At 60.7% G+C, this 114,694-nt stretch carries 104 protein-coding genes and 2 tRNA genes (2 of these 106 only partly in view); 57 read left to right on the top strand and 49 right to left on the bottom strand.

What is annotated here, in order from left to right; all coding sequences use genetic code 11:
* The 5 genes in view from E2F43_RS16660 to E2F43_RS16640 are tightly spaced (at most 35 nt apart) and all read left to right on the top strand, a layout consistent with a single transcriptional unit that may run on beyond the window.
* Positions 1-655, top strand: the 3' portion of a protein-coding gene (locus E2F43_RS16660; protein ID WP_133215194.1) for an undecaprenyl-diphosphate phosphatase. 146 nt of this gene lie to the left of the window's left edge; the window shows 655 of its 801 coding nt (coding positions 147-801); its start codon lies beyond the left edge, outside the window; it ends in the stop codon at positions 653-655.
* Positions 656-671: 16 nt separating this feature from the next.
* Positions 672-1,562, top strand: coding sequence for an NAD(P)-dependent oxidoreductase (locus E2F43_RS16655; RefSeq protein WP_133214771.1), 891 nt, complete (start codon positions 672-674; stop codon positions 1,560-1,562).
* 3 nt (positions 1,563-1,565) lie between these two features.
* On the top strand, positions 1,566-2,876 hold the full coding sequence (locus E2F43_RS16650) for a M18 family aminopeptidase (RefSeq protein WP_133214769.1): 1,311 nt from the start codon (positions 1,566-1,568) through the stop codon (positions 2,874-2,876).
* 4 nt (positions 2,877-2,880) lie between these two features.
* Positions 2,881-3,984 (top strand): tRNA-queuosine alpha-mannosyltransferase domain-containing protein, encoded by a 1,104-nt coding sequence (locus tag E2F43_RS16645; RefSeq protein ID WP_238946986.1) that lies wholly within the window; start codon positions 2,881-2,883, stop codon positions 3,982-3,984.
* A 35-nt stretch (positions 3,985-4,019) separates the two neighbouring features.
* Positions 4,020-5,027, top strand: a complete 1,008-nt coding sequence (locus E2F43_RS16640; RefSeq protein ID WP_133214765.1) for a tryptophan--tRNA ligase — start codon at positions 4,020-4,022, stop codon at positions 5,025-5,027.
* Positions 5,028-5,254: 227 nt separating this feature from the next.
* Here the strand turns inward: E2F43_RS16640 and E2F43_RS16635 are convergent, their stop codons facing one another.
* Together E2F43_RS16635 and E2F43_RS16630 are read right to left on the bottom strand one after the other, a co-directional pair.
* A complete protein-coding gene (locus E2F43_RS16635; protein WP_238946985.1) occupies positions 5,255-7,303 on the bottom strand; it encodes a TonB-dependent receptor in 2,049 nt (682 codons plus the stop codon).
* A 10-nt stretch (positions 7,304-7,313) separates the two neighbouring features.
* On the bottom strand, positions 7,314-7,742 hold the full coding sequence (locus E2F43_RS16630) for a group II truncated hemoglobin (RefSeq protein WP_133214763.1): 429 nt from the start codon (positions 7,740-7,742) through the stop codon (positions 7,314-7,316).
* Positions 7,743-7,999: 257 nt separating this feature from the next.
* Here E2F43_RS16630 and E2F43_RS16625 point away from each other — a divergent pair, with 257 nt between their 5' ends.
* The 7 genes from E2F43_RS16625 to E2F43_RS16595 all read left to right on the top strand — a co-directional run bounded on the left by E2F43_RS16625 (position 8,000) and on the right by E2F43_RS16595 (position 13,818).
* A complete protein-coding gene (locus E2F43_RS16625) occupies positions 8,000-9,103 on the top strand; it encodes a phosphoribosylaminoimidazolesuccinocarboxamide synthase (protein WP_133214761.1) in 1,104 nt (367 codons plus the stop codon).
* A gap of 8 nt (positions 9,104-9,111) precedes the next feature.
* A complete protein-coding gene (locus E2F43_RS16620) occupies positions 9,112-9,861 on the top strand; it encodes a sulfite exporter TauE/SafE family protein (protein WP_133214759.1) in 750 nt (249 codons plus the stop codon).
* A 107-nt stretch (positions 9,862-9,968) separates the two neighbouring features.
* A complete protein-coding gene (locus E2F43_RS16615) occupies positions 9,969-10,775 on the top strand; it encodes an enoyl-CoA hydratase-related protein (RefSeq protein ID WP_133214757.1) in 807 nt (268 codons plus the stop codon).
* Positions 10,776-10,839: 64 nt separating this feature from the next.
* Positions 10,840-11,247 (top strand): protein tyrosine phosphatase family protein, encoded by a 408-nt coding sequence (locus E2F43_RS16610; protein WP_133214755.1) that lies wholly within the window; start codon positions 10,840-10,842, stop codon positions 11,245-11,247.
* A 58-nt stretch (positions 11,248-11,305) separates the two neighbouring features.
* Positions 11,306-12,334 (top strand): phytanoyl-CoA dioxygenase family protein, encoded by a 1,029-nt coding sequence (locus tag E2F43_RS16605; protein WP_133214753.1) that lies wholly within the window; start codon positions 11,306-11,308, stop codon positions 12,332-12,334.
* A 109-nt stretch (positions 12,335-12,443) separates the two neighbouring features.
* Positions 12,444-13,163, top strand: coding sequence for an NUDIX hydrolase (locus E2F43_RS16600; protein ID WP_133214751.1), 720 nt, complete (start codon positions 12,444-12,446; stop codon positions 13,161-13,163).
* Between the two features lie 7 nt (positions 13,164-13,170).
* Positions 13,171-13,818: a cytochrome b/b6 domain-containing protein gene (locus E2F43_RS16595; RefSeq protein ID WP_133214749.1), complete on the top strand. Its 648-nt coding sequence runs from the start codon at positions 13,171-13,173 to the stop codon at positions 13,816-13,818.
* Positions 13,819-13,822: 4 nt separating this feature from the next.
* Here E2F43_RS16595 and E2F43_RS16590 read toward each other — a convergent pair whose 3' ends face one another.
* Positions 13,823-14,302, bottom strand: coding sequence for a c-type cytochrome (locus E2F43_RS16590; RefSeq protein WP_133214747.1), 480 nt, complete (start codon positions 14,300-14,302; stop codon positions 13,823-13,825).
* A gap of 216 nt (positions 14,303-14,518) precedes the next feature.
* Here E2F43_RS16590 and E2F43_RS16585 point away from each other — a divergent pair, with 216 nt between their 5' ends.
* Positions 14,519-16,237: an FAD-dependent oxidoreductase gene (locus E2F43_RS16585; protein ID WP_133214745.1), complete on the top strand. Its 1,719-nt coding sequence runs from the start codon at positions 14,519-14,521 to the stop codon at positions 16,235-16,237.
* A 6-nt stretch (positions 16,238-16,243) separates the two neighbouring features.
* On the opposite strand, the gene E2F43_RS16580 is transcribed toward E2F43_RS16585, so the two are convergent.
* Both E2F43_RS16580 and E2F43_RS16575 read right to left on the bottom strand, forming a co-directional pair.
* A complete protein-coding gene (locus E2F43_RS16580) occupies positions 16,244-16,504 on the bottom strand; it encodes a hypothetical protein (protein ID WP_133214743.1) in 261 nt (86 codons plus the stop codon).
* A 101-nt stretch (positions 16,505-16,605) separates the two neighbouring features.
* Entirely contained in the window at positions 16,606-17,532 is a 927-nt protein-coding gene (locus tag E2F43_RS16575; protein ID WP_133214741.1) for a LysR family transcriptional regulator, read from the bottom strand.
* Between the two features lie 122 nt (positions 17,533-17,654).
* Between E2F43_RS16575 and aptA the strand changes: the two genes are divergently transcribed.
* From aptA to E2F43_RS16560, 3 genes are all read left to right on the top strand, one after another.
* Positions 17,655-18,986, top strand: coding sequence for an omega-aminotransferase AptA (gene aptA, locus E2F43_RS16570; RefSeq protein WP_133214739.1), 1,332 nt, complete (start codon positions 17,655-17,657; stop codon positions 18,984-18,986).
* A gap of 38 nt (positions 18,987-19,024) precedes the next feature.
* Positions 19,025-19,996, top strand: coding sequence for an AEC family transporter (locus E2F43_RS16565; RefSeq protein WP_238946984.1), 972 nt, complete (start codon positions 19,025-19,027; stop codon positions 19,994-19,996).
* Between the two features lie 83 nt (positions 19,997-20,079).
* Positions 20,080-20,445: a PilZ domain-containing protein gene (locus E2F43_RS16560; protein WP_133214737.1), complete on the top strand. Its 366-nt coding sequence runs from the start codon at positions 20,080-20,082 to the stop codon at positions 20,443-20,445.
* A gap of 29 nt (positions 20,446-20,474) precedes the next feature.
* Here E2F43_RS16560 and E2F43_RS16555 read toward each other — a convergent pair whose 3' ends face one another.
* Positions 20,475-21,611 (bottom strand): acyl-CoA dehydrogenase family protein, encoded by a 1,137-nt coding sequence (locus E2F43_RS16555; RefSeq protein ID WP_133214735.1) that lies wholly within the window; start codon positions 21,609-21,611, stop codon positions 20,475-20,477.
* Between the two features lie 126 nt (positions 21,612-21,737).
* On the opposite strand from E2F43_RS16555, the gene E2F43_RS16550 reads away from it, so the two are divergent.
* The 7 genes from E2F43_RS16550 to E2F43_RS16520 are packed head-to-tail and all read left to right on the top strand — an operon-like array spanning position 21,738 to position 28,257.
* The gene (locus tag E2F43_RS16550) at positions 21,738-23,165 is read left to right on the top strand and encodes an aldehyde dehydrogenase family protein (RefSeq protein WP_133214733.1); all 1,428 of its coding nucleotides are present in this window, start codon (positions 21,738-21,740) and stop codon (positions 23,163-23,165) included.
* 8 nt (positions 23,166-23,173) lie between these two features.
* Positions 23,174-24,664 (top strand): glycerol kinase GlpK, encoded by a 1,491-nt coding sequence (gene glpK / locus E2F43_RS16545; protein WP_133214731.1) that lies wholly within the window; start codon positions 23,174-23,176, stop codon positions 24,662-24,664.
* A gap of 2 nt (positions 24,665-24,666) precedes the next feature.
* The gene (locus tag E2F43_RS16540; RefSeq protein ID WP_133214729.1) at positions 24,667-24,852 is read left to right on the top strand and encodes a hypothetical protein; all 186 of its coding nucleotides are present in this window, start codon (positions 24,667-24,669) and stop codon (positions 24,850-24,852) included.
* Positions 24,852-25,664 (top strand): FkbM family methyltransferase, encoded by an 813-nt coding sequence (locus E2F43_RS16535; protein WP_238946983.1) that lies wholly within the window; start codon positions 24,852-24,854, stop codon positions 25,662-25,664. Before E2F43_RS16540 ends, E2F43_RS16535 begins: the two co-directional genes overlap by 1 nt.
* A gap of 60 nt (positions 25,665-25,724) precedes the next feature.
* Positions 25,725-26,282 carry a nitroreductase family protein gene (locus E2F43_RS16530; RefSeq protein WP_133214727.1) on the top strand — a complete coding sequence of 186 codons (558 nt, stop codon included), beginning with the start codon at positions 25,725-25,727 and terminating at the stop codon, positions 26,280-26,282.
* Positions 26,283-26,326: 44 nt separating this feature from the next.
* Entirely contained in the window at positions 26,327-27,259 is a 933-nt protein-coding gene (locus tag E2F43_RS16525) for a peptidyl-prolyl cis-trans isomerase (protein WP_133214725.1), read from the top strand.
* On the top strand, positions 27,256-28,257 hold the full coding sequence (locus E2F43_RS16520; protein ID WP_133214723.1) for a HupE/UreJ family protein: 1,002 nt from the start codon (positions 27,256-27,258) through the stop codon (positions 28,255-28,257). Before E2F43_RS16525 ends, E2F43_RS16520 begins: the two co-directional genes overlap by 4 nt.
* A gap of 18 nt (positions 28,258-28,275) precedes the next feature.
* Here the strand turns inward: E2F43_RS16520 and E2F43_RS16515 are convergent, their stop codons facing one another.
* Entirely contained in the window at positions 28,276-29,067 is a 792-nt protein-coding gene (locus E2F43_RS16515) for a hypothetical protein (protein ID WP_133214721.1), read from the bottom strand.
* An 81-nt stretch (positions 29,068-29,148) separates the two neighbouring features.
* Here E2F43_RS16515 and E2F43_RS16510 point away from each other — a divergent pair, with 81 nt between their 5' ends.
* Positions 29,149-29,901 (top strand): alpha/beta fold hydrolase, encoded by a 753-nt coding sequence (locus E2F43_RS16510; RefSeq protein WP_275259686.1) that lies wholly within the window; start codon positions 29,149-29,151, stop codon positions 29,899-29,901.
* Here the strand turns inward: E2F43_RS16510 and E2F43_RS16505 are convergent.
* On the bottom strand, positions 29,878-30,513 hold the full coding sequence (locus E2F43_RS16505; RefSeq protein ID WP_133214717.1) for a TetR/AcrR family transcriptional regulator: 636 nt from the start codon (positions 30,511-30,513) through the stop codon (positions 29,878-29,880). The two genes, E2F43_RS16510 and E2F43_RS16505, sit on opposite strands and share 24 nt — an antisense overlap.
* A gap of 94 nt (positions 30,514-30,607) precedes the next feature.
* Between E2F43_RS16505 and E2F43_RS16500 the strand changes: the two genes are divergently transcribed.
* On the top strand, positions 30,608-30,934 hold the full coding sequence (locus E2F43_RS16500; protein WP_133214715.1) for a DUF3301 domain-containing protein: 327 nt from the start codon (positions 30,608-30,610) through the stop codon (positions 30,932-30,934).
* Positions 30,935-30,950: 16 nt separating this feature from the next.
* On the opposite strand, the gene E2F43_RS16495 is transcribed toward E2F43_RS16500, so the two are convergent.
* Both E2F43_RS16495 and E2F43_RS16490 read right to left on the bottom strand, forming a co-directional pair.
* Entirely contained in the window at positions 30,951-32,399 is a 1,449-nt protein-coding gene (locus tag E2F43_RS16495) for a coniferyl aldehyde dehydrogenase (RefSeq protein ID WP_133214713.1), read from the bottom strand.
* Between the two features lie 18 nt (positions 32,400-32,417).
* Positions 32,418-34,115, bottom strand: a complete 1,698-nt coding sequence (locus E2F43_RS16490) for a GMC family oxidoreductase (protein WP_133214711.1) — start codon at positions 34,113-34,115, stop codon at positions 32,418-32,420.
* Positions 34,116-34,196: 81 nt separating this feature from the next.
* On the opposite strand from E2F43_RS16490, the gene E2F43_RS16485 reads away from it, so the two are divergent.
* Complete coding sequence (locus tag E2F43_RS16485) at positions 34,197-34,790, top strand: TetR/AcrR family transcriptional regulator (protein WP_133214709.1); 594 nt, start codon at positions 34,197-34,199, stop codon at positions 34,788-34,790.
* Positions 34,791-35,232: 442 nt separating this feature from the next.
* On the opposite strand, the gene queD is transcribed toward E2F43_RS16485, so the two are convergent.
* A complete protein-coding gene (gene queD, locus E2F43_RS16480) occupies positions 35,233-35,589 on the bottom strand; it encodes a 6-carboxytetrahydropterin synthase QueD (RefSeq protein ID WP_133214707.1) in 357 nt (118 codons plus the stop codon).
* A 182-nt stretch (positions 35,590-35,771) separates the two neighbouring features.
* Between queD and E2F43_RS16475 the strand changes: the two genes are divergently transcribed.
* Both E2F43_RS16475 and E2F43_RS16470 read left to right on the top strand, forming a co-directional pair.
* Positions 35,772-35,847 (top strand) — tRNA-Val (locus E2F43_RS16475).
* 28 nt (positions 35,848-35,875) lie between these two features.
* Positions 35,876-35,952 (top strand) — tRNA-Asp (locus E2F43_RS16470).
* Between the two features lie 38 nt (positions 35,953-35,990).
* Here E2F43_RS16470 and E2F43_RS16465 read toward each other — a convergent pair.
* Positions 35,991-37,970, bottom strand: coding sequence for an FAD-dependent monooxygenase (locus tag E2F43_RS16465; protein ID WP_133214705.1), 1,980 nt, complete (start codon positions 37,968-37,970; stop codon positions 35,991-35,993).
* A 170-nt stretch (positions 37,971-38,140) separates the two neighbouring features.
* On the opposite strand from E2F43_RS16465, the gene E2F43_RS16460 reads away from it, so the two are divergent.
* From E2F43_RS16460 to E2F43_RS16450, 3 genes are all read left to right on the top strand, one after another.
* A complete protein-coding gene (locus E2F43_RS16460; RefSeq protein WP_165954368.1) occupies positions 38,141-38,878 on the top strand; it encodes a helix-turn-helix domain-containing protein in 738 nt (245 codons plus the stop codon).
* 169 nt (positions 38,879-39,047) lie between these two features.
* Complete coding sequence (locus E2F43_RS16455; RefSeq protein ID WP_133214701.1) at positions 39,048-39,560, top strand: TerB family tellurite resistance protein; 513 nt, start codon at positions 39,048-39,050, stop codon at positions 39,558-39,560.
* A 36-nt stretch (positions 39,561-39,596) separates the two neighbouring features.
* On the top strand, positions 39,597-40,319 hold the full coding sequence (locus tag E2F43_RS16450; RefSeq protein WP_133214699.1) for an FHA domain-containing protein: 723 nt from the start codon (positions 39,597-39,599) through the stop codon (positions 40,317-40,319).
* Between the two features lie 16 nt (positions 40,320-40,335).
* Here E2F43_RS16450 and E2F43_RS16445 read toward each other — a convergent pair whose 3' ends face one another.
* A complete protein-coding gene (locus E2F43_RS16445) occupies positions 40,336-41,196 on the bottom strand; it encodes a PP2C family protein-serine/threonine phosphatase (RefSeq protein ID WP_133214697.1) in 861 nt (286 codons plus the stop codon).
* Positions 41,197-41,364: 168 nt separating this feature from the next.
* Here E2F43_RS16445 and E2F43_RS16440 point away from each other — a divergent pair, with 168 nt between their 5' ends.
* Positions 41,365-43,884: a serine/threonine-protein kinase gene (locus E2F43_RS16440; RefSeq protein WP_133214695.1), complete on the top strand. Its 2,520-nt coding sequence runs from the start codon at positions 41,365-41,367 to the stop codon at positions 43,882-43,884.
* Between the two features lie 62 nt (positions 43,885-43,946).
* Entirely contained in the window at positions 43,947-45,023 is a 1,077-nt protein-coding gene (locus E2F43_RS16435) for an energy transducer TonB (protein WP_133214693.1), read from the top strand.
* Between the two features lie 3 nt (positions 45,024-45,026).
* Here E2F43_RS16435 and E2F43_RS16430 read toward each other — a convergent pair whose 3' ends face one another.
* The 6 genes from E2F43_RS16430 to E2F43_RS16405 all read right to left on the bottom strand — a co-directional run bounded on the left by E2F43_RS16430 (position 45,027) and on the right by E2F43_RS16405 (position 52,268).
* Positions 45,027-45,836, bottom strand: a complete 810-nt coding sequence (locus E2F43_RS16430) for a LytR/AlgR family response regulator transcription factor (protein ID WP_133214691.1) — start codon at positions 45,834-45,836, stop codon at positions 45,027-45,029.
* Positions 45,833-46,918 (bottom strand): sensor histidine kinase, encoded by a 1,086-nt coding sequence (locus tag E2F43_RS16425; protein WP_238946982.1) that lies wholly within the window; start codon positions 46,916-46,918, stop codon positions 45,833-45,835. Before E2F43_RS16425 ends, E2F43_RS16430 begins: the two co-directional genes overlap by 4 nt.
* Positions 46,919-46,990: 72 nt before the next feature.
* Complete coding sequence (locus E2F43_RS16420; protein WP_133214687.1) at positions 46,991-48,796, bottom strand: ABCB family ABC transporter ATP-binding protein/permease; 1,806 nt, start codon at positions 48,794-48,796, stop codon at positions 46,991-46,993.
* 43 nt (positions 48,797-48,839) lie between these two features.
* A complete protein-coding gene (locus tag E2F43_RS16415; RefSeq protein ID WP_133214685.1) occupies positions 48,840-49,580 on the bottom strand; it encodes a fumarate reductase iron-sulfur subunit in 741 nt (246 codons plus the stop codon).
* Positions 49,573-51,555: a fumarate reductase flavoprotein subunit gene (locus E2F43_RS16410; RefSeq protein ID WP_133214683.1), complete on the bottom strand. Its 1,983-nt coding sequence runs from the start codon at positions 51,553-51,555 to the stop codon at positions 49,573-49,575. Before E2F43_RS16410 ends, E2F43_RS16415 begins: the two co-directional genes overlap by 8 nt.
* A complete protein-coding gene (locus tag E2F43_RS16405; RefSeq protein WP_133214681.1) occupies positions 51,552-52,268 on the bottom strand; it encodes a fumarate reductase cytochrome b subunit in 717 nt (238 codons plus the stop codon). The genes E2F43_RS16410 and E2F43_RS16405 overlap by 4 nt, the downstream gene beginning before the upstream one ends.
* Before the next feature lie 142 nt (positions 52,269-52,410).
* Here E2F43_RS16405 and lipA point away from each other — a divergent pair, with 142 nt between their 5' ends.
* On the top strand, positions 52,411-53,409 hold the full coding sequence (lipA, locus tag E2F43_RS16400; RefSeq protein WP_133214679.1) for a lipoyl synthase: 999 nt from the start codon (positions 52,411-52,413) through the stop codon (positions 53,407-53,409).
* 43 nt (positions 53,410-53,452) lie between these two features.
* Here the strand turns inward: lipA and E2F43_RS16395 are convergent, their stop codons facing one another.
* Positions 53,453-54,136, bottom strand: coding sequence for a DUF3313 family protein (locus tag E2F43_RS16395; RefSeq protein ID WP_133214677.1), 684 nt, complete (start codon positions 54,134-54,136; stop codon positions 53,453-53,455).
* 119 nt (positions 54,137-54,255) lie between these two features.
* Here E2F43_RS16395 and E2F43_RS16390 point away from each other — a divergent pair, with 119 nt between their 5' ends.
* Positions 54,256-55,110, top strand: a complete 855-nt coding sequence (locus E2F43_RS16390; protein ID WP_165954366.1) for a 1-aminocyclopropane-1-carboxylate deaminase/D-cysteine desulfhydrase — start codon at positions 54,256-54,258, stop codon at positions 55,108-55,110.
* Positions 55,111-55,161: 51 nt separating this feature from the next.
* Here E2F43_RS16390 and E2F43_RS16385 read toward each other — a convergent pair whose 3' ends face one another.
* Positions 55,162-56,040 (bottom strand): endonuclease/exonuclease/phosphatase family protein, encoded by an 879-nt coding sequence (locus tag E2F43_RS16385; RefSeq protein WP_165954365.1) that lies wholly within the window; start codon positions 56,038-56,040, stop codon positions 55,162-55,164.
* The gene (locus tag E2F43_RS16380; protein WP_133214671.1) at positions 56,033-56,932 is read right to left on the bottom strand and encodes a DUF1853 family protein; all 900 of its coding nucleotides are present in this window, start codon (positions 56,930-56,932) and stop codon (positions 56,033-56,035) included. The genes E2F43_RS16385 and E2F43_RS16380 overlap by 8 nt, the downstream gene beginning before the upstream one ends.
* A gap of 38 nt (positions 56,933-56,970) precedes the next feature.
* Between E2F43_RS16380 and E2F43_RS16375 the strand changes: the two genes are divergently transcribed.
* From E2F43_RS16375 to pepN, 6 genes are all read left to right on the top strand, one after another.
* A complete protein-coding gene (locus E2F43_RS16375) occupies positions 56,971-57,855 on the top strand; it encodes an NAD(+) kinase (protein WP_133214669.1) in 885 nt (294 codons plus the stop codon).
* Complete coding sequence (locus tag E2F43_RS16370) at positions 57,855-58,721, top strand: rhomboid family intramembrane serine protease (protein WP_133214667.1); 867 nt, start codon at positions 57,855-57,857, stop codon at positions 58,719-58,721. Before E2F43_RS16375 ends, E2F43_RS16370 begins: the two co-directional genes overlap by 1 nt.
* A gap of 53 nt (positions 58,722-58,774) precedes the next feature.
* Entirely contained in the window at positions 58,775-59,185 is a 411-nt protein-coding gene (locus E2F43_RS16365) for a TFIIB-type zinc ribbon-containing protein (protein WP_133214665.1), read from the top strand.
* 88 nt (positions 59,186-59,273) lie between these two features.
* A complete protein-coding gene (locus E2F43_RS16360) occupies positions 59,274-59,525 on the top strand; it encodes a YeaC family protein (protein ID WP_133214663.1) in 252 nt (83 codons plus the stop codon).
* Between the two features lie 9 nt (positions 59,526-59,534).
* Positions 59,535-60,371, top strand: a complete 837-nt coding sequence (locus E2F43_RS16355; RefSeq protein ID WP_238946981.1) for a DUF2797 domain-containing protein — start codon at positions 59,535-59,537, stop codon at positions 60,369-60,371.
* Between the two features lie 8 nt (positions 60,372-60,379).
* Positions 60,380-63,028: an aminopeptidase N gene (gene pepN, locus E2F43_RS16350; protein WP_133214661.1), complete on the top strand. Its 2,649-nt coding sequence runs from the start codon at positions 60,380-60,382 to the stop codon at positions 63,026-63,028.
* A 5-nt stretch (positions 63,029-63,033) separates the two neighbouring features.
* Here the strand turns inward: pepN and E2F43_RS16345 are convergent, their stop codons facing one another.
* Genes E2F43_RS16345 through E2F43_RS16320 form a run of 6 tightly spaced genes read right to left on the bottom strand, consistent with a single transcriptional unit; the run spans position 63,034 to position 69,879 of the window.
* Positions 63,034-64,704 (bottom strand): BatD family protein, encoded by a 1,671-nt coding sequence (locus tag E2F43_RS16345; protein WP_165954364.1) that lies wholly within the window; start codon positions 64,702-64,704, stop codon positions 63,034-63,036.
* Positions 64,685-66,475 (bottom strand): vWA domain-containing protein, encoded by a 1,791-nt coding sequence (locus tag E2F43_RS16340; protein WP_238946980.1) that lies wholly within the window; start codon positions 66,473-66,475, stop codon positions 64,685-64,687. Before E2F43_RS16340 ends, E2F43_RS16345 begins: the two co-directional genes overlap by 20 nt.
* A complete protein-coding gene (locus E2F43_RS16335) occupies positions 66,472-67,512 on the bottom strand; it encodes a vWA domain-containing protein (RefSeq protein ID WP_133214657.1) in 1,041 nt (346 codons plus the stop codon). Before E2F43_RS16335 ends, E2F43_RS16340 begins: the two co-directional genes overlap by 4 nt.
* Positions 67,509-67,985, bottom strand: a complete 477-nt coding sequence (locus E2F43_RS16330; protein ID WP_133214655.1) for a DUF4381 domain-containing protein — start codon at positions 67,983-67,985, stop codon at positions 67,509-67,511. Before E2F43_RS16330 ends, E2F43_RS16335 begins: the two co-directional genes overlap by 4 nt.
* Entirely contained in the window at positions 67,982-68,923 is a 942-nt protein-coding gene (locus E2F43_RS16325; protein WP_133214652.1) for a DUF58 domain-containing protein, read from the bottom strand. Before E2F43_RS16325 ends, E2F43_RS16330 begins: the two co-directional genes overlap by 4 nt.
* Positions 68,923-69,879 (bottom strand): AAA family ATPase, encoded by a 957-nt coding sequence (locus E2F43_RS16320; protein WP_133214650.1) that lies wholly within the window; start codon positions 69,877-69,879, stop codon positions 68,923-68,925. The genes E2F43_RS16325 and E2F43_RS16320 overlap by 1 nt, the downstream gene beginning before the upstream one ends.
* 228 nt (positions 69,880-70,107) lie before the next feature.
* Between E2F43_RS16320 and E2F43_RS16315 the strand changes: the two genes are divergently transcribed.
* Positions 70,108-74,982: an NAD-glutamate dehydrogenase gene (locus tag E2F43_RS16315; protein WP_133214648.1), complete on the top strand. Its 4,875-nt coding sequence runs from the start codon at positions 70,108-70,110 to the stop codon at positions 74,980-74,982.
* 7 nt (positions 74,983-74,989) lie between these two features.
* On the opposite strand, the gene rmf is transcribed toward E2F43_RS16315, so the two are convergent.
* Complete coding sequence (gene rmf, locus E2F43_RS16310; RefSeq protein ID WP_133214646.1) at positions 74,990-75,193, bottom strand: ribosome modulation factor; 204 nt, start codon at positions 75,191-75,193, stop codon at positions 74,990-74,992.
* Between the two features lie 462 nt (positions 75,194-75,655).
* Between rmf and E2F43_RS16305 the strand changes: the two genes are divergently transcribed.
* Both E2F43_RS16305 and E2F43_RS16300 read left to right on the top strand, forming a co-directional pair.
* Positions 75,656-76,060 (top strand): bactofilin family protein, encoded by a 405-nt coding sequence (locus tag E2F43_RS16305; RefSeq protein ID WP_133214644.1) that lies wholly within the window; start codon positions 75,656-75,658, stop codon positions 76,058-76,060.
* A gap of 10 nt (positions 76,061-76,070) precedes the next feature.
* Positions 76,071-76,643 (top strand): class I SAM-dependent methyltransferase, encoded by a 573-nt coding sequence (locus E2F43_RS16300; RefSeq protein ID WP_133214642.1) that lies wholly within the window; start codon positions 76,071-76,073, stop codon positions 76,641-76,643.
* Here the strand turns inward: E2F43_RS16300 and E2F43_RS16295 are convergent.
* The 6 genes from E2F43_RS16295 to E2F43_RS16270 form a co-directional block, all read right to left on the bottom strand.
* Positions 76,640-77,137, bottom strand: coding sequence for a GNAT family N-acetyltransferase (locus E2F43_RS16295; RefSeq protein WP_133214640.1), 498 nt, complete (start codon positions 77,135-77,137; stop codon positions 76,640-76,642). The genes E2F43_RS16300 and E2F43_RS16295 overlap by 4 nt on opposite strands.
* 1 nt (position 77,138) lies before the next feature.
* Positions 77,139-78,806, bottom strand: coding sequence for an AMP-binding protein (locus tag E2F43_RS16290; RefSeq protein WP_133214638.1), 1,668 nt, complete (start codon positions 78,804-78,806; stop codon positions 77,139-77,141).
* Positions 78,807-78,885: 79 nt separating this feature from the next.
* Positions 78,886-80,112: a glycolate oxidase subunit GlcF gene (gene glcF / locus E2F43_RS16285; RefSeq protein WP_133214636.1), complete on the bottom strand. Its 1,227-nt coding sequence runs from the start codon at positions 80,110-80,112 to the stop codon at positions 78,886-78,888.
* A 3-nt stretch (positions 80,113-80,115) separates the two neighbouring features.
* Positions 80,116-81,150 (bottom strand): glycolate oxidase subunit GlcE, encoded by a 1,035-nt coding sequence (glcE, locus tag E2F43_RS16280; RefSeq protein ID WP_133214634.1) that lies wholly within the window; start codon positions 81,148-81,150, stop codon positions 80,116-80,118.
* Positions 81,143-82,582: an FAD-linked oxidase C-terminal domain-containing protein gene (locus E2F43_RS16275; RefSeq protein WP_133214632.1), complete on the bottom strand. Its 1,440-nt coding sequence runs from the start codon at positions 82,580-82,582 to the stop codon at positions 81,143-81,145. The genes glcE and E2F43_RS16275 overlap by 8 nt, the downstream gene beginning before the upstream one ends.
* A complete protein-coding gene (locus E2F43_RS16270; RefSeq protein WP_420820781.1) occupies positions 82,579-83,028 on the bottom strand; it encodes a secondary thiamine-phosphate synthase enzyme YjbQ in 450 nt (149 codons plus the stop codon). The genes E2F43_RS16275 and E2F43_RS16270 overlap by 4 nt, the downstream gene beginning before the upstream one ends.
* 46 nt (positions 83,029-83,074) lie before the next feature.
* Here E2F43_RS16270 and E2F43_RS16265 point away from each other — a divergent pair, with 46 nt between their 5' ends.
* Both E2F43_RS16265 and E2F43_RS16260 read left to right on the top strand, forming a co-directional pair.
* A complete protein-coding gene (locus tag E2F43_RS16265) occupies positions 83,075-83,524 on the top strand; it encodes a YaiI/YqxD family protein (RefSeq protein ID WP_238947003.1) in 450 nt (149 codons plus the stop codon).
* A gap of 54 nt (positions 83,525-83,578) precedes the next feature.
* Positions 83,579-84,145 (top strand): lysophospholipid acyltransferase family protein, encoded by a 567-nt coding sequence (locus E2F43_RS16260; RefSeq protein WP_133214629.1) that lies wholly within the window; start codon positions 83,579-83,581, stop codon positions 84,143-84,145.
* Positions 84,146-84,167: 22 nt separating this feature from the next.
* On the opposite strand, the gene E2F43_RS16255 is transcribed toward E2F43_RS16260, so the two are convergent.
* The 5 genes from E2F43_RS16255 to E2F43_RS16235 all read right to left on the bottom strand — a co-directional run bounded on the left by E2F43_RS16255 (position 84,168) and on the right by E2F43_RS16235 (position 89,852).
* Positions 84,168-85,262, bottom strand: coding sequence for an AAA family ATPase (locus E2F43_RS16255; RefSeq protein ID WP_133214627.1), 1,095 nt, complete (start codon positions 85,260-85,262; stop codon positions 84,168-84,170).
* Positions 85,263-87,518 carry an ATPase, T2SS/T4P/T4SS family gene (locus E2F43_RS16250; protein WP_133214625.1) on the bottom strand — a complete coding sequence of 752 codons (2,256 nt, stop codon included), beginning with the start codon at positions 87,516-87,518 and terminating at the stop codon, positions 85,263-85,265.
* A gap of 185 nt (positions 87,519-87,703) precedes the next feature.
* Complete coding sequence (gene folE, locus E2F43_RS16245; RefSeq protein WP_133214623.1) at positions 87,704-88,384, bottom strand: GTP cyclohydrolase I FolE; 681 nt, start codon at positions 88,382-88,384, stop codon at positions 87,704-87,706.
* Between the two features lie 228 nt (positions 88,385-88,612).
* Positions 88,613-89,266, bottom strand: coding sequence for a ChrR family anti-sigma-E factor (locus tag E2F43_RS16240; protein WP_133214621.1), 654 nt, complete (start codon positions 89,264-89,266; stop codon positions 88,613-88,615).
* A 4-nt stretch (positions 89,267-89,270) separates the two neighbouring features.
* Entirely contained in the window at positions 89,271-89,852 is a 582-nt protein-coding gene (locus E2F43_RS16235) for a sigma-70 family RNA polymerase sigma factor (RefSeq protein WP_338054599.1), read from the bottom strand.
* Positions 89,853-90,035: 183 nt separating this feature from the next.
* Between E2F43_RS16235 and E2F43_RS16230 the strand changes: the two genes are divergently transcribed.
* The 5 genes from E2F43_RS16230 to E2F43_RS16210 are packed head-to-tail and all read left to right on the top strand — an operon-like array spanning position 90,036 to position 94,489.
* On the top strand, positions 90,036-91,322 hold the full coding sequence (locus tag E2F43_RS16230; protein WP_133214619.1) for an NAD(P)/FAD-dependent oxidoreductase: 1,287 nt from the start codon (positions 90,036-90,038) through the stop codon (positions 91,320-91,322).
* Positions 91,319-92,071, top strand: coding sequence for a DUF1365 domain-containing protein (locus E2F43_RS16225; protein WP_133214617.1), 753 nt, complete (start codon positions 91,319-91,321; stop codon positions 92,069-92,071). Before E2F43_RS16230 ends, E2F43_RS16225 begins: the two co-directional genes overlap by 4 nt.
* Positions 92,072-92,073: 2 nt before the next feature.
* Entirely contained in the window at positions 92,074-93,330 is a 1,257-nt protein-coding gene (locus E2F43_RS16220; protein WP_133214615.1) for an SAM-dependent methyltransferase, read from the top strand.
* Between the two features lie 3 nt (positions 93,331-93,333).
* Positions 93,334-93,855: a DUF2878 domain-containing protein gene (locus E2F43_RS16215; RefSeq protein WP_133214613.1), complete on the top strand. Its 522-nt coding sequence runs from the start codon at positions 93,334-93,336 to the stop codon at positions 93,853-93,855.
* The gene (locus tag E2F43_RS16210; RefSeq protein WP_133214611.1) at positions 93,842-94,489 is read left to right on the top strand and encodes a hypothetical protein; all 648 of its coding nucleotides are present in this window, start codon (positions 93,842-93,844) and stop codon (positions 94,487-94,489) included. Before E2F43_RS16215 ends, E2F43_RS16210 begins: the two co-directional genes overlap by 14 nt.
* Here the strand turns inward: E2F43_RS16210 and E2F43_RS16205 are convergent.
* Positions 94,453-95,907: a cryptochrome/photolyase family protein gene (locus E2F43_RS16205; protein ID WP_133214609.1), complete on the bottom strand. Its 1,455-nt coding sequence runs from the start codon at positions 95,905-95,907 to the stop codon at positions 94,453-94,455. The two genes, E2F43_RS16210 and E2F43_RS16205, sit on opposite strands and share 37 nt — an antisense overlap.
* Positions 95,904-97,346, bottom strand: coding sequence for an SDR family NAD(P)-dependent oxidoreductase (locus tag E2F43_RS16200; protein ID WP_133214607.1), 1,443 nt, complete (start codon positions 97,344-97,346; stop codon positions 95,904-95,906). Before E2F43_RS16200 ends, E2F43_RS16205 begins: the two co-directional genes overlap by 4 nt.
* A 182-nt stretch (positions 97,347-97,528) precedes the next feature.
* Between E2F43_RS16200 and E2F43_RS16195 the strand changes: the two genes are divergently transcribed.
* A complete protein-coding gene (locus E2F43_RS16195; protein WP_133214605.1) occupies positions 97,529-98,971 on the top strand; it encodes a coniferyl aldehyde dehydrogenase in 1,443 nt (480 codons plus the stop codon).
* 203 nt (positions 98,972-99,174) lie between these two features.
* Here E2F43_RS16195 and E2F43_RS16190 read toward each other — a convergent pair whose 3' ends face one another.
* The gene (locus tag E2F43_RS16190; protein WP_133214603.1) at positions 99,175-99,939 is read right to left on the bottom strand and encodes a DUF2189 domain-containing protein; all 765 of its coding nucleotides are present in this window, start codon (positions 99,937-99,939) and stop codon (positions 99,175-99,177) included.
* 263 nt (positions 99,940-100,202) lie between these two features.
* Here E2F43_RS16190 and E2F43_RS16185 point away from each other — a divergent pair, with 263 nt between their 5' ends.
* The gene (locus E2F43_RS16185; protein WP_133214601.1) at positions 100,203-102,080 is read left to right on the top strand and encodes a propionyl-CoA synthetase; all 1,878 of its coding nucleotides are present in this window, start codon (positions 100,203-100,205) and stop codon (positions 102,078-102,080) included.
* Here E2F43_RS16185 and amrA read toward each other — a convergent pair.
* Together amrA and amrB are read right to left on the bottom strand one after the other, a co-directional pair.
* Positions 102,022-102,630, bottom strand: coding sequence for an AmmeMemoRadiSam system protein A (amrA, locus tag E2F43_RS16180; RefSeq protein WP_133214599.1), 609 nt, complete (start codon positions 102,628-102,630; stop codon positions 102,022-102,024). The two genes, E2F43_RS16185 and amrA, sit on opposite strands and share 59 nt — an antisense overlap.
* Positions 102,608-103,321: an AmmeMemoRadiSam system protein B gene (gene amrB, locus E2F43_RS16175; protein WP_238946979.1), complete on the bottom strand. Its 714-nt coding sequence runs from the start codon at positions 103,319-103,321 to the stop codon at positions 102,608-102,610. The genes amrA and amrB overlap by 23 nt, the downstream gene beginning before the upstream one ends.
* Positions 103,322-103,468: 147 nt before the next feature.
* On the opposite strand from amrB, the gene amrS reads away from it, so the two are divergent.
* The 3 genes from amrS (at position 103,469) to E2F43_RS16160 (ending at position 107,036) form a co-directional block, all read left to right on the top strand.
* A complete protein-coding gene (amrS, locus tag E2F43_RS16170; RefSeq protein WP_133214596.1) occupies positions 103,469-104,560 on the top strand; it encodes an AmmeMemoRadiSam system radical SAM enzyme in 1,092 nt (363 codons plus the stop codon).
* A gap of 276 nt (positions 104,561-104,836) precedes the next feature.
* Complete coding sequence (locus E2F43_RS16165; RefSeq protein WP_133214594.1) at positions 104,837-106,375, top strand: phospholipase D-like domain-containing protein; 1,539 nt, start codon at positions 104,837-104,839, stop codon at positions 106,373-106,375.
* 55 nt (positions 106,376-106,430) lie between these two features.
* Entirely contained in the window at positions 106,431-107,036 is a 606-nt protein-coding gene (locus tag E2F43_RS16160) for a hypothetical protein (RefSeq protein WP_133214592.1), read from the top strand.
* A gap of 438 nt (positions 107,037-107,474) precedes the next feature.
* Here E2F43_RS16160 and E2F43_RS16155 read toward each other — a convergent pair whose 3' ends face one another.
* From E2F43_RS16155 to E2F43_RS16140, 4 genes are all read right to left on the bottom strand, one after another.
* On the bottom strand, positions 107,475-109,952 hold the full coding sequence (locus E2F43_RS16155; protein WP_133214590.1) for a GcvT family protein: 2,478 nt from the start codon (positions 109,950-109,952) through the stop codon (positions 107,475-107,477).
* Positions 109,953-110,068: 116 nt separating this feature from the next.
* A complete protein-coding gene (locus tag E2F43_RS16150; RefSeq protein WP_133214588.1) occupies positions 110,069-111,385 on the bottom strand; it encodes an acyltransferase family protein in 1,317 nt (438 codons plus the stop codon).
* On the bottom strand, positions 111,360-111,974 hold the full coding sequence (locus E2F43_RS16145) for a rhomboid family intramembrane serine protease (RefSeq protein ID WP_133214586.1): 615 nt from the start codon (positions 111,972-111,974) through the stop codon (positions 111,360-111,362). Before E2F43_RS16145 ends, E2F43_RS16150 begins: the two co-directional genes overlap by 26 nt.
* A 58-nt stretch (positions 111,975-112,032) precedes the next feature.
* A complete protein-coding gene (locus E2F43_RS16140; RefSeq protein WP_133214584.1) occupies positions 112,033-114,075 on the bottom strand; it encodes a VIT and vWA domain-containing protein in 2,043 nt (680 codons plus the stop codon).
* A 158-nt stretch (positions 114,076-114,233) separates the two neighbouring features.
* On the opposite strand from E2F43_RS16140, the gene E2F43_RS16135 reads away from it, so the two are divergent.
* Positions 114,234-114,694, top strand: the 5' portion of a protein-coding gene (locus E2F43_RS16135; protein WP_133214582.1) for a helix-turn-helix domain-containing protein. Its footprint extends 292 nt past the window's final position; only the first 461 of its 753 coding nucleotides appear in the window; its start codon is at positions 114,234-114,236; its stop codon lies beyond the right edge, outside the window.

Raw genomic sequence — 114,694 nt, 5'->3', positions numbered from 1 at the left:
CGGTACCCTTATGGCCGTTGTCTGGTACTACCGCCATGAGCTGGTACTGATCGCCACTGCCTGGGTGCGTTCTGTTGCCGGCGGCCCGTCCACAGCTGACAGTCGCATGGTCTGGTACCTGTTTTTTGCCACTATTCCTGCGGGCCTGTTGGGCATATTCGAGGGAGATTACATCGAAGAGCATGCCCGTAACCTGCCGGTGATCGCATCAATGACCCTCCTGTTCGGACTGTTGCTGGGCTTTGCCGACCGTTATGCCCAGCACACACGGGGTGATCGGAAGTTGCATTTTGGCTCAGCCCTGTTTATCGGTGTGGCCCAGGCCGCGGCCCTGATTCCCGGCGTCTCTCGCTCGGGGGTAACGATTACCGCGGCCTTATTGCTGAATATGAGTCGTCAGGACGCAGCGCGCTTTTCTTTCCTGCTCTCTATTCCCGTGATATCCGGGGCGGCTTTGGTCAAGAGCGTTGACCTCGTGCAATCGAGCGCCGCCGTGAACTGGCTGCAGATGGGAATAGCAGCGTGTGCTTCCGCAGTGACAGCGTACATGTGTATTGCAGTTTTCCTGCGGCTGCTGGACCGGGTGGGTATGATGCCCTTTGTTTACTATCGCATTGTGCTGGCGGCGATATTGTTCGCCATCTGGCTGACGTGATTGAGGAGGAGGAACAATGAGACTTGCATTCATCGGGCTCGGCGTCATGGGGTATCCCATGGCCGGCCACCTGCAACGCGCTGGCCACGAGGTCTGTGTTTATAACCGTACCGGAGCCAAGGCACGGGACTGGGTCGCCGAATATGGAGGTCACTGTGCCGACTCTCCCGCCGACGCCGCAGCCGGTGCCGAGATCTGTTTTCTCTGCGTCGGTAATGACGATGATGTTCGCAGCGTGGTAATGGGCGAGAGCGGGGCTCTGGCCGCCATGCAGCCGGGCGCCATCATTGTCGATCACACGACGGCGTCAGCAGACCTCGCCCGTGAACTGGCACTTAACGCGGAGGAATCGGCACTCGGTTTCCTGGATGCCCCTGTTTCGGGCGGCCAGGCCGGTGCCCAGAATGGTGCGTTGACAGTCATGGTCGGGGGGCAACGGGAGCATTTTGCGCGTGTTGAGCCGGTCATGGAGGCCTATGCCCGATGTGTCCGCCTGTTAGGTCCGGCTGGCAGCGGTCAGTTGGCCAAGATGGTTAACCAGATATGTATCGCCGGTATTGTGCAGGGCCTGGCCGAGGCGCTTGAGTTTTCCGAGCAGACCGGGCTGGATTCTGCCGCAGTGGTGGAAGTGATTTCCCAGGGCGCGGCGCAATCATGGCAGATGGATAACCGCTACCAGACCATGCTGGCCGGGGAGTACGAGCACGGTTTCGCCGTGGACTGGATGCGCAAGGATCTGGACATGGTGTTGGCAGAGGCCGATCGCCTGGGTCTGGAACTTCCAGTGACGGAACTGGTCGACGGCTATTACGGTGAAGTCCAGGCCATGGGAGGCGGTCGCTGGGACACCTCCAGCCTGTTCGCCCGCATGCGCGCTGTCAGCAAGCCTTCATCCGCTCAGGAGTAAACAATGTCAGAACAAAAGCAGTTCAACAGTGACCTTTGCGAATTCCTCGCCTCGGCAACCACCCCGTTCCACGCTGTGGCCGAAATGGCCCACCAGTTGGAGACGTCCGGTTACCGCAAGCTGGCTGAAGACAGCCACTGGCAGCTCCAGGCCGGGGGGCGCTATTACGTGACCCGTAATGACAGCGCTATCGTCGCTTTTGGCATCGGCACTGAGTCCGGGCCCGATGGCGGCCTGCGAATGGTGGGTGCACATACGGACAGTCCCTGCCTGATGGTGAAGCCATCCCCGGAGAAAAATGTAAACGGCTATTACCAGCTCGGGGTGGAAGTCTATGGTGGCGCGTTGCTCAATCCCTGGTTTGATCGCGACCTGTCGCTGGCCGGAAGGGTCAGTTACCAGTGTGAAGCGGGTGAACTGCGTACCGGCCTGGTTGATTTCCGCCGACCGATAGCGGTGATTCCCAGCCTGGCGATTCACCTGGATAGAGAGGCCAACAAGAGCCGCAGTATCAACCCGCAACAGGATATACCGCCGATTCTGTGCCAACTGGAGGGGGACGAGACCACCAGCTTCAGGGAACTGCTGCAGGACCGGCTGCTCCATGAGCACCCGGATTGCGCGGTTGAAAAAGTGCTCGACTACGAATTGTGTTTCTACGATACGCAGAAGGCGGCGATCATCGGCCTGCACCATGAGTTTATTGCCTCGGCGCGCCTCGACAATCTGCTCAGCTGTTTTACCGGTATGCGGGCCCTGCAGCAGTGGGACGGAGCAAGCAGCGTGCTGCTGGTGTGTAACGATCACGAGGAAGTGGGCAGCCTGTCCACTTCGGGGGCTCAGGGGCCGTTGCTGGCGTCAGTTCTCAAGCGTATTGTCGCTGACGAGGCGGCCTACGCCGCCCTGACCGAGCGCTCGCTGATGATCTCCGCCGATAACGCTCACGGCATCCATCCCAATTACCCTGACCGGCACGACGAAAATCACGGGCCTATCCTGAACAAGGGACCGGTGATAAAAATTAACGCCAACCAGCGTTACGCCTCCAACAGTGAAACCACAGGCCTTTATCGAATGTTGGCGGCGAAAGAGGGCGTGCCCGTACAGTCGTTTGTGGTGCGCACCGACATGGCCTGCGGCAGCACTATCGGCCCGATTACGGCAGGGGGGATCGGCGTGCGAACCCTGGACATCGGCGTGCCCACCTTCGGCATGCATTCCATTCGCGAACTGGCGGGCACAAGTGATGCCTGCAATCTCGCCCGGGTATTGCAGCGCTTCTACAACTACCGGGGGAGCCTGGTCGCCAACTGACGCCGTGCGAGTACTTCTGCTTTCAGCCTACGCGGCACAGAGTCACCGCTACTGGCAGCGTGGGCTGCAACAGATGTTCCCTCACTGGCAGTGGAGCGTGCTCAGCCTGCCGCCGCGCCATTTCAGCTGGCGGGTGCGCGGCAATCCGCTGTACTGGGGCCTGGCTGAGCGGCAAGCCCTGGAGCAGAATCAGCAACTGCTGATCGCCACCTCCATGGTTGATCTGGCCACCCTGCGCGGTCTGGTGCCGGCGCTGGCAGCGATTCCCAGCGTGCTCTACTTTCACGAGAACCAGTTTGCATTCCCCCAGCACCGTCAGCGGCATGGACTACTGGAAGCCCAGATGGTGAGTCTTTACGGTGCCCTGGCGGCCGACACCCTGGCCTTTAATTCAGCCTTCAATCGCGACAGTTTCCTGGAGGGTTGCGAATCCCTGCTCACCCGCCTTCCGGACTTTGTGCCGCCGGGCATCGTGGAAGGATTGCGCAACAAGGCGAGGGTATTACCCGTGCCACTGCAGCCAATGAAGGCTGAAGAGCCCTGGGGCTGGCGTCCCGACCTGTCCTTGCGCATTATCTGGAGCGCCCGTTTTGAGCACGACAAAGGCGGAGAGGCTCTGTATCTTATCCTGCAGCGGCTTGAGCAGGCGGAGCTGGACTACCAGTTGGCGGTTACCGGCCAGCAGTTTCGCAACTCGCCGTCGGTTTTTTCCCGGATTCGCGAAGAATTTGCCCATCGCCTGGTGCAGTTTGGTTTCGTCGATGCCGAGTCGCAGTACCGGTCGCTGCAGGCGGGCGCCGACCTGGTGCTCTCCACCGCCGCACATGAATTCCAGGGCCTGGCAGTGATGGAGGCGGTGGCCGCGGGCTGTGTGCCGGTGGTGCCGGATCGCCTCGCCTATCGCGAGCTGTACCCGGAGGACTTTCGCTACGCATCCAGCCCGCAACAGCCAGAGGCCGAGGCGGACTCCGCAGTCGCGCTTATCCGGCAGGTCGCCGCCGAAAAACCATCTCCGCCCGATATGGGCCGCTACACATTGACGGCATTACAGCCCGCTTATGAGGCCCTGTTACACGCAGTACAGGATAGCCAGCCACTACCAAGCTAGGTATCATGGTCGCCTTTTCGCGGACAGACAGTATCATGGCCAAGCAACGCGTTCTTACCGGAATCACTACCACCGGTACCCCTCACCTGGGCAACTATGTAGGCGCAATTCGTCCCTCCATCGAAGCCTCCAGGAATGATTCCCTGGAGTCCTTTTTCTTCCTTGCCGACTACCATGCCCTGATCAAGTGCCAGGACCCGCAGCTGGTACGTCAGTCCACCAAGGAAATTGCCGCCACCTGGCTGGCGCTGGGCCTGGATACCGACAACGCCCTGTTTTACCGCCAGTCTGATGTCCCCGAAATTCCCGAGCTCACCTGGGTGCTCAGCTGTAATGCAGCCAAAGGCCTGATGAACCGGGCCCACGCCTACAAGGCTGCGGTCCAGGCCAACGAGGAAGCCGGTGAGGACCCGGATTTCGGCGTCACCATGGGGCTGTTCAGCTACCCCGTACTGATGGCAGCGGATATCCTGATGTTCAATGCCCATCGCATACCCGTCGGGCGCGACCAGATCCAGCACGTGGAGATGGCCCGGGATATCGCCGGCCGCTTCAACCATAACTTTGCCGAGGTGTTTACCCTGCCTGAGGCTGCGGTCGACGATAACGTCGCAGTGCTGCAGGGTCTGGACGGTCGCAAGATGTCCAAGAGCTACAACAATACCATCCCGCTTTTCCTGCCGGAAAAACAGCTGCGCAAGCACATCAACAAGATCAGGACCAACCTGCTGGAACCGGGCGAACCCAAGGACCCGGACGACTCGACCGTGTTCCAGGTGTGGGCCGCATTCGCCGACGAAGCGGAAACGGCGCGTATGCGCAAGGACTTCGAGGAAGGGATTGCCTGGGGTGAGGCCAAGAAACAGCTGTTCGAACTGATCAATGGGGAACTGGCGCCGGCGCGGGAGCGGTATAACGAACTGATGGAAGATCCCGGGCACATCGAGAGTGTATTGCTCGCGGGTGCGCAGCGGGCCCGGGAGTACAGCGGCGCGCTGATGGCGAAAGTGCGGGACGCGGTGGGAATCTCGGCGATTCGCTAGAATCCAGGTCTTTTCTTTTGGCCAGCCATCAAGCCCTGGTTTTTGTATCAAGGAGAGACTTCTCCAGGTGGGGTGATCTGAGGTCCGGACAGAGGTCTGCGCGGTTGGGGTTTCGTTCATGGGGCGTCTGAGGCCATGGATGGCCGAAGCCGAGCCTATACATGGATGTATGCTTATTGGCGGTCCCATGAACGAAACCCCAACCGCGCGGACCGTCTGGTAGAAACTTAGCCGTCGCCCCGGCTGTAAACAAACTCCAGATACGCCCCCAGCGGCTGCCCGACAAAATACCGGTAGTTGCCAAAGCCAAAATCCGCCCGTTCCGCATAGTCCTCATCCAGCAGGTTGGTCAGCCGCAGATTCCCCTGCCAGTGGGGCGATAACTGTGAGCTGATGCGCAGGTTGAGCAGCGAATGGCCGTCGTACTCGTGCTCGTTGTCCGGCTCCAGGTAATAGCGACCCAGGTAAACCCATTCCAGTTCTGCCACGCTGTCTGCTTTGAATTCCCAGCCGAGACGGGCACTGCCAAAGCGGCGTGGAGCGGTGTCGATGTCGTTACCCTCGATATCCCCGGAGGACCCGATCAGGTTGATCCGACTGTCGTAGCGGTGACGGGCGAAACTGGCGACCCCATTGAGGTACCAATTGTCCGCAAGGCGATAGTCGATGCTCAATTCCACGCCCTGGTGACGCGTTCTTGCCCCGCTGACATTCTGGCGATTGGCGTCCTGGAAAATCACCTCATCCTTCTCCATCTGGAACACCGCGACGTCATAGTCCAGGGTGGCTGCCAGGGTGCCGCGCAAGCCGATTTCAAGGTTCCTGAGCTCCTCCGAGTCCAGGTCTGCAACCTGTTGCCCGGACTGCAGGCGGTATAACTCGCTGACCTGGGGTGCCCGGAAGCCATCGGCATAGCGCAGGTAAGCGATATGGTTGTCGGTGTAGGCAAAACTGCCACCGATATTGGCGGACAGGTTGGTGAAACTGTCCTCCCGGCCTCGCGGACGGTAGAAGCGGCAGGCGGTGGCGGTGGGGTCGCAGGCCGGGCCGTCTCCGGTGCGGTTGTCGTAATCGTAATGGTTGTATTCCCAGCGCAGGCCCGCGGTCGCCTCCAACCGGTTGTGCTTCCAGGTGGCCTGGCTGAAAGCGGCCGCCATCGTCGCGTCCACCTGGTAGTCGTAGTGCACGCCCGCTGGCTGGTTGGGGCTGAATTCCTGCGCCTGGACTTCTTTCAGCCAGCCGTCCGTGTACTCGCCCTCGACCCCGTTAATCCAGCTCCAGTGGCCCAGATCGCTGTACAGCGCCGTTTGCAGGCCCAGGCTGCTGTGTCCGTTTTTTTCCACCGGCTGCCAGGGCAAAAAGTGCATCAGGAATTCCATTTCGTTGTTGCGCCCGTAGGGGGTGATCACCAGCGTGTGGCGTGAGTTCAGCTGCCGGCTGGCCCGGCTGTAGGCGAGCAGCGACCATGCGTCCCGGTAGGCCTCCGGGTTGGGGTTGTCCTGTTTCAGGTCCTGGTCTTCGTAGGCCTTGTAGCCCTGGATAAAGCCGGCGGTTTCCTGGTTGAGGTTGCTGTAGTTGAGGGCGCTGCTGATATCCCATTGCTGTCCCTGGTAGTCGTACCTGACACTCAGCTTCTGCTGGTCGTAACCTGAGCTGTCCTTGTAGCCGCCATCGGTGGTGCCGTTGAAACGCAGGCTGACACCGTGTTTGTCGTTGCTGCGGCCATAGAGGTACTTGCCCCGGTAATAGTCATTCGGGCCGGCCTCGACCGCCAGCGAGTGTTCATTCGCTGGTCGGGCGCTGAGGACGTTGATCACCCCGTGCAGTGCGCCGCCACCGTAAAGGGCCGTCGCGGGGCCGTTGATAACCTCTATGGCACCGGCCTGTTCGGTGTTGGCGTCAAAAAGCTGGTTGACGTTGCAAAAGCCGGGTGAACGCAGGCTGATGCCGTCAAGCGCCATGAAGAAAGATCCGCAGCCGCCGGCGCCGGTGAGTACGGGAGAACGCAGGGCGGTGAGGCTTTCCTGACCGTTCCCCCGGCTGATCCAGGCGCCGGCCAGGCGCTGCATCGCCTCGTTGATATGCACGTGCCCGGTGAGGGCAAGGGCGCCGTCGTCGATGTCGGCCCAGGAGAGGGGCAGGGCGGCCGCATTCTGGGGTATGCGGGTGGCAGTGACCAGAATCTCCTCTTCAAGCGCGGTGTTGGCGTGGCTGGCCGAGGGCAGTGCAAGCATGCCGGCGGCCGCTAGTGTGGCCAGTTGATATCTCAGGTGCATGAACTGTGACTCAGTGGGAGGCGATGATATTGCTGTCGACGCTGGCTGCGTTGGGACCTTCGCGATTGCGTACCGCATCGGCGATGCGGAACAGGGGTATCCTGAGCATTTCCACCAGCTCCTCGCTGGCTTCGATGCGCTCCAGCGCCTTGTCCATGCACAATAGCCATTGGTCCCGCTCTTCCGGGCCAATGTGGTAGGGCTCGTGGGGCTCGGTCATACACACTGTGCCATACTTGTCCGCGTAGCGCGGCGGACCACCCATCCAGCCGGTCAGATACTCCGCCAGCTTTTCCTTCATCGGGGTGAGATCGGCAGCGTGCATGGCCCGCAGGTTTGCGGCTTCCGGGAGCTCGTCCATAATGTCGTAAAATGCGCTGGTGAGCTCGCGGATGCCATCCTCGCCAAGGATCTGGTAAGGCGTTTTCGGCTGATTCATGATGGTTACCTGTCACGCGTGAACAACTGTCAAAGCAGGATATGTTACACCCACCCGCGCTGAATTCCCTAATGCGGGGCGGGCAGGGACAAGGAGTTCGATCCGCTGTCGACCCCGGGAATCCAGTGACAGGGGTATTCGGCACAGCGCGAGTCTGCTGGCCATTGTGGTGGTAGATCTCATTCCTCTGGTAACATTGCGCCACTCTGGCGTGCGCGGTGCTGCACCCTTCACATACCGGTTAGCGGAAAACCCACATGAGTCTCGCTGATAAAGTTCTGGCTGTTAATGACCACCTTCCCATTCGCACCGGTGCTCCTGTGCACAGCGGCAAGGTGCGCTCCGTGTACTGGCTCAATGAAGCCGACAGCGCCCGCCTGGTTGCCCGGCGCGGCTACGACGTAGCCCCCGATGCACCGCTGGCGATCATGGTGATTTCCGATCGCATATCCGCCTTCGACTGCATTTGGCACGGTGAGGGTGGAATGAACGGGGTGCCGGGCAAAGGCGCTGCGCTGAATGCTATTTCCAACTACTGGTTTGACCGTTTTCGCGAGCAAGGGCTGGCCGACAGTCACATTCTGGAAGTGCCCCACCCACTGGTGTGGATCGTGCAGAAGGCGCGACCGGTCAGGATAGAAGCCATCGCCCGCAGGTACATTACCGGGTCGATGTGGCGTGCCTATGCCAATGGCGAGCGGGAATTCTGTGGCATCAAAATGCCCGACGGCCTGCACAGGGACCAGCAGTTGCCGGATCTGCTGATCACACCTTCTACCAAGGGGATTCTTGAAGGAATCCCGGGGGTACCTGCTGTCGATGACGTCAACATCACCCGCGGCGACATCGAGAAAAACTACCAGGCATTCAACTTCAGCAAGGTGGGCGATGTTGATCGCTACGAAACCCTGCTCCGCGAGGGCTTTGAACTGATCAGCGCTCGGCTGGCGGAACTGGACCAGATATTTGTGGATACCAAGTTTGAGTTTGGCTACGTCAACGACAAGGCCGGCAATGAAAAGCTGATCTATATGGACGAGGTCGGCACGCCGGATTCTTCCCGTATCTGGGATGGTCCGTCCTGGCGTGATGGCAGGGTGGTGGAAAATTCCAAGGAGGGCTTCCGCCAGTTGCTGCTCAATCACTTTCCCGACCCGGACATCCTGCTCAACAAGGAGCGGATGCAAGAGCGCCAGGCACTGGCCCGCGATAACGCGTTGCCCGCCGATGTCCTCATGGCGGTCTCCGCGACCTACACCGGAATCGCCGAGAAAATCATCGGCAAACCGATCCAGCTCGCCGACAACCCGGAAACCGAAATCGTTGATGTGCTGGGCGGTGAGTACGGCCTGGTCGACTGAGCCCAGTCTTGCTTTCCGACCCCGGCTTCTACCTGGTCAGCATCCCTGCGGTACTGTTGTACGGCGTCGCCAAGGGCGGCTTTGGCGGCGCCGTTGCGGTGCTGTCGGTGCCGATGATGGCGCTGGTGATGTCACCGACCCAGGCAGCGGCCATTCTGCTGCCGATTCTGGTGGTCATGGACGTGGTGGTAGTGCGGACCTACTGGGGGCAGTTCGACAGGCAGGCTTTGCGGCTACTGTTGCCGGGCGCCGTGGTCGGGATACTCATCGGTTACCTGGCCGCTGACCGGATGAGCGATGATTACATGCGAATTCTCATCGGAGCCCTCTCGCTGGTATTTGCGTCACAGCAGTTACTTGGCCTGCAATCGCGTGGAGCGACAGAACACAGGGCGGGCCCGGCTGGCTTTTTCGGCCTGCTGGCCGGTTTCACCAGTTTCAGTATTCACGCCGGCGGCCCGCCGTTAACGATGTACCTGCTGCCCAAACGGCTCAATCCCTTGATATTTGCCGGAACCGCCGGCATCTTTTTTGCGGTGGTTAATGCCATCAAACTGGTGCCCTATGCGATGCTTGGGCAGTTCAGCAGCGATAACCTTCTCTACTCCCTGGTACTGGTGCCGCTGGCACCGCTGGGAGTAAAGCTCGGCCATTACCTGGTCAAAATTACCGAACCTGGACTTTACTACAAGATCATCAGCGTCTGTCTGCTGGTGCTGGGTGGCAAACTGTTGTGGGATGGTATTGCCGGTTTGTGAATGGCGGGGTTCAAGCGGCTGAACTTCACTGGCGTTTGCCCTGGCCTGGCTTGGGGCGACCTGGTTTATCCTATAAGCTCAACTGACTTGGGCAGGGGGATACACGCGTGAGCGCCATCATTCTGGAAAAAAAAGGCCAACAGGCCTGGATCACCCTGAATCGCCCCGAGTCGAAGAATATGCTCAATGGCGAAGCCTTCGTCGAACTCGCGGATGCCTGGGACGAGGTGCGCGCCGACGACGACATTCGTGTCGTGGTTCTCACCGCCGCCGGCGAGGAGGATTTCTGCTGTGGTGGCGACCTTGGCGAGGTGATTCCACTGTGGACCGGCGTGCGGCAGCCGCAGAATGCGCTGGAAGAACGCCTGCTGGCAGACCCGACGATCCCTGACAGGATCATGCTCAAGGGTGAGCCACTGTACAAACCGGTGGTGGCAGCGATCAACGGCCGGGCTCTGGGCGGCGGTACCGAACTGCTGCAGGCGACCGATATCCGCATTGCTGCTGAGCATGCGGAGTTCGCGTTACCAGAGCCGAAACACGGGATCGTCCCCGGAGCCGGTTCCATGGTCAGGCTGACCCGTCAATTGCCCTGGGCTCACGCCATGCGCATCCTGCTGGGCGGGGAACCGGTGACCGCTGCTGAAGCCCTGGCCATGGGCCTGGTGTCGGAGGTCGTGCCCCTGGCCGAATTGCAGGGGCGAGCTCAGTATTATGCAGATAACATCTGTCGCCAGGCACCGCTGGCGTTGCAGGCGATTAAACGCACCGCCCTGGAAACCCACACCATGCCCTGGGCAGATGCCTTCAGGTTTGAGATGGAGCAGGCGGCCGCGGTCATGATGTCGGCCGATGCCCGCGAGGGTCCCCGGGCATTCCGGGAAAAACGAGCGCCCCGGTTCAAGGGCAGTTAGTTCCCGACACCAGTGCTGGCCTGGCAGGGGGCGCTCTGGTATAACGCCCCTCGGAGGTACACCTATGAATTCCTACAAACTCACTGACACGGTGGCCGTGGCTGGCCAGATCACCTCTGGCCTGGTCGATGACATTGCCGCTGCCGGTTACAAGGTGTTATTGAATAATCGCCCCGACGGGGAAGAACCCGGACAGCCCACCAGCGCCGAGATCGCCGCGGCGGCAGAGGCGGCCGGACTGGAATATCACCATATCCCGGTGACGGCTATGAATTTCCCCGGCGAGCACCTCAATGAAATGGCCGATCTGTTCGATGATGAAGAGCGACCGGTATTTGCTTTCTGCCGCACAGGCACCCGCTGTACCAATCTCTGGGTGGTTTCCCGTCAGCCGGAAGAGCGGGCGGCGGCGGTAGCCCACGCCCAGGCTATCGGCTTCGACCTGTCCATGGCGGCACGCGCCCTGTCCTGATAACTCGCTTTGGTGGCAGCAGTCGTGCCACCTTCGCCCTGTCCAGGATTAAACAGCTATGCTCCGCTCCATAATCTACCGGGCCAAGCGGTGTGTTCACTGCTCGCCGGGCTTGTACCGAGCGCTGTACGCCGGTGCTACCTTCAACTTCGACTACCTGGGGCAGCAGCTGCAGCGCAAGCATTACGCTTCACGCTTCGGTGGTATGTGGACAGACCGCGATGATTTCGAGGACATCCTTAACGCCAGGGTAAGGTCAGGTGAGATTCCGCAGGGGCAGGTGGAAGGGCTGTACAACTGGCGGGAACAGGGCTTTGTGCGTCTGGAGCAGGCGGTGGACCACGCCCTGATTGATCGCTACCTGGCCGAACTTGAGGCGCTGAAGTCTGCGCCGGAATCGCCGCTGCTGATGACCGCCGCCAGTGCGCCAGAGCCGGTGCCTTATCGCCCGGAAGCGGCCGAGGCTCATCATAGCGTGCGGGTGGTGGACGATTACTTTTTCAACGTGACGGCCAGGGATATTCTCTTTGGTGAACCCGTCACCGATTTTCTGGCGCTGGTCTTCAACGCCCGACCGGAGCTTCACCAGAGCCTCAGCTTTGACCGCGGATCCGAGCAGGATATACATCAGGATACGGCCTTCGTGCGAATGAATTCGCCGATGAAACTGGCTGCCGCCTGGGTGGCGTTGGAGGATGTGCGTCCCGGTAGCGGCGAGCTGCTGTACTACCCGGGCAGTCATCGCTGGCCGGATTTCATGTTCAGTAATTTCTTCAAACATTACGACGAGGAGCGCGACGGGCTGCAGCAACTCGAGCGCTGGTATGCCTGGCTACACGCGCAGGGCGAGTCCCACAGCAGCCAACTCACGGCCTTCCTGCCGCGTAAGGGTGATGTTTTCCTGTGGCACGCGGGACTGGCTCATGGTGGCGCAGCCATCACTGATCACAGCGCCACCCGCCAGAGTCTGGTGGGTCATTACTGCCCGCGGGGTGTGCGGCCCTTGTATCACTACTACAAGCCCGCCCAGCGCACATATCGGCATCACGGTCAGTTCCGTTACTGCAGTTCCTATTACCGTGGCTGATTAGGGGTGAACCAACAAAGCGAACCTGTACTCCATTCTCCGGGGCTGGAGGGTGGGAACTCGGCCACCTGCTGGTAAACTGCCGTCATAACAGCGAGAGAGAGTTTTCATGTCAGAGACACAACCGATCAGGCCAGCGAGCACTGTGGTGTTACTGCGCGACAGCGACGAGGGCTTGGAAACCCTGCTCCTCAAACGCAACAAGGCACTGGCCTTTGCCGGTGGTTTCTGGGTCTTTCCGGGCGGCAGCCTGGATGCCGAGGACCTGGCTGCAGCAGGTGGCGACGAGGAGCAGGCAGCGCGTATAGCCGCCGCGCGGGAAGCCATGGAGGAGTGCGGGCAGCAGCCGGAACCGCAGGACATGGTGTTGTTGAGTCACTGGACCACCCCCGAGGTGGAGCGCAAGCGCTTCTCCACCTGGATCTATGCCGCGCCGCTGCGATGCGAGGATGAGGTGGTGATAGACGGTGGGGAAATCCACGATTCGCGCTGGTTGCCCGTGCAACAGGCGCTGGATGAACACCGGGCCGGCGAACTGGCGATGCTGCCGCCCACCTGGATCAGCCTGATGATTCTTTCCAACTACCGCAATGTTGAAGAAGCCATCGCACGGGAGAGGGAGAACCATTCGCCGCGGGTGTTACCGGTGTTGGTCGCGTTCGATGGTGGGCTGGTTGCCCTGTATCGGGGTGATGCCGGCTACGATGCCGCCGACCCGACGCTGCCGGGGCCCAGGCACAGGGCGTGCCTGAGGGACGGTGTCTGGTCCTACATTTACGACCAGGTCGATCCTGAGTATCCTCCACTGATGCCTTTACCTCAGGAGTAAAACGATCATGCAGCCGCTGTGGGACCTGCCGACCCGTGTCTTTCACTGGTCTCTGGTGCTCTGCGTTAGTCTCGCCTGGTGGAGTGCTGAGTTTGAGCGCTACAAGTTGCACGAGTGGGTGGGCTATACCATCATCGTGTTGTTGCTGTCCCGTCTGACGTGGGGATTTATCGGCAGTGTGCATTCGCGTTTCAGCGATTTTATCGCCGGTCCCGCGCGGGTCGTCGCCTATATCAAGGGCAAAGGCAGCCCAACCCCGGGTCACAATCCACTGGGTGGCTGGTCAGTGCTAGTACTGCTGTCGCTGTTGCTGTTGCAGGCGTTCAGCGGACTGTTCAACAGCGACGATGTATTGTTCTCGGGACCGCTGTACTACGCCGCAGATCAGCAATTCCGCGATCTGATGGGAACTATCCACGACGTCGCATTCAATGTTCTGCTGGGTCTGGTTGCGCTCCACGTCCTGGTGGTTTGCTACCACCAGTTCGGGAAACGGGACGGCATGATCACCGCGATGATTCGCGGCTCTGCCGGTGATCGGCAGGGCCGGGAAGCGCCACAGGCTCCCTGGAAAGCCCTGTTGCTGGCTGCAATTATGGCGGGTCTGCTGTGGTTGGGGCTGGAGCAGGCGCCCCAGCCCCAGCCACTGTGGTAGTGCCTCAGTAGAGGTATTCCTTGGATTTGTATTCGTCGTGGCAGGCCTTGCAGGCCTTCCCGGCAGCGCCGGTCGCCTCTGCGATGATTTTCCTGTCGCCGGATCCGGCCGCTATCTGAAGTGCCGCCAGCGCCTGCTGCAAGTCACCCAGCTTGGCCTCGAAGTCATCCTTGTTATCCCAGATTTCTGGCTTGGCCCGGGTGGTGCCCTTGTCACTTCCGGGAGGGAAGGCCCGGGAAACGTCCATGCTGCCTAACGCCGCCAGCTCATTGGCGAAGGTTTTCAGCATGGCATCGTCCCAGGGCATTTCGCCCTTGACCATGGAACCGATGGGACCGAAGTTCATTGCCACCAGGGTAAAGTAGGACTGGCGGTAGGATTGCATCGCTTCCTTGTCGTCGAGGTGGGCCACAACCTGGACCGAGGTGGCCAGTGCGGCGGCGGCAGCCATGGACAAAATGGTGTTTCGGGCAAAACGTTTCATGAAGGATTCCCTGTTTCAGTGGATGGTTCGTAGCAGAGCATTGAGTGTATGCAAGCTGCACCCCCGGGTGCAAGCGCGTCATTATTAAACCACCCGCCACCTGATCGCCGGGATGCGGACAACATGTTAAACCTCTGCCTTGTTAGCAAGCTGTGGGCGCAGTTCGAACCTGCGCAGTAGGCTAACATTGCGGTCATTCTCCAGTGGGGCCAGGCAATGAGCGCAGAACAGAAATGGGACTACAGCTACGACGTGGTAGTTGTAGGGTCGGGCAACGGGGGGCTGACTGCCGCCCTGTGTAGTTACGAAATGGGCACCCGGGATGTGCTGGTAATTGAGAAGTCGGACCTTTACGGCGGCACCAGCTCAATCAGTGGCGGGGGTGTCTGGATACCGGGTAATCGTTATGCCAAAGCTGCCGGCGCCGAGGACTCCTTCGACAAGGCCAGGAAGTACCTGCGCCAGCTGATTACCGAACAGGAAGTACCGGAGTACCAGCTGGACGCTTTTCTGGAAAACGGCCCCAAAATGGTCGATTTTCTCCACCAACGCACCCGGGTGCGCTATGTCTCCCTGGAGCACTATCCCGACTACTACACCAACCTGGATGGCTCGATGGAGGGACATCGGTCGATGGAGCCGGAAACCTTCGATGCCAGCGAGTTGGGTGACGAGTGGAAGCGGCTGCGGCGCACTCACCAGATGATGCACGTGGGGGGCGTGATCGGCATCACCCAGGTGGAGGCGGCGGTAATGGTTGGCCAGCAGCCCGGCTGGTGGAAGTCCATTGCCAGACTCTTTCTCGACTATGTACTGGATATTCCCTGGCGCCTGAAGAGCAGGTATCACCGGCGCCTTGCCACCGGCTGTGCCGGCGTGGCGCGACTCCGCGCTTCCATGATCGACAGGGACATGCCCCTGTGGCTGAATACCAGCATGACCCGCCTGGTCGATGAAGACGGAAAGGTAATCGGCCTTGAAGTCATGCGTGAGGGTAAACCGCTGCGCATCCAGGCCCGCAAGGGCGTGGTGCTTGCCGCCGGTGGTTTTGAACACAACCAGCAGATGCGCGAGCAGTACCTGCCGACGCCCACCGATCACAAGTGGAGTGCCGGTACCTATGACAACACGGGTGACGCCCACCGCGAAGCCATGCGCCTGGGAGCCAGAATGCATCGGCTCAACGAGGCCTGGTGGTGCAACACCATCACAGTACCCGGCGAGCCGATACCTCGACTCTCGGTCATGGAGCGCTCCTACCCCGGCTCGGTGATTGTCAATCCCGCCGGCAAGCGCTTCAGCAATGAGTCACAGAATTACATGGCCTTCCAGATAGAGACCTTTGCCAAGCATTCCGAAGAAAATCCCACCTATCCCACCTGGCAGATTTTCGATGCGGATTTTCGCGCCAACTACTTCGTCGGCCCGCTGTTTAACAGTAAATTCCGGCCGGACTGGCAGGTGCCCAAGGCCTACAACTACGAGCAGGGCGGATTTTACGCCAGGGCTGACAGTATTGCCGAGTTGGCGCGCAAGATCGATGTTGACGTCGCCGGCCTGGAAGAGACCGTCAGCAACATGAATGAGTACGCCAAAACCGGCGTGGATCCGGAGTGCCATCGCGGAGAATCGGCCTATGATCGTTACTACGGCGATCCGCGCGTGACGCCCAACCCCTGTCTGGGGCCGGTGGCGAAACCACCATTTTACGCGGTGCGCCTCGATCCCGGTGACTTCGGCACCCAGGGCGGCATGGTCATCAATGCCGGTGCCCAGGTGATGCGCGAGGACGGTAGCCCGATTGAAGGCCTGTACGCCTGCGGCAACTGCAGCGCACCGACCTTGCCCTGTTATCCCGGGCCGGGCTCTACCCTGGGGCCATCAATGACCTTTGGCTACCAGGCGGCCAAATCGATCACCGGGTATCGGGACTGATCACTGTCACTGGCGACTTTCCCTGTAGTTGTGCCAGCCGCCATCCTCCCAGTATAAGTTGAGTTTGGCCGCGCAGTCCGCCTCGGCATTGGCGGCGCTGGTGGCCATGCGGCTGGCGGCATACTCCTCTTCCCTGATGCACTGGGCCAGGGCGCTCTTGTTGCGCAGCATTTTTTGCTCGTAGCTGGGGCTGTCAACACGGAAATCCAGGCCAAACAGGTACCAGTAGCCAGCAGCTACCACCGCACACACGATCAACCAGCGCATAGAAACCCCCTGTATTCACATCCGCGGACAAAGTCTAGCAAGCGGGGGTGCGTCGCTGGAGCAATTTCTGGGGATTTCGTGAATTCCCGGGCAGCGTCGTGTCAGTCACCGCCATCGTGAACTGCCACCATGGCGTCCAGCAGGGTTTGCACCACCCGTGATGGCGGCGGCGAGCGGCGCACGATAGCGCTGAACTGGCAGATGTACTGGAACAGTTCCGGCAGCAGTGGCCGCATCATGCCGCGACTGACAAAGCCCTCGGCATAGTGCTCGGGCAGGTAGCCGAGGTAGCGGCCTGACAGTACCAGGTGTGCCACTGCCTCCTGGTCGTGAGCGGTGGCGTGCCGTTTGAGACCGAGCTTGCGGGTGGCCTCCATATTGGGCGAGTGGTAGCCGATGCCCACATAGCGGCAGCGACGGATATCGCCATCGGTGATGCCGAGCGGATCGAGATTGAACAGCGGGTGACCACGGGCACAGTAGAGGTACATCTGCTCCCTGAACAGCGGGTAGTAGTCCAGGCTGGCGGAGGGTCGATGATCGGGAATGACGCCCAACTGGTAGCGCCCCTCGATGACACCGCGTTCAATGGCGTTGATGGGTTCCACGTGAATCTCCGGCTGCACGTCCGCCGCCATGCGGTCAAATTGTGCAAACGCCGCGCTGATGTGGCAGGCGGGATTGGAGGCCGTTTTGTCGAACAGGGCAATGGACAGGGGGCCGGTGAGCCGCTGGTGCAGTTCATCCACGTCGTGCTGGAACTCTTCCATCGCGGCCATGATTTTCATGGCGCTGGCGAAGACCTGTTCCCCTTCCGGAGTGAGGGCAAACCCGCCCCGGCCGCGCCGGCACAGGGTGACCCCGAGCCGTATCTCCAGGTCCTTGATGTGCCGGGATATGGTCGACCGGTTGATGTTCAGTTCCAGCTCGGCGGCCGAAAATCCGCCGCAATTGACGACCGCCCGGAAGACCCTGAGCAGGCGCAGGTCGCTGTCGGTGACATTGCCCAGCAGGGCTTTACCCGCCATGGGTATTCTCCATCGGCATAAAGTTAAATTTTAATGAAACTTTAGGTGTATAGGTAATGATTTATGCAACTAATAACAGGCCGTAGAATCTCCGCTTTCAGCCCGTTACGAGAACCCGTTCCATGACCAGCATGCAAAATGTCCAGCCGACCCTGAGCCGGGAGCAGCTTGAAGCCCACTGGATGCCCTACACCGGCAACCGTCAGTTCAAGGACGATCCGCGAATGATCGTCGGCGCCGAGGGCGCTTACTACATCGATGACAGGGGCCGCAGGGTGCTCGACGGCCTGTCCGGCCTGTGGTGCAGCGGTCTGGGTCATAACCGTCCGGAAATCACCGAGGCGGTTACCCGGCAGATGCAGACCCTGGATTACTCGCCCGCTTTCCAGTTTGGCCAGCCGCGCTCTTTTGAGCTGGCCAACAAGATAAAGGCCCTGACCCCGGAAGGCCTGGACTATGTGTTTTTCACCAATTCCGGTTCCGAGTGTGCGGACACCTCGCTGAAAATGGCCCGCGCCTACTGGCGCCTGAAAGGACAGCCGGCCAAGACCAAGCTGATCGGCCGTGCCAAGGGTTATCACGGGGTGAATTTTGGCGGCATTTCTGTCGGTGGAATCGGTGCCAACCGCAAGCTGTTCGGCACTGCGGTCGATGCCGACCATCTCTCCCATACACTGCTCAAGGAGAATGCCTATACCCGCGGCATGCCCGCACATGGCTGGCACCTGGCGGATGAACTCAGCGAGCTGATCGCCCTGCACGACGCTTCCAATATCGCCGCCGTCATCGTTGAACCGATGGCCGGCTCCGCCGGGGTGATCCCGCCTCCGGCGGGGTACCTGCAGCGGCTGCGCGATATTTGTGACGCCAACGATATCCTGTTGATATTCGATGAAGTCATTACCGCCTTTGGCCGAATGGGTGCAATGACCGGAGCAGAGGTCTTCGGCGTCAAGCCCGATATCATGAACGTGGCCAAGCAGCTTACCAACGGAGCAGTGCCCATGGGCGCGGTTATCGCATCGAGTGAGATATACCACACGTTTATGGAGCAGGGCGGCCCCGAATATATGCTCGAATTCCCTCACGGTTATACCTATTCCGCGCACCCTGTCGCCTGTGCCGCGGGAATTGCCGCACTGGAAGTACTGGAGCAGGAGCGACTGCCGCAGCGTGTTGCCGAACTGGCCCCCTATTTTGAAGAGACCCTGCATCAACTGAAGGGCGCGCCCCACATCTGCGATATTCGCAACTTCGGCTTTGCCGGCGCCCTTACCCTGGCCAGTTACCCGGGAGAGCCGGCACGCCGCCCCTACGAGGTGGCAATGCGCATGTGGGAAAAAGGCTTTTACGTGCGCTACGGCGGCGACACCATTCAACTCGGCCTGCCCTTTGTCATCGAGAAGCATGAAATTGACAGCCTGGTGTCGGCGTTGGGTGATTCCCTGGATTGAGGGCATAATGGGCCATTGGGTCCAATGTCCGGGTACGCTTGACTCTCGCTGACGCCGCTGCGCTGCTTTTCACCTGCCTGCTGGTTTCCCTGCCCACGTTCGGCTGGGTGGTGGCCGGCGCCGCGCTGGCGCGTATCGGTTGGCTGCCCCTGTCCCTCAATGACCGGATTTCCCGAATTTCGTTCAACTTCGGGTTGCCGTTGATGCTGTTTGCCGGCGCTGCCAGCGTTGACTACTCCAACCTGCGCTCGGCCAAGTTCCTGCTGGCAGGGGTGCTGGCAACACTGGCGGTCACTGTGGCGAGCTGGGTCTACAGTGCCTGGCGCGGACACCCCCTGGCGGAACGGGGTATCTTTGTGCAGGGGGCATTTCGCTCCAATCTCGCCATCATGGGGCTGGCCCTGTGTATAGCGGCCTATGGCGAGAAGGGGGCGCAGCTCGGGGCGCTGGCCGTCGCTGTCATGACCAGCCTTTACAACGTGTTGGCGGTCCTGGTATTGAACCGAACCCTGGGTGGCAATTCCTCCCTGCTCGCCACCCTGTGGGGCGTGCTTCGCAATCCGCTGCTGATCGGCATCGCCGCGGGGGTGCTCCTGTCGTTGTCAGGCCTGCCGGTGCCGGATATTGTCGAGCCTGCCAGTCTCTGGCTGGGCACTTTTTTCCTGCCGCTGATGCTGGTTTGCATTGGCGGGGCGATGAAATTATCCGAACTGCGCGTGTCCGGACCGCTGGCCTGGGAGGCGACAGGCTGGCGGCTGGTTATTGCACCGCTGCTCTCGGTGTTGCTCGCCCTTGCCCTGGGGGTGCGTGATGAGCCCCTCGGTGTGCTGTTCCTGCTGGTGGCATCACCGGCCGCCGCCGCCAGCTATATTATGGTGGTGGCGGCACGCGGTAACGGGGTATTGGCGGCAAATATTGTTGTCCTTACCACCCTGCTCTCGGTTATCACCCTCACCTGGGGACTGTTTGTCCTTTCCATGTTCTCCCTGGTGGGTTATCCGGGGGGTTAAATCTGGAGAATTTAACAATTCTGTGATGACGTTCCTTGCCTCGGCGTGGCACATTGGTCACACGCAGAATCCGGGGACGAGGTATGACACACGATTTTACCGACCGCCGCAGGCACGAGCGGATCGAAGTCGTGCAGGCCATTTTCATTGAGGTGGTGGCCAGAGGTAGCCGCTCTGAGGCGGAAAATGCCATCATCCGTTGCGAGACTGTCGACATTTCCATTGGTGGTCTCAAACTTCTGGTGCCGTCACAGATCAGCACCGGCTCGCAGCTCAATCTCGCGGTCCCCATGGACGACTGGAAAGAAAACCTGGAACTGGTGGGTCAAGCTATGTGGTGTCGCCCGGCGGAGGGCAAGCCCGGATACTGGGTGGGCCTGGAGCTAAAGGATTCCAGCCGGGAGGATATGGAGAAGTGGTGCAAGGTAGTGCACACGCTCTCCGCCTGAACAGGCCCCCCCGGGCTGAAGTCGGGGTGTCAACGACCGAGGATTGAGCGCGCCACCAGTTCGCGCATGATCTCGGAGGTACCGCCGTAGATGCGCTGGATGCGGGCATCGGTGTAGTAACGGGAAATCGGATATTCGGCGGTATAGCCGTAACCGCCAAACAGCTGCAGGCACTGGTCAATTGTCTTGCACTGCATTTCCGTCGCCGCGTACTTGAGCATGGCGGCGTCATCGGATGTCAGTTCATCGCGGGTGTACTGGTCTGCGCACTTTTCGTAGAAGGCCCGGTTGAGGGCGATCTCGGTTTTGACGTCGGCCAGGGTGAAACGGGTGTTCTGGAAGGAAGCAACGGTTTGCCCGAAGGCTTTTCTCTCCTGGACGTAGTCCACGGTGAGCTCAAGGGCACCCTCGGCAGCCGCAACCGCCTGGGCGGCAATACCCAGGCGCTCCCGGGGCAGTTCGGTCATCATGATGACGAAGCCCTTGTTCAGATCTCCCAGCAGGGCGTTGGCGGGCAGGCGCACATCCTGGAAGAAAAGCTCCGCCGTGTCGGAGGCGTGCTGACCGATCTTTTCTATTTTCTTGCCCTTGTCGAAGCCCGGCAGGGAACTGTCCACCAGGAACAGCGACGTGCCCCTGGCGCCCTTGCCCGGGTCGGTGATGGCCGCCACCACGACCACATCGGCATGAATGCCGTTGGTGATGAAAATCTTGGAGCCGTTAAGTACCCATTCGTCACCGTCGCGCACAGCGTTGGTGCGAATACCCTGTACGTCGGAACCGGCGCCGGGTTCGGTCATGGCCAGTGCGCCCACTGCCTCGCCGGAGACCATTTTGGGCAACCACTGCTGCTTCTGCTCCTCGGTGCCAAAGTGCTCGATATAGGGGGCGACGATGTTGGAGTGAATGCCGTAGCCGCTGGCGAGACCACCAAAGCCCATGTGGGACAGTTCCTCGATCATGGCAAAACACACCTGCGGCGAGGTACCGGCTCCGCCGTAGGCTTCCGGCATGTCCGGGCACAGCAAGCCCGCCTCTCCCAGCTGGTTCCACAATTCGCGGGGAACAATGTGCTTTTCCTCCCAGGCTTCGTAATGGGGGCCGATCAGCTGTTCAAAGGCCCGGCGGGCCATATCGCGAAACAGGGTGAGTTCTTCGTTGTTCATCTGGGGCTCCACAAAACTGGCTGAAAAACGCGCGGATTGTACACCCCTCTGGGGTGATACCCAAGTGAGTGGCCGCTGCTACACTGGGCGAAATATTGGTCAATTTGCTACCGTTGGAGGCAACATATGCGCGATTATCGACAGTTTTACATCAATGGCCAGTGGGTTGATCCGCTCACACCCAACGATTTCGAGGTCATCAACCCGGCGACCGAGGACTTCTGTGCGCTGATTTCCCTCGGGACCGCTGATGATGTCGACCTGGCCGTTGCGGCGGCACGACAGGCGTTTTCCAGCTACGGTCGCAGCAACCGGCAGGAGCGGATTGAGCTGCTGGAGTCCTGCGTGGCGATCTACAAGAAACGCTACGAGGAAGTCGCTGTGGCGATTCGCGAGGAAATGGGTTCCCCCCAGACCTTCGCCATGGAAGAACAGGCCGATTGCGGCCTGGGCCACCTGGAGGAGGCCCTGCGCGTGCTGCGCGATTTCGAGTTTGAGGAAGAAGTGGGCAATGCCCGCGTATTCAAGGAGCCTATCGGCGTCTGCGGCCTGATTACCCCCTGGAACTGGCCCCTGAACCAGATTGCCTGCAAGGTAGCACCGGCGCTGGCGGTGGGTTGCACCATGGTGCTCAAGCCCAGCGAGATAGCACCGCTTTCCGCCCATATCTGGTCGGAGATTATGGACGAGGCGGGCGTTCCGGCGGGGGTCTATAACATGGTCAACGGCGATGGCCCCGGCGTCGGTACCGCCCTGTCGCAGCATCCCGATGTGGATATGATGTCATTCACCGGCTCCACCCGCGCCGGAGTGCTGGTCGCCCAGAATGCTGCACCCACGGTAAAGCGGGTCGCCCAGGAGTTGGGCGGAAAGAGCGCCAATATCATACTGGACGACGCCGACCTCGAGCAGGCCGTGGAGCGGGGCGCCCTGCATATGTTCTCCAACACCGGGCAGTCCTGTAACGCCCCCTCGCGTATGCTGGTGCCGGCGGCAAAACTCGCGAAAGCTGAAGAGATTGCCGCCCGCACAGCGGCCAGCGTGGTCGTGGGTGACCCGGCGGACGAGAAAACCACCATGGGGCCGGTGGTGTCCAAGGCCCAGTTCGACAAGATCCAGGGCCTGATAGACGCCGGTATCGCCGAAGGTGCAAAACTGGTCGCCGGTGGGCCGGGTCTGCCCGAGGGTATCGACAAGGGGTACTTTGTCCGCCCGACGGTCTTTTCCGGCGCCACTAACGACATGCGGATTGCGCGGGAGGAAATCTTCGGCCCTGTGCTGACCATGATCCCCTACGACACCGAGGAAGAAGCCATCGCCATCGCCAATGACACGGTCTATGGCCTGGCGGGCTATGTGCAAAGTGGCGATATGGATCACGCCCGGCAGGTAGCGTCGCGCATTCGCGCCGGCAACGTTAAAATCAATGGCGCCTCCGGGGGCTATGCCGTACCCTTTGGCGGTTATAAACAGTCCGGAAATGGTCGTGAGTGGGGCGCACACGGCTTCACCGATTTTCTGGAAATCAAGGCGGTTGAAGGTTACGAGGGATAGACTGGCTTATGGCGGAATTCGTACTGGCGATAGATCAGGGCACCACTGGCAGCACCGTGGCGTTGATGGACTCAGCGGGAAAGCTCCGCGCCAGCGTCAATTACGAGTTCCCGCAGCTTTACCCAAAACCGGGCTGGGTCGAACACCGTCCCACGGACATCTGGCAGTCGGTGCTCAAGGGCATTCGCGCGATGATGCGCAAGGGTATTTGCAAGCCCGGGCAGATCGCCGCCATCGGCATTACCAACCAGCGGGAAACGGCGCTGTTGTGGGATCGGCAAACCGGCGAGCCACTCAATAATGCGGTGGTCTGGCAGTGCCGCCGCACCACGGATTTCTGTGAACAGCTGAAGGCCGAGGGCCACGAAAAACTCGTGCGACGCAAGGCTGGCCTGGTGCTGGATCCTTATTTTGCGGGCAGTAAATATCGCTGGCTGCTGCGCAATACGTCCGGGGTCGCGCGGCTGCGCAAGGCGGGCAGGGTGGCCGCCGGCACCGTCGACAGTTACCTGATCTGGCAGCTTACCGCCGGGCAAAATCACGTGAGCGATGTATCCAACGCCTCGCGAACCTCGCTGATGAATTTGAACAGCAGGCGCTGGGACAGCCAGCTGCTGGATCTGTTTGACGTGCCGGTGGATATTCTGCCGGACATCGTGCCGTCCAGCGCGGTGCTGGGGCACACATCCGGGGTGCCCGGTCTGCCCGACGGTATTCCCATTGCCGGTGTGGCGGACGACCAGCAGGCGGCCTTGTTTGGCCAGACCTGCTTCAGCCAGGGCGAGGCAAAGTGCACCTTTGGTACCGGTTCTTTTATCCTGATGAATACCGGCTCAGAACCGTTGCAATCCCGCTCCGGCCTGTTGACCACGGTGGCCTGGCAACTGGGCGAGAAGGGCAAACCGGTTTATGCCCTGGAGGGCGGTGCTTTCGTCTGTGGCGCGGCCGTGCAGTGGCTGCGCGATGGTCTGCAGATTATCAAGCGCTCCCCCGATGTGGAGGCACTGGCGTTGAGCGTGGGCGATCACGGCGGCGTGGAGTTTGTACCTGCCCTCACCGGGCTGGGCGCTCCTCATTGGGCACCCGAGGCGCGGGGTACGATAACCGGCCTGACCCGGGGCACCGAACGTGGCCACATTGCCCGCGCCACGCTGGATGCCATGGCGCTGCAAAACGCCGATATCCTGCGGGTTATGGAAGCAGACCTGGGCAAGCGTATGAAGCCCTTGCGGGTCGATGGTGGTGCCGCCGCCAATGACCTGCTGATGCAGATTCAGGCGGACGTGCTGGGCCGGAAACTGATTCGGCCGCAGGTGATAGAGACCACGGTCGCCGGTGCCTGTTACCTGGCAGGGCTGGGCATAGGCTTGTGGCAGAACCCGGGTGAAGTGCGCGGCATCTGGCAGGCAGAGCGGGAGTTCGCCGTGAAAATGAGCACCCGTGCCCGGCGCAAACGGCTCGACTCCTGGAATAACGCCCTCCGGCGCACCCTGGCCTAGCTGTGGCCGAGATCATTCCCTTCCGCAGGCCCTCCCTGAAGCAGAAGCACCGGGGTAAAACCCTGTGCAAGCACGGTCATCACAAGTGGCAGGTGGACAAGGCCAAACAGTTCGACGTGAAGCTGGGCAAGCTGGTGACGGTATACCGCTGCGCCCGCTGCGACACGACCCGGGTAACGAGCCACTGATGGATCCCGGTCCCTCGCTGGTTCCCCTGGCAGTCCCCGGCCTGGATGAACCCCTCTTCCTATGGGTTCACGGCGAGCATGACATGCACGTCTCACGCCGTTTGCGTGAGCAGGGTGTGTGGGAGCCCTACGAGTCATCGCTGGTGCTGGACTTCCTGGCGCCGGGGGATGTGTTTGTGGATGTTGGCGCCAACATCGGTTATTTCTCGTTACTGGCAGCGAGCCGTGTCGGGCCGGCGGGCGCGGTGTTTGCCTTCGAACCCGACCCCGATAATTTCACCCTGCTCACCGACAGTGTTGCGGCTAACGGCAAACAGGATATTGTTCACCCGATCCGCGCCGCTCTCGCCGCCAAAACGGGTGAAGCACGGCTCTACCTGAGTGAAAACAATCTCGGCGATCACCAGATCTTTGCCGCGGAAGAGGGCAGGCAGAGCAGGGCCATCAAACTGTTGAATGGGGCAGAGGCACTCTCCGGCAGGTTGCAGCGCCTGGACTTGCTGAAAATTGACACCCAGGGATCGGAATACGGTGTGGTGCAGGGCCTGATGCCATTGCTGACCTCCCTGCCGACCAGGCCACGGGTCATTATTGAACTGACGCCCCTGTCACTGCGGCAATGTGGCAGCAGCGGACGGGCCCTGGTTGAGCTATTGGCGGAGCTGGATCAGCCCCTGTGGATTATCGATCACCTTGAGCACCGGCTGGTGGCATCCTCAATCGGTGAACTGAGTCAGTGGTGTGACAATGTAGACGCTGTCGCCGGAGATGCCGGGTTCATGAATATTCTGGTGGGAGAAGGCCCCGGCTGAACGGCACATTGGGCGGGTTTGCTGCTATCATTGTCGGCCAGAAGTATCCTGATAACGACCATGAACGACGTACTCCGATTTTTACAGCAGCGCAATTCCTCGCCCAAGTTGACCGCCCCGGCACCCTCCGATCGCGAGTTGCAGGAAATGCTTGCCGTGGCCATGCGCGCGCCTGACCACGCCCGCCTGCGTCCCTGGCGGTTTATTACCATTGCCGGTGACCGCCGTGAGGCCTTGGGAGCCCTGTTAGAGGACGCCCTGCTGAAGCGAAATCCCGCTGCCGACGACAACGCCCGGCAGAAAGCGGTCAATGCCCCCCGGCGGGCCCCCCTGTTGGTGGCGGTGGTGGCGAGACTCCGCGAACATCCCAAGGTACCCCCTATCGAACAGCAATTGTCAGCGGGTTGCGCAGCCTACGGTTTGCTGCTGGCGGCTGAAACACTTGGCTACGCTGGTATCTGGCGCACCGGCGATGCGTGTTTCGATCGCAATGTTATGGACGGCCTGGGGCTTTCCGCCGACGAGGAACTCGTCGGTTTTGTTTATCTCGGCACCCGCCCGGGCGATCCGAAGCCGCTGCCGGACCTGAGTCCTGAAGACTTCGTGAGTGCCTGGTAACAGTGCCGCAGCCATTTCCGGTGTGTCCCCTTCAGGAGTAATGGATGAAATTTCTGGCCAGGCTCAATCGGCCCTGGATTCACTTTATTGTTATCGGATCGGCTCTCTACTGGGCCCAGGGCAAACTGTTCCCGGAGCCGCCCACGGTGATTGGTCCACTGCCTGAAGCGCGGCTCGAGACACTGCAACAGCAGTGGCTGGGCACCGTGGGACGAATACCTACTGAAGCGCAAATGGAGCGGATGATTACCGCCGAACTGGACCGGGACATGATGTTCCAGCGGGGGCTTGAGCTGAATCTGCATCTTTACGACCCAGTGGTCTACCAGCGCCTGTTGCGCAACATGCACTTTCTCGGTATCGCTGAAGGGAAAACCGACCAGGCACTTTACGAGCAGGCACTGGAGATGCGCCTGCACCTGGGAGATGAGGTCATAAAGCGCAGGCTGATCCAGATTGTCGAGCAGTTGTTGCTGGCTGGTAATCCCCCCGTGACACCTGGCGAAGCGGATGTGGCCAGGGAATTTTCCGAGCGCAGGGTAGAGCTGCGGCGTCCACCCCGCTATTCCATAGAGCATGTGTACTTTAACCGCGAGCGTGAAGCGGAGGCGCAGCAGGTCGTCGCAACTATCGCCAGCCAATCCCTGGGTCCGGCAGAGGCCCGCGACCTGAGCTCGCCATTTTTGCCCGGTTACCGCTTCAAACGGCAGACACCGGAACAGTTGTCCCGCCATTTCGGGGCAGCGTTCGTACTGAACCTGCAACAGGCCGGGCCACAGGCAGGACAGTGGTTGGGTCCGATTCGCTCCACCTACGGACTCCACTACGTGTTCGTTGAGGAGGTGGAACCTGCCCGGGATGCAACACTGGAAGAAGTCAGGCCGCTGTTGCTGAGAGACCTGGAGTCGCAGGCCCGGGCGGCGGCGCTCAAGGAGAGCATTGAGCGCTTGCGGGAAGACTATGAGGTGAGACGATGAAACAGCTCAGGATGGCCCTGTTATTGCTGCTGGCCATCGGCCTGAGCCTGCCTGCGCAGGCGCACCGGTTTGCACCTTCGCTGCTCAAGGTGACAGAAATTGGGCCGGGGCAGTACAACCTGGTGTGGAAAACACCGGCCCAGGCCACCAGCAATGTCCCCCTGCGTCCCCGGTGGCCCTCGTCCTGCGAAGTCAGCCAGGCGAGTGCTCCGCAGATGGAAGGTACCGGCATGGTGACCAGCCTGCAGTTGGTGTGCACTGGCCTGGGCGATGATGGGCTGGTAGGCGATACCCTGGGTATCGATGGCCTGGGACCGAACCAGGCCTCGGCGATGCTGATGGTGTCGTTGCTGGACGGGCGTCAATACCAGCAGGTGCTCAATGCCGAGCAGACCCAATTCGTGGTGCCGGAGGAACCCGGCGCCGGTGAAGTGATGGGCGATTACAGTTTCCTGGGCATGGAGCACATCTGGGGCGGCATCGATCACCTGTTGTTCGTGTTCGGACTGTTGCTGCTGGTGGGCGGCGGCACCCGCCTGCTATGGACGATCACCGCGTTTACTGTGGGCCACAGTATTACCCTGTCACTGGTCACCCTGGGTTACTTTAACTATCCGGTTGCCCTGGTCGAGTTTACGATCGCTCTCAGCATTTTTGTGCTGGCGGTTGAACTGACCCGGGAAGGTCGCAACGACCTGCTGTGGCGCAACCCCTGGTGGTTGGCCGGTGGCTTTGGCCTCCTGCACGGCATGGGGTTTGCGGGTGCCCTGGCGGAGACCGGTTTGCCCCAGGACAACGTGCCCCTGGCCCTGCTGTTCTTCAACATCGGTATTGAACTCGGCCAGATCGCGTTTATCCTGCTGGTGCTGGCGCTCTGGTGGTTGCTGCGCAGGCCACTGGGCCCGTGGCAGGAACAGCTGCGCTGGGTGCCTGTTTACCTGTTGGGCGGACTGTCTGCCATGTGGTGCCTGGAGCGGGGCCTGGAAGTCATTGCCTGACCGGCCCCGGCTGGCGCATCAGGGGTTGCCCGGCCAGGCCTCCATTTTAATCATGGGGTGAAACGCCAGTTGCACCCCTTCCATGATGTAATCTTCGTTTTCCAGCAGATTGCGGCGACGGGTAAAGCGACCGGAAGCAGAACGGGTGTCAATGGCCTCGGTAGCGTCGATGCCGCCGCGGCTGAAGAAAATCCGCTCGAGATCGGTATTAAAAACGCTGACCTGCAGTGAGGCTACCGCGGCGGGTTTGTTCCAGTCGAAGTCCACAGACACGCCTGCGCCCGGCCCCTGCAGTGACGGCTTGCGGCTGACGCCGTCCCAGCGGGCCAGGTGCTTGAGGCCGCCGGAAAACGAGACTTCCAGTTCCACCAGGTCGGTGAAAACGAACGCATCGAGGTCAAATTTTTCCACCATTTCATCGCGAATACTGGTCATGATCTGGGAAAAAGATTTCATGTTGACCCTGCCCGTGGTGGGGTCAACAGGGTCGCCGTAAGCGCGCACGCCGGCACTCCACAGCTGCTTGAACTCCCGCTGCTTGATGACCCGGTATCCGTTTTCCTTCAGGTAGGTGCTGACGAAACTGTCAATTCGCGGCGCTTCCTTTTCCAAATAGTTACGCGAGGGGGAACCCAGGTTCACATGGGGGATTACCACCGTTTTGATAGCGGCAGCGGTGTACTTCTCCTCGTTGAACTCAAAGGGAAAGGTCGAGGGGTTGTAGGTAGGGGCTGTGGCGCAGGCTGCGATCAACAGACTGCCGAGGAAAAGAACACACGAGGTCCGAAAGCGTGAGTATGTAACAGGCATGCTTGAATCCAATCCGTTATAGTGCAGCGCATGGTAGCAAAAACTCCAATCAGGCACAGCACAACCGGTGACGGACCGCCAGTGGTACTGATGCATGGCCTGTTCGGGTCCGGCGGTAACCTGGGTGCGCTGGCGCGGTCCCTGGCGAGCGACTACAGCGTATTGAGTGTCGACCTGCCCAATCATGGCCGCTCCGGCTGGTTGGAAGAGGCGAGCCTGGCGCGGCTGGCGGAGGCGATTGTGGACTGGATGGACGGCGAGGGTATTCCCCGGGCGGCCCTGGTGGGACACTCCCTGGGCGGTAAGGTGGCTATGGAAATCGCCTTGTCGGAACCGGGTCGCTGCGCCGCGGCGGTGATCGCCGATATTGCCCCGGTCAGTTATCCGCCCCACCACGATGCGGTGTTCGCCGCCCTCGACGCGGTGCATAAGGCCCGGGTTAGGTCGCGGGAGCAGGCCGCGCAATTGATGGCGCAGCATCTGGAGGATGAGGGAGTTATCCAGTTTTTATTGATGAGCCTGCAGCGCGGCGATGGTGGGGTCTATGACTGGCGCTTCAACCTGGAGGGTATCAAGCGTGATTACGCTGCGGTTCGCGCCGAACCGGATGTGGACCAGCCGTTCTCCGGGCCGATACTGTTTGTCAAAGGCGGCGAGTCGGATTATATCCTGCCGCAGCACCGGGAGCGGGTGCTGGCATTATTTCCCGATGCACAGGTGAAGGTCATGCCCGGTTGCGGCCACTGGCTGCACGCTGAGCAGCCGGCGCTGTTTAACAGTATCGTGGGGCGCTTTCTGCAACAGCACTATTCAGGGGCGCAACAGGTCCTGTAACAGGGAGACCTGCTCATCGATGGCCTCCCTCGACGACAGGTCCAGCCCGGTGGCCTTGAGCGTGGTTGGCGCAACCAGCAGATTGTAGGTGAGGGCACCGGAAATAAGGTGCAGCAGCTGCACGGGAGAGCCCTTACGGATCAGCCCCTGGGCCTGACTCTGGCGCACAAAAGCCTCTCCCAATCGGTAGTCGCGGGCCAGGCAGTGTTCCAGCAGCCAACGCTGGCGTTCGCCGCCCACCGCCGCCTCATGAAACATGAACCAGAGCCACTGTGGGTGGTCCATGCTGAACTCGACCAGGGCGACAAAACCCCGGCGCATCTGCTCCGTGAGGTCGGCCTTCCTGCTGGTGGCCAGGTTGGCAGCCAGGGTATCGTTGCGTTGCTTCCAGATCTCCATGGCCGCTGCTTTCCACAGCTGTTCCTTGGTGGAAAAATGGTACTGCACCAGGGCTTTTTTTACTCCGGCGCGAGTGGCGACTTCCGCCAGTGAAGTTGCCTCGAATCCCGAACGGGCAAAACTGCCGATGGCGGCTGACAGGATCTGGCCACGGGTCTGCAGGCGTTGGCGTTCGCGAGAATTGGTGTTTTCCAGGCTGGCATCGGCTGACATAGCAGCTCACAATACACATGGATAGCGAAAATGTATACGTTGAACCCCGGGGCCAGTAAGCTAGGCCCCGCAACAAAAACCTGCAGGAGATGACGTGTATTTTACCCTGGGAGAAGTGCTGGCCCTGTTGGCTTTCGGCGCACTCTGCGTGCATTTTCTGTCCGCAACGCGCATTCGGGAACTGGCCCTGCAACACGTGGCCCGGGCCGCCCAGCGCGACGATTTCCAGCTGCTGGACCAGTCTGTCCACATTCAGCGTTTTTCCCTCAGCCGGGATCGCCATGGCCGTTGGCGGGTATGGCGCCAGTTTCGCTTCGACTACAGCGTCGACGGCACTGAGCGTCGCCAGGGGCACGTCATCATGCTCGGAAAAGAACTGCAGGCCGTTGTGGTGAGCGAACGGCCCCGGGTGCTGCACTAGGGAAGGCGGCAGGCCCCTATTTTTTGATCTGTCCTTCAAGCATCTTCTCGACCTTCTGCCCGAAGGGCGGCAGGGTGCCGCCCAGCTTTGCCAGGTTGACCCAGCCTTCCCGATAAACCGCTCGCGCATGGCTGAAGGTGCGAAAGCCGTCCCGGCCGCGATAGTTACCAATGCCGCTCTGGCCGATGCCACCGAAGGGCAGGTCGTCGCAGGCCACATGCATGGTGACGTTGTTGATGCTGACCCCACCCGAGATGGTTTCATCCAGCACCCGTTGCTCCTCTTCTTTGTCGTCACCAAAGTAATACAGAGCGAGAGGGCGCTCCCGCGCATTGATGAAGCGAATGGCGCTGTCCAGGTCGGAGTAGCTCTTAACGTTAAGTACCGCACCGAAAATTTCGTCCTGCATGCAGGCCAGTTCGTCTGCGGGATCGATAATGAGGTGCAGGGCGATTTTGTGGTCATCGCGGCCGGAAAATTCCTCTCCCGGCGGGCACAGGGGAATGACACGGCAGCCTTTATCCCTGGCCTCGTCGATATAGGCTTTCACCCGGTCAAAATGGCGCTCGTTGATACAGGCGGTGAAATCAGGATTGCCCTGGACGGTGGGGTACTGCTCGGCGATCACTGTCCTGCATCGGCGGATAAAGGCTTCCAGCTTGCTTTGCGGCACGAAGCAGTAATCCGGGCTGACGCACAGTTGGCCGCCGTTCATGGCCTTGCCGGAGATGATGGCTTCTGCGGCCCTGTTGATATCCCCTTTTTCGGAAATGATGACCGGTGACTTGCCACCCAGTTCCAGCGTGACCGGCACCATGTTTTCCGCCGCAGCCTTCATTACCAGTCGGCCGATGCTGGTGGCGCCGGTAAAAATAAGATGGTCCAGTTTCAGGCCGCTGAAAGCCGCGCCCACTTCCGGGCCTCCGGTAACCACGCAGATTTCCGACTCCTCGAAATACTGGCCAAACAGTTTTTTCATCAGCTCGGAGGTGTGTGGCGTGAATTCCGAGGGCTTGATCATGGCCCGGTTGCCGGCCCCGAGAATGTCCGCCAGTGGACTGAAGATCATGTTGACGGGCACATTCCAGGGTGTCATCACCCCGACCACCCCTTTGGGTTGGTATTTGACGTAGGCTCTGGCGCCAAGGAAGTTCATCGGCAGGAAGGGGGTGCGTTTCTCCGGCTTCATCCACTTCTTCAGGTTTTTCTTGACGAATTTCAGGCTACCCACCGAATTCATAACGTCCATCATCAGGGTGGCGTATTTTGACCGGTTGCCAAAGTCGCTGTTGAGGGCATCGCAGATGGCGGCCTGATTGTCTACCAGCATGGCAATGCAGCGGTCTATCCGGTCGATGCGGGTTTCCAGGGCAACGGGACCCTCTGCCTGGAAGGCCTGGCGTTGGCTCTTGAGGATACGGTTGAGTTCCAGGTCTGCTTTGTGTTGTTCGCTTGCTGCGTTCATTGGTTTTCTCCTGAATTATCAGTTGGCGGTCACGGCTTGCGGCGCTGTCCTGCTTTGCGTTGCCTGTTCGGTGCTGTCCAGGCCATCGGGCAGGGTGACGTGAACGCCCGCGTCCTGTAGCACCATGTCGGCACATTTTTCCGCGATCATGACTGTGGGGGCGTGGGTATTACCGGAAACGATAGTGGGCATGATGGAGGCATCGGCAACCCGCAATCCCTCGATGCCGTGAACCCGCAGTCGGGCATCGACCACTGAATTGGCGTCGTTGCCCATCTTGCAGGTGCCCACAGGGTGGTACACCGATTCTGCCTCAGCCCTGATGAAGGAAAGGATCTGCTCGTCGCTTTGTACCTGCTCACCGGGATGAAATTCGTGGCTCAGGTGCTTGCTAAGCGCCGGCGCCCGGAAAATCTCCCGTACGCGTTTAAACGCAGCGATCATGACCTGCCGGTCGTTCTCCGTATCCAGGTAATTGGCCCTGATGCTCGGGGGAGTCGCCGGGTCGGTGCTGGTGATGTGCACGCTGCCACGGCTTTCCGGGCGCAGGTTACATACCGTTGCCGTGGTTCCCGGGCGCGGTTTCAGGTTACCTTTTTTGTCGGGCTCGCTGGCGGCAGGCGCGAAGTGAATCTGGGCATCTGGAGTGCTTGCTTTTTCAGAACTGCGGAAGAATACGCCGACCTGCGCTGCCGGGTGAGCGAGCAGTCCCTTGCCCTTGCTGAAGTACTTGAACAGGTTGCCTATAAACGACAGCGGCCTGGTTTCGTCGTAGAAGGTGGGAATATTGTCTATTCCCTGCTGGATGTGCACCGTTAAATGGTCTTGTAGATTTTCGCCGACTCCGGGCAGGTCCTTGCGAAGCTCGATGCCGAGCGACTCCAGGCGCTCTCGCTGGCCAATGCCTGACAACTCCAGTAGCTGTGGGGAGTTGATAACCCCGCCGCAGAGAATCACCTCGCCAGTGGCAAAGGCCTGCACAGTTTCTCCCTTGCGCTGGTACCGGACACCGACGGCTTGATTACCTTTAAACAGGATTCGCTCGGTAAATGCGCCGGTCAGGATTGTGAGATTGGGCCGGTTCTCACAGGCCTTGAGAAAGGTGCGGGCGCTGCTCTGGCGCTTGCCGTTGCGAATATTGCGCTGGTAGTCCCCGGCTCCCTCCTGGCTGGCACCGTTGAAGTCCTCGTTGTAGGGCAGTCCGGTTTGCACCGCCGCCTGTACAAACATGTCGGCCAACTCCAACTTCTCGTCATTGGCGACGCCTTCCACCCAGAGTGGGCCGCCGTAGCCGTGGTACTCGTTGCCCCCTTCGGCCCTGTGTTCCGAGCGTTTGAAGTAAGGCAGGACCTCCTTGTAGCACCAACCCTCGTTCCCCTGCTGTGCCCAACTGTCGTAGTCCTCCTTCTGGCCGCGAACATACACCATGCCGTTGATGCAACTGGTGCCGCCGAGCACCTTACCCCGGGGCCAGGCGATCCTGCGATTGTGCATGTTGGGTTCAGGCTCGGTCTCGTAGCACCAGTTCACCTTTGGGTTCTTCATCATGAAGGCGAAACCCAGTGGAATATGAATCATTGGCGACCGGTCTTTTGCGCCCGCTTCCAGTAACAGCACCCGACGACTGGCCTCGCGAGATAGACGGTAGGCGAGGGCGCAGCCGGCGGAGCCGGCGCCGATAATGATGTAGTCATACTGATGACTGGTAGCGGCCATGATGCGTCCCTTCCTTCGTAGACAAATATACAAAATACGATTATTGTTCAAATGTATAAATGATTCAATGTCAGGAAGGCCATGCCCAAGCCCCGGTTCAAGTCCACAGACTACGATGATGCCATGGTGAATCGCATCCTGGATGCGGCGGAACAGTGCATACATCGCTTTGGTATAAGGCGCACGTCGATGGGGGAGGTTGCCCGGGTTGGCGGGCTGTCGCGCGGGTCTATCTATCGCCATTTTGGCGACAAGGAAAACCTGGTCCGGGGAGTGTTGGCGCGGCGCCAGGAACTGTTTCTTAATGACACGGAAGCGGTGCTGGAGACCTTGCCCACGCTGGTGGACAAGGTCACCCACGCTGTTGTGGCCGGCCGCAGGGATAGCGAGGAGGGGATATTTGCCAGCCTGGCCGAAACCGAGCCGGAAACCGTGGCGGGCATGTACCTCGATCCCGCCTTCTACCGGCGCAGTGTCGCGTTCTGGCCGCCCCATATCCGCCAGGCCCAGGCGGCGGGGGAAATATCAGCTGATGTCGATGTGGCTGCGGCGACCGACTTTGTTATGAGGTTGGCGGTCTCCATGACCCTGTTTCCCGATATGGGGCTAAGCCTGAAACCCCGGCCCCGTATTCGCGCCTATCTGCAACAAATGCTGCTTTCCGGCCTGGGTTAACCCTGCCCGACAGCGTTGTCTGCGCTCAAATTTACGAGGTATCCAGTAACAAGGCCGTTGGTAGTTGTCCACAGAATCTGTGGATAACTCAGTGGGTAAATTGTTTAACCGGGGCTGCAGGGCTTTGTTTAAAACGATTGTTACAAATTGGTTAAAAAACGAACAAACCGGCTTTAGCTATAAAAAACAATAGGTTATCGTCGTTATTTAAAGCTTGTGGGTTGAAGTGTCGGGTAACTGCGGGAAGTTTTTGTGACCCCTGGTGTCATGTGTATAACATTTTTGACCATGCTACTTCTGGTAACTTTTACCCAATTTCGGAAACACACATGCTTTTATTGTGGTCTTTTGCCTGCACCCGGTATTCTCCTGAGCCTGTATTTGTAGGTTCATAACATTCGTCAAGTATTTTTGCCTGTGTTACCGAAATATTACAGGCGCTTTATTGCCCCCGGTACACGCAGCCGCTGGTGCAGGTTTCACGGATTTCCACCGCGCTGAGGGCGGGCAGTTCCGGCCGCAGGCGGTCCCAGATCCAGCGAGCGATATTCTCGCTGGTCGGATTTTCGAGTCCCGGAATGTCGTTGAGGTAATAGTGGTCAAGTTGATCATGGATCGGCTTGAATGCGCGTTTGATGTCGCCGAAGTCCATCACCCAGCCGCTGGGCTCGGGCGCATCGCCACTGACTGACAGTCGCACGTGGAATGAATGCCCGTGCAGGCGGGCACACTTGTGACCGTCCGGAACATTGGGCAGGCGGTGTGCCGCCTCGAAGTGAAATTCCTTGTAGATTTCCATATAGTGCACCAAGCCTTGCGAGGTTGTAACAGCGCTCCCGAGGAGTCCTGTTAATAGGGCAATTGAGCGCGAATTTTACTACTAAAATCAACGGCTTTTAATAACCGCAAAAATCCGGAATTTTTTTTCTCCGAAGGTTTGACAGTACAGGGCAAATCTCTATAATGCGCGTTCTCGGTTCGGGGTGGTTAGCTCAGCTGGGAGAGCATCTGCCTTACAAGCAGAGGGTCGGCGGTTCGATCCCGTCACCACCCACCAAATTCGAGAAGCAAAATTCTACCGTTTTGGACCGGTAGTTCAGTTGGTTAGAATGCCGGCCTGTCACGCCGGAGGTCGCGGGTTCGAGTCCCGTCCGGTCCGCCATATTATAAAGCCCGTAAGTCGTCGAGACTGCGGGCTTTTTAGTTTCTGCGCAGGTACTGTCGCCGATGACAGTCCAGTACGACTTGGCGACCAGCGAGCATAAACCCGGCAAAAAATTCACCCAGCTCATCTGAAGCGGCTAGCGGGAGTATGTTGGCAATATGCTGGTCGGGCCGGACGATGACCATGCAACCGTTGCTGCGGTCAATGCCCCGCAGCTGGTAGATGTCTTCGTGCGCCAACGGGTAGAACACCTTCTCGTAGTCTCGCAACGCATATATCCCCTTGGCCGGCCACAGCAACGGACCCAGGTCCTGCAGCGACAAATCGTCCTGCTGAAAAACCGCACAGACATCGATCACCGCGTCGATGTCGGCCCCATCAGGGGTATATCTTCTTATCGGTGAAGACTTGGAATGGGCGAGAAACTCCACCAGCTGATTAGCAGCTGAGGCAGTGTCGGTAGGACATTCCTCGTCGCCAAAGATAAATATCCGCCAGCGACCGTCAGCCTTGTTCAGGTGCCCCAGGTGCACTGGGCAGCCGTCTGCCAACCTGGCGGCCTTCGCCGAGTGGAAACGCTGGCCAATTTTGAAACCGGTTGCAAGGTGTTGGTGCTCAAACCCGGTGCATATGAACGATGGGTTGTACTCAATCGAGGTGCCGGCAATAAAGCCATTCTGCCTGGCGATAAACTTTTCGATATCTGCGGTGTTCGTTTTGGTTCCGCTCTCGGCGACTTTGGCGGACGGACGTGTCGCCACCAGGGCGGACATTTTCCGGTCGGCTGCAATGAGCATTTGCGCAACCTTGCGTCGCTCCGGGCCATAGGTAGACAGGAGCCGAGAGTGAGCCTTGCCCTGTAGCACCGCGGCTATTTTCCAACCCAGGTTAAAGGTGTCAGGCAGGGAAGTATTCAGCCCCCAGCCGCCCTTGGGACTGTGGGTATGACCCGCGTCACCGGCGATAAAAGCTCGCGGTGTCAACTCCTGGGGATTGCCTGCCGGGGTGTCATCGAAGCGCTCGGCAACTCGCTGCCCCACCTCGTAAATGGACCACCAGGCAACTTCTTTAACGTCCAGTGTATAGGGGGTCATGATGCGTTTTGCCTTGGCAATTATATCGTCGACGCCAAGGTCCAGGTTGCATGCACGCTGATCTGCTTCTAACAGGTCCAGTTCTACATAGAGTCTGACCAGGTAGCCCCCTTCGCGGGGGACAATCATCACCGCACCGTTGTCTCTTGATTGAATAAAACTCTTTATTCTTATGTCGGGGAAATCTGTCACCGCGAGGATATCCATGACACCCCAACTCTTGTTCGCAGAATCTCCTTCCATTGAGATCGAAAGTTGCTTGCGGACGACGCTTTTTCCCCCGTCGCAGCCGATAACAAAGCGCGCCCGCATTGTTTCCACCTTGCCCGGCTGCTCTGCATCGGTGCGCTCAAAGCTCGCGGTAATCGGGTAGGCACTCAAGTCGTTGTAGAGCGAGTGCTCTGTGTCCAGTGTCAGGAGCCTGCGGTTATAGTGAGGAACAAGATGGGTAACCGAGTTTTCCATGCCTTCCAGCAGCAGGTCATGCAACCTGGACTGATTGACAACACCGTGGACAAACTCGGAAAGCCCCAGTCTGGCATCGTCGACCTTGTGCTTGCGCCTGATGTTCTGTGGCTGCTTGGTATCCGGTTCCCAGAATGCGTTCTTGTATAGTTGGTAGGTTTCCTTGGCCAGGATCTCGCTGCAGTTGAAGGCTTCAAGGATCTCCTGCGTGCGGCAGGAAATGCCATCTGCCTGGCCGAACAACATCGGGCCCGGCTTCAGGTCGACGATACTGGTTTTGATATCGGCGAACTCGGCCATTTGCCGTGCCATGGTCAAACCTGCTGGGCCGCATCCCACAATCAGCACATCCACCTCTGTCGGCAGATCCGTGATCGGGGGGAGCGCGGCGGGAATGCGCGCTGCATCGGGGATTTGAAGATTGCCCGGCTTGAAGCCGTTGAGATGATACTGCATGGATTAATCCTCCAGCCCGGCACCGGGACCAGATTTGGTTGTTATGGCTTGTTAGGGGTGAAACTACGCGGATAAATGGGGGTGCATTGTCCTCATAAAATAGGGACAATAGTGCCAATATTGTTCGAGGGCAATAGCGACCCATGTCCGACTCAGTCTCTGGACGCGACTTGTTCAGCGCCCTGGCCGCGCCACTTGCGGACTGCATTGATAAGTTGGGAAACGCAGAATTCTATCCGCGTTTCTATCGCATGATGCGAATTGTTGCGGCGATAGATCAATACATGGTGTTCGAGTTTTCCCCCAGTGGAGAGCATGTTCGCTGTCGTCTCGCGCACAACGCCGGCAACCCTGAGCTGGGCGTGACCCTCGCATCAGCCTATGTTGCCGGGGGGTATCTCAATGATCCCCTGCTTCAGCAGTTGAGCGAGCAACTGGTTAATCAGTCGATTGAATGCTCCCCTGCCGTGGTTCTGGAGAAACGTACCCTGCCGGCAGTGTACAGGCACAAGTTCTTTAACCTGCCCGCGCTTGATTCCAAGTTTGCGTTTGTCATCGCCGATCAGGACACCCGGCATCTTTTCTACATCAACTTTTACGGCCGCGAGAGTGATCACTTTCCCAGTGCAATCCAGAACACACTGGAGGAGGTAAAGCCGGTTATATCCAGTCTCCTGCTTAAACATTTTCGAGAGGAGCGGCAGAGCGCGGGCCTGGTTAATTCTCTGCTGCAGTCCGGATTGTCAGATCGAGAGGCACAGATCTGTGAGTTGATTAAGAAGGGGCACACAGCGAAGGGTATCGCTCTGTCACTTTGCCTGGCTGAATCGACCGTCGTCACCTACAAGAAACGGGCGTTCCAGAAGTTGCATGTCAAACGTAAATCAGAACTGGCCAAATTCGCGTGATGGCGATGATGGTCTCAGATCCTGTAGTCGGCCCGGGCCTGCTTCAGTGGCCATTGGGGCAAGTCTCCTCCGTGTCGTCGTCTAATTAAAGGCGATTAACCACGGCCGATATCCAGTCGCCACCGGGTAAACTATACTGGTTTTTTAATAACAACTTTCGAGCTGCCGGATGCCTGTCAATTACGGATTGGTCCTGAAGGGCGATCAACTCATCCTCGCCGAGGCTCCGCGAGAAACATTTTTTGACCCCCGCTACCTGGTGGCCGCCCTGTTACACCATGTGGCCCAAGGTGATGGGGTTGTATGCGAATTGGAGACATGGGCGATGATCGACCTGGTAGCCGAGAATCTTAAGCTGGATCGGGCCACAGCGGAGCAGAAGTTCACCCAGGCCCTGGCGTTGTACTCCAGCAACCTGGACCTGGACAGGGTGGGGGAGGTGCTGTCCGGTATCCTCAGTGACGCCGAGCGTGAAGATGTGCTGGTGATGTTACTGCAGGTTATTGCTGCTGATGGCCGCCAGGGTAGCGATGAATTGGCCGCGCTGGACGACGTTGCCGCCTGCCTGTCAGTCACCGCAGAAGAGCGTCACCTTGCTTTTTCCCGTTATTTTGACGAGTGCCAGCAGCCTGCCGGGTCCGATCGGCGCCAGATTCACTTCCGCCAGGGTTCTGCGCTATAGTTGGGCCACATCAACTCTAGCCCCGGTAGCGCACGCATGGATGAAGCAAAATCGACAGGTTCTTTTTTCAGTGAATTGCGCAGGCGCAAGGTTATCCGCACCTGCCTGCTTTATATCCTGGTCTGCTGGGGTGCGCTGCAGGTGTTGGACATTGTGGCGCCGGCGCTGGGTTACGATGCGGACCTGGTGTCACGGTATTTCCTGTATATTGCCGTGCTCGGCTTTCCGGTGAATTTTGCCCTTGCCTGGTTCTACCAGATTTCCTCCCACGGCATTGTTCGCACCCAGTCTTTTGTTGAGCGCCGCGTGCTGGACAATATCCCGCCGATCAATGACAAGCGCAAACAGGGGGTTTCTTCATTTTTGCGCAAGGGCGAGGAAGACCGGGAAGTGCACTGGGTGATCTCAGCCGAGACCGGGCCCCTCAGTGGTCTCAGTTATGCGGTACGTGAGCCTATCGTGCTGGGTCGGGCGCTGGAGTGTGACCTGGCGGTGGTGACACCGCATGTCTCGCGCCAGCATGCGCGGCTGGACGTGGAGGACGACCGGCTGTACATCGAGGACCTCGGGTCATCCAATGGCACCATGGTCAATGGTAAGCGTACCAGTGGACGTCAGCAATTGCGCCACGATGACGAACTGCGCTTTCACGACATAATTTTCAGGGTGACCGAAAATCTCTCCCGTCCGCAAAGCGAGCGTCAGGCGTCGGATCAAACCACCTTTATCCATGCGTCAGAACTGGAAAAGCACGGCTAGGTTGGCTGGCTGACGTTCACCAGAACATCCATAACAGCGCCAGCAACACCATGGCCCCCAGCAGGGCCAGCACCATCTTGTCATGACCGCTGCCGCTGGCGCTGGTAACAGCCTTTTCGGTGCTCAGGGTGTCATGCTCGCGGCGTGATGTGCTTGCGGCTGCTTCCGCACCCGCTTGCGCTTTCTTGCCGACGACGACTACGGTGACGTTATCGCGGCCACCGGCGTCCAGCGCAGCCTGAATGAGGCTTTGTACCTGTGCCTGCGGGTCGTCGCCCTCGACCATCAATTGCCTGATTTCCTCGTCGCCCAATTCATCCGTGAGACCGTCGCTGCAAAGCAGTATTTGCTGCCCCGCCTCCAGTTGCCCGCGGATACGATCCGGGGCAACGCTGATGGAGTCGGCCACTCCCAGGGACTGACTGAGCACGTTTCGTTCCGGGTGGTTGGACGCCTGCTCAGGGGTGATGGCGCCGCGGGCGAGCATTTCACTGACCGGGTTGTGGTCCCGGGTGACCTGCTTGATACGGCTGCCGTCAAACAGGTAAGCGCGGCTGTCGCCGACCCAGGCTATCTCGTAATCGTCACCGCGCAATTGCAGGGCCACCACCGTGGAGCCCATATTGCTGCCTTCGCGGCTGGCAATTTCCTTGAGAATGTCCTTGTGGGAGTGATGTATGGCTTCGATCAGGCTACTGCCGGCGGCGACGTCACGGTCCAGCGTATCGCGGACGATGGCAGAGGCTACCTCGCCATTGGAGTGGCCGCCTACGCCGTCCGCAACCAGCCACAGTCCCAGCTCGGGATTGGCCTGGTAGCAATCTTCGTTGTGGCTTCGTCTGTGCCCCGGATGACTGTCTGCTGAGAATGCTCTCATTCAGTTTTCTACTTTTTCTTCTGCCCAGGTAAACATCGGTTGTTGGTCCAGTGTATAACAAGATCGAGGGATTTCGTCGGTCTTTTTCACATCTTCGACGTAATTGTATGTAAGCGACGATATGTCTATTCTATGGGACTTGAATGCAGCGGCTGAAAAAGCACACTAATGGCAGATCTTGAATTACCGGGATACGAGCTCTATGAACGCCTCGGGAGAGGGGGTATGGCTACTGTATACCGGGCACTCCATCTCAACCTTGATCGCGAGGTAGCGATCAAGGTGATGGACCCGGGGATGAACGCGGACGAAAGTTTTTCCGAGCGCTTTATCCGCGAAGCCCGTATTTCTGCGCGCCTGACTCACCCCCATATCCTGCAGATCTACGATGTAAATACCTTCGATGGCTACAACTACATCGCCATGGAATTACTGGGCGCCGGGGAATTGTCGGACTTCATTCACCTGTCCATGCCACAGAAGCAGATATACACCATCACCCGGCAGATGGCGGAAGCCCTCGATTACGCGGCGGGCCGGGGTTACGTGCACCGCGATATCAAGCCCAGTAACATCATGATGCGCGACGAGGGCGATTACGTGCTGGCCGACTTCGGCATTGCCCGGGCCGCCAATTCGGGCACCCAGATGACCCAAACGGGGCTGATGGTTGGTACACCCAGTTACATGAGTCCGGAGCAGGCCAAGGGCCAGGAGGTCGACGGGCGTTCTGACCTTTATGCACTGGCAGTGCTGGTCTATGAAATGCTCACCAAGACGCTGCCCTACGAGTCCGATTCGGCCGTTACCACTGCGGTCAAGCATTTGACCGAGGATATCCCCACCTTGCCGGAACACCTGGCGGCCTACCAGGACTTTATCAACAAGGGGCTGGCCAAGTCGGCGGACGATCGCTTCCAGACCGGCGCTGAACTCTATCAGGCATTTATGGCTGCCAGTGCGGATTTCGACGACGACCAGGTACTCACCGAGGGGGTGGAAAAGCCTGCGGCGCCAGCTCCGGCGGCAGCGGGCGATGGGCCAGAGAGGACCTCCCTGGCCGGTATCGATTCGACCCGGCTGAGCCATTCCTCGTCACCCGCGGTATCGGGTTCCTCGCGACCCTACAAGCTCGAGGGCAGTACCCAGCGGGAGCGACTGGTTAGCGGCACTTATGCCCGCAGCGACCGGGCCGCCAGCAAGTCGGGCGGTTCGGTCGTTCGTATCCTGGTGATCGTGGCCGTGCTCGCCGGGGCCGGATACGGCGGATTCACCTGGTGGCAGGGGCAGCAGGGCGGTGACAGCAAGGATCAGCGGGCTCTGACCGCCGAACTGGCCAGGGCCTACAGTGCCATGAACGAGGAAAACCTTGCGGTCGCTGCGTCGGCTTTCTACAAGGTCCTGTCTATGGACAGCGGCAACGGCGCAGCCCAACAGGGTATGGACGAGGTGGGCAACCTCTATACCCGGTCGATTGAACAGGCGATCGCCGACGGGGACCTGGGGAGCGCCAAAAACCTGATGCTGGATTACGGCGGGTACTTTGCCGGCAACAGCAACTTCGAACGCCTGCAGGCGGAGATCAACCTGTTGGCCGAGCAGCAGAACCTGGCAGCCGTTCAGGCCGAGAGAGTGGACAAGCTGTTGTCCCAGGTCGATGCCAGTATCGAGACGGGAGACTTCGACCAGGCCCATTCCCTGATGGCACAGGCCACCGCCATAGACCCGGAACATGCTCAACTGGCCGCTCGCCGTGACGCAATAGAACAGGCGCAGGCGAAAACCGCCGCCTACGAGGAGCGCTGGTCCCGATACACCCCGGCACAACGTGAAGCATTCAATGCCGCCATCACAATTGCCGACGCCGCACTGGACGCAGGCGAGTTGGAGCCGGCGGAATCAGCACTGGCGGACGCCGCAGAAATTGCATCTGATGTCCCGGAACTGCAGCGCAGGGTTGACCGGCTCGAAGCCGCCAGAGCGCAAATTCTCGAGGATCTGGCGCAGGAAGAGGCCCGGATAGCCGCTTTGCTGGATGAGGCGGACGCTGCTGTCGCCGCCATCGCCGAAGATCCGTCCAACGCGGCCTCTGCTGTCGGCATTTACCAGAGCGTGACGGAACAGTACCCGGACAACCAGCGAGCCAATCAGGGGATCGAGGACGTCAGCGCTTTCTACATTGACGTTGCCCGGGATGCCGCTGGCGAGGGTGACTTCGACGGTGCCCGCCAGGCGCTGGCAACGGTGGAGACGCTGTTGCCGGGGGCAGACGCCGTGGTGCAGTTTGAGAGTGAACTGCCAGCCCTGGAAGAAAAGTGGACCAGGCAGCAGGCAGAACTCGCTGCCCGGCGCGAGGCGGAAAAAGCCGCTCTCGACAAGGCCACAGAGACCGCAGCCCGGGGCGAACGTTCGCTGGCCAGTGGCGCGCTGGACCTTGCCCAGCAAGCTTACGACGAGGTGGTCCAGACCCATCCCGAATTGCCCGCAGTGAAATTACTGGAGGATAACCTGCGCAAGGCTTATGGCGATGCTGCCCGCCAGGAGATCGACCTCAAGGAGTTTGATAGTGCCGAGGACCTGGTCACCAGGGGGAAAACGCATTTCCCGGATGATCCGTCCTGGAAACTGCTTGCCCAGGAGATCGATACCGCCCGATCCAGTTCCCGCCGCCGGCTGGGAGCGTACTAGGGACAACAAGGGCGGGATCAGTCTGTTAAACTGAAGTTCAATCGTTTACAACGGGAGTTGATATGTTTGCTTGCTTTGCCAGCAGGGTGAGGCGTTGGTTCGCTTGCCTGATGCTGGCCACCGTATGCGCCGGTAACGCCTGGGCTCAGTTTGTACCTCCGCAGAACCTCGATCCTGCTTCGGCAACCATTCGCCTGGACAGCAGTTTCCAGAGTGATGCCTGGCTGGTTTATACCTACGATATCGACGAGACCGGCAATGTGGTGAATGCCCAGATCCAGAGTTCCAATGGTGTTCTCGAGGTCGAGCAGGCGATTCTTCGGCAGGTCAATGCCATGCGCTTCATCCCGGCCCGACGGGGCGGTAATCCGGTCAAGGTATCCGCCGACCCGGTGGTCTATACCTGGATCCTGGACCTGCCCCGTGAAATGACACCGCGCTTTGCCCAGCTCTACCAGCAGGCGTGGGATTTGTACGCCGAGGAAAATTACGACGCGGCCTTTGATATCGCGGTAGAGCTGAAAAACTTCCCCGGTCGCAACGCTCTGGAAGAGGTCAAGTTCCAGATACTGGCCGCCTCCCTCGCCAGTCGTTGGGACGACGAGGCCGCTGAATTACAACACCTGACCCGGGTGGTCGAATTCCAGTCCCTGGCGCTCAATAACAACTTCAAGAATACCTATGTATCGACGCAACAGTACCTGCAGATACTCAAACGAATCCTGACCCTGCAGTTGAACGGTCGTATGCTGGCCGATGCCGGCAACACCCTGGACCTGATGCAAAACCTCGGTCGCGGCTCTCCCGTGGTGGACGAAGCCGCGGCTCTGTACAGCCAGGCAGAGCAGCAACTTGCGGCGATGGATGACGTGGCGATCAATGGCGAGCTGGTTCCCCTCTATCGCGACGGACCCGGGTCCTGGAAGGCCGGCCTCAGCCGCAGTGAGTTCTCGGTGTCAGATGTGCGTGGCCGGGTGGGTGCGGTTTTCCTCGTGTGCGCCAATGGCGAGAGGTCCCTGCGCTATCCCTCCAGTGATCCCTGGCGGATTCCCACGGGCTGGTCCGATTGCAAGGTTGATGTATCGGGCAAGGCCGGTACCCGCCTGGTGCTGCACCAGCACGCGCCGCGCCAGCGCTGAGTGTTAGGCACCGAGCAACTGCTTTACCTTGTCACGAAAGCCCCGGCTCACCTTGAGCTGGGCGCCCCCCTCCAGTGACAACATATACTCGCCATTCCCGAGCGTGTGGGCGCCGCTGATGTAGTCGCTGTTGATAATGGTCGAGCGGTGGATGCGCAGGAAGCGGGCGGGGTTCAGCATCGCTTCCAGTTGCTTCATGGTAATCCGCATGATGTGAGTCTCGCCGCCGGCATGGATACACATATAGTCGCCAGCAGCGTCTACCCAGTGGATGTCAGCCACCTTGATGAGGTGGATGTCGCTGCCATCTTTCACCACCAGTTTTTCCGGCCACTGCCTGACCTCGGTTTCCCCCTGGACCATCTCTTCAATGGAGGCGGCGCTGGCACCGGTCATGCCCATCATCAGGTCCATCAGGCGCTGCTTTGAGCGTTCCGCCTCTTCATGGCTGTGGTGCGCCACCGCACGATCAATTGCCTCGTGCAGGCGGTCGTCGTCGATGGGCTTGAGCACGTAATCTACCGCATGCACCTTGAAGGCATCGACGGCGTACTGGTCAAACGCGGTGACAAAGATGACCATGGGCAGATTGTCAGTCTGTAACTGGCGGACAACTTCAAAGCCATCGATGCCGGGCATTTGAATATCCAGGAACACCAGGTCCGGCGAGTGTTCGGCAATCGCTTCCAGGGCCTGTTGCCCGTTGGCACACTCGGCGATGACGTCCACCATGGGAATTTGTTGCAGGCGCAGGGCCAGGCCCCGGCGGGCCAGTGACTCGTCGTCGACGATGATGGTTTTCAGGCTGTTCATGAGGCTCGGCTGCCGAATTCCAGAGGTATACATATAGTTATAGTCAGTCCGTGGGGATCTGTGGTGCTTAATTCAAACGATTGACGTTCGCCGTAAATTTCCTTGAGTCGCTCGCGGCAGTTGGAAAGTCCAACGCCGCCGGAGCCATTGCCCTTGCCGCCCAGGTCCAGGCCGGGACCATCATCTGCCACCTGCAGGCAGAGGCGGTCACCGTCGACCCAAGCGGTGACGGTGATGGAACCGCCGTTGATGGCTTGGGCAATGGCGTACTTGATGGAGTTTTCTACCAGCGGTTGCAGCAGCAGGCTGGGCATCAGCGCCTCGCTGGCGTCTTCCTCAACCTGGAATTGCAGCTGCAGGCGCTCGTCAAAGCGTACTTTTTCGATATCCAGGTAAAGCCTGAGGGCTTCCACTTCCTCGGCTACAGAGACCTTGAGCATGGGATCATTGTCCAGGGTATAGCGCAGGAACCGGCTGAGCCTTGTCACCATGACATTGGCCAGTTCGTTGTTCCTGTCCAGAATGAGGGTGGAAATGGCATTGAGGGTATTGAACAGGAAATGGGGATTGAGCTGGTAGCGCAGCATTTTGAGCTTGGTCTCGTGGGCCATGGACAAGGCCTTGAGTCCCCGTTCACGTTCCTCCTGCGCCGCCATGTAGTTCTTGATGCCGAAATAAAGCGCACTCCACACCAGCATTACCCAGAACGCGGAAACAGCGCCATCGAAGTAGGACAGAAACTCCATTCCGTGTTTTTCGGTGACTTTTCGTTCTTCTGGAAACATGTTGTAAAAGACCGTGCCGCGAATCGCCATCCACACCAGTCCGGCTGCGTAGGAACCGGCGACGATGGCAATAATTCGCCGGGTCAGTTCCATCTCCCACATGTGGCGGTACAGTGCGCGCAGTACCAGGGTAATGAGCATGCCTATAGTGGCGATGAAGGGAAGATAGAAAATATAGTTTTCCGGAGGCTTGCCCCAGACGAGGACGCCCAGGTAAAAGGACATGGCCCAGCCGCTCCAGCCGGCGAACTGTAGCAGCCAGAACAGGTAGCGCTTGTCTTTGAGTAAGTCCTGCATATTCATCAGCTCATTATACGTATAGACGCCTGCAGTCCCCTGTCACTCGTCGCAGCCGGACGGCAATTCGTCTCAGGATGAGGATACAAGAGGTTGTTTTTGCTTTTGTTGCGCCCACCACAGGGCGGCATAGGCACCGTTGGCCCGCAGCAGCTCCGCGTGGGTGCCGCTCTCACAGATGCGCCCCCTGTCGAGGACGACAATGCGATCGGCGTCGACTATCGTTGACAGTCGATGTGCGATAACCAGAGAGGTATGACCCTCGGCGATTTCCCGCAGGGCGCTGACAATCGCCTGCTCCGAGTGACTGTCCAGGGACGACGTTGCCTCGTCAAAGACCATGATCGGCGGGCGCTTGAGAATGGTACGGGCGATGGAGACCCGTTGTTTTTCCCCGCCTGAAAGTTTCAGTCCACGCTCTCCCACCAGGGTCTGGTCGCCTTGCGGCAGGGAGGCGATAAAGTCGTCCAGGTGCGCCAGGCGGATCGCCTCTGCCACCTGTGCCTCACTGGCTTCGGGGTTGCCGTAGCGCACATTGGCGAGCAGGGTGTCATTGAACAGTACCGTGTCCTGGGGAACGATGCCGATGGCCTGGCGCAGGCTGGCCTGGGTGACCGAGGCGATGTCCTGGCCGTCAATACTGATATATCCGGCATCCGGGTCATAGAACCGGAACAGCAGTTTAACCAGGGTTGATTTGCCCGAGCCGCTGGGCCCCACCACGGCAACTTTTTCACCGGGATCGACTCGCAGGTTTACGTCTCGCAGGATGGGGCGTTCCGGCTTGTAAGCGAAATCAACGTGGTGGAATTCAATGGCGCCCCGGGTCAGTAGCAGGTCGGTAGCGTCGGCGCGGTCGATGACTTGCGCCTCAACCGCCATCAACTCGAACATCTTCTCGATATTGGCCATGGACCCTTTGATCTCCCGGAACACGAAGCCCAGAAAGCCCAGCGGCAGGAACAGCTGTATCATGAACTGGTTGATGAGAATGAAATCGCCCAGTGACAGTTCTCCCTGGTAAACCTGGTTTGCCGCCAGGCCTATCATCGCCGTCTGTGATACTGCGATGATTAGCGCCTGGCCCCCGTTGAGTCCAAACAGTGACAGGCGATTCTTGCGTCGTGCCAGTTCCCAGCGCGCCAGTTCCCGGTCGTAGCGCTGGGCCTCAAACTCCTCGTTGCCGAAGTACTTCACGGTTTCGAAGTTCAACAGGCTGTCTACCGCCCTGGTGTTACTGGCGGAATCCGCCTCATTCATTTCCCGTACGAAGCGGGTGCGCCATTCGGTGGCATACAGGGAAAAGAAGCCGTACAGGACGACTGCCGCCAAGGTAATGAGGGCGAACCCCGGTCCGTAGTTGAACAGCAGGATGCCGACGACCATGCTGATTTCCAGCAGGGTGGGGGCAATGTTGAAAACAAAAAAGCGCATCAGGAAGCTGATCCCCGATGTTCCGCGCTCAATGTCCCGGGCCAGTCCCCCGGTGCGCCTGCCGAGATGGTATTCCAGGTCCAGCGCGTGCACGTGACGAAATACCTGCAATCCGATGCGGCGCATGGCGCGCTCGGTGACGCGGCCGAAAATGGTATCGCGCAACTCGCCAAAGAAAACGTTGGCAAAGCGGGCACCACCATACGCCAGTACCATGCCCAGCAGCAGTCCGGGTGCCAGGCTGCCGGGTTCCACACCCTCCAGCGAATCCACCAGGTGCTTGAGCAGGAAGGGTATGAATATGATCGCCCCCTTGGCCAGCACCAGGCAGGCGAGGGCCAGCAGGACCCGGTAGCGGGACTCCAGCAGGTAGGGGATCAGGTGTTTTATGATACGCCAGTTGATGCCCGTTTCGGTGTCGGTGTGCTGGCTCAGATGTCGCATCGGCGAACTCCGGGCCGCGGCGTCCCGCTTGTCGCGCGAATGTTCAGACGGCGACCATTCTTCGACGCAGGAAGGCGATTTGTGTTGCCAGGGGCAGGTCCTTGGGGCACATGTCCTCACAGCCCAGCAGGGTCATACAGCCGAATACGCCGGAATCGTCACCCACCAGCTGGTAGAAGTCACTGTCATCGCGTTGATCCCGGGGGTCGAGACGGAAACGGGTGACCTGGTTGAGGCCCACGGCCCCGACAAAGTCATCGCGCATCTGCGCAGTGCCACAGGCGGCAATGCAGCAACCGCACTCGATACAGCGTTCCAGTTCGTAGATCTGCTCCGCCAGATGCGGGTCCATGGGCTGCTCCATCTGGTCCAGGTCGACCCCGGCCAGGTCGCTGGCGTGAACCCAGGTTTCCAGTCGCTCCGCCATACCCCGCATCCACTTGCCGGTATTAACCGACAGGTCGGCAATCAACTCAAACCCGGGCAGGGGCAACAGGGTGAATTCATCCGGCAGGTCGCGGGTCAGGGTGCGACAGGCCAGGCCCGGGCGACCATTGATAATCATGCCGCAACTGCCGCAGATGCCCGCCCGGCAGACAAAGTCGAAGGTCAGGGTCGGGTCCTGTTCCTCGCGGATCACATTGAGGGCAATGAACAGGGTCATGGCGTCGGTTTCGTCGACTTCAAAGGCCTGCAGCCGGGGCTGGCTGTCCCCGTCGGCGGGATTGTGCCGGAGGATATTAATGGTCAATGTGCGGTGCTGGCGTACCGGGATGTTATCCATCGGTATCACCCAGGCGCTGGTTGCGGCCACGGTAAATGCCGGGCAAAAAGTGCTCGAAAGGCATGAGCAGGGCCTGGCGCTGACGCGCATCCAGCGGTCCTGCCTGGGCGAGTAAGGCGTCGATCTGCGCCTGACGGGCCTCGCTGTCCGGATGGGCGATAAAATCCCGGGCGCCGTAGCCGCGCCATCCGGGGGGTAATTCCATGCTCATGATATCCAGCGGCTCATAGTCGATGGTCGGTTGTTCCTGGTCCTGCTCCGGCCAGGACGTCAAGGTGCGCTGCAGCCATTGTTGATCATTGCGTTGCGGATAGTCTGCCCGGTAATGGGCGCCTCGGCTTTCGGTTCGCTGCAGTGCGCCGCAGGCGACGCACAGCGCGAGTTTGAGCATCCGAGGGAGGCGGTAGGCTGCGACCAGTTCCGGGTTGGGTCCTTTTCGGGCGCTGGACAAACCGATCCTGCTCGCCCGCGACTGCAGTGCCAGCAATCCCGCAACTGCTTCCTCGAGGCGCTCGGCGCTGCGGAAGATCCCCACCTTGTCGGTCATGATCTGCTGCATCTGGCGGGTCAGCTCGACGGCTTTTTCCGCCCCCGGGTTGGTCGCGATACTGCGCAGCCTGGCAGCCTCCCGGGCCTGGAAATCCGCTGCCAGGGCGGTCGACAGGGTGAGTTCTCCCTGGTCCGACTCGCAGTAATCGGCAATGGTTTCGCCGACAATCATTCCCGCTACCACTGTTTCGGCGACGGAGTTGCCGCCCAGTCGGTTGAATCCGTGCATATCCCAGCAGGCGGCTTCGCCCACGGCGAACAAACCGCTGAGGCTGGGGCACTGGCCGGTGCGGTCGGTGCGTATGCCGCCCATGGAATAGTGCTGGGCCGGGCGCACTGGAATGAGTTCCTCTGCCGGGTCAATGCCGAGAAAGTAGTGGCAGATCTCGCTGACTTCGCGCAGCTTGCTGTTGATGTGGTCCCTGCCCAGCAGGCGTATGTCGAGCCAGAGATGCTCACCGAAGCGGCTGCTGGCGCCGTGCCCCGCCGCGATGTGTTCTTCCATGCGCCGGGAGACCACGTCGCGAGAGGCAAGCTCCCGCTTTTCCGGCTCGTAGTCGGGCATAAACCGGTGGCCGCTGCCGTCCAGCAACAGTCCGCCGTCACCGCGGCAGCCTTCGGTGACGAGGATACCCGAGGGGAATATCCCGGTGGGGTGGAACTGCACCGCTTCCATATTGCCCAGTCTGGCCAGGCCCGTTTCAAGCGCCAGGGCGGCACCCAAGCCCTCGTTGATCACCGCATTGGTCGATACCCGGTAAATACGCCCGAAGCCGCCGCTGGCGACACAGGTGGCCCGCGCCAGGTAGGTTTGCAGTTCGCCGGTCATCAGGTTGCGGGCGACGGCGCCACAGCAGCGTTCACCGTCATGGATCAGGGCGATGGCCTCCATGCGCTCATGCACGGGAATGCCCGCAGCTATGGCCTGATTGCTCATGGTGTAGAGCATGGCGTGGCCGGTCCCGTCGGAGACGTAGCAGGCCCGCCACTTGGCAGTGCCGCCAAAATTGCGACTGGTTATCAGACCGTGGGCGGCGTCGGCCTCGCGGATGGTTTTCTTCTGCCCGTCCTCGGTGATCTGGTGTTCGCCCTTCTGTACCCGGGACCAGGGGACGCCCCAGGCGGCCAGTTCGCGGATGGCCTTGGGCGCCATGTGGGCAAACATCCTGACCACATCCTGGTCCGCGCCCCAGTCCGAACCCCGCACGGTGTCGGCAAAATGCAGGTCTTCGTTGTCGCCGGCACCGCCGAGGCAGTTGCCCAGGCTCGCCTGCATCCCTCCCTGGGCAGCAGCAGAGTGGGAGCGCTTGGCCGGTACCAGTGACAGCACGGTGACATCCAGGCCCCGGCGGCGTGCGCCTATCGCGGCCCGCTGTCCGGCAAGGCCGCCACCGATGACCAGTACGTCGGTAACAATCGGGCTCATTCGACGGCCTCCGGTGCGTAGCGCTCACCGGCATAGGGGGCATGCTGTGCACCGATTCGCATATAGGTCACCAGTGAGGCAGTGCCCAGGCACAGGTAGAATGCCACGATGCAATAGGCGGCCAGTTTGATGCGTCCCCGCCACAGGCCCAGGCGCTGGGCGGGGAAGGGCCCCCATTTCAGGCACAGGCGGTAAATGCCGATGCCCGCGTGCAGGTGGACAATCAGCAGCAGGGGTCCGTAGAGCAACCAGAAACGTCCACTCCAGACCCGGTCCGAGGATGCGTAGGGCCCGATGTTTTCCGGCTGCAGCAGCACCACCAGCAGGTGGGCAGAGGCGAGAAAGAACAGGGCGAATCCGGTGATGACCTGGATGTACCAGGCGGTGGTGTCGAGGTGTCTCATGGCGCTAACGTGGCGATTGAGACGATGGTACTGCCTGTAGTTCGCGGGAAATTTTCGCAGGGCCAGCAGCGCATGGAGGGCCACCAGGGCGAGAACAAGCGCTGCGGCCACCGATACCAGTACCGGGTAGGGACGGCCCAGCAGGTGAGCGCCCTCGAACATGCGCGTCACCCAGAGCATGGCATCCTTGCCCAGCAGGATGCTGGACTCGAAAAACATGTGGCCCCAGATAAACAGTACCAGCAGCAGCCCGCTGAGGCTCTGGGCAACGTCCAGCCGGGCAGGCCAGCGGTTAATTTTCTGTCGCATCGGTTTAGGCTCCAGTGCAGCTGCGCCCATACTAGCCTGTCCTGTTTTTCTACACCTTGTGGTGGCTCAATAATAGCGTCATCGCCGCGGGCTTGCAGCTTCGCTATAATGACAGGCTTTCAAGACCGATTAGAGAGTTTCCATGTCCGAAAAGGACCTTATTCCCACAGTCCAGGTCGCCAGTGGCGAGAAGTTCGTCAACGACCGGGGGATTACCGCGATCAAGGACGGCATCAAGCCCGGGGCCAGCACCACGCCACGTTTGCGCAAGCCTGACTGGCTGCGGGTGCGTATCAAGGGCGGCCAGACCTTTGAGCGGGTCAGCGATATCGTGCATGAACACGGCCTGGCCACCGTCTGCGAGGAAGCCAAGTGTCCCAATATGAGCGAGTGCTGGAGCTCAGGCACCGCTACCATCATGCTGTTGGGGGATGTCTGCACGCGGGCCTGCCGCTTCTGCGCGGTAAACACCGGCAACCCCCGGGGATGGCTGGATCCCGACGAGCCGGCCAAGACAGCCCGTTCGGTACAACTGATGAACCTGAAGTACGTGGTGCTGACCTCGGTGAATCGCGATGACCTGGACGATGGCGGAGCGGGACAGTACGCCGCCTGCGTGCGCAAGGTAAAGGAAGTCAACCCCGGTACCGCGGTAGAGGCGCTCACCCCTGATTTTCTGGGGGTGCTGGCGGATGTGGAAACCGTGGTCGATTCCGGTATCGAGGTATTCGCCCAGAACGTGGAGACAGTGAAACGCCTGACCCACCCCGTTCGTGACCCCCGGGCCTCCTACCAGCAGACTCTTGCGGTACTGGCGCATGCCAAACGCTATCGCCCGGATGTACTGACCAAAACCAGCCTGATGCTTGGCCTGGGTGAAACCGAGGAAGAGATTGTCCAGTGCATGGACGACCTGCGCGAGGCGGGGGTGGATATCCTCACCTTTGGCCAGTATCTGCAGCCCACCGCCAATCACTATCCCATCGATCGCTATGTGACCCCGGACGAGTTCGAGATGTATCGCCAATGGGGCCTGCAAAAGGGGTTCCTGGAAGTGGTCTCAGGTGTGCTGGTGAGGTCCAGCTATCGCGCGGAACAGGTGCTGGAGAAAAACAATGTCGGGCTAGCACAGCCGGGCTGAAGCTCTGGTCTTGTCTGCAGCAGCCCGGCGGTACCTGGCGTAATCAGTCGGCTTTGGCGGTTACGCTGCTCAGGCTGGAATTGATTTGCAGGGCCCAGCTGGTGAACATGCGGGTCACGTCAGCCCTGTTGGTCACGCTATTGTTCAGGCCCCAGTGGTTTACGGTGTTGCGGCTGTCCTTCACCAGCGCCAGCACCTCCCCGGTCTGGGAGTCGCCAAAAGCCACCGCCACGGCGATGGCCCCCGCGCCCTTGGTGATCACGTAGCTGCGACCGATGGGGCGTGAGCGGTTATCGTCCTTGGCCGCCGCCGGCGCAAGGGCGGTGATCATCGCCTGGATTTCCAGCACGTCGTCACCCGGCTGGTCGACCAACGGGAACTCGCCCTTGTCCTGCAGTTGTTTCTTCATCGCATCGTGGAATAGCTGCTGCAGCAATTTTTTGTCGCTGTCGGTCAATTCCCAGTCGCGCTGGCTGAGCGATGTGCCTGATTTACTGGGCTGGATGACTTCGACATTATCCACCCCCAGGGGCAGTAGCAGGATCTTGCGGTATTTGCTGAAGTCGGCATTGGGATCGATATAGGCAATGTCGGCGCGGCTGCCGTCCACCCGGTGCAGATTACCGCCGATAACCTCGGCGTCGTCTCCGGTCTGCACTTCCGGAGTGCTGCTGCAGGCGGTCAGCGCTGCCAGCAGGCTTGCAGTGATCGCGAATTTTTTCAACATGTGGTTCTCCTTGCCCGGTTGAATCGAGGTGGCCTGTTCGTGACACAATAGGCCCTATGAATAATCGCGCCATAGTACCACTTTGTCCGCTCGATACTGCACCCGTGCAGCAGTTGTGTATGGGAAATGTCCAGGTGCTGCGGCTGGACCAGTGGGGCGGAGTCGCCGCCGGCAACAAGCGGTTCAAGCTCCGCCGTCATCTCGCCAGGGCGACAGAGCAGGGCATGGGGCGGGTGCTCAGCTTCGGTGGCGCCTGGTCCAACCACCTTCATGCCCTGGCCGCTGTGGGCGCCGAACTTGGCCTGCAGACCATCGGCATTATTCGCGGCGGGGAACAACCAACCCCCATGCTGGAAGACGCGAGAGCCTGGGGTATGGAACTGGTCCCGGTTTCCCGGCAGGAGTATCGGCGGCGCTACGAATCCGCCTATCTGGAGACTCTGGCGGCGCGGTATGCCCCCTGCCTTGTCGTCCCCGAGGGCGGCGGAGGCCCCGAGGGCGTGCGCGGCTGTGTGGAAATTGCCGAGCTGATCAATCGACTGGATCGTCACTGGTCCCGGGTGGTGGTTGCCGTGGGTACAGGCACCACGCTGGCAGGGCTGGCTGCGGGGCTGGAATGCGCCGACGAACTGATTGGCGTTTCTGCCCTCAAGGGTGCCGGGGCACTGGCTGATACGGTGCAGCAGGCACTGGCCGACTCAGGCCTGCAGGCGAAGGTACCCTGGCGACTGAAGCATGACTACCACTGCGGAGGGTTCGCCCGGACCAGCCCGGCGCTGCGCGCTTTCCTGCAGGCGTTCGAACAAGTCCAGAAGGTCCAGCTCGAGCCCGTTTATACCGCTAAAGCGCTGTACGCCGTGCACACGATGCTCAGGAGCGGCCAGTGGTCACCGACAGAGCCGGTTTTGTTTGTCCATACCGGTGGACTGCAGGGCCGCCGGGGATACACCTGGTTGAATCAGGGCTGCGAGTAACGTCCGGTGGCGCGCAGCCGTGTTCTGCGTCGTGAGTTCAGCTCTGTCATGTTACTGATCTGCCAGCCTCAGTTCCGCAATGACTGCCTTGTGGTCGGACAGGAGGTCTTGCGCGGTCGTGTAGCTGACAAATTCCAGTTCGTCGGAAACAATAATCCAGTCCAGTCGTTTCTTCTTGTAGGTGAACAGTTCAGATTTATCATCGACCCAGGTATTCAGGTGGCGTTGGTTTTCCGCTGCGCTTGCCATGAGGCTGGCCGCCAGGGTTTCCGAGTTGAAATCGCCCATCAGTATCACCGGGTGTTGGCGGTTGTTCATCAACGCGGCCAGTTCATCCAGTTGCGCCCTGCGGACCGACTCGCGAGAAAAGTCCATGTGGATGGAGATAACGTCCACCATGACCGTCTCGCCGGCGCCCGGGTCCCACTCAATCTGGGCCAGGGTAAAGCCCTTGCCCGCAGTGGGCGGAGAAGGAGAAAAATCAAGACTGACAGCCGCCGGTATGGGCAGAGTGGACAGAATCGCCGTTCCATAACGCGCAATCCACAGTGACGCGTGGCTGGCCTGTACCCACCAGGGGTAGCCGGCGATGCGTGCCAGGACATTGGCCTGATCGATATTGCCACTCCACGCTGAAGGACTGTCCACCTCTTGCAGCGCGGCGATGTGAATGCTTTTGGACCGCAGGAACTGGGCGATGCGATCAAGGTTTCCCGCTATATCTTCAGTCGAAACCAGCAGTTGGTTCAGGCTTTGCCCCCGGCCGTGAGCGATATTCAGAGTGGCGACCCTGAGTATTTCCCCCGGCGGTGCTATTGCAGCGCTGTCGTTATGTTGAACGGTGAGCGGCTGCTGCCTGGGTTCCTCGGCCCGGATGGTATTGCATGACAGCAGCAACAACGACATGGCACCCGCCAGCATTTTATTCATCGGTTTGTGGCCATTCATCGGCAACGACAAATAACCGCTGCCGTTCCCGCCCCCAGTCGTCAACCAGGGCAAATTGCCCCGGGCTGTTCGCCGCAGTTCCGGTCTGCTCCCGGCCGGCCGGGCTGTCGTTGCCTGCCAGCGGTGCCAGCCACTGACGCCGCGCCAGCCTGCGGTGTGATAGGTCTCCCAGTATAGCAGTCGCCGTGCTGGCGTGCGCCCACTGCTGCAGGGCCAGTTGGGTGTTGTAGGCAGGAGGCGCAACAGTGGTGACTGCGTATTGCCGGTACAGCCTTCCTTTGACCTCCACTTCCCGCAGCGGCGATTCCACGCCAAGTGCGGCCAGCACCTCGCGGGCCTGCGCCTGTTCCGACAGGCGGGCCTGGTGTTCCAGCATGCGCGTGAGTTTCCGATCCAGTCTGTCTTTGACATTGGGACCGAGCCAGTGCTGCCATTCGCTGCCATCCATCCCGGGAGCACACAGGTAGAACTTCAGGGCCAGTTCCAGATGGACAGGGCGCTGTCGCCGGTGGCAGAAGTAGACCAGGTCAAATTCCCCCAGGGTTTTCCCGCCAGCACGCACTGGAAGATTACTTGCCAGCAATTCCACCTGCGGTTCGTTGCTGAGGAAAAACTGCCAGAGGGATTCGAAGTAGATACCCAGGCGTGTGCTCCTGCCCGCGGCGATAAACTGCAGCAGCGCCTGGGGCTGCCGGTCCAACTGGCGCAGCCACTGCCGGCGTGCAGCCGTGAGGCTGAAGTGACAGTTACTCACTGAGGCCTGGCGGGCCAGCTTGGAGGCATGAAAAAGCGGCGGCGAGAAACAGGCCCAGGCCAGGTCGCGGACTTCGGGTGTTTGCAGCTCCAGCAGGGTGTTTTCGGCAAAGGCGTTCACGTGGTTATAATACCAGTCCTTTTCAGTGGGGCGTACTCATGCCTGGTTCCTTCAAGAAGATTGGTCTGGTGGGTCGCAGCCAGCAGGACGGCCTGGACGTGGTGTTACAGGAACTGCTGGAGTTGCTGGTCCGCCGCGGACACGAGGTTATTCTCGAGGACAGGCTGGGCGAGCTGGTTCCCGATGCCGGCACGCGGCTGGCGAGCAGGGATGAGATCGGCCTGGAGTCGGACCTGGTGATTGTCGCCGGGGGTGACGGCAGCATGCTCAGCGCCGCGCGTACCCTGGCCAGGTATGACACGCCCGTGCTGGGTGTGAACCGGGGGCGTCTCGGCTTTCTCACCGATATTACCCCGGACCAGATTGCCGAACAGGTCCCGCGGGTGCTCGACGGTGAATACGATACCGAGAACCGTTTCCTGCTGGATGCCTACGTGGAACGCGCTGGTGAATCGGTGGCCCGGGCCGATGCGCTCAATGATGTGGTGGTCAACTCCGGGACCTCGGCCCAGATGATAGAGATCGAACTCTCGATCGACGGCAAGTTCGTCTATCGCCAGCGCGCGGACGGGCTCATTGTTTCCACGCCCACCGGTTCCACGGCCTATTCCCTTTCGGGTGGCGGGCCGATTATGCATCCTTCACTGGACGCCATTGTGCTGGTGCCGATGTTCCCCCACGCGCTGAGCAGCCGTCCCATTGTCGTTGACGGTAATTCCGAGATTCGCGTGGACATCCTGCAACGCAATCGCACCCACCCGCCGGTGACCTGTGATGGCCAGGTCAATATGACCGCGCGTCCCGGCGATACCGTCGTCATTCGCAAGAAGCCCCATCGCCTGACTCTGTTGCACCCGGTGGGCCACAGCTTTTACGCCAGTTGCCGGGATAAACTGCGCTGGAGCAACGCACTGGTCGACTGATGGCAGATTCCTACACTGTACTCCGGGTACCCCTGGGGGAAGACCTCCTGCCGCTGACCGCGCTGTTGCGCAGCCGGGGTGTGGCCCACCGCATCTACGAAGACGAGGGGCAACAGGTGCTGGCGGTATTCGAGCGGCAGCACGTGCAGCCGGTCAGTCGCCTGTACCAGGCCTGGCGGGACGGCGAAGTCACCATCGAGCCCGGGGCCACCCGGCCGGTGGCCTTGACCGCCCACCGGTTCCCGTGGCGCCAGTCTCCGGTGACCGCCTTGTTTGGTCTGGTGAGCATTGCCCTGTTCCTGGCCCTGTTGCTGGGTGCTCCTGAACAATGGCTCGGGTGGCTGACTTTCACGCCATTCGAGGTACGCTCCGGGCAGCTGTATTTTCTCCCCATGGGCGAGCAGTACTGGCGTTTGATTACGCCGATTTTCCTCCACTTCGGTTGGTTGCACATCACCTTTAATACCCTGTGGTTGTGGGAACTGGGCTCGAAAGTCGAGCGCGTCGCCGGCAGCCCCAATACCCTGGGGCTGCTGTTGGTCATCGCCCTGGTGTCCAATATTTGTCAGTATCAGTTCGGCGGTCCGGGCCTGTTTGGGGGCATGTCGGGGGTGGTCTATGGCCTGCTCGGATTTTCCTGGGTGGCCCCGCTGGTACAGCCGCGCTGGGTGATCCAGCCTGCGAGGCCCATTATGATTTTCATGGTCGGCTGGCTGTTCCTGTGCCTGTTCGGGGTGGTTGAATCCCTGGGGTTTGGTGCCATTGCCAATGCGGCACACCTGGGCGGTCTGTTGACCGGGGCGGTTCTGGGGGGGGTGTTCGGGCTTGTTTCGCGCCTGCAGGACAGTGGTCAGCAGGACTTGTAAGCCGGCAAGCCCGCACTATACTAGTTAACCAGATAACAACAGAGGTTTGGAAAATGGAGCACAACCCTGAGAATCACAGCCTGAAATGCCCCAAGTGCCAGCACGGAATGGTGGAGGTGGAGCACGGTGAAGTGGTAATCGACCGCTGTACGAATTGTCATGGACTCTGGTTTGACGCCGACGAGGCCCACCAGCTGAAAAGCCTGCCGGAAAGCCATGCGGTGGATATTGGCGATCCGAAAGAAGGCTGGAAATGGGACAGCCGGGTGGAAATCGACTGCCCCCACTGCGGCAAGCGGATGGAATTGACCTCCGACGCCAAGCAAAAGCACATCTGGTACGAGATCTGCCACGACCATGGCATGTTCATGGACGCCGGCGAATTCGCTGACTTCAAGGAAGAGAACCTGCTGGACTGGTTCAAGAGCGTTATCAAGGGTGACCGGGAAACAGTCTGTCCCTGATTAATCCGGTGGCCTGCGCCCGCAGAGCCACCACTTTTATCTCAATCGGGCGTATAATGGCCGGTTTTTCGCCGCCGTGGAAAACCCGATGGATTACCAACAGCTGATCGAGTCCATGACGCCTGAGATCTATCAGAATCTCCGGCGCGCTGTGGAACTGGGCAAGTGGCAGAATGGCCAGAAACTCACTCCGGAACAGCGCCAGCACGCCATGCAGGCGGTGATTGCCTGGGGCGAGCGCCATCTGCCTGAAACCGAGCGGGTGGGCTACATCGACAAGGGGCACAAGGCTGGAGACAGCTGCGACGATCCCGCTGAAACACCTCTGAACTGGAAATAGGAGTCATTTGTGGCTGACCTTCTGGCGGCGGGCGCCGTCCGCAAAATGAAAACCGAGTTGGCCGAGCAGGTGGGCTATGCGCTGCCCCTGGGGGACGTCGAGTTACCCATGAATGCGCTGCTGGGTCGGACCCTGGCGCTGGATTACAAGGGCGTAATCAACTGTGTAGCCTGCGACCGGATGACCAGGAAGAGCTTCAACCAGGGATATTGCTATCCCTGTTTCCGGCGCCTGGCCCGGTGCGACAGTTGCATCGTGTCCCCGGAGAAGTGCCATTACGCCGCCGGCACCTGTCGCGAGCCTGAGTGGGGCGAGACCCACTGTATGATCGATCATATCGTTTACCTCGCCAACACCTCCGGGCTGAAAGTGGGAATCACCCGTCACAGCCAGGTTCCCACCCGCTGGATGGATCAGGGCGCCACGCAGGCGCAGCCCATATTCCGGGTAGATACCCGTCATCACTCCGGCGTCGTCGAGACGCTGTTCAAGGACCACGTGGCGGACAAGACCAGCTGGCAGACCATGCTCAAGGGTGATGCCGACGACATGGATCTCGAGCAGGAACGAAAGCGACTGATGGCCGAGTGCGCCAACGGGCTGCAGCAGGTCAGGGAACAGTTTGGCCTGCAATCGGTCACAGAACTGGAAGATGCGGGAGAAACCCGTATCCGCTTCCCGGTGCTGGAATATCCGGTGAAAGTAAAATCATTCAATCTGGACAAGACACCACAGGTTGAAGGCACGTTGCTGGGGATCAAGGGCCAGTACCTGATCTTCGACACCGGTGTTATCAACCTGCGAAAGTACGGCGGCTACCACCTTGCCGTCTCCGAACTTAACTGAGGCCCATCATGCGCGACGCCACCCCCGGCACCATTTATCTGGAGGACTACCAGGCGCCTCCCTACCTGATCAACCGCACCGAACTGCACTTCGAGCTGGGCGAGGAGGACACCATTGTCACCTCCCGGCTGCACCTGCTGCGGGCGGTTGCCGAGGATGTGCCTCTGCAACTGCACGGGCAGGAACTGGAACTGCTGCAGGTCAGTGTCGATAACGAGGAGCTTGCCGAGGAAGCCTACCAGCTGACCGATGACGGCCTGCTAATCCACCAGCTCCCGGAGCAGTGTGTGTTGTCATGCAAGACCCGCATCAGGCCCCAGGACAATACCTCCCTGGAGGGGCTCTACAAGTCCCACCGTATGTTCTGCACCCAGTGCGAGGCAGAGGGCTTCCGCAAGATTACCTACTATCTCGACCGTCCCGATGTGATGTCGGTGTTTACGGTGAGCATAGAAGCCGACGCCAAACGCTACCCGGTGCTGCTCAGTAACGGCAATCTGCTCGAAACCAAACCGCTGGACAACACCCGCCACTGGGTGCAATGGCATGATCCCTTCCCCAAGCCCGCTTACCTGTTCGCCCTGGTAGCCGGTGACCTGGAGCACATCGAGGACAGTTTCCGCACTGCCGGAGGTCGCGATGTGACTCTGCGGATTTACGTGGAACCCAAGGATATGGGTAAGTGCGACTACGCCATGGATGCACTGAAACGCTCCATGCGCTGGGATGAAGAGGTATTCGGCCGGGAATACGACCTGGACATTTTCAACATCGTGGCCGTCGATGACTTCAATATGGGGGCCATGGAGAACAAGAGCCTCAATATCTTCAACAGCTCCTGCGTTCTCGCTCACCCGGACATTACCACTGACGCTGGCTACCAGCGGATTGAAGCCATTGTCGCCCACGAGTACTTTCACAACTGGAGCGGCAACCGGGTTACCTGCAGGGACTGGTTCCAGCTCAGCCTGAAGGAGGGCTTCACCGTTTTCCGGGACGCCGAGTTCTCTTCCGACATGGGTTCGCGCACAGTCAAGCGGGTTGAAGACGTCAGTATGCTGCGTACGGCCCAGTTTGCCGAGGATGCGGGCCCGATGGCGCACCCCGTTCGCCCGGAGTCCTATATCGAGATCAACAACTTTTACACCCTCACGATTTACGAGAAGGGTGCGGAGGTTGTGCGCATGATTCATACCCTGCTGGGCGAAGAGAATTTTCGCGCCGGTTCCGACCTGTATTTCTCCCGCCATGACGGCCAGGCGGTCACCTGCGAGGACTTCGTGCGGGCAATGGAAGACGCGAGCGGCATGGACCTGGGCCAGTTCCGTCGCTGGTATTCACAGGCGGGTACGCCGATCCTGTCGGTGACAGACAGCTACGACGCTGAAAGCAATACCTACACGCTGGACGTGTCGCAACGTTGTCCGGCGACACCGGGGCAGGCGCAGAAACAGCCCTTTGTCATTCCCCTGGCCATGGGGCTGCTCGGCGATGCGGGTAACCTGCCACTGACACTGGCGGGACAGGAGACGGATCATGAAACCGAAGACAATACCCACAAGGTGCTGATTGTCGACCAGGAGCGCCAGCAGTTCGTGTTCGACGACGTACGGGAGCGCCCGGTGCCCTCGCTGTTACGCGGTTTCTCGGCGCCGGTTCGCCTGGAATACGACTACGACCGCAGCGCCCTGTGCCAGTTGATGAGCCGCGATGACGACGGTTTTGTCCGCTGGGACAGCGCTCAGGCGCTGGCACTGCAGGTAATCACCGAGGTCCAGCAACAGCTGTCCAGCGGTGCCGCTGTCGTTATCGACCCATTGCTGAGTGGGGCTTTCGTCCAGCTGCTGGAAGATACGTCACTCGATCCGGCCATGGTTGCCGAAATGCTGGCACTGCCTGGCGAGAGCTACCTGGCGGAGCAGGCGGGAGAGGGTGCGGCCGATGTCGACCTGATTCACCGGGCCCGAGCGGCCGTCAAACAGGCCATCGGAGAAGCTGCCGAGCAGGTTCTGCTGGCCCGCTATCAGGCCCTGTCCAGCGTCGATGCATACCAACCCAGCGGGGACCAAATCGCCCGTCGCGCACTGCGCAACAGCTGCCTGGATTACCTGGCCTGTGCCAATGGCGCGCATCTGGGGCTGGCGCATGCACAGTTTCTCAGCGCTGGCAATATGACCGACCGACTGGCAGGGCTCAGGGCCCTGGCCTTCTACGGCGCGGCGAACGACTGGGCCCAGCCGCTGGCCGATTTCTACCAGGACTGGCGCCACGAGACCCTGGTGGTCAACCAGTGGCTGCAGTTGCAGGCAGCCATGCCCGATGGGGGCGCCCTGGACCGGGTTCGCGGGCTGATGGAGCATCCCGATTTCGACCTGCGCAACCCCAACAAGGTACGCGCGCTGATCGGTGGCTTTGCCGGCCAGAATCCGGTGAATTTCCACCGTACAGATGGCGAAGGCTACCGCCTGTTGGCGGATGTCATAGCCCGGCTCAACAGCATCAATCCGCAGATTGCCTCGCGGTTGCTGGCACCGCTGACCAAGTGGCGCTACTACGCCGGCCGTCAGGACATGATGCGCGGTGAATTGCAGCGCCTGGCCGCACTGCCGGAGCTGTCGCCGGACGTCTACGAGGTGGTGACCAAATCTTTGCAGTAAACGCCTCAGGCAGTGGGGTAGAGTGTCAGCGCCTCTGCCCGCTGCCGCTGCCCGCCCGTATGCTGTCGCTGTAGCCGCTCGACGACGGCTCTCAGCCGGTCACCGCGCCAGGCGGGGTGATCCTGTCCGTAAAGGGCTGTCTCCAGTGCCCTGAGTTCGGTAGCCAGTTCCTCGTCTGCCAGTACCGCCGAGGCCTGCTCCAGTGTAGTGACCCCGGGGTCGTTGCACAGTGCGCTGACCCAGAGAATCAGCTGCCTGCGTGCCTGTTGCGCCTGGTCAGCGGCGCAGGCTGCAATCAGCGACTTGTAGGCAGCCCTGGGCGAAATCCTCGCGATTGGCTCTTCTACGCCAACGTCACTGTTGCGCCGGCTGTGCCACCATAGACCGGCGGTGAGCAGCCAGCCCAGGCCGCACACCAGGGCCAGCAGTTGCCACAGTAGCGGCGATTCTGGCTGTACCGGCCCGGTGGGCTGCTGGCTTGCCGGCGCCGCAACGTCGCCCGGCGAGTACGTGGACGCGGAATTCGCGGCAGCCACCTGCAGCGTGCGCGCCGGTATGCTTGCCGTGCGCATCACCCGCGCCTCGGTATCCCACCAGGGAACCTCTATGGCCGGCAGTTCAATGCTGCCGGCCCGGGTAGGCACAATGGCAACACTGTCGGTTCGCGAGCCCAGCAGGCCGCTGGAAATTTCTGTATCGGAAATGCTCGGTTGATCCGGGTAATGCTTGATACCGTCGACCGGCTGCAGCAACACCGGTGGCAGTTGAGCGCCCTGCAGGCCTTCGCCGCGCAGTCGAATGCTGCGGGTGACGGACTCGCCGGCGCGCAACGGCCCGGGATCAGCCGACCACTCCTCCTCGAGCACGATATTGCGCGCCGGTAGCCAGGTATTACCGGTAAATTCTGCCGGCCTGGGCAGCACCTCGATTTCCAGCGCCTCACTGTACAGGCGAATGAGGCGTCCCCGGTTGGTATCGAAGACACTGCGCCGAGGGACACTCTCGCGGGCGGAGAAACTCTGTGCGGGAATCGTGAGCGAGCCGCTTTGTTCCGGGAAAATGGCGTAGCGCACCTCGTGCACCAGCCAGGGCCGACCATCGACCTGGCGCTGAAAGGACTTCTGCTCCAGTGGCACCACGAAAGCGCCGGGCAATTCGAGGTCGCTGATGCTGCGTCCGTCGAGGTTAACGGCCTGCTGCAGGCGCAGTGTGAGTATCAGCTGGCCCTGCACATAAACCGTCTCCCGGTCCACGCTGGCCTCGAACAGTACATTTTCCGCACCCGGGTCGATCTTTGGTGGTTGACCGACCTCGATCACCACTTCCCGGGTTGCGCGGGCTCCCACCTGCAACGCCGGTATGGTTAAAGTGCCCATCCGTCGCGGTGTAATTTCCATGTGCAGCTGGCGCTGGTGGCTGCGTTTGCCATTGACGATGGTGGTGTTGCTGCGAGTGCTCCGGGACAGGACTTCCCAGTCCCGGAGCAAGGCATCGAGGTTGACGCTGGACAGGTCCTCGTCGTCTTCGGTGGCGCTTACCACCAGTTGCAGGCTGTCCCCCAGGGCGATCCGGGTGCGGTCTACGCTGGCTTCCACAGCCGCTTGCGCCAGTCCGCTGGCGAGCGTGAACAGCAGTACCAGCGCCCACGGTGCCAGCCTACCAGTATGTGTCATCATCCTTCGTGTTTCCCTGTTGCTGTCGCTGCTGGCTTTCATAGCGGAATTTCTGCCGCAGCAGGCCTGAAGGGTCATCGGGCACCCGTCTCAGCCACTGCTCCATGGCCTGGTCGCGCTCCAGGTCCTCCTGCTGGGCCTCGGCGATGGCCTGGTTCAGTTGATCCTGTTGCTGACCGTCCGCGTCCTCTGGTTCCTGCTGTTCCCGGGCGTTTTCCGGCTGGCTGCTGTTCGCGTCCTGCTGGTCTTCCCCCTGTTGCTGCTGGTCCGGCGGCTGCTGTTGTTGCTCCGAGGCTGAGTCCCCGGGCTGTTGGTTCTGTTGCTCACTTTCCGGTTGCTGGCCCTGCTGAGGCTGTTGTTGCTGCTCGCCCTGTTGCTGTTGATCCTGGTTTGATTCCTGCTGTTCCTGCTGTTCCTGCTGCTGTTGCAGTTGCTCCAGCAGGGCCAGGTTATCCCGCGCGTCCTGCCTGTCCGGCTGCAGCTGCAGCGACTTGCGGTACGCCTCCATGGCCGCGTCCAGTTGTCCGGCCCGGGCCAGGGCATTGCCGCGGTTGTACAGGGCATCGGCACTGCCTTCGTCGTTGAATTTTTTTGCCGCCTCCGCGTAGTCGCCCCCGCGGTAGGCGGCGGTGCCGGCCCAGTCAGGGTTGTCGAACAGGTGCGCGGCAGCCTCGTGGTCTTGTGCCTGCAATGCCCGTTGCCCCTGTTGGTCCGGCGTCAGCCAAAGGTCGTCCCAGAGCCCCGCCTGCGCTGGTTGCGGCAGCGGCGCAAACAGCAATGGCAACAGGCAGACGAACCAGCCGCGGCGGAACAGGGACAGCACCACCGGCAGCAGCAGGAGCACCAGCAGGTAGCCCTGGTCCTCCCAGGTGTCCGCCGCCCGCTCCAGTACCAGGGTCTGTTCCGGCAGGTCGAGCAGACCCTCTGCCAGCAGGTAGTCGAGGTCGCTGTCATCGATCTGCATGGGCATATAGCGACCACCGACATCCCCGGCCAGGTCCAGCAGTGTGCCTTCCTCAAGGCCCGGAAGCACGATGGCACCACTATCGTCCTTGAGGAAGCCACCCCTGGGCAGGGGGAGGGGAGCGCCGGTTGGGGTGCCGATGCCCATTATCGCGAGACTGACGCCGCTGCCGCGCAGCAACTCAGCGATCTCGTTCCGGTCCGCTGCGGTAATGCCATCGGTCAGCAACAGCAGCCGCCCCTGGCGGATGCCGGCAGAGTGTAACAACTCGATGCCCAGGGCCAGGGCGGCTGCCGGCTCCGACCCCATGACCGGCATCATGGTGGGGTCCAGCGCTGGCAGCAGGTTGGCGATGGTGGGGGTGTCGTCAGTGAGCGGGGTCACAATGTGGGCGTCGCCGGCGTAAGCGATCAGCCCGGTTTGGCCCTCTCGCCTGCGCTCCAGCAGGTCCAGCAGCTTCTGCCGGGCCCGGTCCGTGCGCGAGGGCGCCAGGTCGGCGGCCATCATCGAGTAACTCAGATCCATAACCAGTACCAGTGCGTCCTGTTTCTGGTGCACCGGCTGGGGAATCTTCTGGAAGCTGGGACCCGCGGCCGCCAATGCGGCCACTATCCAGGCCAGCAGCAGGCCTGGCGCCAGGTTGCGTTGCGGTTTCCCCTCGCCATCGCCAATCAGGTAGGGCAGGAGCCGGGGATCGATAACCGAACTCCAGCTGCCGCTGCGCTGTCGCAGACGCCAGATCAGCAAAGCCAGGAACACCGCCGGCACGATGGCCCACAGCCACTCGGGACGCATCAGGTGAAAACTCATCCGGTTTCCTCCCCCATTGCCGGGTGGCTTCCTGCGGGCCGGGCCAGCCAGACCTGGCGCATCGCCAGGGCGAAGCTGATCGCCAGCGCCAGTAGCAGCGGCAGGTAACCCAGGGCCTGGCGCGGTCGGTAGCTGGCGGTGTCCACTTCGATGGGTTCCAACTGGTCCAGCAGCAGGTAAATATTGGCCAGCTCGGCGGGGTTACGGGCCCGGAAATACTTGCCACCGGTCATCTGTGCAATTTGTTGCAAGCCTGCCTCATCCAGCTCCGCCGAGGGGTTGACCTGGCGGGCACCGAAGCTGGAGCCGAACAGGCCCGGCATGGTCAGCCGGTCGGCGCCGATACCGATGGTGTAAATGCGGATGCCCAGGTCCGCCGCCAGCTTGGCGGCATCCAGGGGCTGTACCGAGCTGGCGGTGTCCTTGCCATCGCTGAGCAGGATCAGCACCCGGTTGTCGGCAGGTCGCTCCTTCAGCCGTTTTACCGCCAGCCCAATGGCGTCACCGATGGCCGTGTCCTGGCCGGCGAAACCAATTTGTGCTTCCCGCAGGAAGCGCTGTACGGTGGCCGTATCAAAGCTGAGCGGCGACTGCACGTAGGCGTTGCTGCCGAACAGGATCAAGCCAAGGCGGTCACCCTCGCGCTGCTCGATGAACTGGCTGCCGACCTGCTTCACCGCGCGGATACGGCTGACCAACTGGTCCGACAGTTCCATATCCTCGATGGTCATGGAGCCGGAGATATCCACTGCCAGCATCAGGTCGCGGCCACTGTTGGGCAGCTCAATCGCCTCGCCGACCCAGATGGGTCGCGCCGCAGCCAACAGTAGCAGCAACCACAGCAGCCAGAGGGCCAGTTCCGGCAGGCGGCGAGTGCTGCGGGCGGTACGTCCCTGGTGCTCGCTAAGCTGTTGCCAGCGGTCGAAAAACGGGGCGCGCAGGGCCGGCTCCTGTCCCTCGGCAGGCGGCGCCAGGCGCCGCACCAGCCAGGGCAGCGGTGCCAGCAGCAGCATCCACGGCCAGAACCACTCGATCATGCGCTCACCCTGTGTCGTTTGATCCAGCTAGCGCACTGGTGGAGATGCTCGTCGAGTCCCTGGCCATCGACCTCGCCGAGGTATTGGGCCTGTAATAGTCGCAGTTCGAACCCGGCGTTTCCGGCCATTGTCTGGTCGAGAAAGTCCTGCCAGTCGCGACCGCTGATGCCGGCCACGTCGCGGACGGGGTAAGCCCTCAGCGCGACAGCCTTGAGCAGGGCGTTGGCCTCGGACAGGCAGCGCAGGTGGTTATTGTCGGCCAGCCAGCGGCTGCGAATCTGTGCCAGCTGTGCCAGGCCCCGGCGACGGTAGGCATTGCGGCGGTAACGGCGCAGCCCGCCCCAGGCCACTGCGGCCAGGCCGACGATGACCAACGCCAGCAGCAGCCACCAGCCGGGTGCCGGTGGCCACCAGCCTATAGCTGCCGGTTCGCGCAGGGGGTGGAGTTGTGCCAGCGGGTCGGCAGGGTTCACCGGCGGCTGTCTCCGAAATAGGTCTGCAGCAGGGAGAAGGGGGCCTCCGCCGTCGACGTCTGCAGCAGCGGAACGCCGAGGCGGGCGAGATCCTGTTGCAGCCGGTGTTGCCGTTGGCTGAAGGCGTCATGGTACTCGCGGCGCAACCGTCGGTCGGCGGTATTCAGTTCGCTGCGGGCTTCGCCATCGGTAACCGCGTAGCGGCCGCCCTGTGGCAACTGGCTTTCCAGTGGATCGCTGCATCCGATAGCGGTCACCTGGGTGTGCTGGGCCAGCTGGAACATATGTTTGCGGGCATTGTCATCGTCGGCGCCGCTGAAGTCGCTGACCAGATAGATGTTACTGCCCGGTTTTGCCACCCGGCGCAGGTTGGCCAGCATGTCGGCAAAGCTGCCCGTTGGCGCAGGTGCTGCCAGCGGCAGGGCGCTGTTAAAGGCACAGACCTCCGATAACAGGCCAAGTACCGTGCGTCGAGAGCGGCGTGGCCGTACCTCACGATGGCGGTGGCCGTCAAACACCAGTCCGCCAACCCGGTCGCCGCCGTCCAGGGCGCTCCAGCAGAGCAGGCTGGCGAGGTGCGCCGCGAGTACCGACTTGAAGCAATTGCTGGAGCCGAAGAACATCGCCGGCCGCTGGTCTACCACCAGCAGTACCGGGCGTTCCCGCTCCTCCCGAAACAGTTTGGTGTGAGCGTTTCCGGTGCGCGCGGTGACCCGCCAGTCAATGCTGCGGATGTCGTCTCCCGCCTGGTAACTGCGGACCTCCTCGAAGTCGATACCCCGGCCGCGAAAATTGGACTTGTTGGGGCCGGTGAGGGCAGACAGTGCGCGATTGCGACGCGCAAGCTGTAGCTGCCGCGCCGGGAACCGCAGGGCGATCAGGTCTTCCAGGGAGGCGTAGGCACCCCTGGCCGGGGCTGCGATATCCGCTGCCTGCATCAGCCCACGGGCACCAGCGCCAGCAACTCGCTGGTCACCTGGTCGGGGGTGATGCCACTGGCCTCGGCCTCGAAACTCAGCAGCAGTCGGTGACGCAACACGTCCGCGACCACCGCCTGCACGTTGTCCGGGCTGACGAAGTCCTGGCCGCCTAGCCAGGCGTGGGCGCGGGCGCAGCGGTCCAGGGCGATAGTGGCGCGAGGACTGCCACCGTACTCGATCCAGTGCCGCAGCTGCTCGTTATAGCGCTCCGGGGAGCGGGTGGCGATAACCAGTTGCACGATGTAGTCCTCGACCGCCTGCGACATGTGCAGGCCCAGTATTTCCTCCCGGGCAGCGAATATCGACTCCTGTGCAAGGGGTCGGGGAGCGTTCGCTGCCGGCTTGCTCGCTTCGGAACGGGTCAGGCGAAGAATGTCGGCCTCGGCCGCGGCATCGGGGTAGTCCACATTGACGTGCAGCAGGAATCGATCCAGCTGGGCCTCCGGCAGGGGGTAGGTACCCTCCTGTTCAATCGGATTCTGGGTAGCCATCACCAGGAACAGCCGCGGCAGGTCGTAGGTTTCCGAGCCGATACTGACCTGGCGCTCCGCCATGGCCTCCAGCAAGGCTGACTGCACTTTGGCGGGTGCGCGATTGATCTCGTCGGCTAGCACCAGGTTGTGGAAGATCGGACCACGCTGGAAATGGAAAGAGCCCTCCTGGGGTCGGTAAATTTCGGTGCCGGTAACGTCTCCCGGCAGCAGGTCCGGGGTGAACTGGATGCGCTGGAAGTCACCCTCCAGTCCGTCTGCGAGGCTTTTTACCGCCCGGGTCTTGGCGAGTCCCGGGGCGCCCTCAACCAGCAGGTGACCGTCTGCCAGCAGGGCGATAATAAGTCTTTCCACCAGATGCGACTGGCCAATAATCTGGCCACTGAGCCACTCTTGCAGGGCCCTGATTTCTGCGCTTGCCACGCGATCTCCTGTTGTTTGTGTCAGATGGTTACTACCGGGAAAGGCAGGCGCATTGTATCGCACCCTGTAGCAGCGTCCACCCCGTCTGCGGCAGGAACGATTGTGTGACTTATCACCACAGTAAAAGTTCCTCAGGGTTGTCTCGTTGACGCGGGGTTTGGTCTAGACTTGCAACAGGGCCTTGCCTACCGCAGCGGGCAGGAAGAACAATCGAATCGGGATACCTGAATGATCTGGGAAAGCCTCAAAAAAAACCTGATCAGCGAGCTCAAGAAGCGTATTGATAATAATGCCGAGGGTGAAGAGCGCGCCTCGCTGAATAATCTTGCCGACGATTTCTACCGGCGCTTTGCCGCCGAGGACCTGCGCGGTCGCTCGGTGGAGAACCTCTACGGCTGCCTGCGCTATCTGTTGCGTTTCATGCGCGAAGGGCTTGGCGAAACGGCCCGCATTGAAATTTTCAATCCGGAACTGCAGAGCCACGGCTGGGAAAGCACCAACACGGTACTGGTTATACACTGCCGCGGTATTCCCTTTGTCACCGCATCGGTGCGCGGGGAAATAAACCGTCGCAACCTGCCTATTCACATCATCGCCAGCTCCAACCTGGAAGTGGCGCGCGATGAGCAGGGCCTGCTGCGAAAGATTTTGTCCGACAGTGAACAGGACCAGATGGAAAGCCATCGCGAGGCCGTGGTCTACTTTGAACTGGCCCGGCACTCCCAGCCGGCGGAACTGGACCAGTTGCGAGACACGCTGGAGGACATCCTCGCCGAAGTATATACGGTGGTCGATGATTTCCCGGCTATGAACCGTCAACTGGACAATGTGGTGGAACTGGTGCAAGCCAGTAGCTGCGTGGACGCCGGGTTACGTGAGGAGGCCGTCGAATTCCTAATCTGGCTCGGGCAACAGCACATGACCATGCTAGGCTACGAATACCTTGAGGTTGACCAAAGCGGCAAGCTACCCACGGTGACGGCCTCCGACCAGGGGCGGCTGGGACTGTTGCGCCACCGGGAAACCCGGGGTGTGGCGGACCTCGAGGCCGACCTGGCGAGTATGGGGCAGGAGGAATTGCAGCGCCGGCAGTTAAGCTTTTCCAAGTCTCGGCAGCGCTCCCGGGTTCATCGGCTGACCTACCCGGACTACGTCGAAGTGCGCGTATTCAACGAGCAGGGTGAGATGGTTGGGCAGCACCGTTTCATCGGGCTGTATACCTCCTCGGTTTACACCATGAATCCCAAGTACATTCCTATCCTGCGGCGCAAGGTACAGGCAGTGATGGAAATGTCCGATATGGACTGGGCGGAGCATGAAACCCGGGAACTGGCCCGGGTACTGGAGCTTTATCCCCGCGATGAACTGTTCCAGTCGAGCATCACCGACCTGTACAACACAGTCAACGCTATTAACCGAATCCAGGAGCGCCGCCAGACCCGCCTGTTTGTGCGCCGCGATATTCACGGCAAGTTTGTCAGCTGTATTATCTATGTTCCCCGCGATCGCTATACCACGGAGCTGCGGGAACTCATGGAGAGCATCCTCAGTGACGCGTTCAAGGCCGAGGAGTCGGAATTCACCACGCATTTCTCCGAGTCGATCCTGGTCCGGGTCCATTTTGTGCTGCGGGTGGATCCGGCCAAACCGCTGGACTATGACGATACTGAACTGGAAGACCTCATCGTCCAGGCGACCCTCGCCTGGACCGACAGGTTGCGCAACCGCCTGATCGAGGAGTTCGGCGAGGAGCACGGCAACCAGTATGTCGAGGAATTCGGTGACGGCTTTCCCGCCGGCTACCGGGACGATTTCGACCCGCGGATGGCGGTCGCCGACATCAAGAAAATCCTGCGGCTGGCTAATGGCGAGCGGCTGGCCATGTCCTTGTACCGCACCCTGGAAGACGGCGAGGACATGCTGCGCCTGCGCCTGTATAACGCCGGAGCAAGCCTGCCCCTGTCGGATGTGCTGCCCATTCTGGAAAACCTGGGGCTGCGGGTGATCAGCGAGCGACCCTATGGCATTGCTGCGTACAGCGGCGGCAGGTACTGGGTGCAGGAATTTTTCATGCACTACAGTCTTTCGGACAATATCGACCTGGAAGATGTGAAGGAAGAGTTCGAGGACGCCTTCGCCCGGATCTGGTTTGGTGAAGCGGAGAGCGACTCTTTCAATCGTCTGCTCATCGGTACTCGCCTGAGCTGGCGCGAAATCGCCCTGCTGCGCGCCTACGCCCGCTACCTGCAGCAGCTCAATTTCCCCTACAGCGTTGAATACATTGCCGGCACCATGGCCGACCACCTGCACATCACCGCACTCATCGTCGAATTGTTCCTTACCCGTTTTTCGCCCGTCTTCGACGGTGACGAGGACTGGCGGGGTGAACGAGAGCTGGACGTCGAACAGCGGATACTGGATTCTCTCGAACAGGTCGAGAACCTGGGCCAGGACCGCATCATCCGCCAGTATGTGAAACTGATAAAAGCGACCCTGCGCAGCAACTTCTTCCAGCAGGCGGACGGGGGCGGCCTCAAGCCGTACATATCCTTCAAACTCAAGCCTTCGGCGATTCCCGATATACCCCAGCCTGTGCCGATGTTTGAGGTGTACGTGTACTCGCCCCGGGTCGAGGGAGTGCACCTGCGCGGCGGCAAGGTCGCCAGGGGCGGCCTGCGCTGGTCAGACCGGCATGAAGATTTCCGTACCGAGGTACTGGGCCTCGTCAAGGCGCAACAGGTCAAGAACGCGGTCATTGTGCCGGTAGGGGCCAAGGGAGGGTTTGTTGCCCGGCAGCTCAATCCCCAGATGTCACGGGATGAGATCCAGCAGGAGGGCATAGAATGCTACAAGCTGTTTATTCGCGGTTTGCTGGATATTACTGACAACCGCGGCGACGTCTCCATTATCCGGCCTCCCTATGTGGTCGCCAAGGACGAGGACGACCCTTACCTGGTGGTGGCGGCGGACAAGGGCACGGCCACCTTCTCGGATATCGCCAACGGCCTTTCGGCGGAGTATGACTTCTGGCTGGGTGATGCCTTTGCCTCGGGGGGCAGCGCCGGCTACGACCACAAGAAAATGGGCATTACCGCCAAGGGTGCCTGGGTGTCGGTGCAGCGCCACTTCCGGGAGATGGGGGTGGACGTACAGTCCAGCGATTTCACCGTGGTGGGTATCGGCGATATGGGCGGCGATGTGTTCGGCAACGGCATGCTGTTGTCGCAACACATTCGGCTGCTGGCGGCCTTCAACCACCTGCATATTTTCGTTGACCCGGAGCCGGACGCCGCCGCCAGCTATGCCGAGCGCAAGCGCCTGTTTGAGTTACCGCGCTCGAGTTGGTCGGACTACGCCACAGAACTGATCTCCGAGGGCGGCGGTGTATTTTCCCGGTTTGCGAAATCGATTGCCATCTCGCCACAAATGCAGGCGCGCTTCGATATTGAAGACACGCACCTGACCCCCAACGAGCTGATTTCCCAACTGCTCAGGGCCAGGGTCGATCTGCTGTGGAACGGCGGCATAGGCACTTATGTCAAGGCATCTACCGAGAGTCACATTGATGTGGGTGACAAGGCCAATGATGCCCTGCGGGTAGATGGTCGCGACCTGCGCTGCAAGGTCGTGGGCGAGGGCGGCAACCTCGGTATGACCCAGCTTGCGAGGGTAGAGTACGCCCTGTGCGGCGGCCGTTCCAATACCGATTTTATCGACAACGCCGGCGGGGTCGACTGTTCGGACCATGAGGTCAATATCAAGATCCTGCTCAACGCTGTGGTGGCAAGGGGTGATATGACCGAGAAGCAGCGTAACCTGCTGCTGGAGGAAATGACGGACAGCGTCTCCGAATTGGTGCTCAACAACAACTACCGGCAGGTTCAGGCCATCAGCCTGGTGGAACTGCAGGCGGAGGAGCGTTTTGGCGAGTATCGTCGCTTTATCGAGACCATGGAGGAAATGGGGCGAATTGACCGGGCACTGGAGTTTCTGCCCAGCGACGAGGAATTGGTCGAGCGCAAATCCCGGGGCCAACCTCTGACCCGCCCCGAACTTTCGGTACTGATTTCCTACAGCAAGGCGGTGCTGAAGGAGCTTCTCATAGAGTCAGACCTCGGCAAGGACCCCTACCTGTACAACGCGGTCACCACCGCGTTTCCCCTGCGGCTGGTGGAGCAGTTTGGCGATGAAATACGCAGCCACCGACTACACCGGGAAATCATGGCTACCCAGGTGGCCAATGACATCGTTAACAGGATGGGACTGAACTTCGTGGTGCGCCAGGCCAAGGCCACCGGCGCTGCAGTGGCTGACGTGGCCCGGGCCTATACCACGGTGATGGAAATTTTCCAGCTGCGTGAGCTGTGGGAGTGGATCGAACTGCTGGACTACCGGGTATCCTCGTCGGTGCAGATGGACATGATGCTCAAGCTGGTGCGGCTGGTGAAACGGGCGACGCGCTGGTTGTTGCGCAATCGGCGGCATGAATTGATGCCGACCCCGCTGGTGAGCGAGTTCAGTGAAGGCCTCGCCCAGATTCGGTCAAGTTTTTCCTCCATGCTGCGCGGCAGTTCGGCGGAGCAGCATGAGTCCCTCTACGAGCACTACCTGCAGGAGGGTGTTGGTGAGGAACTGGCGGAGCGGGTAGCGCGTACCCAGACGGCCTACACGGCGCTGGGCATCATCCAGGCGGCCGGGGAGAACGAGGCCTCGGTTGAGAACGTGGCCAGGCTGTACTTCTTCATCGGGGAGCGCCTGGAACTGGATTGGTTCAGCAGCCAGATCATGGCGGCCAAAGTGGAAAACGAGTGGCAGGCCATGGCCCGCGACACCTACATGGAAGACCTGGAGTGGCAACAGCGCACCCTGGCCGTTGGCGCGCTGAAGCACCTGGATAGCGAGGGCAACGTGCTGGCCTGTATGCGACAGTGGGAGCACGAACAGGAAGCCCTGCTGGGGCGCTGGCAGGCGATGCTGGCAGAACTGCACGCCACGGATTCACCCGACTTTTCCATGTTTGCAGTGGCCAACAGGGAGCTACTGGACCTGGCCCAGAGCAGCATACGTCAGGTTGATCAGGGCCCGGCTATGGGCCCGGGTTGATAGGGAGTCAGAGCGCCCGCATCTTGTGAACGCCAGAGACCCCGGTCAGGCCGTCCCACTGGTCGCAGCGGCCTTCACGCCAACCGGATATCCAGTTCTGGCGGTGAGCGTCGTTCTCGTGGGGACAGTAATCCAGACTGCGGCCTGAGACCCCTGCCTGGTAACCTTTGTCAAATGCCCTGGTGTTCATGTCGCGCTTCTGTCTTCTCATCAAGAATGCCTCCGTCTCAGGCGTCTGGCACGGTCCGGGGCCGCGAGAATGGTCCCTCGCTCACCGCGGACGGTGGTCGATTTGATATGTTTTGTGCGTGTATCTGGCTTATGAAAGCACAGCAGTACAACGAAGGGTGCCCGCAGGCACTGTCTCAATGAAACCAGAGCCCAACGGCCTTGGCCAACAACGATTAGTTCTGAAAGGCGATATCCATATAACAAAAACGTCACCTACGGGATTCTTGCAAAATCTCGAGCTTTTGTCTGGTCGATATTCGGGGGCGCTGGTAGGATGATTTGCCCGGAATGAGCAAGGGACATCCCGATGTTTGAACGCAATAAGAACAAGCAGCCGCCTGAGCCCCCGGCCGAGTCGCCACGCCCCGGCCCCGGCACGACGGCTGCTGCCAACCCGGCCCCGAAGGCCAGCCCCAGTCCGGCAACGACAAGGAGTACAGCAATGATTGGACCGAGTATCGAGATCAAAGGTACCGTCACCGGTGACGAAGACCTGCTTATACAGGGCAAGGTGGAGGGCTCCATCGATCTGGGCGCTCACGAGGTTACCGTCGGTGAGTCCGGTAAGGTCAACGCAGACATTACCGCCCGCACCGTGCGTATTGACGGTGAGGTGGCGGGCGATATTCGCGGCAATGAAAAAGTGGTGATTTCCAAGTCGGGCAATGTCCGCGGCAACATCATCGCGCCGCGCATGACCCTCGAGGATGGCGCCATCTTCAAGGGATCCATCGACATGGATCCGGGCGATGCTGCCGCCAAAGTCAGCCTCGCGCCCAAAACGGGTGCCGGCAAGCCAGCGCTGGACACGGATTCGGCCCCGGAGCTGGACCTCAAGAGCGGTTGACCAACGGGCGATGAGCGAGCAGCAGAGCAGTCAGCTGTTGCCCGGCCTGTTCGAAGGGATCGCAGAAGAGCAGCGGATTAACGTCCTGCACCTCGGGCCGGTTATGCCCGAGACTGTCGAGTTTTTTTCCGAATTCCGCTGCAAGCTTTATATCAATGATCTGTTCGCAGAACTTCCCCTGGTGTTCCAGCCCGGGGACGAACAGACCGTGGCACAGCGAGTCGACCAACTACTGGACTTCCCGGATGCGGTGCGGTTTGACCTCTGCCTGTTCTGGGACCTGTTCAATTATCTGGATGAGGACGGGGTCCGGGCGCTGATGGACAGCCTGCGGGCCCGGCTGGCGCCCGGCGCCAGGGCCCATGCCTTCGGCGTGCACAATACCCGGGCCGCCCGACGCGATGGTCGTTACGGGGTGGTTTCTGCGGCGGAAATCTGCGTGCGTCCGCGGACGCCGGCCCTGCCCTGTTACTCGCCCCATCCCCAGGCGCGGCTAAAGGAATGGCTGGACGGCTTTGAAATCAAGCGCTCGGTGTTGCTGGCGGAAAGTCGCCTGGAATTCCTGTTGCAGGCCCGCGGTTAGTTCGCTTCAACCGCGGTTTTGTACAGCTCCAGCCCCCGGGCCTGGTAATTGGCCAGTGCGTCGGGGTGATCCAGCGAGCAGGTATGCACCCACACCCGCGTCACCTCGTCCCAGGCCCAGGCCTGCTCCAGGGCGCAGGTCAGCAGCTTGCCACCGAAGCCCTTGCCTATAAAGGCCGGGGCGAGGCCGAAGTACTTGATTTCGACCTCGTCACCCGCCTGTTTCTGCAACTCGAAATAGCCTGCAGGCGAGCCCTTGTGGTAGCCCACCCAGGTGCGCAGGTTATCTGCCTCGGCGTAGTCCTGCCACTGCTGCTCCGACCAGCTCAGCTTTTCTTTCCAGTCCCACGAGCCGCCCACATACTGGTACAGAAAACGATTGAGCGGCCACTGCTTCACCTGGGCCTCGGCCACCTCCAGTCCCGGCGCTTCCCGTCCGGGCAGCAACTGGGTGGGTGACCGCATTTCCAGGTAATAGACCGTGATGTCGCTCACGTCAGTCCTGCCAGATGATTTTCTTGCGTGAGGCGTACCATTCATCGAGGTAGGGCTCGTAGGCCGCTTCAATATTGTTGCGTTTGATTTTCAGCGTTGGCGTGAGGAAGTCGTTCTCCACCTGCCACTGGTCGCGAACAATCGCCAGGAACTGCAACTGCTCGTAGTTCTCAACCTGGCTGTTCACCCCGGCCAGAAGCTTCTCCAGTTGCGCATCGGTCTTTTCCCTGAAAGCGGGATTATCAAACTCTTCCCGCAGCCCTTCAGCCAACTGCAGGCTGGCGTAGCAGGCCGGGCGCCCTGAGCCGGACACACAGCATTGTTCCACCAGGCCATCGGCGCTCAGCAGGTTCTCCAGCGGCACCGGGGCCACGTACTTGCCTTTACTGGTCTTGAACAACTCTTTTACCCGGCCGGTAATCCGCAGCAGCCCGTCCTCGTAGACGCCGCGGTCGCCGGTCTTGAAGAAACCATCCTCTGTCATCACCTCGGCAGTCAGTTCCGGCGCCTTGTAGTAGCCCATCATCAGTCCCGGGGACCTGATTTCGATTTCACCGACTTCAGAAATCCGGCACTCCACGCCTTCGGCCGGTGCGCCGACTGTGCCCGGGGCACGTTTACCCTCGGTGGACATGTGCGAGTAGGCAAAGTCCTCAGTCATGCCATAGCCTTCCATGATGTGCAGGCCCAGCTTGTCATACCAGCGAATAAGGTCAGCCGGAATCGGCGCCGAGCCACTGGCGGCGATGCGCACGCTGGACAGGCCGAGACCATCGAGTACTTTCTTGCGCACGATGTTGTTGACGATGGGGATTTTCAGCAGCAGGTTCAGCTTTTTTTCCGGGAATTTCTGGAATACACCGGACTGGAACTTTAGCCACAGCCGAGGCACGCTGATAAACACCGTGGGTCGGGCCCTGCGCAGGTCCTGCAGGAAGGTATCCAGTTCCTCGGCAAAAAATACATGCACTCCCTGGTAGATGGATCCCGCCTCCAGCAGCGCCCGCTCCATAACGTGAGCCAGCGGCAGGTAGGAGAGGGCGCGGTCGGATTCATTGATATCCAGAACGCGGCCCTGCAGGGCGGCCGGTGCGGAAATGGAGCCAAAGGAGTGGGCAACCCCCTTGGGTTTGCCGGTGCTTCCTGAGGTATAGCAGATCAGCGCCCGCTGTCCGGCGGGCCAGACAGGTTCATCGCTGATGGGCTCGTTACGGGCGATGACCTCATCCCATGTTTCATAATCGTTGGCGGGTGCGAGAGGCAGCGCAATCTTCGGCATGTCCTCGGGTACGCCCTCTTTCATGTGTTCCCAGTCATCCAGCTTGCCCACAAACAGCAGTTTGGCCTCGGAGTGGTCCAGGATGTAGCGCACGGTTTCGGCATTGAGCGTGGGGTACAGGGCCACGGTGCAGTGGCCCGCCATCCAGATCGCCAGTTCGGCGATGATGAAGTGGGCGCAGTTTTTGGAAATCATGGCAATGTTGCTGTTTGCCGGTAAACCCAGCGAATTGATGTGGGCGGCCATGCGCCGCGCCTGGTCCATGGTCTCGCCCCAGCTGTAGTCGATCGCCTCCCCGTTGACCGGTTGGGTCAGGAAGATGCGTTCCGGGTGGGCTTTTTCGCGCTCGAAAGCGGCCTGTAGAACCAGTTTTTCGGGGACAGTACTCATGCTTAGATCCTGTTTTATTCTCCAGCGGGGTTAATACAGTATAGCGAGCCAGCAGGCAACGCATTCGCCATTTGTGCGCTCAATTCCCATGATCAGCCGCCGGGTCCAGCAGTTCCAGCCAGTGCCGAACCGGTGCCTGGCTTTGCTCGCCGAGGTGGAGCTGGCAACCGACATTGGCGGTGACGATCAACTGCGGCTTCCCTGCCTCCAGAGCCAGGAGTTTGCGTTCGCGCAGGCGGTTGCTGCGTTGCTTTTGCAGAATAGAGTAGGTACCCGCCGAACCGCAGCACAGGTGGTCATCCTGCGTCTGACTCAGTTGAAAACCGGCTGCCGCCAGGATTTGCTTCACCAGCTGCGGCTGTTTCAGTGCGTGTTGCTGGCTGCAGGGCGTGTGTACCGCGACCGGTCCCGGCCCGGGGGCTGGTTTCAGTGATCGCAGGTCCTCTTCGGCCAGTATTTCCGCCGCGTCCCGGCAGAGCGCGGAAATGCGCCTGGCCCTGTCGGCGTAGTCCGGGTCATGGGCCAGTAATTCTCCGTAGTCCACCAGCAGGCTGCCGCAACCCGTTGCGCTGCTGACGATTGCCTCGGCTCCGGCCTCGACCGCGGGCCACCAGGCGTCGATATTGCGGCGCATGTTATCCAGGCCGTCGCTGTGCGCGCCGAGGTGATAGTTGACTGCGCCGCAACAGCCGGCACCTGGGGCGGCCTCCAGGGAAATTCCCAGGCGGTCGAGAATTCGCGCCAGGGCGGCATTGGTCGCGGGCGTTGCGGCGGCCTGCACGCAGCCTTCCAGCAACAACATACGCCGCGCATGCACAGTGTCGGGTCTGCTCCCCGGCTGCTGTCGCGGCGGAATTTTCCTGGCCAGCGCCTGGGGCAACAGCGGCGCCACCAGCTGCGCGGGTTTCAGCAGGCCCGAGAACAGGGCAGGGCGCGACAGGATGTGGCGCAACAGGGCGCGAAAGCCGCGCTCCAGCGGCGGCCGGGGTACTTGCTCCTCCAGCATACCGCGGCCAATGTCCAGCAACTTGCCGTACTGCATTCCCGACGGGCAGGTGGTTTCGCAACTGCGACAGGTGAGGCAGCGGTCCAGGTGGGTGCGGGTAGCACTGCCTGCCTCGCCTGCTTCCAGTAACTGTTTGATCAGGTAAATACGCCCGCGGGGGCTGTCGCGCTCGTCGGCTTCATCCAGGTAGGTGGGACAGGTGGCGAGGCAGAAGCCGCAGTGCACGCAGGCACTGATCAGTTCGCTGGCGCGTTCGGCCTGCGGATCATTACGGTAGCGGGGGTGTGCTTCTACGTGCATGGGTCACATCCAGCTGTACAGGCGACCGGGGTTGAGCATGCCGGCGGGGTCCATGGATTGCTTCAGGCGCAGCTGCAGACGCTGTTGCACCGGGTCCAACTCTCCGCGGACCTCGGATTGCCGGTCGCCACCGGCGAACAGCGCCAGGTGAGAGCCGGCGGGTATCGTCCCGGGCAGTGACCGTAACCAGCGCTGGCTGCCGCCCCAGTCGATGCACTGGGCACCGGCCTTTTCGGCGGGGGTGTGGATATTGGTTGCCAGTCGCCAGAGAGGCTGCTCGCCATCGAAAAAGGGGTGAGTCAGGTCGCGCAATTGTTCCCACAGGGGCGTCTCTACCTGCTCGCCACCCCAGATCCCCGCCGTGTGCTGCACGGCCTGTTGGGCGCCGGCCAGGCGCAGGTACAGGCGGCCATCCAGCCAGCAGGCGCCGTTCAGTGGCTTGGGCTGCCTGGCCTTCTCTGCCATTTGTTGCAACGCAGCCTCGGCGCTGCAGTCATAGGCCAGGGTGACACTGTATTCGGGAAGTGGCAGCACTTTCAGGTGCACCTCGGTAATCGCGCCCAGCGTGCCCAGGGCGCCCGCCTGCAGTCGTGAAATATCGTAGCCGGCAACATTTTTCATCACCTTGCCGCCGAATTCGAGCAGCTCGCCTTCACCGTTGATCAATTGCACGCCCAGTACCGCGTCACGCACCGAGCCCAGCCATGGGCGACCCGGGCCGTTGATGTTGCAGGCCAGTGTCCCGCCCAGTGTGGCCGAGCCGGCGAAGGCCGGCGGGTCGAAGGGGAGTGTCTGCCCCCGCTCGGCCAGCAGCAGTTGCAAATCGCTGATGCGGGTACCTGCGCGGGCGCTGAGCACCAGCTCCCGGGGCTGGTAATCGCTGACCCCGTGGTAGCCTGCGAGCTTGAGGTCGCGATCTGCATGACAGTCCCGCCCGATCATATGCACTTTGCTGTCGCCGCCACGAATGCGCAGGGTCTGGCCTGCTCGACGAGCCCCGGCGACTTGCTCGACCAGTGCCTGCAACGCGTCAGCCATGGCGGTGTCTCGCCGGCAGTGCGCGGTATTCCTGGCAGCGTTTGAGTATCGGAATGCCTTTGCCCGGGTTAAGGGTCAGCGCAGGATCGAAGGCAGTTTTAATCTCTTCGAACTGATGCAGCTCCGCCTCGCCAAACTGGCTGGGCATCTGGGCCAGCTTCTCCAGCCCGACGCCGTGTTCGCCGGTGATACAGCCGCCCACCGCGACCGACAATTCCAGAATGTCGGCACCAAAACGCTCGGCGCGGGCAATTTCCTCCGGCTTACCTGCGTCGAACATAATCAGTGGATGCAGGTTGCCGTCGCCAGCGTGAAATACGTTGGCGCAGCGCAGCTGGTAGTGCTGTGACAGGCGGGCGATCTCTTCCAGCACGTGGGACACCTGGCTGCGGGGAATGGTGCCGTCCATGCAATAGTAATCGGGGCTCATTCGGCCCACTGCGGGAAAGGCGGACTTTCGCCCCTTCCACAGCAGCTGGCGCTCGGCCTCGTCGGCGGATACTCGCATAGAGCTTGCGCCGCATTGCGTGAACACGGACTGTACCGCGGCAATGTGGTGCTCGACCTCCTGTTCGGTGCCATCGAGTTCGCAAAGCAACAAGGCCTGCGCATCCCGCGGATAGCCAGCATTGGCGAACTCGTCCGCCGCCTCGATTGCCAGGGCGTCCATCATTTCCAGCCCCGCGGGGATGATGCCTGCGGCGATGACTGCACCGACAGCATCGCCGGCCGCACGCACGCTGTCGAAGCCAGCCATGATCACGCGAGCCACCTCAGGCGTGGGCAGTAGTTTTACGGTAACTTCGGTGACCACGCCCAGCAGGCCTTCCGAGCCGGTGAGCAGCGCCATCAGGTCGTAGCCGGGACTGTCCAGGCCGGTGCCGCCCAGTGAGGTCCTGTCACCCTCGACCGTCAGCAGTTCCATTGACAGCAGGTTGTGCACGGTCAGTCCATACTTGAGGCAGTGCACGCCGCCAGCGTTTTCCGCCACGTTGCCGCCGATGCTGCAGGCAATCTGGGAGGAGGGGTCAGGGCCATAATACAGCCCGTGCGCCGCGGCAGCTCCGGAAATGGCCAGGTTACTGACCCCGGGCTGGACCCGGGCAGTGCGCGCATCCGGGTCGATGTCGAGGATGCGATTGAGTTTCGACAAACCCAGCAGTACGCCCTCCGGATGGGGCATGGCGCCGGCGCAGAGGCCGGTGCCTGAGCCCCGGGCGACCACCGGAACGGCCAGCCGGTGGCAGCAGCGCAACACCGACTGCACCTCGTCGACGGTTTCGGGCAGGGCGACCAGCAGCGGCAGTTCCCGGTAAAGGGGGAGCCCGTCGCACTCAAAAGGGCGTTGTGACTCGCGGTCATCGATCAGGCAGTGGTCGGGTAGAATCGCCCGCAGGTCCGCCAGCAGTTGTCCCCTGTCTATGCTGTTCACAGGTGCGCCACCACCTGCCGACTGCCGCTGAAGTGCCGGTGCTCCCACAGATAAATACCCTGCCAGGTGCCCAGCATCAACTCCCCTTGCTGGAAGGGAATGCTCAATTGTGTCGCGGTCAGGGCGGATTTGATATGCGCGGGCATATCATCCGCACCCTCCAGGGTGTGGGTGTACAGCGGATCGTTTTCCGGCACCAGTCGGTTCAACCAGTTCTCCAGGTCGATCCGCGCGCTGTCATCGTAGTTTTCCTGGATGAGCAGGCTGGCGGAAGTATGGCGAATAAACAGCGTGCACAGGCCCTCGTCCCGGCCACTGCGGCTGACCACATTGCGGACCGTGCTCGTGAACGGGTGCAGGCCCTGTCCGTGGATCCTGATGTCCAGTTGCTCTATCAAAATTTCACTCTGGCTTTGATCGATGGCACAGTCTACCCGATTCTGCATTCCCAGCGTAAACTGCGGCCCCACGCAATCGGACATTATGATGACGATAACAATCTGGGTAGACGCGGACGCCTGCCCGAAAGTGATCCGGGAGATACTCTTTCGCGCTGCGAAGCGGGTGGAACGGCCCCTGATCCTGGTGGCGAATCACGTCATCCCGGTGCCGAATTCACCCTGGATCAGCTGCCGCCAGGTTCCCCAGGGCTTCGACGTGGCAGACAACTATATCGTTCAGCAGGTCAGCGAGGGGGATCTGGTCATCACCTCGGACATCCCGCTGGCGGCGGAGGTGATCGACAAGGGTGCCGGGGCAATTTCTCCCCGCGGCGAGCAGTTTACCGCCAATAATATTCGACCGCGATTAACCATGCGTGACTTCATGGAAACCCTGCGCGCCAGCGGCGAGCAGGTTGGGGGAGGGCCGCAGGCGCTCGGGGACAAGGACAAGATGACCTTTGCCAACGCCCTGGACCGTTATCTGTCGAAACACGGCTGAGCATAGCGGCATTGGCTGTGCTACCCTGCGCGCCCCTGAATACGGACCAATAGCATGAGACAGTCACTGGCTCGCACATTGCTGGGCTGGCTCGGCTGGACGCTGGAAGGCGCGAGACCCGACTGCCCGCGCTATGTGCTGATTGCTGCGCCCCATACCTCCAACTGGGACTTTCCCCTGATGCTGCTGTTTGCAGCGGCCTTCAATATGAAAGTGACCTGGATGGCCAAACACTCCCTGTTCTGGCCACCCCTGGGCTGGATGATGCGGATGTTGGGCGGGATGCCGATTAAGCGGCACCGCAATGCGCGTACGGTGGACGCCATGATCGATGCTTTTTCGCAGCGGGATGAACTGGTGCTGGTCGTGCCCACGGAGGGCACCCGTGCCAGGACTGAATACTGGAAATCCGGTTTTTATCATATTGCCAGGCAGGCGGACGTCCCTATCGTGCCCTCTTTCCTGGACTTCGGCTGCAAGCGCGGGGGCTTTGGTCCCGCGTTGACGACCAGCGGTGATGTGGTTGCCGACATGGACTACTTGCGCGGGTTTTACCGGGGCATGGAGGGCAAGTTTCCGAACCTGTTCGGCCCGATAAGGCTGAGTGAGGAAGAGCGCTGAGGCCCTCTTCCTCCGCCCGCCACTAGAAGCGGAAAGACGACTGCCAGCGCTGGAAAATGGTCTCCCAGACCTTGCCTTTCTTGTTGGCCACCTCAGTCTCGAAATAGTGATTCATACGCTTGAGGTCGTCGGCATTGTCCTTGATCGCGGCTCCGACGAGGAAGTCGGTAAAGTCCTCCGCGAGCATTTTCCCCTCCCGGTAGTAGTAGGCGTACACACCCATGGCGTGCGCCACTGATACTGCCTCTGCCGTGGACATGACCGCCGAGGCCAACCTGTCGGTGCTGCGCCCGTCCAGGGACTGGCCATTGCGCAGTTCGTGGAAAATTATGACCAGCGCCTCGATGATTGCCTCATCGGGCTTCACATCCACGCCGGAAGCGCTCAGTACTTTCTCCGCCTCGCGCATAACCACCTCGATTTCATCTTCCACGTATTTGATCGGCCGAATGGTCTCGAAGTTCATTCTGCGCTTGAGGGCCGAACTCATTTCATTGACGCCGACGTCCGTGGTATTGGAGGTTGCCACCAGGTTGAAACCGTCGCGGGCATAGAGGATGGCCTCGTCTCCGGCCAGTTCCGGGATGGTGATGGAACGCTCCGACATGATCGATAACAGGGCATCCTGCAGGGCAGGGGAGGAGCGGGCGATTTCCTCATAGCGGACCAGCAGTCCCTGCTCCATGCCGCGGTAGACCGGCCCGGGAATGAGGGCATCCAGGCAGGGGCCTTTCGACTCCAGGATAGCTCCGTTCCAGGTGTAGAGCAGCTGTTGCACGGTTTCTACCGCCCCGCCCTGGATGATCAGGGTGGAATCGTCGCAGATCGCCGCGCAGATCAGTTCCGACAACCACGACTTGGCGGTGCCAGGTTCGCCCACCAGCATCGCGCCGCGCTGGGTGGCGAGGGAGATGATCACCCGGGTGACGATCTCGCTGGGGGCAACGAATTTTGGCGTTATCCCCTCAGATTCATCCCCCAGAACGAAGGTTTCCACTCCTTTTGGCGACAGCAGCCAGCCGGGCGGCCTGGGCCATTGGTCCTGCTGGCGCAGCCTGGCCAGTTCCCCGGCGTAGTAGGACTCCGCCGGCAGTCGTTGGATTGCCTTGTCGCCCACCTAACCGGCTCCTCGCTTTTCCGGGGCCATGCGATCCGACGGCAGTACCCGGGGCAGCTCTGAAAGCGGTATGGTGCCGTCGATGACATGGTTCAGCGCACTGTCGCGCATGGTAATGAGTCCCGAGTCGAGAGCCAGCGCCCGCAGTTGGGCGATGGGGTAACGCAGGGAAATACCTGTGCGGATCTCGCTGTTGACCTGCATGTATTCCACCACGCCGATCCTGCCCTTGGTGCCGCGGCCGCTGCAGCTTTCGCAGCCGGCGCCCTGGTAACAGCGAAAGCTGTCCGGTGCCCCCTCGGGAAACAGCTCGGCGATAATCTGTGGGTCTGGCTCCGCTTCCCGACGACAATGGGGGCATACCCGCTTGGCCAGTTTCTGCGCGATGACCGCCATCAGTTCGCTGGCCACCGAATTGGCCTGTACATCCAGGTCGTAGATTCGCTGCAGTGCGTCCACGGCGTCGTTGGCATGCAGGGTCGACAGCACCACGTGGCCGGTCTGGGACGCGCGAATCGCTTCCACGGCGGTCTCGGTGTCGCGAATTTCGCCGACCAGGATAACGTCCGGATCCAGGCGCACAAAGGAACGCATGCCATCGGCAAAATTGAAACCGATATCGGGGCGGGTGTAGGTTTGCTGAATACCATCGATGGAGTACTCGATAGGATCCTCGATGGTCAGCACCTTGCGTCGGCCGTCCTTCGCCAGCTCCGACAGGCCGGCATACAGGGTGGTGGATTTGCCGGATCCTGTTGGCCCCACCACCAGAACCAGTCCGGAAGGATTCTGCAGCATGCGCCGGTAGGCGCCCATCAGCCGCGGGCTCATGCCCAGGTCATCAATTGCCACGATATTGCCCGATTGGGGCAGCAGGCGGATGACCACCGCCTCACCGTGCAGGGATGGCTGGATCTGGATGCGCAGGTCGTAGCTGACTCCGCCCGCGGTCAGTTGCGAGCGTCCACCCTGGGGAAGTCGTTTTTCGGCGATGTCCATGTCACCCCGAATCTTGATCACATTGATCAGGCCGCGGGCCTCCTGGGGTGACAGGCGATAGTGCTGCAGGTCATGCAGGTCCCCGTCCACCCGCAGCCGGATGCGCACGTGGGACTTGTATTGCTCGATGTGAAGGTCACTGGCGCCTTCACTGACCGCATCCAGCAGCAGGGCATCACAGAGGGTGATGAGGTGGGCCTCGATCTGCGTCGTTTCCCTGTCCAGCAGATCCTCAGTCTCTTCCTCCTCCGGCCTGGCCCCCCACAGCTGGTGGGCGTTACCCTGGAGAGAAAGCTCCACGGTGGTCCACAGGCGCTTGAAATCATTGGGTGTGACCAGCGTTTTACAGACCTGGTCATAGGGGTACATGTGGTAGATGTCATCGACATTGCTGTCCGGGTCGTCGGTGACCACCTGCAGCGTGTGATCAGTCACCCGCAGCGGGATCAGGTGATGACTGTCGAGGAAGCTGCGGGAAAAGCCCTCCATCAGCTCCGGCTGTACCTGAGGCAGGAGGTCATCGATGGCGGCGAAGGGCATGCCGTTTTCTTCCGCCAGGCGACGGTACAGCGGCAGGTCCTCCATGTTCAGTTTATCCCGCAGTACCTTGATCACAGGAAGCTTTTTTTCCCTGGCCAGGCGTCGGGCCTCCGAGAGCATGACCTGGTCTACCATGCCCATATCGAGCAGGGTCAGGCCGGTGTCGCGGGAGAAGTCCATCATCGCCAGTTCCTTGCGCAGCGGAGTGCCCAGTTCGCTGACTTCGTAGCGGGTCAGGATCTGGGTATCGTTTTCCCCCTGTTCAATTGCCAGCAGTCGACCCCGGTCGGCCAGTTGCGCGATCAGTGGTCCCTTGTCGACGACCCGGGGGGTGGACACGAAGATTCGGTCATAGGGCCCCAGTTCCGGCGCCCCCAGGCTGCCATCGGTAGTCCGTTGTATCAGGTTGCTCAGCCCCAGTTCGTTGAATCGTCGCTGTGCCTGCTTGGCCATCGCGGCGCTGATTTCCAGGGCCACGACACGACTGCCCAGCTTACTGGCCAGGGCAGCCAGGTAGCCGGCCCCGGTGCCTACCAGCAGCACGTTGTGTTCTGGCCTGATGGCGGCGTGATTCAGGATTTCCGAGACCGCGTTGGTCGGTGGAATGCTACGCCCGAGAACCAGGGAGGGGTCACTCATCTCTATGAAGTGATCCCTGGGCAGGTCGCGCATGGCGGCGGTGACCTGCGCGGCGATTGCTGGATCCTGCCTGCGCATGAATGTCCTGGAACGTTGGCTGTGGGTTGCAATTATGTGCTATGTGCGGTCCCGTCGGTTGAGCGAGATCAACAGAAGCGATGTATCAGTGGATTCAACTGTACAGTCAGGGATGAGGGTTGGGCAAGACGGAGCTGTGCCACCGACGGGATGCCGGCCGCCGGGGCACAGGAGGCGATGCTGGATCAGTGCTGCATGAATTCCCGGCGCTGCTGTGGGTCATTTTTGAACCGACCGCCGAGGGCCAGGGTGCTGGTGCTGGAATTACCGTCCATCACCCCCCGGGATTTCACGCAGTAGTGGGTCGCCTCGATGCTGACCGCTACATCATCGGTCTCCAGCAGCGTTTGCAGGGCCACCAGAATCTGCCGGGTCAGGCGTTCCTGTACCTGCGGCCGCTGGGCGAAAAAGCGCACGATCCGGTTGATCTTGGACAGGCCGATGACCTTGTCGCCGGGGATGTAGGCGACGCGGGCGAAGCCGTCGATGGTAATAAAGTGATGTTCGCAGGTGCTGACCAGTTCGATGTCGTCGATGCACACCATTTCATCCACCTGCATCTTGTTGTCGATGGCGGAAATGCGGGGGAACTGTTCGTAGTCCAGGCCGGAAAAAATTTCATTGAGGTACATGCTGGCGATGCGATGGGGCGTTTCGCTGAGGCTGTCGTCTCGCAGGTCCAGGCCCAGGGTGCTCAGGACATCGGCGAAGGACTGATGCAGGCGCTGGTATTTTTCTTCGGGGGTCAACCCTGTGGGTAGCATGGGGGTCTCGAGGCCAGTGTCGATCAACGCCTGGCGGACCCGGACAGCTTCGGGAGATAGCGTCTGGGCCAGCAGCGCTTTCTCTGGGACGATTGCATTCATGGATTTTCCTCATCTTCTCCGGTTTCAGCTTGTTACGAGACAGAGCCCAATTTGGATGAGACTGATAGCGCTTTTATGCTCGCGAAAGTTGCAGGCGCTAGTAACATGCGGGCGTGGCAGCCAGCGACCCCAGAACCTGCGCCCAAAACCGGGTGCACAATACCGGGAACAAAACCCGGAACAAAAAAAGGGCCGCGAGAGCGGCCCAGGGGGATAGCCCAGTCGGGTTTAGCTGGGCTGGATTTTCAGGAACGGGTTGACCACCCGGTATTTCCAGTCGGTGAACTTGATCGGCGCATCGAGAACGCCGATGCAAATACAATCGCGATCGCGGGTGGCAGTAGGGGAGTGTTGCTGCTCCGCGTCACGCATGATGAAGTCGCCCACCTCGTAGTGTCCTTCCTCGTCGGAAAAACCGCCTTCAAGCACCAGGGTCAACTCGGTACCCTTGTGGGTGTGCCTGGGAATGCTGGCGCCGGCCCTGATATGGTAGAGGGCAAACTCATTGTCGATATCGCCAGTCCGCAAGCGGCTCATCCGCACGTCGGAGGTGACTTTTTCCCAGCCCAGATCCTCATAGTCACCACGCATCAGGCGCTGGATCAGGGGTGGGGGTGCATCCGCCGCCGGTGTGCTCTGGTAGCTCAGCGGCTGCACCTCGTCGTCCAGGCGAGACATGACCGTGCGCAGCAGGGAGTCGTCTACCTGCTGCGGTGCCATTTCCTCAAACAGGGCGGAACCCAGTTGCTGCAGCTGCTGGTGAGCGCGGCGGCACTGGTCACAATAATTGAGGTGCAGTGACACGCATACTGACTGGGCCAGGGGCAATGTGCCCGAGGAGTATTCGTTCAGCAGTCGTGTGTCGGGGTGATAATTAGCCATAACTCTATCTTTCAACCATCAATTGAAGTTTCTTCATCGCCAGACGCACCCGGGATTTAACGGTACCCAGAGGCAGGTCCAGCTCCTCAGCGACCTCGCTGTGAGACTTTCCTTCCATGTAAACCTTCATCAGAATCTGGCACTGTTCGTGGGGCAGTTCCTGTAGCATCTCACGAATGCGGGTTGCCTCCCTCTTCTGTTGTACGGCGGCAAACAGCTCATCGGATTCCGCCTCCGGCCAGATATCATCAGCGTTGATCGGTGTATCGAACTTTTGCAGACGTCGATACAAGTCTGTTCTGCAATTTCTTGCAATCGTGTAAATCCAGGTGCTGGCAGCCGCCTTGTGCGGGTTGAAGGCCGAGGCTTTCTGCCAGACCTTGATCATGACTTCCTGGACCAGCTCTTCGGCATGGGCTGCCGCCAGGGCGGAGCCATTGAGCGCAAAGGCCTTGATCAGAGGGGCAAAGTGACCGAAGAGCCGGGCGAAGGCCTCTCTGTCGCGGGCATGCGCTACAAGCTGCAGGCATTGGCTCCATTCGTCGTCCCGTTTGCCCGTCGAATCTATCCCTACGGTGTCCGCCATAGTTGCGCCCGCTCTCATGTTAGTCACTGCGTTATCCCGGAGTTTAACATCGTTCCCCTTGTACGTATCCTATTTGCCTGCGGATCACCTAATATAAGAAAGAGATCGGGAGGTCGGTTGATCCATCACCAGACACCACCCGTAAATTCAGCCATAGACTGGTGAATACGGGGCTAACACTTCATGAAAATTGCGATTATCGGTTCGGGTATCTCGGGATTGGCCTGTGCCTATTACCTGCACCGGGACCACGAGGTGCACGTGTACGAGCGCGAGGAGCGTATCGGTGGCCACACGGCGACCGTGGACGTGGCCATGGGAGGACGCAGGTTTGCGATTGACACCGGATTTATCGTGTTCAACGACTGGACCTACCCCAACTTTATCGCGCTGATGGACGAACTGGGTGTGTCGAGCAAGGCAACCGAGATGAGCTTCAGCCTGTCCGATCGAGAATCCGGACTGGAATATGCCGGCTCCAGCCTGAATACCCTGTTCGCCCAGCGCTCTAATCTGGCCTCGCCCCGGTTCCTGGGCATGCTGCGGGACATCGTCCGCTTTAATCGCCAGGCCGTGGCGGACCTGGAGGCCGGGGTTCTGAGCCCCGATATGAGCCTGGGCGAGTACCTGCAGCGGGGCAAATACGGCCGGGCCTTCATCGATTACTACCTGGTGCCCATGGGAGCGGCAATCTGGTCCGCAGACGTGCCGGTGATGCTGGATTTCCCGTTGCAGTTCTTTGTCCGGTTTTTCCGCAACCACGGCCTGCTCAGCGTCCGCAACCGGCCCCAGTGGCGGGTGATCGAGGGTGGTTCGCGAGAATATCTCAAGCCCCTGAGCGACCCCTTCGCGAGGAATATCCACACTAACACCGTCATCAGCGCCGTACGCCGTGGAGAGCGGGGCGCCAGCATTCAGTTTGAGAGTGGGCGCGAGGAGCAGTTCGACGCTGTGGTGTTTGCCTGCCACAGTGACCAGGCCCTGGCGCTCCTGGCCGATGCCGATCCGCTGGAGCGGGAGATTCTCGGGGCCATTCCCTACCAGAACAACGAGGTGACCCTGCACACCGACACCCGGCTGCTGCCAAAGCTGGAGCGGGCCTGGTCGAGCTGGAATTATCAGCGCCGGCCGGACACCGAGCGACCCACCCTGACGTACAACATGAATATTCTCCAGGGCCTGACAGCGCCGGAGACCTTTTGCGTGACCCTGAACGACCGGGCAGCGATTAATCCCAACAAGATACTCGGCCAGTTTAACTACGCCCACCCGGTGTTTACCCTCCCCGGAATCGCCGCCCAGGAACGCTGGAGTGAAATCAACCGCGACAGCACCTGGTTCTGTGGCGCGTACTGGCGCAATGGCTTCCATGAGGACGGGGTTCATTCCGCCTTGCGCGTGGCCAACGGTATCGGCGTCGGTAGCAAGTCGTCCGGGGTGCCAATGCCCAGGGTGGGCACCGCTGCATGAAGAGCGCCGTCTACAGCGGCTGGGTAGCGCACCGCAGGTTGGCGCCTCGAGGACACAGCTTCCGCTATAAGGTGTTCATGCCCCTGCTCAACCTGGACGAACTGCCGGAGTTGCTGGAGCGCAGCTGGGGCTGGTCTGCCAGGCGATGGGCACTGGCCCGTTTCAATCGCGACGACTTTTTCGGCGATCCCCGGGTGGAACTCAAGACTGCCGTTCTCGACGAGGTCGAGGCGCGGACCGGGGAGCGGCCGGCAGGGCCGGTGATGCTGCTGGCCAACCTGCGTTATTTCGGCTACCTGATTAATCCCATCAGCTGCTATTACTGTTTCGCCAGTGACGGCACGCTGCACAGCGTGCTGGCGGAAGTCACCAATACGCCGTGGAACGAGCGCTTTGCCTATGTACTGCCGGCAGGAGGGCGTGATGGCTGGCTGGAAACGGAGTTTGACAAGGCCATGCACGTGTCTCCGTTTATGCCGATGAACATGCGCTACCACTGGCGCAGCAACCTGCCGGAGGAAAAACTGGTGCTCCACCTTGCCAACTCCAGCGGCGGGATCAAGCAGTTCGATGCCACCCTGCACCTCGAGCGCAAGGGCGACACGCCGGCCTGTTTCAGTCGCTACCTGGCGATGTACCCGTTGATGACACTGCGGGTGGTAACCGGGATTTACTGGCAGGCACTGCGATTGTGGCTCAAACGAATCCCCTTTGTTCCCCATCCAGATACAGTCAACAGTGAGAATTGAACATGAATGATGTAAGTGTAAGCGCTATCCGTCTTCCCGGGATCCGCAGGCACTGGCGCGGGCAGGATTTTGCCCGGCAGGTGCTGACCAGAGTGCTGACGCGCTTGCAGGTCGGCTCCCTGACCCTGCACGAGGGTGACCTGACCCGGCATTTCGGCGACGAAAACGCCCCCGGCGTGCACGCGGTTATCAACGTGCACGATGCGGCGGTGTATCAGCAGGTCCTGACGGGTGGAGTGATCGGATCCGGCGAGGCTTACATGGAGGGTCACTGGTCGTCACCCAACCTGGTGGACGTCATCCGCCTGTTTTCAGCCAACATGGCGACCATGCAGGCGATGAACTCCGGCTCCTCCCGTTTGCGCCAGTTGCTGTTAAAGGGGCTGCACTGGGTGAATAACAACAGCCTCAGCGGTTCCCGCCGCAACATCAGCGCTCACTATGACCTGGGCAACGAGTTCTTCAGCCTGTTTCTCGACCCCACCATGATGTATTCCTCGGCGGTGTTTCCCCGTGCCGAGGCCAGCCTGGAGGAGGCCTCCCTGCACAAGCTGGATCTGTTGTGCCAGCAGCTGGAGCTGCAGCCGGAGGACCATTTGCTGGAAATAGGGACCGGCTGGGGTGGTATGGCGATCTTTGCCGCCCAACACTATGGATGTCGGGTGACCACTACCACGATTTCCCGCGAGCAGTACAACCACGCCCGCGAACAGGTGGCCACCCTCGGGCTTGAGGACCGGGTCACTGTGCTCTGTGAAGATTACCGCAAGCTGCAGGGCAGGTACGACAAGATCGTTTCGATAGAGATGATCGAAGCGGTCGGACACGAGTATTACGCCGAGTATTTCCGTCGTTGCAGCGACCTGCTGACCCCGGGAGGCAAGTTCGCCCTCCAGGCGATTACGGTCCAGGACCAGCGCTATGCCCAGGCCCGTGATTCCGTGGACTTCATCAAGCGTTACATCTTCCCCGGCGGATGCCTGCCATCGGTAGAGGTGATTTCCCGGCATATCGCCCGGGATACCGACATGCAGGTGGTGCACCTGCGTGACATCACGGCGGATTACGCCCGGACGCTGGCCGAATGGCGGGTTCGCTTCATGGCCGCCAGGGACGCGATCAGAGCACAGGGGTTCGACGATATGTTTGAGCGCATGTGGGAATTCTACCTGTGTTACTGCGAAGGGGGCTTCCGTGAGCGCATTATCAGCACCGTGCAGATGACCTTCGTCAAACCCGGGTACCGGTTTGGAGAGTAGGGTATGAAGTACAAGCTGCTCAATGGCGCTTTGTTCAACGTCAGTTGGCTGTTGATCGTCGCTTCCCAGTCTGCCCTGGTGGCATGGGGCGTGGCAGCCCTGCACGTTGGCCTGCACATGTTGATCATGGGCAGAGGCAGGGCCGAGTGGGTGTTCATCCTGCTGATGTCCGGGTTCGGCCTTCTCGTCGATCAGCTTTTGTTTATTGCCGGCGTGTTGCGTCTGGAGTCGGGCGGTACGGCGCCCCTGTGGCTGTCGGCCCTGTGGCCAGTGCTGGCCACCACGTCCCTACACGTGTTTTCCGGGCTGCGGGACAATGTGCCGTTGGCGGCGGTGCTGGGCGCAGCCGGCGGTTTTCTCAGCTACCGCCTGGGGGTGTCGCTATCGGATGTCGCGTTTGGCCCGATGCCCGCGAGCGGGATTACGTTGGCGCTGATCTGGGCGCTGTTGTTCCCCACCCTGTTATTTGTCGCCAGCCAGCTCGAGCAGCAGGTTGCGCGCCCGGAGCCCCATGCGGTCTGTTAGCCTGTTATTACTGGTGGGCCTGCTGGCAGTAGATGCCAACGGGATGAACGCGGTGGGTAGCGCCTACAGTGTCGAGGACGGGGAGCTGCGCTACCGGGAAATACACCGTTGTTCCAGTGAGGGCGATCGCTGCACCGTGGAGTATGAGAACCCGGAGGGGGAGCTGTTTGCACGCAAAGTCGTTGATTACCAGGATTCGCTGCAGGCGCCGTCGCTGGAGATGCGGGACCTGCGTCATGGAGAAACGCTAACGGTCGCCGGCGGTAATGAGGCGGGAGTGGTGATTGACGCAGGCTTTGATCACTATGTGCGGCTGCGCTGGGAACAACTGGTCAGCGGTGAGACGGTGCGTTTCGCATTCCTGGTGGTAGGCCGTCAGCAGCCACTGGATATGGTGGCCAGCAAGGCGGCTGCTGAATCCTGTGCCCAGGGGCGAATGTGTTTCAGGGTCGCGCTGGATAATTGGCTGCTGTCGCGGCTGGTAGCCCCCATTTGGCTGGAGTACGACGCGCAGAGCAGACGGCTGTTGCAGTTTCGGGGTGTGAGCAATATTCGCGACGCCCAGGGCAGGTCGCAGCAGGTGCGGATCGATTACCGTTATCCCGAGTCGTCGCCGGAAGGCAGCACATCGTAAGCCTCCAGGGCGGCGGCCCTGGCCTCCCTGTGATCGACCATGGGCTCGGGGTAGTGGTCGCCAAGAGTGATGCCCGCCTCCGCAAGCGTATCGGCGGGCGCCTCCCAGGGGGCGTGCAGGTAGCGGTCAGGCAGGGCGCCAAGTTCCGGTACCCAGCGTCGGATATAGTCGCCGCCGGCATCAAACCGCTTGCCCTGAAGCACTGGATTGAAAATACGGAAGTAGGGGGCGGCATCGGCACCACAGCCGGCCACCCACTGCCAGCCGCAGCTGTTGTTAGCCAGGTCCGCGTCGACCAGGGTATCCCAGAACCAACGGGCGCCCCATTGCCAGGGCAGCAGCAGGTGTTTGGTGAGAAAGGAGGCGCAAACCATCCTCACCCGGTTATGCATAAAGCCGGTATGCCACAGTTCCCGCATACCCGCGTCGACAATCGGATAACCGGTTTTGCCCTGTTGCCAGTGGCCCAGCCGGGCCTGTGAATCCGCCCAGGGCAGCTGTTCAAAGCGCGGCTTGAAGGGGCGCTCCGGGATGTGCGGATGGTGGTACAGCAGGTGGTAATTGAACTCCCGCCAGCCGATTTCGGCGATGAACTTTTGCTGATCACTGTCCCCCGCTGAATCCGCGTCCAGAATCGCCGCGCAGGCCTGGCGGGGTGACAGCTCACCCCAGTGAAGATGGGGCGAAAGTCGCGAACTGCCGTTCAGGGCAGGGAAGTCACGCCCCTCACTGTAGCCGTCCAGGGCGCCCTTGGTAAAGCGATTCAGGCTAGCCCGGGCGCCTTTGGCGCCCGGCGTCCAGTGGTCCAGCCAGCCATCGGCCCAGTTGGGGGATTCAGGCAAGAGCCCCCATTCGGCCGGTTTCAGGCCCTGCAGCCGGTGCTGGTGAAAGCGGCCGCGAGACAGTTGCTGGCGGCCGCCTGGGGCGGCTATGCCCAGCTCGCGACAGTGGCGCCAGTAGGGCGTGAACACTTTGAACGGTTGTCCCGCCTTGTTGCGAATGGCGTCCGGATGAAACAGCAGGCTGCCTTCATGGCAGTGCAGCCTGGCATTGGCCTGTTCCAGGTCTGCACTGAGCACACGTTGCAGCTCTCGATTCCACGGCTCATAGGCCTCGCTGCAGTAAACAGCCTGGGCTCCGGTCTCCTCCACCACCTCGGCAAGCAGCTTGCGGCTGTCGCCGCGGCGAACCACCAGCCGGCCACCCTTCTGGCTGATCTCCTTGCCGAGGGCGACCAGGCTGTGGTGCAGCCACCAGCGGCTGGCCCCGCCCGGGGCCCATTCCCCGGGAGTCTCGTCGTCGATGAAGAAACAGGGGATGACGGGACAGCCGCTGGCCGCCGCCGCCTTCAGGGCCGGCAAGTCGCTCAGGCGCAGGTCCTGCCGGAACCAGTAGATGACCGGTTGCGATGCGCTCAACTTGCCTTTGCCCGGGGCATGGAGGCTGCAGTGGCGCCCGCGGTGGGAGCGTAAGCGTCCAGGAACTTGAGCAACTTCTTGCGCTCCGCCGCGGTTTCCTCGGTGCCCTTGAGCAGGTACTGGGTTTGAGGTTCCCTGTCCAGGAGCAGTTGTCCGCTCAGTTTGCCGGCTTCGGTGGCTGCCGCCAGCCAGACAATGGTGTCTGCCCCCTCATCGGGACTGCGCAGGGCGAAGCGGGTGACAGCGTAAAAAGTCGGCAATGAGGTCTTTACCCCCGGGGTGTCCGCCCAGCCCGGATGCATGGCGTTAACAACGATGCCATCCTGGCGCCAGGCCCTGGCCCAGTGTCGGGTAACGACCATCAGTGCGCGCTTCGCCCGGGCGTAGACGGTGGCGCCGGAGAATTCCTCACCCTCTTTCGCCACCAGGCGGTCGACAGAGAGTTTCTGCGAGTACATGCCACCTGACACCACGTTGATAACCCGGGCATCGCCCGCCGCCGCCAGCAATGGTTTGAGTCCCAGGGTCAGGCGATAGGGGCTGATCAGCAGCAACGCCACAGTGCGCTCGATGCCTTCGCTGGTGGCCTGCCACTCGTTGTACAGGGCACCGGCATTGTTGATCAGGACATCGATGGGCCGGCCCCGCTCCAGCAAGCGCGACACCAGTGCATCGACCTCGGCCAGCAAGGCCAGGTCAGCAATTTCCAGGGCGACATTGCCATTGCCGGTCTCCGCCAGGATGTCGCGTTTGACCTCCTCGGCGCGGGCCTTGTTTCGCATGACCAGGGTCAGGTCGGCACCGCGGTGCGCCAGCTCCATCGCACTGGCGAAACCCAGGCCGGTGGAGCTGCCGGTAATCACCACGTGCTTGCCCCGCAGGTCCGCCGACACCGGGTTCCAGCGTTTGCGCCCCCGAAGATAGCCAAGGCGGGTAAAGCGGGCCAGTTTCGGCAGTACCAGTTTGTCGGCGGTGGCATCCTCTCCGCTTAGCTTGGGCGTCGGAAACCTGTCATCCAGCGCCTGTTTAAGGCCTTTCAGGGAGGCCTTGCCCATTCGCCGCAGGCCCGGTTCCATGGCTCCGACGAAGGGCCGTATGAGCGGCTTGAAATCGAACTGTGCCTGGTAATCTATCCGGGTGGTGCCGCCGGACTCGGTAAAGGTGATCGTGTCCTCGATATCAAAAAAACGGCTGCGGCCACGCAGCACAATTTTTCTCGGCGCATCCAGCTCGGCGACCTCGTATTCGATGTCGACGCTACCCACCGGCATGGCACAGGTGACGAGGAAGCGGGTACCGGTAGCAATGGGCCCCGGGGTCAGTTTGGCGGCTTCCCTGGCGGTGGCATCCCACTCGGTGGTGGTCGTGAAATCGGCCAGGTAGGCGAACGCCTCGGTTGCGGGGCGTTTCACCTGAATGGTTTCTTTGAGCACAGTCATGGTGGTTCTCGGCACGGTGTTGAGGATGAATTACGGCTTGGTACGCAAAGTTGACCCTGTTGGCTCACTTGCGGCTGGCCTGAAAAGACCTTTATCGATGCGCAATATGTCAAGTTAATGCGGGGCGAGGGCGCGTACACTACCCGTTTTTCGAGAATGACGCCCAAACAGTGAGGCCCCCAATGACTGCTGCACAACAAGCCACCACCAATGATACTGCCGCCATGTTGCGTGATCACTTCGATTTGCAGCGCAGGGAGTACCTCGCGGCACCCAATCCGGACTACCAGCAGCGCAAGCAGGATTTGCTCAACCTCAAGGCGATGGTGTCCGAGAATATGGAGGCCATCATCGAGGCGATCAGTGCGGATTACGGTAATCGCTCGCGCCACGAGAGCCAGTTCGCCGAGATTATCTCGGTGACTGACGGTATCAATGATTCGATCAAGCACCTGAAGAAATGGATGAAGGTGCAGAAACGGCACGTGGATATCACCATGTTCCCCGGTGGCAAAAATCGCGTCATCCCCCAGCCATTGGGCGTAGTGGGCATGATTGTACCCTGGAACTTTCCGGTCAACCTGTCGTTCATGCCCCTTGCGGCGGCATTCGCCGCGGGCAACAGGGCCATGGTCAAGATGTCGGAAAACTCCATCAACCTGACCCGGCTGTTGATTGAACTGTCTCCGAAATACTTTCCCGCGGACAAGCTGCGCTTTTTCGAGGAGACCGGCGGTGTTGGCATCGAGTTCTCCAAAATCCCCTTCGACCTTATTGTCTTTACCGGCTCCGGCCGGACGGGCAAGGCGGTGATGGCCTCTGCTGCCCAGAATCTCACTCCCGTGGTGTTGGAGCTTGGCGGTAAGTCGCCGGCGGTCATCGACCCCAATTACAAGCTGAAAAAGGCCGTAGCGCGCATCCTGTTCGTAAAGCAGTTCAACGCTGGCCAGATATGCACCAACGTGGATTACGTGTTTGTGCACGAGAGCCAGCGGGAAGCGTTTATTTCCCTGGCCAGGGCGTACGTGGCAAAACACTGCCCGGATATAGAACATGTCGATTACACCTCCATCATCGACGACCGTTCGATGAAGCGCATTGCAGATACCCTGGCAGACGCGCAGGAGAAAGGCGCTACCATTGTCAATCTGAGCGGCGACCAGCAGCCTAATTTCGAGACCCGCAAGTTCCCGCTGCACCTGGTGCTGGATACCACCGAGGATATGACCATTCGCAACCGCGAGACCTTCGGCCCGCTACTGATGGTGATGACCTACAAGGACCACCAGGAAGTGGTCGACTATGTGAACAGCAAGGACCGGCCCCTGGCGCTGTACCCGTTCACCAATGACCGCAAGCTCTCGGACATGTACATCGAGCGGGTCATGTCAGGCGGTGTCACAGTTAACGATGCCCTGTTTCACGTGGCCCAGCACGATATGCCGTTTGGCGGGGTAGGTCCCAGCGGGATGGGGCACTACCACGGCCGAGAGGGTTTTGTGACTTTCTCCAAGATGCGTCCGGTCTATTACCAGCCCGGTTTTACTTCCATGCAGTTCCTGCGTCCGCCTTACGGCAAGTTTGTCACCCGGGTATTCGATACCCTGGCCAAATTGAAGAGCTGATTGCTGGTTTTGGAGACGTGAGTTGAGGGCACCCTTTGGTGCCCTTGTTATATGAGTGCTGAAATGGCCGGGAATAGTGGCGAGACTTCATTAGCGAGGCGGTCACCGCAAATGGGAGAACACTTCTTCGGTCGAAAAGCACACTCCCTGCTGCGGCATATCCCACCCGCGGTGGCCGCTTCGCACGCACGCCAGAAAATGACTTATTCTTCCTCGACAATATCCCGATAGGCGAACCAGGTTGCATGGCCCAGCAGGGGCAGAACCAGCACCATGCCCCACAGCCGGGTACCAAAGCCAAAGGCCACCAGGCTGATAATCAGCCCCGCCCAAATGATCATGGCCGGAAGATCGCGCACCGCGACCCGCAGGCTCATGCGCATGGCGATGCCCGGGTCGACATGGCGATCAATCATCATCGGCACAGTAACGACCGACAGCAGGAAAACCACCGCTGAAACACCCAGGAAGGCCAGGCTGTAAGCCAGCAGGTGGGCTGTGCTCAACTGCGCCATCACATTGCCCCACACGGTGGACTCGATGGCCGGGGCGACGGACCCCACAGTGGCGTAAAGCACCAGCGCGGCCAGGCTGAATCCCGCCACTGCGACGAAGGCCAGCACCTCAGCCAGACTCAGCAGGTGGCTGCGATTATGGCGGATTGCCTCCAGCGAGTCCTGGAAGTCGCTGGTTTCGCCATGGTCCCGCCGCCTGGCGAGTTCGCAAACACCGGCGGTAATGACCGGGCCGACCACCAGGAAGGCACAAACGGCCGCCGCGATGTACAGTGGATGTTCCTGGTAACCGAGAATCATGGTGCCCAGTAGCGCCACCAGCGCGCCGTAGGCCAGGCTGGGGCCAAGGCTGTGCATCATGCTGTCCCAACCGGCGGCGAGCCAGATAAACGGGCGTGTCGCAGGTACCCGGTGAATGGGGTAGATATCGAGAGAGTTTTGAGCCGCAGACATAGTAGTGCCTCCTCGTGCGAGTCATGGTCTCGCACCGTTGCCTCACGAAGGTCGAGGCCTGGCGGTGAAACCAGCGGGGGAATAAGTCCCGCCCGCGCCAGAGGTCCCGGCCTGCTGGTTTTCAGTCTCTTAGGCAGTATAGACCGGGAGAAGTTTCCTGCCACGATGGTTTTATCCTGGCAGGGCTACCACCATGGTCGAATTGCCACCACCATGGAACAGCGGTTAATGTCAGTCAAATTTCCACTGAAACGGACATCGCTATGAGCAACCTTTCACTCTGGCAACAAGCGGCCCAGGATATCCACTGGTACCAGGCGCCCGAGTGCGTGCTGGACGACAGCAATCCCCCGTTTTACCGCTGGTTTGCCGACGGCACCACCAACGCCTGCTATAACGCCCTGGACCTGCAGGTAGAAGAGGGCAGGGGCGAGCAGGACGCCCTGATTTACGACAGCCCGGTGACCGATACCAAGCGTCGCTATACCTACGCGGAATTACTTGACGAGGTGGCCCGGTTTGCCGGTGTGCTGGCGGGACAGGGGGTGGGCAAGGGCGACCGGGTGATCATCTACATGCCCATGGTGCCGGAGGCGCTTATCGCCATGCTGGCCTGCGCCAGGCTGGGGGCGGTTCACTCGGTGGTGTTTGGAGGCTTTGCCAGTAATGAGCTTGCCGTGCGCATCGATGACGCTGCACCCAGGGCGATTGTTTCCGCCAGCTGTGGTGTGGAACCCACGCGCATCGTGCCCTACAAGCCGCTGCTCGATGCGGCGATCGACCTGGCTGAACACAAGCCCGATAGCTGCATCATCCTGCAGCGACCGATGCAGGAGGCCGAACTGCAGGCCGGTCGCGACCTGAACTGGGCAGAAGCGATGGCCTCCGCTGAACCGGTGGCCTGCGTACCGGTGGCCGCCAACGATCCGCTCTACATCCTCTATACCTCGGGTACTACTGGCCAGCCCAAGGGGGTGGTGCGTGACACCGGCGGCAGCATTGTCGCCCTCAAGTGGAGCATGAAAAACGTTTACGATACCGACCCCGGTGACGTTTACTGGGCCGCGTCGGACGTGGGTTGGGTCGTGGGTCATTCCTACATCGTCTACGGACCGCTATTCAATGGCAGTACAACCGTGATTTATGAGGGTAAGCCGGTAGGCACGCCGGATCCCGGCGCGTTCTGGCGGGTGATCTCCGAGTACGGGGTGAAGGTCATGTTCACCGCACCCACTGCATTCAGGGCGATCAAGAAAGAAGACCCGGAGGGCAAGTATCTCAAACAGTACGACCTCAGCTGCCTGCAGTCCCTGTTTCTGGCCGGTGAGCGCTGCGACCCCAGCACCCTGTCCTGGGCCCAGGATAAACTGGGTGTTCCGGTGATAGACCACTGGTGGCAGACGGAGACCGGCTGGCCCATCTGTTCCAACTGCCTCGGTATTGAACTGCTGCCGATTGTGCCGGGTTCTCCGGCCAGGCCGGTACCCGGCTACGACGTGCAGGTGCTGGACGAAAACGGAGAGCAGATGCCTGCCGGAGAGATCGGTGCCCTGGTGGTCAAGGAACCGCTACCGCCCGGTACCTTTACCACGCTCTGGAACGCGGAGGACCGTTACGTCAGCGCCTACTTCAGCCGCTACCCGGGCTATTACGAAACCGGTGACGCCGGCTATATCGACGACAACGGCTACATTTTTGTGATGGCTCGCACCGACGATGTCATCAACGTGGCCGGCCACCGACTCTCCACCGGTGCCATGGAAGAAGTGCTGGCAGATCACCCGGATGTCGCTGAATGTGCGGTGGTCGGTGTGGCCGATGTCATGAAAGGACAGCTGCCGCTGGGACTGCTGGTACTCAATGCCGGAGTCGAACGCTCAGCCGACGAGATCGTCGCCGAGAGTATCCAGCAGATGCGTGACAGGATTGGCCCGGTGGCGGCGTTCAAGCTGTGTGCGGTGGTGGAACGCCTGCCCAAGACCCGGTCCGGCAAGATCCTGCGGGGCACCATGCGCAGTATCGCCGATGGCGAACCCTGGAAGATGCCGGCGACAATCGATGATCCCACCATCCTCGAGGAAATTACCGCGACCCTGCGCGAATTGGGCTACGCGGATCCGTCCGCGGCGACGGTTCAGTAAAGTTGCAACTGCGGTAGCGACTGCAGGCCATTTCCCCGGACCAGTAGTCCGGCGGCAGGCCTGCCTTTGCCAGCAGCTGCTCCAGAAACTGCACCTTCTGCGGCAACTGCTCCCATACCGAGGGCAGGAATGTGGCCTGGCGATGGCCCGCGGCAATCACCAGGCCATCCACGCCGGGCTGCAGCTGGGCCAGCAGGTCGGCCCTGTCGCGGACGGCCATGCGCTGCGGCGGGCTCAGAACCGAGATAGAAATCCTTACCAGTCTCACTTCGCGCTCACCCAGCGCGGGGAAGCGCGGATCGCGAAAGGCTGCACCCTCTGCGCACTCGGTGACCATCACCGACAGCGGCCTGTCGGCTTCCAGCTGACCAATGCAGCCCCGTAGCGCGCCGTTTTTCTTCAGGGTCACAAACACGCCTCGGCATTGCCCGAGGCCGGGATCAGCGGGTATATCCGCAAGCGGCTGGCGCCCGGAAATCACCCGCCGTGCAGTGGCCAGCAACCAGTGCTTCGCCGGCTCGCTTAATTCAGTGAAGGCTGAAGGCGCCATAACCCACCACTCTCTGTCTGTCCCCACCGGTATCGCCGGAATTGCAATAAGCCAGCAGACGGCGCTGCAGGCGGCTTCCCCGGTGACTGGCCAGCAGTCCGTTGATAGGACCGGCGCCACAGGCGTCGCTGCCCTTCAGGTCATGCTCTCCGTTGAGGATGCGCTGGCAGGATGACCGGTCGTGGCGGGTCGCGCTGTCGTAAGGCTGGAAATGGGACAGGTCTGAACTGACGACCAGCAATACCCCGGGTCCGGTCCAGAGGGTATCGATCAGTGCCGCCACCCCGGCCACCGGGCATTGCCCGACCACGATCGGTAACAGGGAAAAATCCCCCAGAATGCATTGCAGAAAGGGCAGCTGAACCTCGAGGGCATGCTCCTGCCGGTGCGCCTCGTCATTACTGGCGGTGCCGGACAGTGCCAGCGCCCGGGCAATGCCCGCCTGGTCCAGCGGTACTTCCCCCAGGGGGGTGGCAAAACGGGAACTCGATGGCACCGCCATGCCTTCCACATAGACCCGATGAGCGGGTCCGAGCAGGATCACCCGGTTGATGTCACCGGCACATTTTTCCAATTGCCGGTAGGCTGTGGCGGCAGTGGTGCCGGAATACCTATAGCCGGCATGGGGGACGATCAGCGCCTGCGGCGAGGGCAGCGTGTGGGGCTCGCCCTGCGCCAGCAGCTGCTCCACGTTTCGCCGCAGCTGCGTCGCGTCCGCCGGGTAAAAAGTGCCGGCGACTGCGGCGGGCCTGACTAAGGGCTGCCCGTTCACGGGGCAGTAATTTTCGATAAACCTGCCATACTTGAATAATGGCGGTTGTGGCCCAATTTACAAGTTATGACGACGTCCATTGTTGGCACAGACTACTGGCACGCGTTGGCAAACGGGCAACTGCAATGCGACCTCTGCCCGCGCCACTGCAAGCTGCAGGATGGCCAGCGGGGCCTGTGCTACGTGCGCCAGCGCCTGGACGATGAGATCAAGCTCGTCAGCTACGGTCGTTCCAGCGGCTTCTGCATCGATCCCATCGAAAAAAAACCACTGAATCACTTCTACCCTGGCAGCCGGGTGTTGTCCTTTGGCACGGCGGGCTGCAACCTGGCCTGCAAATTCTGCCAGAACTGGGACATGAGCAAGTCGCGGCAGATGGACACCCTGGCGGATGCTGCCTCGCCGGAGCAGCTGGCACGCACCGCACTGGAAACGGACTGTACCAGCGTGGCATTCACCTACAATGACCCGGTGATTTTTTTTGAATACGCCGTGGATGTGGCCGCCGCCTGTCGCGAGGTCGGGGTAAAAACTGTGGCGGTAACTGCCGGATACATAGATCCGGAGCCGCGAAAGGCGTTTTTTCAGGCGGTGGATGCGGCTAACGTGGACCTCAAGGCCTTTACCGAGGCGTTCTATTACCGGATCTGTGGCAGCCACCTGGCGCCAGTGCTGGACACGCTGGTGTACATCCGGCGGGAAACCAATACCTGGCTGGAGCTGACGACCTTACTGATTCCCGGGGAGAACGACAGCGACGCTGAAATCGATGCCATGACCCGCTGGGTGGTCAAGGAGCTGGGGCCGGATGTGCCCATGCACTTCACCGCGTTTCACCCGGACTGGAAAATGCCGGACCATGCCCCTACCCCCGCGAGCACCCTGACCCGGGCACGGGACATAGCGCTGGCCAATGGCGTGCGCCATGCCTACACCGGCAATGTGCGCGACAGGCGCGGCGGCAGTAGCTGGTGCCATAGCTGCGGCCAGTTGCTGATAGAGCGCAATGCCTATCAACTCGGGGCCTGGGGGCTCGATGCCCGGGGGTGTTGCAGCGGCTGTGGCGAACCGCTGGTAGGCCACTTCAGCGCGCAACCGGGTAGCGGAGTGGTCAGGCCCAGCCGGGTGCGTATCCTGGACGCGTGTAATGACCGGTAATTGAGGGTTTACAGGGTCTTTGCTACAACAGACGCTGGTAACAGAGAACAACGGAGCTGGTCATGTCCTGGTTCAACAACAGTAACTTTGAGCTCGATGAGATCGCCATCGCCAAGGCATTCTGCGCAGTATGCATCGCCATTGGCCTGTTTGGCTATCTCTAGTACCCGCTGCCGGCAGCGCTGGCGGTACTCCCTCTGCGGCCTTGCATCTGCGCGGCCCTGAGGTAAAGTGAAAGCCTCCACCTGATCCCTGCGAGCGTAATCGCCAGCTGTTGTGACCATCAATATCAAGGTTCTGGGGCAGATCCCGCAGCAGGCACTCCCGGGCTGTTTTGCGCTGTTGCTACTCGTTGCCTGTGCCAGTCCGCTACAGCGGGCTGAGCTGCCGGCCGAACAATCTCTTGCCCCATCTTCCGACCGATTCTGGCAGCACCTCGCCGCAGACAGCCCGCGGGAGTGGTTCCATCTTCTCAACACTTACGACGAGGCCTACGACTGGCGTATTGCCCTCATCGACAGTGCCCATGAGTCCATCGAGCTGGAGACCTTTCTGTGGATGCCGGACTTCAGCGGCGCAGCCTTTGTCGGCCATCTGCTGGCGGCCGCCGACCGGGGTGTCAGGGTCCGCCTGCTGCTGGACGATTCGTATACCTCCCGGGAAGACCAGATGCTGCGCCACCTGGACGCCCACCCCGGTATCGATCTGCGCCTGTATAACCCATACGCTTACCGGGTGCCGGACACGGCGGGAAGGGCCCTGGTCAATGCCGGTGATTTCAACAGGGTCAATCACCGCATGCACAACAAGACACTCATCATCGACGGCTGGGCGGTGATTGTCGGCGGCCGTAACCTGGCAGATGAGTACTTCGGGCACCACCCGCAATACAACTTTCGCGATATGGAGGTACTGGCCATGGGTGAGAGCGTCGCCCAGGTGAGCCAGCATTTCGACCGTTTCTGGAACAGCGGCTGGTCGATACCCATCGGCCAGTTGTTGAAGGCAGAGTCCAGCGAAGAAGATCTGCAGCAGCTGCGGGCGCAGCTCGAGGCCGTCGCGGGGCCCGTCAGGGTGAGCACGGAACCGGAACTGGCCGCACGCTGGCAAGCGGTGACGAAGGATGCCGTTTCCGGCGCCGCCCTGTTTTTGTCCGATGACCCGGCTACTGATGATCCCACTGCGCAGGCGGAAAAGCCGGACCAGCTGGCCCGCAAACTGCGCCAGGCCATCGACAGCGCCAACAGTGAACTGATTGCCATCAGCGCCTACCTGGTGCCTACCCCGGAACTGGAAACGAGCCTGGCGGCGGCGGTGGATCGCGGGGTGCGGGTGCGACTGCTCACCAACTCCATGCGCTCCAACAACCACCTATCCGCGTATGCCGCCTATGACGGACACGTCAGGCAATTGCTGGAATCGGGGGTCGAGCTCCACGAGGTACGCGCCGACGCCCGGGACCGGGAGCGTTATATGCGCGGACCGGTGGTCGACAAGAAACTGGGCCTGCATGCCAAGTTTATGCTGGTGGACGACGACCGGGTGTTTATCGGTAGCAGCAATCTTGATCCTCGCTCGCTGAAAATCAATACCGAGGTCGGCCTGATGATTCACAGCACCGAACTGAACAGCAGGTTGCGGTCTGCCATTGCTGATGACTTCCATCCCCGCAACAGCTGGTCGGTGAGCCTCGAGGATGGGCGGCTCAGCTGGCGCAGTGATACCGAAGTCCGTTACACCTCGCCCTCGGATTCCGTGTTTCAGCAACTGGAGAGCTGGTTTTTTGGATTATTGCCGATCGACTCGCAGATGTAGCCGACGCTGCCATGGTTTCGCACATCGGCAAGCATTCGCTCCAGGCTTCATATACATGACGCCTACCGCTTTATTTCAGCTGTTGCTGGGGCTGGCCGCAGCCGTGCCGCTGCTGTTAATGGCCGCAGAAAGTCCGCTACGCTCCCAGTGTGGCACCGGTGAGATACGTCAGGAGGGGGCCTGTGTGCTGTCACTGGCAGGGACTCAAGTCGTCGTATCCAGCGCTGGTTCGGGCTCGCTCAATTCGCTGACAGTGCGGGTGGTCGGCACCAGCGCCAATGTCAGCGAGGAGGTAGATGGCGTGGCCTACCGGGCGCAAATTGCCGACCTGGACAGCGACCAGCGGCCGGAAGTCTATGTTGCCATTGCATCCGCAGGTAGCGGAAGTTACGGCTCCCTGGTGGCCTATGTGGTCAATGACGACCTGACCCTCGAGCGGATTGTGCTGCCAGAGCTGGGCGAGGACCAGGCTGTCAGTGACGGTTATATGGGGCACGACGATTTTGCCGTGGAGGAAACGTCGCTGGTCCGGCGCTTTCCGCTGTATCTCCCTGGTGATGTGAATGCCCAGCCCAGCGGTGGTACCCGCAACGTCGTGTACCAACTGGAAAAGTCTGGCGGGCAGTGGCGGCTGACGCGAACCCGTATTAGCGATTATTGAGCGGCAGCTTCCCTACAAGTGAGTCCGTCGGAGTTGCCGAATGACTTGAGCGGTGCCTCAAGGTGAGTAAGTTCGATACCTTGAACGTCACCGACCCTGATGGTTTCAAGCCTAAGCCAGCGGTGATCTGCGTCTATTTTGGTAATAAACGAGAATGACGGCTGCGGATTCCACCGCCGCAAGAAGATACAACTGACTCGTTGGGATACCCGCCAGGTTACTCAAGGCCAGGCCGACGCAAATACCGACATTCAGCGCAATGAGCAGTGCCAGGACAGTTATCGAAGCCGAATGACTCGGCGAGTTATGTGCCATCACATCCTCCCGGTGGTTTCTGGAAAACTTCGAGGTCTTGTATATCTAGAACAATCCCCCGGATTCGGCAAGTCACAGGGTGACAAATTCAGCCTTGCGTTGCCATCACCGCCTGACCACTGACTAGCACTTGATGCGTTCCATCGCGGGGTCATAGAGGGGTTGCAGTGAACAGCGGCAGGGGTAGCGGACCCCGGCGATATCCACCTCCCAGTGACCGGTTCGCAGGTACGCGGGGTCGACGGTCTCCCCCGGCTCTATCATCGCCAGGCCGACGGCCCCGCCTAGGGTGTGGCCGTAGCTGCCGGCACGCACGTAGCCTACCGCTTTATCGTCGCGGTAAATCACCTCCGCGTGCCACAGCATGGGCTCCGGGTCTTCCACCAGAACCTGTACCAGGCGTCGCTGGTAGGGCCGGGCCGCCTTTTGCCCGGCGGCCCGGTCGCGGCCGATAAAACCGCCCGGTTTGTCCACCGCCACCGCAAATCCCAGGCCGGCTTCAAAGGCGTTGTCGGTATTGTCGATGTCGTGACCGTAGTCGCGATACCCCTTCTCCAGTCGCAGGCTGCCCAGCGCCCGCAAGCCAGCGTGCACCAGGCCGTGGTTGGTGCCTGCTTCCACCAGCCGGTCATAAACATTAACCGCCTGATCGCTGGGGATATACAGCTCGTAACCCAGTTCACCGGCGTAGGTGATGCGAATGCACAATGCCCGGCCGTAGCCGATGTCGATTTCCCGGGCAGAGCGGAAAGGGAAGGCCTGGTTACTCATATCCACGGAACTCACCGCCTGCAGTAACGCCCGGCTGCGGGGTCCCTGGATATTGATCTGGGTGATCCCGGAGGTGACGTCGGTGACCACGGCGAATTCGTCGTCGCGTCTGTGCCGTTCCATCCAGGTCTGGGCGTGGCGATGCATGGTGTCGGTGACCACCACCAGAAATTTGTCATCGGCCAGTTTGGTCACCGTGAGGTCGGCCTCCAGCAGGCCGCGATCATTCAGCCACTGGGTGTAGGTAATCACGCCCGCCTCGCCATCGACCCGGTTGGCGCTGAGGCGTTCCAGCAGGGCGCCGGCATCCCGACCCTGGACCAGGAATTTGGACATGATGCTCATATCCATGAGGATCACAGCCTCGCGGCAGGCCCGGTGTTCCCGGGCCCAGTAGGGCCACCAGTGCATGCGCCCGAAGGAAAGTTTTGCGGCCTCGGGCTCAATCCCGGGCGGTGCGTACCAGGCCGGCGCTTCCCAGCCGCTCACCTCGCTGAAACAGGCCCCGGCGGCAGCCAGGCGGTCATGCAATGCCGAGCGCCTGGCGCCCCGGGCGGTGGCGGGTGTTTTGGTCGGATAGTGGCACTTGTAGACCGTGCCCAGCGCCTCCACCGCCCGGTCGCGGCGGTAATCGGGGTTGGCCTGGTAGGCGTGAAAGCGGTCGATGTTAAATCCGGTGACATCCACGTCAGGACTGCCGTTCAGTATCCAGTGGGCCATGACTCTGCCCAGGCCCCCGGCGGACAGGATACCGATGGAGTTGAGGCCGGCGGCCACAAAATAATTTTTCAGCTCCGGCGCCTCGCCGACCACGGGTGCCAGGTCCGGGGTGAAACTTTCCGGGCCACAGAAGAATTTCCTGATGCCGCTGTCCATGCTGATGGGCACGCGGCTCATGGCCTGTTCGAGAAACGGCGTCATTCGCTCCCAGTCAGGTTCGAGTTCACCGAAGGAGAAAGTGTCGGGAATTCCCTCCACCCGCCAGGGTGCGGACACCGGCTCAAACAGGCCTACCATCAGGCCGCCGACTTCTTCCCGGTAGTAGCCGTAATTGGCGGGGTCCTCCAGCACCGGCCATTGTTTACTGATGCCCTCCACCTGATCGGTGATCAGGTAGTAGTGCTCCGCCGCCTGGTTGGGGATGACAACGCCGTGTTGCTCGCCAAACTGCCGCGCCCACATGCCGGCACAGTTCACCACGTACTCACAGGCGATATCGCCATGGTCGGTTGTCACTCCGGTGACGCGCCCCCGGTCGCGAGTGACACCGGTGGCCGAGACACCGGTAATCAACTTCGCGCCCTGCATTCTCGCGCCCTTGGCCAGCGCCATGGTGACGTCAACCGGGTTGACCCGGCCGTCACCCTCCACGTAAAAGCCTGCCAGCACGTCATCCACCCGGGCGATGGGAAACAGGTCCTGCACTTCCCGGGGGGAAATTTCGTGCACGTCGACACCGCAGTAGCGGTTGAAGGCCGATACCCGACGATATTCTTCCAGCCGATCGGGGCAGGTGGCGAGTTCGATAAAACCGCAGGGATTGATGCCGGTGGCCTGGCCGGTTTCCGCCTCCAGCCGGCCGTACAGGTCCCTGGAATATCTGCGGATCGCAGTGGCGGTTTCAGACAGGCTGCCGTAGGTCACCATCAGTCCGGCTGCGTGCCAGGTGGTCCCCGAGGTGATCTCGTCCCGTTCCAGCAGGACCACGTCGCCGCAGCCCAGATGGGCCAGGTGATAGGCGATGGAGGTGCCGATAATACCGCCACCGACCACAACTACGCGGGCGCTGGAGGGTAGCTTGTTGCCGGATTGGGTCTGTGCAGTGTTCATGGAAGTGGCCTTTGCCTTGGCTGCTGCTTACCGGGTTTATGCCATGGCCCAACCCCTTCGGCTAATGGCGGCAACACCGTGGATACAGCTGGAAAACGACGGTTTATGATAACGCTTTAATGGACTCGGGAAAGCCTGATCGGCACGCCCGCGATCCAGGCTCCGCCAATGACCAGGGCGACGACGCCGGTGTTGGTCGGCGACAGCAGGTTGCCGTCAAACCCCAGCAAGGTTGCCAGGGTTAATCCCGATCCCGCCAGCACCGCGCCGCCCACCAGCCTGATGGTTGGCGGGCAGGGGACGTCAGCGCCCCGGGTGATACGCTCCAGGGGTGAAAGTAGCAGTGCAACCGGAACCAGCAGCGCGCCCAGGAGCAGCAACCACAGGGGGCGGCTCCACCACCACTCGGCGCTGCCGGGCACCAGGCTCATGCCCAGCCCCGCCAGAAAGTAAGAGAGGACCAGCACCGCCAGCAAAACGGTCATGTGCCAGAGATAAATCGTCATTATCATCGTATTGACGATGACGGTCGTGGTCCACAGGTTGAGACTGGAAAGCAGCCTCTGCATGGGCCTTTCGATGGCCATCAGCAGGCCAAATTGAACCAGGCCCAGCGCGATAAGGGTGATTTTTGGCGGCAGCGTATTGCTGACCTCGTCACCCGGTGAGCCTGCCATGGCGATGGGATAGGGGCCCCATACAATCAGGGCATACAGGGTCAGCAGCGACAGCATGGACATGGCGATCAGTGCCGGCGGTTTGGCCAGCCGGCCATCACGCCAGGCAAAACCCAGGTGGTGCATGGCCAGCCACACCCAGAAATAGTTGCTCCAACCCGTCCATTGCATATCCAGTGCGAAGAACAGGTAATCGACCAGTACCGCGAGACCGATATAGGCTGCCAGGGAGTAAAAGCCCCATTGCTGCCACAGCCGGTAAGTCAGCGGGGCGAGCAGGACGATCATGGTGTAAATGGCGAGAAACCAGGTGGGAACCAGTGCTGCTCGGGAGAGAAACCTGATTTTTTCCGCCTCCACCGACGCCAGGTTGAGTGCGACGGCGATACCTGCCCAGACCAGTACCAGTAACAGCAGCGGTGTCAGTAGCCGGTGGAGTCGACCGGTGAGCCATTGGGCATAACTGAGCTGTTTGCCTCTGGCACCCTCCAGCGACACGGCATTGGAGTAGCCACCAACGATGAAGAAGATCGGCATCACCTGGAAGACCCAGGTAAGCCAGGCTGTCCAGGGAATGGAATCCAGCGCCAGCACAGGCGTCATGGTGCCCGTCGCGGCGTCATAGTAGGCGGTAGTGATCAGCCAGTGACCAATGATCACGAATCCGATGGAGACGGCTCGCAGGAAATCCACGTAGCGATTGCGGTCATCCGGTGTTGCCCGGGCGATCTCACGCGCTGGTGACCAGATGCCCATAGTGAGTCCTTGCCGTGCCTGTTGTTGTCTTTTGCCTGACAGTATCCCTGTAGCCCAGCGCCAGGGCAATGGGAGTTGCCACTAATCCCGCTAAATGTGCGGGGGCATAGGGTGGCCAGCTGATGTCTGTAAACAGCGACTGACCAAAGCGGATTTCCACGAGGATCTTGAGCGTACAGAGCAGTCCGACCAGGATAACCAGGAGGGAACGGGTGCGCTGCCACAACAGGAAAAGCACCACCCCCAGGAGCGTGTTCAATAGTCCGGACAGGCCGCAATATCTCGCTACCTCGCCCAGCGGGGATACCAGCAGCAGATCCACCCCGAGCGTGCCGGCGAGGATACTGCTCATCAGCAGTTGCGGTGAATGCCTCTCGATCAACGAGGCCAGTATCGCCAGTGCGCCCACATTCCAGGCAAGGTGTTCGACATCGGCATGCAGCCAGTGGCCGCTGAGCAGCCCGATCCAGTCACCCGTCACCAGGCGGTAGTAATCGAAGTGCAAATTCTCCCTCGCCGCGGCCGGCAACAGTGCCAGGCCGCAGGCCAGGGCGCAAAGGATCAGGGTGAAAACAGGTCGTCGTGACATGCTCTTTCTCCTTCTGGCGTGCGGGGCCGGAAGGGGCCCACACCCGTCTGTGCGCTGTTCAGTGGGCTTTGCGCGTTTTGTTTGCCCACAGCAGGGGCAGTAACAGGAGCAGGCCCGTCAGACCGAGGGAGCCGCCACCATTGCCGCCAGGCCCGGGGTAGGCGCGCGGCGCAGTGAATGCCGGTTGCCGGGCGTCCTGGCGGTGGTCGCGCACTGCTTCGGACCCACGTTGCTGGCGCGCCTGGCTTTCATTGGCCACTCGCTCGGCATTGTTGCGATCGATGCCGAACTGCTCGAAGGCCTCCTCGCGCACCACCAGCATGGAGGTGTAGTCGGTCACCAGCCCATATGCCACGGCCAGGTCGACTATCGCCTGCTCGCTGTCACTGTCGTGGCCCAGGTAATCCATGCGCTGCTGCAGGTCTTCTATGGTGGCGTAGGCCCACAGGCGCTCCAGTTCCGGATACCGTGCGCTTTGCTCGGGGAAGTGCAGGGCGGAGGTATAGGTCACCTCCCGGTCGGAGACCCTGCCGCTGATCTCGACTGCGCCCTCGCCGTCACCCCAGTAGTGACCGAAGACAACCAACTGCTGGCCGCGATACAGAGAGCCAATGCGCGCCGGCGTCAGGTCTTTTACCCTGACTCCCTCGATTTCCAGGTCGATGTCGCGGTAAGCCTCATGGCTCAGCTTGTCCGCTGTCTGGACCAGGCGGCCGGCAATGTCGTCGCCGTTGGAAATGCTGCTGTAAAAGCCGTTTGACACGGTCGTCATCCCCTCCAGCAGGGGCCGGTTGGCACTGTTGCCCATGACAAAGCTGAACAGGCGAACGTCGTGCTTCTCCAGCAAGCTGAGGAAGTCTTTTTTCTCGGTGACGCCCACATTGGCGACACCGTCAGTGACCAGAATGACGGCGCTGGGCCGATCCGCGTCCAGTCGGCCATAGGCCAGATCGAGTCCCGCATAGAGGTTGGTACCTCCGCCAGGTTGCATGGACTCCAGGCGCTGCATGTAAGTCGCTGAATTCTTCTCGTTGATCGGGATATAACCGCGGGTGATCTCAGTGGCGCTATCGTTGAACAGTACAATCCTGAAGCGGTCGTTGGGGTTGAGTTTGCCCAGGCCCTGACGCACGCCTTCCACCAGGGTCTGGTACTTGCCCTGCATGGATCCGGAATAATCCAGTACAAAAATCCAGTCCCTGCCGCTCTCGATCGCAGCCAGGTCATCGCCCGGGGTCACGGTCAGCATAAAGGTGCCGCGATCGCTGCCCTCGGGTTTGTGGGTAATCATGTCGATGCTGCCGGGTAAGCCCTGCTGGTGACGCCAGTACACCACGATGTCCTGATTGAGCTTGAAGGACTGTGGGGGAGCAGCGGCGCTGCCGGCTTCCTCGACTTCCGCCGGGCTGGCCAACGCCACCTGCCACTGCTGGCTTGACGCCGAACTGATGGCCGCTTGCGGATGCTGCGGCAGGCGGAAGCTGTCTATCGGGTAGGAGGAGCGCATCTGCAGGTTGAAGCTGAAAGCTTCATCCACGGTCTCGTTGTAAGTCCAGAAGGCCAGGGCCTCTTCATCGACACCCCCTTCCTCCAGCGGATAGACATAACGTCCAATTCCCAGGTCCACATGAACCGGCTGGATGTAGACCAGGCGAATGCGCACATCGCCCCGGGGCTGTACCGGGTACACCTGCGAATCGAAGCTGCGGTATGCGTCCTGCTCCGTCAGCGCCGTTTCCCGGCCCTGCGCTTTTTCCTGCTGGTAGATCTCCCTCGCTCGTGCCTTCTCAAGAACCTCTCCCGTGACTGGCTTGCCGTCAATCCAGTAGGTGAATTCCCCGACGGATGCCTGTTCGGGAACGGGAAACGAATAAATGGCCTCCAGTGCCTGCTGGCTCGGGTTGAAAAACGTCTGGTCGATGGTGGTAATGGCGTAGCCATCTTCGATGACCACGTCCACATGGTGCTGCTTGATCTTCAGTTCGGGCAGGGTGCCGTTGGCCGGTGTCATCAATCCCGCGGCCTCGGTTCCCGGCGCCATGCACAGCGTCGCTGCGGCGGCGGCAATGCATTTTCTGGCGTAACTCCATGGGCTGCTCATGATCGTTTCCTCGCGTAGTCGGGTAGAAGCGTCGGCGCACGATCGCGCGACGACGAGAGAAAACTTGCCTCAAGGGTGCATAAAATGCATCCTTGTTCGCATTAGTGCCGTTTTATGACCATAAAAGTATCGAAATGCGATACCTTCAGGATGTGATAATGAGCCAGGTTGCTGCACTGTTAAACACCCTCAAACGCGAGCTGAAAGCCAGTGGTATCACTTACGCCAACGTGGCCGATCGCCTGGGCCTGTCGGAGAGCAGTGTCAAGCGGATGTTCTCCGAGTCGAAGCTGTCGCTGGATCGGCTGGAGGCCCTGTGCCAGATCGCGGGCCTGGACATCTCCGACCTGGTGCGAAAGATGGCCAGTGAGCGCAAGCGCATCAACCGGCTTACCCAGGAGCAGGAGCGGGAAGTTGCTGCCGATCCCAAACTGTTGTTGGTCGCTATCTGCGTCCTCAACGCCTGGACCTTTGAGGAAATCATCGCCACTTATACCCTGAGCGAGCATGAGGTGATCCAGTTACTGGCCAGACTGGATCGACTGCGGCTTATCGATCTACAGCCATTGAACCGCTTCCGCTTGACCGTCGGCAGCGATTTCCAGTGGATTCCCAATGG

The sequence above is a fragment of the Seongchinamella unica genome (assembly GCF_004354085.1).
Taxonomy (GTDB): Bacteria; Pseudomonadota; Gammaproteobacteria; order Pseudomonadales; family Halieaceae; genus Halioglobus; species Halioglobus unicus.
Note: the sequence above shows the minus strand (reverse complement) of the source record. Positions and strands in the feature narration are given on the sequence as shown.

Bases quoted from the DNA above. Each gene is read 5' to 3' on its own strand.
- E2F43_RS16405 (WP_133214681.1), bottom strand. From the start codon at position 52,268: ATGCGACAGAAAATTAACCGCTGGCCTGCCCGGCTGGACGTTGCCCAG.
- E2F43_RS16375 (WP_133214669.1), top strand. From the start codon at position 56,971: ATGCCTGGTTCCTTCAAGAAGATTGGTCTGGTGGGTCGCAGCCAGCAG.
- E2F43_RS16655 (WP_133214771.1), top strand. From the start codon at position 672: ATGAGACTTGCATTCATCGGGCTCGGCGTCATGGGGTATCCCATGGCC.
- E2F43_RS16305 (WP_133214644.1), top strand. From the start codon at position 75,656: ATGATTGGACCGAGTATCGAGATCAAAGGTACCGTCACCGGTGACGAA.
- E2F43_RS16430 (WP_133214691.1), bottom strand. From the start codon at position 45,836: ATGAACAGCCTGAAAACCATCATCGTCGACGACGAGTCACTGGCCCGC.
- aptA (WP_133214739.1), top strand. From the start codon at position 17,655: ATGACCAGCATGCAAAATGTCCAGCCGACCCTGAGCCGGGAGCAGCTT.
- E2F43_RS16300 (WP_133214642.1), top strand. From the start codon at position 76,071: ATGAGCGAGCAGCAGAGCAGTCAGCTGTTGCCCGGCCTGTTCGAAGGG.
- E2F43_RS16625 (WP_133214761.1), top strand. From the start codon at position 8,000: ATGAGTCTCGCTGATAAAGTTCTGGCTGTTAATGACCACCTTCCCATT.
- E2F43_RS16650 (WP_133214769.1), top strand. From the start codon at position 1,566: ATGTCAGAACAAAAGCAGTTCAACAGTGACCTTTGCGAATTCCTCGCC.
- queD (WP_133214707.1), bottom strand. From the start codon at position 35,589: ATGGAAATCTACAAGGAATTTCACTTCGAGGCGGCACACCGCCTGCCC.
- E2F43_RS16270 (WP_420820781.1), bottom strand. From the start codon at position 83,028: ATGCAGAATCGGGTAGACTGTGCCATCGATCAAAGCCAGAGTGAAATT.
- E2F43_RS16150 (WP_133214588.1), bottom strand. From the start codon at position 111,385: ATGGGCATCTGGTCACCAGCGCGTGAGATCGCCCGGGCAACACCGGAT.
- E2F43_RS16155 (WP_133214590.1), bottom strand. From the start codon at position 109,952: ATGAACACTGCACAGACCCAATCCGGCAACAAGCTACCCTCCAGCGCC.
- E2F43_RS16560 (WP_133214737.1), top strand. From the start codon at position 20,080: ATGACACACGATTTTACCGACCGCCGCAGGCACGAGCGGATCGAAGTC.
- E2F43_RS16360 (WP_133214663.1), top strand. From the start codon at position 59,274: ATGGATTACCAACAGCTGATCGAGTCCATGACGCCTGAGATCTATCAG.
- E2F43_RS16450 (WP_133214699.1), top strand. From the start codon at position 39,597: ATGGATGAAGCAAAATCGACAGGTTCTTTTTTCAGTGAATTGCGCAGG.
- E2F43_RS16635 (WP_238946985.1), bottom strand. From the start codon at position 7,303: ATGCACCTGAGATATCAACTGGCCACACTAGCGGCCGCCGGCATGCTT.
- E2F43_RS16605 (WP_133214753.1), top strand. From the start codon at position 11,306: ATGCTCCGCTCCATAATCTACCGGGCCAAGCGGTGTGTTCACTGCTCG.
- E2F43_RS16555 (WP_133214735.1), bottom strand. From the start codon at position 21,611: ATGAACAACGAAGAACTCACCCTGTTTCGCGATATGGCCCGCCGGGCC.
- E2F43_RS16160 (WP_133214592.1), top strand. From the start codon at position 106,431: ATGACGCCTACCGCTTTATTTCAGCTGTTGCTGGGGCTGGCCGCAGCC.
- E2F43_RS16505 (WP_133214717.1), bottom strand. From the start codon at position 30,513: ATGTCAGCCGATGCCAGCCTGGAAAACACCAATTCTCGCGAACGCCAA.
- E2F43_RS16575 (WP_133214741.1), bottom strand. From the start codon at position 17,532: ATGGCGGGTAAAGCCCTGCTGGGCAATGTCACCGACAGCGACCTGCGC.
- E2F43_RS16290 (WP_133214638.1), bottom strand. From the start codon at position 78,806: ATGAGTACTGTCCCCGAAAAACTGGTTCTACAGGCCGCTTTCGAGCGC.
- E2F43_RS16240 (WP_133214621.1), bottom strand. From the start codon at position 89,266: ATGGCTAATTATCACCCCGACACACGACTGCTGAACGAATACTCCTCG.
- E2F43_RS16590 (WP_133214747.1), bottom strand. From the start codon at position 14,302: ATGAAACGTTTTGCCCGAAACACCATTTTGTCCATGGCTGCCGCCGCC.
- E2F43_RS16370 (WP_133214667.1), top strand. From the start codon at position 57,855: ATGGCAGATTCCTACACTGTACTCCGGGTACCCCTGGGGGAAGACCTC.
- folE (WP_133214623.1), bottom strand. From the start codon at position 88,384: ATGAATGCAATCGTCCCAGAGAAAGCGCTGCTGGCCCAGACGCTATCT.
- E2F43_RS16195 (WP_133214605.1), top strand. From the start codon at position 97,529: ATGACTGCTGCACAACAAGCCACCACCAATGATACTGCCGCCATGTTG.
- E2F43_RS16225 (WP_133214617.1), top strand. From the start codon at position 91,319: ATGAAGAGCGCCGTCTACAGCGGCTGGGTAGCGCACCGCAGGTTGGCG.
- E2F43_RS16630 (WP_133214763.1), bottom strand. From the start codon at position 7,742: ATGAATCAGCCGAAAACGCCTTACCAGATCCTTGGCGAGGATGGCATC.
- E2F43_RS16455 (WP_133214701.1), top strand. From the start codon at position 39,048: ATGCCTGTCAATTACGGATTGGTCCTGAAGGGCGATCAACTCATCCTC.
- E2F43_RS16595 (WP_133214749.1), top strand. From the start codon at position 13,171: ATGCAGCCGCTGTGGGACCTGCCGACCCGTGTCTTTCACTGGTCTCTG.
- E2F43_RS16365 (WP_133214665.1), top strand. From the start codon at position 58,775: ATGGAGCACAACCCTGAGAATCACAGCCTGAAATGCCCCAAGTGCCAG.
- E2F43_RS16415 (WP_133214685.1), bottom strand. From the start codon at position 49,580: ATGGATAACATCCCGGTACGCCAGCACCGCACATTGACCATTAATATC.
- E2F43_RS16335 (WP_133214657.1), bottom strand. From the start codon at position 67,512: ATGATCGAGTGGTTCTGGCCGTGGATGCTGCTGCTGGCACCGCTGCCC.
- E2F43_RS16515 (WP_133214721.1), bottom strand. From the start codon at position 29,067: ATGCCTGTTACATACTCACGCTTTCGGACCTCGTGTGTTCTTTTCCTC.
- E2F43_RS16445 (WP_133214697.1), bottom strand. From the start codon at position 41,196: ATGAGAGCATTCTCAGCAGACAGTCATCCGGGGCACAGACGAAGCCAC.
- E2F43_RS16140 (WP_133214584.1), bottom strand. From the start codon at position 114,075: ATGAGCAGCCCATGGAGTTACGCCAGAAAATGCATTGCCGCCGCCGCA.
- E2F43_RS16230 (WP_133214619.1), top strand. From the start codon at position 90,036: ATGAAAATTGCGATTATCGGTTCGGGTATCTCGGGATTGGCCTGTGCC.
- E2F43_RS16420 (WP_133214687.1), bottom strand. From the start codon at position 48,796: ATGCGACATCTGAGCCAGCACACCGACACCGAAACGGGCATCAACTGG.
- E2F43_RS16535 (WP_238946983.1), top strand. From the start codon at position 24,852: ATGGATCCCGGTCCCTCGCTGGTTCCCCTGGCAGTCCCCGGCCTGGAT.
- E2F43_RS16465 (WP_133214705.1), bottom strand. From the start codon at position 37,970: ATGCAGTATCATCTCAACGGCTTCAAGCCGGGCAATCTTCAAATCCCC.
- E2F43_RS16260 (WP_133214629.1), top strand. From the start codon at position 83,579: ATGAGACAGTCACTGGCTCGCACATTGCTGGGCTGGCTCGGCTGGACG.
- glcF (WP_133214636.1), bottom strand. From the start codon at position 80,112: ATGCACGTAGAAGCACACCCCCGCTACCGTAATGATCCGCAGGCCGAA.
- E2F43_RS16185 (WP_133214601.1), top strand. From the start codon at position 100,203: ATGAGCAACCTTTCACTCTGGCAACAAGCGGCCCAGGATATCCACTGG.
- E2F43_RS16600 (WP_133214751.1), top strand. From the start codon at position 12,444: ATGTCAGAGACACAACCGATCAGGCCAGCGAGCACTGTGGTGTTACTG.
- E2F43_RS16440 (WP_133214695.1), top strand. From the start codon at position 41,365: ATGGCAGATCTTGAATTACCGGGATACGAGCTCTATGAACGCCTCGGG.
- rmf (WP_133214646.1), bottom strand. From the start codon at position 75,193: ATGAGAAGACAGAAGCGCGACATGAACACCAGGGCATTTGACAAAGGT.
- E2F43_RS16340 (WP_238946980.1), bottom strand. From the start codon at position 66,475: ATGAGTTTTCACCTGATGCGTCCCGAGTGGCTGTGGGCCATCGTGCCG.
- E2F43_RS16640 (WP_133214765.1), top strand. From the start codon at position 4,020: ATGGCCAAGCAACGCGTTCTTACCGGAATCACTACCACCGGTACCCCT.
- E2F43_RS16585 (WP_133214745.1), top strand. From the start codon at position 14,519: ATGAGCGCAGAACAGAAATGGGACTACAGCTACGACGTGGTAGTTGTA.
- E2F43_RS16530 (WP_133214727.1), top strand. From the start codon at position 25,725: ATGAACGACGTACTCCGATTTTTACAGCAGCGCAATTCCTCGCCCAAG.
- glpK (WP_133214731.1), top strand. From the start codon at position 23,174: ATGGCGGAATTCGTACTGGCGATAGATCAGGGCACCACTGGCAGCACC.
- E2F43_RS16550 (WP_133214733.1), top strand. From the start codon at position 21,738: ATGCGCGATTATCGACAGTTTTACATCAATGGCCAGTGGGTTGATCCG.
- E2F43_RS16190 (WP_133214603.1), bottom strand. From the start codon at position 99,939: ATGTCTGCGGCTCAAAACTCTCTCGATATCTACCCCATTCACCGGGTA.
- E2F43_RS16220 (WP_133214615.1), top strand. From the start codon at position 92,074: ATGAATGATGTAAGTGTAAGCGCTATCCGTCTTCCCGGGATCCGCAGG.
- E2F43_RS16390 (WP_165954366.1), top strand. From the start codon at position 54,256: ATGGGAAATGTCCAGGTGCTGCGGCTGGACCAGTGGGGCGGAGTCGCC.
- E2F43_RS16315 (WP_133214648.1), top strand. From the start codon at position 70,108: ATGATCTGGGAAAGCCTCAAAAAAAACCTGATCAGCGAGCTCAAGAAG.
- E2F43_RS16145 (WP_133214586.1), bottom strand. From the start codon at position 111,974: ATGTCACGACGACCTGTTTTCACCCTGATCCTTTGCGCCCTGGCCTGC.
- amrA (WP_133214599.1), bottom strand. From the start codon at position 102,630: ATGGCGCCTTCAGCCTTCACTGAATTAAGCGAGCCGGCGAAGCACTGG.
- E2F43_RS16520 (WP_133214723.1), top strand. From the start codon at position 27,256: ATGAAACAGCTCAGGATGGCCCTGTTATTGCTGCTGGCCATCGGCCTG.
- E2F43_RS16435 (WP_133214693.1), top strand. From the start codon at position 43,947: ATGTTTGCTTGCTTTGCCAGCAGGGTGAGGCGTTGGTTCGCTTGCCTG.
- E2F43_RS16250 (WP_133214625.1), bottom strand. From the start codon at position 87,518: ATGCGCAGGCAGGATCCAGCAATCGCCGCGCAGGTCACCGCCGCCATG.
- amrS (WP_133214596.1), top strand. From the start codon at position 103,469: ATGACGACGTCCATTGTTGGCACAGACTACTGGCACGCGTTGGCAAAC.
- E2F43_RS16410 (WP_133214683.1), bottom strand. From the start codon at position 51,555: ATGAGCCCGATTGTTACCGACGTACTGGTCATCGGTGGCGGCCTTGCC.
- E2F43_RS16580 (WP_133214743.1), bottom strand. From the start codon at position 16,504: ATGCGCTGGTTGATCGTGTGTGCGGTGGTAGCTGCTGGCTACTGGTAC.
- E2F43_RS16425 (WP_238946982.1), bottom strand. From the start codon at position 46,918: ATGCAGGACTTACTCAAAGACAAGCGCTACCTGTTCTGGCTGCTACAG.
- E2F43_RS16210 (WP_133214611.1), top strand. From the start codon at position 93,842: ATGCGGTCTGTTAGCCTGTTATTACTGGTGGGCCTGCTGGCAGTAGAT.
- E2F43_RS16495 (WP_133214713.1), bottom strand. From the start codon at position 32,399: ATGAACGCAGCAAGCGAACAACACAAAGCAGACCTGGAACTCAACCGT.
- E2F43_RS16485 (WP_133214709.1), top strand. From the start codon at position 34,197: ATGCCCAAGCCCCGGTTCAAGTCCACAGACTACGATGATGCCATGGTG.
- E2F43_RS16235 (WP_338054599.1), bottom strand. From the start codon at position 89,852: ATGGCGGACACCGTAGGGATAGATTCGACGGGCAAACGGGACGACGAA.
- E2F43_RS16385 (WP_165954365.1), bottom strand. From the start codon at position 56,040: ATGAATAAAATGCTGGCGGGTGCCATGTCGTTGTTGCTGCTGTCATGC.
- E2F43_RS16395 (WP_133214677.1), bottom strand. From the start codon at position 54,136: ATGTTGAAAAAATTCGCGATCACTGCAAGCCTGCTGGCAGCGCTGACC.
- E2F43_RS16490 (WP_133214711.1), bottom strand. From the start codon at position 34,115: ATGGCCGCTACCAGTCATCAGTATGACTACATCATTATCGGCGCCGGC.
- E2F43_RS16345 (WP_165954364.1), bottom strand. From the start codon at position 64,704: ATGATGACACATACTGGTAGGCTGGCACCGTGGGCGCTGGTACTGCTG.
- E2F43_RS16610 (WP_133214755.1), top strand. From the start codon at position 10,840: ATGAATTCCTACAAACTCACTGACACGGTGGCCGTGGCTGGCCAGATC.
- E2F43_RS16325 (WP_133214652.1), bottom strand. From the start codon at position 68,923: ATGCAGGCAGCGGATATCGCAGCCCCGGCCAGGGGTGCCTACGCCTCC.
- lipA (WP_133214679.1), top strand. From the start codon at position 52,411: ATGTCCGAAAAGGACCTTATTCCCACAGTCCAGGTCGCCAGTGGCGAG.
- pepN (WP_133214661.1), top strand. From the start codon at position 60,380: ATGCGCGACGCCACCCCCGGCACCATTTATCTGGAGGACTACCAGGCG.
- E2F43_RS16525 (WP_133214725.1), top strand. From the start codon at position 26,327: ATGAAATTTCTGGCCAGGCTCAATCGGCCCTGGATTCACTTTATTGTT.
- glcE (WP_133214634.1), bottom strand. From the start codon at position 81,150: ATGGCTGACGCGTTGCAGGCACTGGTCGAGCAAGTCGCCGGGGCTCGT.
- E2F43_RS16215 (WP_133214613.1), top strand. From the start codon at position 93,334: ATGAAGTACAAGCTGCTCAATGGCGCTTTGTTCAACGTCAGTTGGCTG.
- E2F43_RS16200 (WP_133214607.1), bottom strand. From the start codon at position 97,346: ATGACTGTGCTCAAAGAAACCATTCAGGTGAAACGCCCCGCAACCGAG.